General features: G+C 73.2%; 88 protein-coding genes and 32 pseudogenes (2 of these 120 cut by a window edge). 52 read left to right on the forward strand and 68 right to left on the reverse strand.

Going from position 1 to position 114,397, the window contains the following annotated elements; translation table 11 throughout:
- The 5 genes from UG55_RS05790 to UG55_RS05810 form a co-directional block, all read left to right on the forward strand.
- On the forward strand, positions 1-1,801 hold the 3' portion of the coding sequence (locus UG55_RS05790) for a class I adenylate-forming enzyme family protein (protein WP_066063843.1). The gene continues 41 nt to the left of window position 1, outside the view; only the last 1,801 of its 1,842 coding nucleotides appear in the window; its start codon lies beyond the left edge, outside the window; its stop codon occupies positions 1,799-1,801.
- Positions 1,798-2,430, forward strand: a complete 633-nt coding sequence (locus tag UG55_RS05795) for a TetR/AcrR family transcriptional regulator (protein ID WP_066063846.1) — start codon at positions 1,798-1,800, stop codon at positions 2,428-2,430. The genes UG55_RS05790 and UG55_RS05795 overlap by 4 nt, the downstream gene beginning before the upstream one ends.
- A gap of 36 nt (positions 2,431-2,466) precedes the next feature.
- The gene (locus tag UG55_RS05800; RefSeq protein ID WP_083986443.1) at positions 2,467-3,321 is read left to right on the forward strand and encodes an enoyl-CoA hydratase/isomerase family protein; all 855 of its coding nucleotides are present in this window, start codon (positions 2,467-2,469) and stop codon (positions 3,319-3,321) included.
- Between the two features lie 292 nt (positions 3,322-3,613).
- On the forward strand, positions 3,614-4,090 hold the full coding sequence (locus UG55_RS05805; RefSeq protein ID WP_128422861.1) for a hypothetical protein: 477 nt from the start codon (positions 3,614-3,616) through the stop codon (positions 4,088-4,090).
- Between the two features lie 109 nt (positions 4,091-4,199).
- On the forward strand, positions 4,200-5,180 hold the full coding sequence (locus UG55_RS05810) for a cold shock domain-containing protein (RefSeq protein WP_242423789.1): 981 nt from the start codon (positions 4,200-4,202) through the stop codon (positions 5,178-5,180).
- An 11-nt stretch (positions 5,181-5,191) separates the two neighbouring features.
- Here the strand turns inward: UG55_RS05810 and UG55_RS05815 are convergent, their stop codons facing one another.
- The gene (locus UG55_RS05815; protein ID WP_206779347.1) at positions 5,192-5,890 is read right to left on the reverse strand and encodes an NUDIX domain-containing protein; all 699 of its coding nucleotides are present in this window, start codon (positions 5,888-5,890) and stop codon (positions 5,192-5,194) included.
- A 150-nt stretch (positions 5,891-6,040) separates the two neighbouring features.
- The gene (locus UG55_RS05820; RefSeq protein ID WP_199865046.1) at positions 6,041-6,994 is read right to left on the reverse strand and encodes an enoyl-CoA hydratase/isomerase family protein; all 954 of its coding nucleotides are present in this window, start codon (positions 6,992-6,994) and stop codon (positions 6,041-6,043) included.
- 416 nt (positions 6,995-7,410) lie between these two features.
- Between UG55_RS05820 and UG55_RS32845 the strand changes: the two genes are divergently transcribed.
- Together UG55_RS32845 and UG55_RS32850 are read left to right on the forward strand one after the other, a co-directional pair.
- The coding region (locus tag UG55_RS32845; RefSeq protein ID WP_242423817.1) for a class I adenylate-forming enzyme family protein at positions 7,411-8,317 on the forward strand (907 nt) is incomplete at its 3' end.
- A 1-nt stretch (position 8,318) separates the two neighbouring features.
- Positions 8,319-8,862 (forward strand): annotated as a pseudogene (locus UG55_RS32850) (class I adenylate-forming enzyme family protein); the annotation flags it as partial.
- 65 nt (positions 8,863-8,927) lie between these two features.
- Here UG55_RS32850 and UG55_RS05830 read toward each other — a convergent pair.
- Positions 8,928-9,893 (reverse strand): metal-dependent hydrolase, encoded by a 966-nt coding sequence (locus tag UG55_RS05830; protein WP_066063856.1) that lies wholly within the window; start codon positions 9,891-9,893, stop codon positions 8,928-8,930.
- Between the two features lie 212 nt (positions 9,894-10,105).
- Positions 10,106-10,866: pseudogene (locus UG55_RS46685) on the reverse strand (SDR family NAD(P)-dependent oxidoreductase).
- Positions 10,867-11,100: 234 nt separating this feature from the next.
- On the opposite strand from UG55_RS46685, the pseudogene UG55_RS32855 reads away from it, so the two are divergent.
- The 3 genes and pseudogenes from UG55_RS32855 to UG55_RS05845 all read left to right on the forward strand — a co-directional run.
- Positions 11,101-11,392: pseudogene (locus UG55_RS32855) on the forward strand (hypothetical protein); the annotation flags it as partial.
- Between the two features lies 1 nt (position 11,393).
- A pseudogene (locus UG55_RS05840) lies at positions 11,394-11,691 on the forward strand (limonene-1,2-epoxide hydrolase family protein); the annotation flags it as partial.
- Positions 11,688-12,437 (forward strand): enoyl-CoA hydratase-related protein, encoded by a 750-nt coding sequence (locus UG55_RS05845; protein ID WP_066063862.1) that lies wholly within the window; start codon positions 11,688-11,690, stop codon positions 12,435-12,437. The pseudogene UG55_RS05840 and the gene UG55_RS05845, both read left to right, overlap by 4 nt.
- A 62-nt stretch (positions 12,438-12,499) precedes the next feature.
- Here UG55_RS05845 and UG55_RS05850 read toward each other — a convergent pair whose 3' ends face one another.
- Positions 12,500-13,672, reverse strand: coding sequence for a thiolase family protein (locus tag UG55_RS05850; protein WP_066063865.1), 1,173 nt, complete (start codon positions 13,670-13,672; stop codon positions 12,500-12,502).
- A gap of 308 nt (positions 13,673-13,980) precedes the next feature.
- On the opposite strand from UG55_RS05850, the gene UG55_RS05855 reads away from it, so the two are divergent.
- Positions 13,981-15,630: an AMP-binding protein gene (locus UG55_RS05855; protein WP_066063867.1), complete on the forward strand. Its 1,650-nt coding sequence runs from the start codon at positions 13,981-13,983 to the stop codon at positions 15,628-15,630.
- A gap of 59 nt (positions 15,631-15,689) precedes the next feature.
- Here UG55_RS05855 and UG55_RS05860 read toward each other — a convergent pair whose 3' ends face one another.
- The 3 genes from UG55_RS05860 to UG55_RS05870 are packed head-to-tail and all read right to left on the reverse strand — an operon-like array spanning position 15,690 to position 19,059.
- Positions 15,690-17,027, reverse strand: a complete 1,338-nt coding sequence (locus UG55_RS05860; protein WP_083986445.1) for an acyl-CoA dehydrogenase family protein — start codon at positions 17,025-17,027, stop codon at positions 15,690-15,692.
- On the reverse strand, positions 17,027-18,265 hold the full coding sequence (locus UG55_RS05865) for an acyl-CoA dehydrogenase family protein (RefSeq protein ID WP_066063870.1): 1,239 nt from the start codon (positions 18,263-18,265) through the stop codon (positions 17,027-17,029). Before UG55_RS05865 ends, UG55_RS05860 begins: the two co-directional genes overlap by 1 nt.
- On the reverse strand, positions 18,262-19,059 hold the full coding sequence (locus tag UG55_RS05870; protein WP_066063872.1) for an enoyl-CoA hydratase/isomerase family protein: 798 nt from the start codon (positions 19,057-19,059) through the stop codon (positions 18,262-18,264). Before UG55_RS05870 ends, UG55_RS05865 begins: the two co-directional genes overlap by 4 nt.
- 303 nt (positions 19,060-19,362) lie before the next feature.
- On the opposite strand from UG55_RS05870, the gene UG55_RS05875 reads away from it, so the two are divergent.
- Positions 19,363-20,583, forward strand: a complete 1,221-nt coding sequence (locus tag UG55_RS05875; protein WP_066063873.1) for a cytochrome P450 — start codon at positions 19,363-19,365, stop codon at positions 20,581-20,583.
- 43 nt (positions 20,584-20,626) lie between these two features.
- A complete protein-coding gene (locus UG55_RS05880) occupies positions 20,627-21,745 on the forward strand; it encodes a phosphotransferase (protein ID WP_066063875.1) in 1,119 nt (372 codons plus the stop codon).
- A 38-nt stretch (positions 21,746-21,783) separates the two neighbouring features.
- Here UG55_RS05880 and UG55_RS05885 read toward each other — a convergent pair whose 3' ends face one another.
- The gene (locus UG55_RS05885; protein WP_066063878.1) at positions 21,784-22,929 is read right to left on the reverse strand and encodes an acyl-CoA dehydrogenase family protein; all 1,146 of its coding nucleotides are present in this window, start codon (positions 22,927-22,929) and stop codon (positions 21,784-21,786) included.
- Between the two features lie 384 nt (positions 22,930-23,313).
- On the opposite strand from UG55_RS05885, the gene UG55_RS05890 reads away from it, so the two are divergent.
- The 6 genes from UG55_RS05890 (at position 23,314) to UG55_RS05915 (ending at position 30,919) form a co-directional block, all read left to right on the forward strand.
- Positions 23,314-24,780 (forward strand): aldehyde dehydrogenase family protein, encoded by a 1,467-nt coding sequence (locus UG55_RS05890; protein WP_066063881.1) that lies wholly within the window; start codon positions 23,314-23,316, stop codon positions 24,778-24,780.
- A gap of 117 nt (positions 24,781-24,897) precedes the next feature.
- Complete coding sequence (locus UG55_RS05895) at positions 24,898-26,106, forward strand: amidohydrolase family protein (protein WP_066063887.1); 1,209 nt, start codon at positions 24,898-24,900, stop codon at positions 26,104-26,106.
- 60 nt (positions 26,107-26,166) lie between these two features.
- Positions 26,167-27,180, forward strand: coding sequence for an acyl-CoA dehydrogenase family protein (locus tag UG55_RS05900; RefSeq protein WP_066063889.1), 1,014 nt, complete (start codon positions 26,167-26,169; stop codon positions 27,178-27,180).
- 151 nt (positions 27,181-27,331) lie between these two features.
- Positions 27,332-28,135, forward strand: a complete 804-nt coding sequence (locus UG55_RS05905; protein ID WP_066063892.1) for an enoyl-CoA hydratase/isomerase family protein — start codon at positions 27,332-27,334, stop codon at positions 28,133-28,135.
- Entirely contained in the window at positions 28,132-29,718 is a 1,587-nt protein-coding gene (locus tag UG55_RS05910; RefSeq protein ID WP_083986475.1) for a class I adenylate-forming enzyme family protein, read from the forward strand. Before UG55_RS05905 ends, UG55_RS05910 begins: the two co-directional genes overlap by 4 nt.
- A 10-nt stretch (positions 29,719-29,728) precedes the next feature.
- On the forward strand, positions 29,729-30,919 hold the full coding sequence (locus tag UG55_RS05915; RefSeq protein ID WP_066063895.1) for an acyl-CoA dehydrogenase family protein: 1,191 nt from the start codon (positions 29,729-29,731) through the stop codon (positions 30,917-30,919).
- A 29-nt stretch (positions 30,920-30,948) separates the two neighbouring features.
- Here the strand turns inward: UG55_RS05915 and UG55_RS05920 are convergent, their stop codons facing one another.
- Positions 30,949-31,701: a FadR/GntR family transcriptional regulator gene (locus UG55_RS05920; RefSeq protein ID WP_242423790.1), complete on the reverse strand. Its 753-nt coding sequence runs from the start codon at positions 31,699-31,701 to the stop codon at positions 30,949-30,951.
- Between the two features lie 304 nt (positions 31,702-32,005).
- Between UG55_RS05920 and UG55_RS32860 the strand changes: the two are divergent.
- The 3 genes and pseudogenes from UG55_RS32860 to UG55_RS05930 all read left to right on the forward strand — a co-directional run.
- Positions 32,006-32,238, forward strand: a pseudogene (locus tag UG55_RS32860) (amidohydrolase); the annotation flags it as partial.
- Between the two features lies 1 nt (position 32,239).
- Positions 32,240-33,187, forward strand: a pseudogene (locus UG55_RS05925) (amidohydrolase family protein); the annotation flags it as partial.
- Positions 33,184-34,563 (forward strand): acyl-CoA dehydrogenase family protein, encoded by a 1,380-nt coding sequence (locus UG55_RS05930; RefSeq protein ID WP_083986446.1) that lies wholly within the window; start codon positions 33,184-33,186, stop codon positions 34,561-34,563. The pseudogene UG55_RS05925 and the gene UG55_RS05930, both read left to right, overlap by 4 nt.
- 78 nt (positions 34,564-34,641) lie before the next feature.
- Here the strand turns inward: UG55_RS05930 and UG55_RS05935 are convergent, their stop codons facing one another.
- The 18 genes and pseudogenes from UG55_RS05935 to UG55_RS05995 all read right to left on the reverse strand — a co-directional run bounded on the left by UG55_RS05935 (position 34,642) and on the right by UG55_RS05995 (position 50,451).
- Positions 34,642-35,859 carry an acyl-CoA dehydrogenase family protein gene (locus UG55_RS05935; RefSeq protein WP_066063903.1) on the reverse strand — a complete coding sequence of 406 codons (1,218 nt, stop codon included), beginning with the start codon at positions 35,857-35,859 and terminating at the stop codon, positions 34,642-34,644.
- Between the two features lie 189 nt (positions 35,860-36,048).
- Positions 36,049-37,060: aldehyde dehydrogenase family protein (locus UG55_RS05940; RefSeq protein ID WP_242423791.1), on the reverse strand; the 1,012-nt coding region annotated here is incomplete at its 5' end.
- Between the two features lies 1 nt (position 37,061).
- Positions 37,062-37,503: pseudogene (locus tag UG55_RS32865) on the reverse strand (aldehyde dehydrogenase family protein); the annotation flags it as partial.
- On the reverse strand, positions 37,500-38,650 hold a 1,151-nt coding region (locus tag UG55_RS05945; RefSeq protein WP_242423792.1), incomplete at its 5' end, for an AMP-binding protein. The gene UG55_RS05945 and the pseudogene UG55_RS32865, both read right to left, overlap by 4 nt.
- Before the next feature lies 1 nt (position 38,651).
- Positions 38,652-39,116 (reverse strand): annotated as a pseudogene (locus UG55_RS32870) (AMP-binding protein); the annotation flags it as partial.
- A gap of 154 nt (positions 39,117-39,270) precedes the next feature.
- The coding region (locus tag UG55_RS32875) for a zinc-binding dehydrogenase (RefSeq protein ID WP_396230813.1) at positions 39,271-39,907 on the reverse strand (637 nt) is incomplete at its 5' end.
- Position 39,908: 1 nt separating this feature from the next.
- Positions 39,909-40,371, reverse strand: a pseudogene (locus UG55_RS32880) (alcohol dehydrogenase catalytic domain-containing protein); the annotation flags it as partial.
- Positions 40,372-40,578: 207 nt separating this feature from the next.
- Complete coding sequence (locus UG55_RS05955; RefSeq protein ID WP_066063911.1) at positions 40,579-41,373, reverse strand: TetR/AcrR family transcriptional regulator; 795 nt, start codon at positions 41,371-41,373, stop codon at positions 40,579-40,581.
- Between the two features lie 70 nt (positions 41,374-41,443).
- Positions 41,444-41,708 (reverse strand): annotated as a pseudogene (locus tag UG55_RS32885) (enoyl-CoA hydratase); the annotation flags it as partial.
- A 1-nt stretch (position 41,709) separates the two neighbouring features.
- Positions 41,710-42,271: pseudogene (locus UG55_RS05960) on the reverse strand (enoyl-CoA hydratase); the annotation flags it as partial.
- A gap of 69 nt (positions 42,272-42,340) precedes the next feature.
- Entirely contained in the window at positions 42,341-43,621 is a 1,281-nt protein-coding gene (locus UG55_RS05965; RefSeq protein ID WP_066063917.1) for an amidohydrolase family protein, read from the reverse strand.
- A 133-nt stretch (positions 43,622-43,754) separates the two neighbouring features.
- A pseudogene (locus UG55_RS05970) lies at positions 43,755-44,553 on the reverse strand (amidohydrolase family protein).
- Positions 44,554-44,582: 29 nt separating this feature from the next.
- Entirely contained in the window at positions 44,583-46,271 is a 1,689-nt protein-coding gene (locus UG55_RS05975; protein ID WP_083986448.1) for a class I adenylate-forming enzyme family protein, read from the reverse strand.
- Positions 46,261-47,988: a class I adenylate-forming enzyme family protein gene (locus UG55_RS05980; protein ID WP_066063919.1), complete on the reverse strand. Its 1,728-nt coding sequence runs from the start codon at positions 47,986-47,988 to the stop codon at positions 46,261-46,263. Before UG55_RS05980 ends, UG55_RS05975 begins: the two co-directional genes overlap by 11 nt.
- On the reverse strand, positions 47,985-48,641 hold the full coding sequence (locus tag UG55_RS05985) for a hypothetical protein (RefSeq protein WP_128422862.1): 657 nt from the start codon (positions 48,639-48,641) through the stop codon (positions 47,985-47,987). The genes UG55_RS05980 and UG55_RS05985 overlap by 4 nt, the downstream gene beginning before the upstream one ends.
- Positions 48,638-48,885 (reverse strand): annotated as a pseudogene (locus UG55_RS32890) (enoyl-CoA hydratase/isomerase family protein); the annotation flags it as partial. The gene UG55_RS05985 and the pseudogene UG55_RS32890, both read right to left, overlap by 4 nt.
- 1 nt (position 48,886) lies before the next feature.
- Positions 48,887-49,459 (reverse strand): annotated as a pseudogene (locus UG55_RS32895) (enoyl-CoA hydratase/isomerase family protein); the annotation flags it as partial.
- 107 nt (positions 49,460-49,566) lie between these two features.
- A complete protein-coding gene (locus tag UG55_RS05995; protein WP_066063925.1) occupies positions 49,567-50,451 on the reverse strand; it encodes an enoyl-CoA hydratase/isomerase family protein in 885 nt (294 codons plus the stop codon).
- A gap of 170 nt (positions 50,452-50,621) precedes the next feature.
- On the opposite strand from UG55_RS05995, the gene UG55_RS06000 reads away from it, so the two are divergent.
- Entirely contained in the window at positions 50,622-51,506 is an 885-nt protein-coding gene (locus UG55_RS06000) for an enoyl-CoA hydratase/isomerase family protein (RefSeq protein ID WP_066063928.1), read from the forward strand.
- A 172-nt stretch (positions 51,507-51,678) separates the two neighbouring features.
- Here the strand turns inward: UG55_RS06000 and UG55_RS46690 are convergent.
- The 3 genes and pseudogenes from UG55_RS46690 to UG55_RS32900 form a co-directional block, all read right to left on the reverse strand.
- Positions 51,679-52,126, reverse strand: a pseudogene (locus UG55_RS46690) (TetR/AcrR family transcriptional regulator); the annotation flags it as partial.
- A gap of 98 nt (positions 52,127-52,224) precedes the next feature.
- Positions 52,225-53,397, reverse strand: a complete 1,173-nt coding sequence (locus tag UG55_RS06010) for an amidohydrolase family protein (protein WP_066063933.1) — start codon at positions 53,395-53,397, stop codon at positions 52,225-52,227.
- 322 nt (positions 53,398-53,719) lie between these two features.
- Positions 53,720-54,187 (reverse strand): annotated as a pseudogene (locus UG55_RS32900) (TetR family transcriptional regulator); the annotation flags it as partial.
- 157 nt (positions 54,188-54,344) lie between these two features.
- Between UG55_RS32900 and UG55_RS06020 the strand changes: the two are divergent.
- Positions 54,345-56,417, forward strand: coding sequence for a DNA polymerase (locus UG55_RS06020; RefSeq protein ID WP_242423793.1), 2,073 nt, complete (start codon positions 54,345-54,347; stop codon positions 56,415-56,417).
- Here the strand turns inward: UG55_RS06020 and UG55_RS06025 are convergent.
- From UG55_RS06025 to UG55_RS06035, 3 genes are all read right to left on the reverse strand, one after another.
- The gene (locus tag UG55_RS06025; protein WP_242423794.1) at positions 56,339-57,175 is read right to left on the reverse strand and encodes a cobalt-precorrin-6A reductase; all 837 of its coding nucleotides are present in this window, start codon (positions 57,173-57,175) and stop codon (positions 56,339-56,341) included. The genes UG55_RS06020 and UG55_RS06025 overlap by 79 nt on opposite strands.
- A 4-nt stretch (positions 57,176-57,179) precedes the next feature.
- Positions 57,180-58,388: an ABC transporter substrate-binding protein gene (locus UG55_RS06030; protein ID WP_066063936.1), complete on the reverse strand. Its 1,209-nt coding sequence runs from the start codon at positions 58,386-58,388 to the stop codon at positions 57,180-57,182.
- 466 nt (positions 58,389-58,854) lie between these two features.
- Positions 58,855-59,646: a sulfite exporter TauE/SafE family protein gene (locus tag UG55_RS06035; protein ID WP_066063939.1), complete on the reverse strand. Its 792-nt coding sequence runs from the start codon at positions 59,644-59,646 to the stop codon at positions 58,855-58,857.
- 66 nt (positions 59,647-59,712) lie between these two features.
- Between UG55_RS06035 and UG55_RS06040 the strand changes: the two genes are divergently transcribed.
- Entirely contained in the window at positions 59,713-60,969 is a 1,257-nt protein-coding gene (locus UG55_RS06040; RefSeq protein ID WP_066063943.1) for an acetyl-CoA hydrolase/transferase C-terminal domain-containing protein, read from the forward strand.
- 29 nt (positions 60,970-60,998) lie between these two features.
- Here the strand turns inward: UG55_RS06040 and UG55_RS06045 are convergent, their stop codons facing one another.
- Complete coding sequence (locus UG55_RS06045) at positions 60,999-61,976, reverse strand: TIGR03621 family F420-dependent LLM class oxidoreductase (protein WP_066063946.1); 978 nt, start codon at positions 61,974-61,976, stop codon at positions 60,999-61,001.
- Positions 61,973-62,245: a hypothetical protein gene (locus UG55_RS06050; protein ID WP_083986450.1), complete on the reverse strand. Its 273-nt coding sequence runs from the start codon at positions 62,243-62,245 to the stop codon at positions 61,973-61,975. Before UG55_RS06050 ends, UG55_RS06045 begins: the two co-directional genes overlap by 4 nt.
- 62 nt (positions 62,246-62,307) lie before the next feature.
- Here UG55_RS06050 and UG55_RS06055 point away from each other — a divergent pair, with 62 nt between their 5' ends.
- The gene (locus UG55_RS06055) at positions 62,308-63,081 is read left to right on the forward strand and encodes a hypothetical protein (protein ID WP_066063949.1); all 774 of its coding nucleotides are present in this window, start codon (positions 62,308-62,310) and stop codon (positions 63,079-63,081) included.
- On the opposite strand, the pseudogene UG55_RS32905 reads toward UG55_RS06055, so the two are convergent.
- The 4 genes and pseudogenes from UG55_RS32905 to UG55_RS06065 all read right to left on the reverse strand — a co-directional run.
- Positions 63,074-63,577 (reverse strand): annotated as a pseudogene (locus UG55_RS32905) (ABC transporter substrate-binding protein); the annotation flags it as partial. The gene UG55_RS06055 and the pseudogene UG55_RS32905 overlap by 8 nt on opposite strands.
- Position 63,578: 1 nt before the next feature.
- A pseudogene (locus tag UG55_RS32910) lies at positions 63,579-63,665 on the reverse strand (hypothetical protein); the annotation flags it as partial.
- A gap of 1 nt (position 63,666) precedes the next feature.
- Positions 63,667-64,411 (reverse strand): annotated as a pseudogene (locus tag UG55_RS32915) (ABC transporter substrate-binding protein); the annotation flags it as partial.
- A 238-nt stretch (positions 64,412-64,649) separates the two neighbouring features.
- On the reverse strand, positions 64,650-68,651 hold the full coding sequence (locus tag UG55_RS06065; RefSeq protein WP_083986451.1) for a BTAD domain-containing putative transcriptional regulator: 4,002 nt from the start codon (positions 68,649-68,651) through the stop codon (positions 64,650-64,652).
- Positions 68,652-68,977: 326 nt separating this feature from the next.
- Between UG55_RS06065 and UG55_RS06070 the strand changes: the two genes are divergently transcribed.
- The 3 genes from UG55_RS06070 (at position 68,978) to UG55_RS06080 (ending at position 74,315) form a co-directional block, all read left to right on the forward strand.
- Entirely contained in the window at positions 68,978-70,384 is a 1,407-nt protein-coding gene (locus tag UG55_RS06070; RefSeq protein WP_242423796.1) for an FAD-binding oxidoreductase, read from the forward strand.
- Positions 70,385-70,579: 195 nt separating this feature from the next.
- Positions 70,580-72,739, forward strand: coding sequence for a serine/threonine-protein kinase (locus tag UG55_RS45935; RefSeq protein WP_066063954.1), 2,160 nt, complete (start codon positions 70,580-70,582; stop codon positions 72,737-72,739).
- A gap of 172 nt (positions 72,740-72,911) precedes the next feature.
- On the forward strand, positions 72,912-74,315 hold the full coding sequence (locus tag UG55_RS06080) for an aldehyde dehydrogenase family protein (RefSeq protein ID WP_066063956.1): 1,404 nt from the start codon (positions 72,912-72,914) through the stop codon (positions 74,313-74,315).
- 627 nt (positions 74,316-74,942) lie between these two features.
- Here UG55_RS06080 and UG55_RS29380 read toward each other — a convergent pair.
- Entirely contained in the window at positions 74,943-75,095 is a 153-nt protein-coding gene (locus UG55_RS29380; RefSeq protein ID WP_199865048.1) for a hypothetical protein, read from the reverse strand.
- Positions 75,096-75,197: 102 nt separating this feature from the next.
- Here UG55_RS29380 and yidD point away from each other — a divergent pair, with 102 nt between their 5' ends.
- Complete coding sequence (gene yidD, locus UG55_RS29385; RefSeq protein ID WP_199865049.1) at positions 75,198-75,716, forward strand: membrane protein insertion efficiency factor YidD; 519 nt, start codon at positions 75,198-75,200, stop codon at positions 75,714-75,716.
- 36 nt (positions 75,717-75,752) lie between these two features.
- Here the strand turns inward: yidD and UG55_RS06090 are convergent, their stop codons facing one another.
- From UG55_RS06090 to UG55_RS06100, 3 genes are all read right to left on the reverse strand, one after another.
- Positions 75,753-76,763, reverse strand: coding sequence for a glutathione S-transferase C-terminal domain-containing protein (locus tag UG55_RS06090; protein WP_083986453.1), 1,011 nt, complete (start codon positions 76,761-76,763; stop codon positions 75,753-75,755).
- A gap of 165 nt (positions 76,764-76,928) precedes the next feature.
- Positions 76,929-77,624: a hypothetical protein gene (locus UG55_RS06095; protein WP_066063962.1), complete on the reverse strand. Its 696-nt coding sequence runs from the start codon at positions 77,622-77,624 to the stop codon at positions 76,929-76,931.
- Between the two features lie 87 nt (positions 77,625-77,711).
- Positions 77,712-78,662, reverse strand: a complete 951-nt coding sequence (locus tag UG55_RS06100) for a nuclease-related domain-containing protein (RefSeq protein WP_066063965.1) — start codon at positions 78,660-78,662, stop codon at positions 77,712-77,714.
- Between the two features lie 278 nt (positions 78,663-78,940).
- Here UG55_RS06100 and UG55_RS06105 point away from each other — a divergent pair, with 278 nt between their 5' ends.
- The 10 genes and pseudogenes from UG55_RS06105 to UG55_RS06145 all read left to right on the forward strand — a co-directional run bounded on the left by UG55_RS06105 (position 78,941) and on the right by UG55_RS06145 (position 85,804).
- Positions 78,941-79,453 (forward strand): VOC family protein, encoded by a 513-nt coding sequence (locus UG55_RS06105; protein ID WP_066063967.1) that lies wholly within the window; start codon positions 78,941-78,943, stop codon positions 79,451-79,453.
- Positions 79,443-80,501, forward strand: a complete 1,059-nt coding sequence (locus UG55_RS06110) for an MBL fold metallo-hydrolase (RefSeq protein ID WP_066063969.1) — start codon at positions 79,443-79,445, stop codon at positions 80,499-80,501. The genes UG55_RS06105 and UG55_RS06110 overlap by 11 nt, the downstream gene beginning before the upstream one ends.
- 137 nt (positions 80,502-80,638) lie before the next feature.
- Positions 80,639-82,231 (forward strand): MFS transporter, encoded by a 1,593-nt coding sequence (locus UG55_RS06115; protein WP_199865050.1) that lies wholly within the window; start codon positions 80,639-80,641, stop codon positions 82,229-82,231.
- Positions 82,232-82,426: 195 nt separating this feature from the next.
- Positions 82,427-83,131: a hypothetical protein gene (locus tag UG55_RS06120; RefSeq protein WP_066063972.1), complete on the forward strand. Its 705-nt coding sequence runs from the start codon at positions 82,427-82,429 to the stop codon at positions 83,129-83,131.
- Positions 83,128-83,701: hypothetical protein (locus UG55_RS46695; RefSeq protein WP_396230814.1), on the forward strand; the 574-nt coding region annotated here is incomplete at its 3' end. The genes UG55_RS06120 and UG55_RS46695, both read left to right, overlap by 4 nt.
- A 1-nt stretch (position 83,702) precedes the next feature.
- Positions 83,703-83,901 (forward strand): annotated as a pseudogene (locus tag UG55_RS46700) (hypothetical protein); the annotation flags it as partial.
- A 98-nt stretch (positions 83,902-83,999) separates the two neighbouring features.
- Positions 84,000-84,521, forward strand: a complete 522-nt coding sequence (locus UG55_RS06130; protein ID WP_066064224.1) for a cytochrome c oxidase subunit 3 — start codon at positions 84,000-84,002, stop codon at positions 84,519-84,521.
- A gap of 3 nt (positions 84,522-84,524) precedes the next feature.
- Complete coding sequence (locus UG55_RS06135; protein ID WP_066063975.1) at positions 84,525-84,821, forward strand: cytochrome C oxidase subunit IV family protein; 297 nt, start codon at positions 84,525-84,527, stop codon at positions 84,819-84,821.
- A gap of 419 nt (positions 84,822-85,240) precedes the next feature.
- Positions 85,241-85,477: a hypothetical protein gene (locus UG55_RS06140; protein ID WP_066063978.1), complete on the forward strand. Its 237-nt coding sequence runs from the start codon at positions 85,241-85,243 to the stop codon at positions 85,475-85,477.
- A gap of 3 nt (positions 85,478-85,480) precedes the next feature.
- Positions 85,481-85,804 (forward strand): annotated as a pseudogene (locus tag UG55_RS06145) (hypothetical protein).
- Between the two features lie 42 nt (positions 85,805-85,846).
- Here UG55_RS06145 and UG55_RS32920 read toward each other — a convergent pair.
- Both UG55_RS32920 and UG55_RS32925 read right to left on the reverse strand, forming a co-directional pair.
- On the reverse strand, positions 85,847-86,681 hold an 835-nt coding region (locus tag UG55_RS32920), incomplete at its 5' end, for an MFS transporter (RefSeq protein WP_242423799.1).
- A gap of 1 nt (position 86,682) precedes the next feature.
- Positions 86,683-87,139: pseudogene (locus UG55_RS32925) on the reverse strand (MFS transporter); the annotation flags it as partial.
- Between the two features lie 241 nt (positions 87,140-87,380).
- Between UG55_RS32925 and UG55_RS06155 the strand changes: the two are divergent.
- On the forward strand, positions 87,381-88,517 hold the full coding sequence (locus UG55_RS06155) for a type III polyketide synthase (protein ID WP_083986457.1): 1,137 nt from the start codon (positions 87,381-87,383) through the stop codon (positions 88,515-88,517).
- Here the strand turns inward: UG55_RS06155 and UG55_RS06160 are convergent.
- Complete coding sequence (locus UG55_RS06160; protein WP_066063980.1) at positions 88,447-89,550, reverse strand: winged helix DNA-binding domain-containing protein; 1,104 nt, start codon at positions 89,548-89,550, stop codon at positions 88,447-88,449. The genes UG55_RS06155 and UG55_RS06160 overlap by 71 nt on opposite strands.
- 137 nt (positions 89,551-89,687) lie before the next feature.
- Here UG55_RS06160 and UG55_RS06165 point away from each other — a divergent pair, with 137 nt between their 5' ends.
- Both UG55_RS06165 and UG55_RS06170 read left to right on the forward strand, forming a co-directional pair.
- Positions 89,688-90,401, forward strand: coding sequence for an HAD family phosphatase (locus UG55_RS06165; RefSeq protein WP_083986458.1), 714 nt, complete (start codon positions 89,688-89,690; stop codon positions 90,399-90,401).
- Positions 90,402-90,441: 40 nt separating this feature from the next.
- Positions 90,442-90,810, forward strand: a complete 369-nt coding sequence (locus UG55_RS06170; protein ID WP_066063983.1) for an FKBP-type peptidyl-prolyl cis-trans isomerase — start codon at positions 90,442-90,444, stop codon at positions 90,808-90,810.
- Positions 90,811-90,910: 100 nt separating this feature from the next.
- Here UG55_RS06170 and UG55_RS06175 read toward each other — a convergent pair whose 3' ends face one another.
- The 4 genes and pseudogenes from UG55_RS06175 to UG55_RS46715 all read right to left on the reverse strand — a co-directional run.
- Complete coding sequence (locus UG55_RS06175; RefSeq protein WP_066063986.1) at positions 90,911-91,714, reverse strand: hotdog domain-containing protein; 804 nt, start codon at positions 91,712-91,714, stop codon at positions 90,911-90,913.
- A 133-nt stretch (positions 91,715-91,847) separates the two neighbouring features.
- Positions 91,848-91,987 (reverse strand): annotated as a pseudogene (locus UG55_RS46705) (phosphohydrolase); the annotation flags it as partial.
- Between the two features lies 1 nt (position 91,988).
- A pseudogene (locus UG55_RS46710) lies at positions 91,989-92,104 on the reverse strand (bifunctional (p)ppGpp synthetase/guanosine-3',5'-bis(diphosphate) 3'-pyrophosphohydrolase); the annotation flags it as partial.
- Between the two features lies 1 nt (position 92,105).
- Positions 92,106-92,477: pseudogene (locus UG55_RS46715) on the reverse strand (HD domain-containing protein); the annotation flags it as partial.
- A gap of 259 nt (positions 92,478-92,736) precedes the next feature.
- On the opposite strand from UG55_RS46715, the gene UG55_RS06185 reads away from it, so the two are divergent.
- Entirely contained in the window at positions 92,737-93,243 is a 507-nt protein-coding gene (locus UG55_RS06185) for an SRPBCC family protein (RefSeq protein ID WP_066063989.1), read from the forward strand.
- A 126-nt stretch (positions 93,244-93,369) separates the two neighbouring features.
- On the opposite strand, the gene UG55_RS06190 is transcribed toward UG55_RS06185, so the two are convergent.
- On the reverse strand, positions 93,370-94,890 hold the full coding sequence (locus UG55_RS06190) for an MFS transporter (RefSeq protein ID WP_083986459.1): 1,521 nt from the start codon (positions 94,888-94,890) through the stop codon (positions 93,370-93,372).
- A gap of 54 nt (positions 94,891-94,944) precedes the next feature.
- On the opposite strand from UG55_RS06190, the gene UG55_RS06195 reads away from it, so the two are divergent.
- Both UG55_RS06195 and UG55_RS06200 read left to right on the forward strand, forming a co-directional pair.
- Positions 94,945-95,472 (forward strand): helix-turn-helix domain-containing protein, encoded by a 528-nt coding sequence (locus tag UG55_RS06195; protein WP_066063994.1) that lies wholly within the window; start codon positions 94,945-94,947, stop codon positions 95,470-95,472.
- 2 nt (positions 95,473-95,474) lie between these two features.
- The gene (locus UG55_RS06200) at positions 95,475-95,765 is read left to right on the forward strand and encodes a histidine phosphatase family protein (protein ID WP_066063996.1); all 291 of its coding nucleotides are present in this window, start codon (positions 95,475-95,477) and stop codon (positions 95,763-95,765) included.
- Positions 95,766-95,892: 127 nt separating this feature from the next.
- On the opposite strand, the pseudogene UG55_RS32930 reads toward UG55_RS06200, so the two are convergent.
- Both UG55_RS32930 and UG55_RS06205 read right to left on the reverse strand, forming a co-directional pair.
- Positions 95,893-96,158, reverse strand: a pseudogene (locus UG55_RS32930) (2-hydroxyacid dehydrogenase); the annotation flags it as partial.
- 1 nt (position 96,159) lies between these two features.
- Positions 96,160-96,894, reverse strand: a pseudogene (locus UG55_RS06205) (2-hydroxyacid dehydrogenase); the annotation flags it as partial.
- Between the two features lie 67 nt (positions 96,895-96,961).
- Here UG55_RS06205 and UG55_RS06210 point away from each other — a divergent pair.
- Positions 96,962-98,305, forward strand: a complete 1,344-nt coding sequence (locus tag UG55_RS06210) for a galactokinase family protein (RefSeq protein ID WP_066063999.1) — start codon at positions 96,962-96,964, stop codon at positions 98,303-98,305.
- 26 nt (positions 98,306-98,331) lie between these two features.
- Here the strand turns inward: UG55_RS06210 and UG55_RS06215 are convergent.
- The 7 genes and pseudogenes from UG55_RS06215 to UG55_RS06235 all read right to left on the reverse strand — a co-directional run.
- Positions 98,332-99,337, reverse strand: a 1,006-nt coding sequence (locus UG55_RS06215) for an amidohydrolase family protein (protein ID WP_242423800.1), incomplete at its 5' end; no start/stop codon positions are given.
- Between the two features lies 1 nt (position 99,338).
- Positions 99,339-99,543: pseudogene (locus UG55_RS32935) on the reverse strand (amidohydrolase family protein); the annotation flags it as partial.
- Positions 99,544-99,773: 230 nt separating this feature from the next.
- Positions 99,774-99,971: nuclear transport factor 2 family protein (locus tag UG55_RS32940; protein ID WP_242423801.1), on the reverse strand; the 198-nt coding region annotated here is incomplete at its 5' end.
- Between the two features lies 1 nt (position 99,972).
- Positions 99,973-100,295, reverse strand: a pseudogene (locus UG55_RS32945) (nuclear transport factor 2 family protein); the annotation flags it as partial.
- Between the two features lie 67 nt (positions 100,296-100,362).
- Complete coding sequence (locus UG55_RS06225; RefSeq protein ID WP_066064008.1) at positions 100,363-100,980, reverse strand: LUD domain-containing protein; 618 nt, start codon at positions 100,978-100,980, stop codon at positions 100,363-100,365.
- Positions 100,977-102,554, reverse strand: a complete 1,578-nt coding sequence (locus UG55_RS06230; RefSeq protein ID WP_066064011.1) for a lactate utilization protein B — start codon at positions 102,552-102,554, stop codon at positions 100,977-100,979. The genes UG55_RS06225 and UG55_RS06230 overlap by 4 nt, the downstream gene beginning before the upstream one ends.
- On the reverse strand, positions 102,551-103,312 hold the full coding sequence (locus UG55_RS06235; protein WP_066064014.1) for a (Fe-S)-binding protein: 762 nt from the start codon (positions 103,310-103,312) through the stop codon (positions 102,551-102,553). The genes UG55_RS06230 and UG55_RS06235 overlap by 4 nt, the downstream gene beginning before the upstream one ends.
- 162 nt (positions 103,313-103,474) lie before the next feature.
- Here UG55_RS06235 and UG55_RS06240 point away from each other — a divergent pair, with 162 nt between their 5' ends.
- The 5 genes and pseudogenes from UG55_RS06240 to UG55_RS06255 all read left to right on the forward strand — a co-directional run bounded on the left by UG55_RS06240 (position 103,475) and on the right by UG55_RS06255 (position 108,309).
- The gene (locus UG55_RS06240; RefSeq protein ID WP_066064017.1) at positions 103,475-104,497 is read left to right on the forward strand and encodes an aldo/keto reductase; all 1,023 of its coding nucleotides are present in this window, start codon (positions 103,475-103,477) and stop codon (positions 104,495-104,497) included.
- 228 nt (positions 104,498-104,725) lie between these two features.
- Positions 104,726-105,138: pseudogene (locus UG55_RS32950) on the forward strand (cytochrome P450); the annotation flags it as partial.
- Position 105,139: 1 nt separating this feature from the next.
- Positions 105,140-105,925, forward strand: a pseudogene (locus UG55_RS06245) (cytochrome P450); the annotation flags it as partial.
- A gap of 217 nt (positions 105,926-106,142) precedes the next feature.
- Positions 106,143-107,144 (forward strand): acyl-CoA dehydrogenase, encoded by a 1,002-nt coding sequence (locus UG55_RS06250; RefSeq protein WP_128422865.1) that lies wholly within the window; start codon positions 106,143-106,145, stop codon positions 107,142-107,144.
- Complete coding sequence (locus UG55_RS06255) at positions 107,134-108,309, forward strand: acyl-CoA dehydrogenase family protein (protein WP_066064025.1); 1,176 nt, start codon at positions 107,134-107,136, stop codon at positions 108,307-108,309. The genes UG55_RS06250 and UG55_RS06255 overlap by 11 nt, the downstream gene beginning before the upstream one ends.
- A 52-nt stretch (positions 108,310-108,361) precedes the next feature.
- Here the strand turns inward: UG55_RS06255 and UG55_RS06260 are convergent, their stop codons facing one another.
- The 7 genes and pseudogenes from UG55_RS06260 to UG55_RS06285 form a co-directional block, all read right to left on the reverse strand.
- Complete coding sequence (locus UG55_RS06260) at positions 108,362-109,228, reverse strand: LLM class flavin-dependent oxidoreductase (protein WP_083986460.1); 867 nt, start codon at positions 109,226-109,228, stop codon at positions 108,362-108,364.
- Between the two features lie 88 nt (positions 109,229-109,316).
- Positions 109,317-110,960 carry an AMP-binding protein gene (locus UG55_RS06265; RefSeq protein WP_066064026.1) on the reverse strand — a complete coding sequence of 548 codons (1,644 nt, stop codon included), beginning with the start codon at positions 110,958-110,960 and terminating at the stop codon, positions 109,317-109,319.
- 51 nt (positions 110,961-111,011) lie between these two features.
- The gene (locus UG55_RS06270) at positions 111,012-111,398 is read right to left on the reverse strand and encodes a nuclear transport factor 2 family protein (RefSeq protein WP_313954583.1); all 387 of its coding nucleotides are present in this window, start codon (positions 111,396-111,398) and stop codon (positions 111,012-111,014) included.
- A 122-nt stretch (positions 111,399-111,520) separates the two neighbouring features.
- A partial coding sequence (locus tag UG55_RS32955; protein WP_242423804.1) for a nuclear transport factor 2 family protein occupies positions 111,521-111,724 on the reverse strand: 204 nt, incomplete at its 5' end.
- 1 nt (position 111,725) lies between these two features.
- Positions 111,726-111,970: pseudogene (locus tag UG55_RS32960) on the reverse strand (nuclear transport factor 2 family protein); the annotation flags it as partial.
- 1 nt (position 111,971) lies between these two features.
- Entirely contained in the window at positions 111,972-113,198 is a 1,227-nt protein-coding gene (locus UG55_RS06280; RefSeq protein WP_066064032.1) for a cytochrome P450, read from the reverse strand.
- A 147-nt stretch (positions 113,199-113,345) separates the two neighbouring features.
- Positions 113,346-114,397, reverse strand: partial view of an acyl-CoA dehydrogenase family protein gene (locus UG55_RS06285; RefSeq protein WP_066064036.1) — the 3' portion only. 232 nt of this gene lie beyond the right edge of the window; 1,052 of the gene's 1,284 nt are visible here — the last part of the coding sequence; its start codon lies beyond the right edge, outside the window; it ends in the stop codon at positions 113,346-113,348.

The raw sequence follows: 114,397 nt of genomic DNA on the forward strand, positions 1-114,397 counted from the left end.
GCGCCTCGCCCTGACCGGCCCCGGGGCGCCGTTCGAGCTGGTCCGCGAGGACGTCCGCGGGGTCGAGATGACGGTTTTCGCCCGGCGCCCCCGCAGCCTGCCGGCGCTCCTCACCGCCGCGGCGCGCAACCATCCGGATCGGCCGTACCTGGTCGCGCCCGACCGCACCGTCAGCTACGGCGAGGCCGCGGATGCCGCGCGCGCCATCGCCGCGCTGCTGCGGGACGCCCACGGTGTCCGCCCCGGGGACAGGGTGGCGCTGGCCGGCGCGAACAGTGCCGAGCACGCACTGGCGGTCTGGGGCGTGCTCATGCTCGGTGCCGTCGTCGTCGGCCTCAACGGCTGGTGGACGGGAGCCGAGCTGGCCGCCGGGATCACGCTGACCGGGCCCACGCTGCTGGTCGCCGACGGGCGGCGGCTCGCCCGCCTCGCCCAGGCACGCCACGGCGGCGGCGCGGTGGCGGGATCCGGCGACCCGGCCGCACGGCCCGGCCCCACTGTGCCCGCGCCCGGGCGCAGTGGGGCGCTGCCACCGACGATCTCCTTCACCGATCTGTATGCCACCGCGGTCGCGGCCCACGACGCGGCCGCCGCGGCTTCCGGCGTGGCCGCACCGGTGACTGTCGACGGGGTCGACGGGGTCGACGGGGTCGACGGGGTCGAGGAGGACGATGCCTGCGCGATCCTGTTCACCAGCGGGACGACGGGGCGTGCCCGGGGCGCGCTGATCAGTCATCGCGGACTGGTCAACTTCGGCATGGACGCGGCCCTGCGCGGCGCCGTCGAGACCGTCAGCGGCGCCGCCACCCGTCCGCCGGGACCGCCGGTCTCCGTCCTGGCCGGCCCCTTCTTCCACATCTCCGGCCTCGGCCCGCTGCTGAGTGTCGCGCCCCAGGCCGGAATGACCCTGGTGCTGCCCGCGCCGGGCCGGTGGGACCCGGTCGCCCACCTCGAACTGACCGCCCGGCACGCCGTCACCCAGTGGAGCGGGGTACCCACCCAGATCCTGCGGCTGCTGGAACACCCCGCGCTGGACGGCGTCGACACGGCCGCGATCCGCGGGGTCGGCTGCGGGGGCGCCCCGATCCCGCCGGACCTGCCCCGGCTCGCCGCGCGGCGCCTCCCCAACGCCCTGCTCACCGGCGGGTACGGGATGACCGAGACCTGCGGTCTGGGCACCGCGATCAGCGGCCGCCGGCTCGCCGAGCATCCCGCTTCGGCCGGGGTACCCACGCCGACCGCCGAGGTCGTCGTCCGCGACCCGGCCGGGACGGAGATCACCGACGGGCGGGTGGGCGAGGTCTGGGTGCGCTGCCCGAGCACCTTTCTCGGCTACTGGGAGGCGGACGGCCGGGCCGGGCAGAACAGCCCGGTGGACGCCGCGGGCTGGTACCGCACCGGCGACTTCGGCCGGTTCGAGGGTGGCCTGCTCCACATCGAGAGCCGGTTGCGTGATCTGATCGTGCGCGGCGGCGAGAACGTCTACCCGATCGAGATCGAGAACCGCCTTCTCGACCATCCCGACGTCGCCGACGCCGCGGTGATCGGGGTGGCCCACCGGGAGCTCGGCCAGGAGGTGATGGCGGTGGTCGTCGCGCGCACGGGCGCCACGGTCGAGCCCGCGGAGATCCGTGCCTGGGCGGGTGCGGCCCTGGCGCGGTTCAAGGTGCCCGCGCATGTCGAGATCGTGGCCGACCTGCCGCGCAACGCCACCGGCAAGATCCTCAAGCAGACCCTGCGGGAGCGCTTCGCGACCGCACCAGCCCAGCCGGCCGCCGAGTCGAGGGAGGGCTCGCGTTGACCACGACTTCCGCCCGCGGGACGCTCCGGCGCCGCCAGGCCGAGCTCAACCGCGAGAAGGTGCTCGACGCGGCGGAGGAGCTGTTCGGGCGCAACGGCTTCCGGGAGACCAGCCTGCGGCAGGTCGCCGAGCGGTGCGGCATGTCCGTCGGCGCCCTCTACCTGCACCTGCCGAACAAGGAGGAGCTGCTGCGCGCGGTCATCGACCGCCGCGGCCTCGCCCTGATGAGCCGGATCCGCTCGTTCGTCGAGGCGGACGGGCTGGGCATCGACCTGCTCACCGGGCTGGTCCGGACCGAGATCGGCTTCTACCGGGCCTTCCCGGACTTCGGCCGGCTCATCAGCCGGCTTTTCTCCTCCGGTTTCGCCGTCGCGCCCCGGCTCGGCGCGGATGTCGCCCACGGCTACACCGCGGCGATCCAGCTCGCGGCCGAGGTGATCCGGCGCGGGCAGCTCGACGGCACCATCTGCCCCGGTGACACCGACAGCCTCGCCCGGCTGCTCGCGGCGATGGTCGGCTCCCACCGGAACGCCGAGGCGACCCGCCCCGACGGGACGGCCGGCATCGCGGAGGACCAGTTCGTCCAGATGGTCCGCCGGGCGTTCGCGAACGTCCCCGGCACAGGCTGACCACGTGTCCATCACCGACGGAAGGATCCGGAAACCATGACAGGCGCGGACCGCGACCAGCCGCCGGCCGGCGCCGCCGGCGAGGAGCACGCTCGCCTGTCGGAGCGGGACGGCATCCTGACCGTGACGATCGACCGGCCGAAGCTGAACCTGATCAGCGCCCAGGTGACCAGCACGCTCTGGCACGCCGCCAACCTGCTGGCCGACCGGGACGACCTGCGCTGCCTGGTGATCACCGGTGTCGGCCGGTACTTCACCGCGGGTGTCGACCTCTCCGAACCGGTCGGTGACCGGCCCGGCAACCCGGAGACCGAGCATCTGCACCCGGGCTGGAACGTCCGCCGCAACTACCGCAGCCACCACGCGCTCTACGACGAGTTCGAGGCGATCGAGAAGCCGATCATCGTCGCCGCCCAGGGCATCTGCCTGGGCGGCGGGGTGGAGATGGCGGTGTCCTGCGACTTCCGCTTCTGCACCCCGCACGCCGAGTTCGGCGTGCCGGAGATCCACATCGGGGTGCTGGCGGGCAGCGGCGGCACCAGCCGGCTCACCCGCCTCGTCGGCCCCGCCTGGGGCAAGTGGATGGCGATGGCCGGCCGGCGCGTCCCCGCGGAACAGGCCCGCCAGATCGGCCTGGTGCACGACATCTTCCCGGCGGAGACCTTCCTGGACGACGTGTACGCGTTCTGCCGCGAACTCACCACCATTCCGGCGGAGGCACTCGGCGTCGCCAAACTCGCCATCGACATGTACGCCGACATCTCGGACCGAACCGCCCAGCGGCACCTGGACAGGTTGCTGGTCACCGGGCTGCTGAACACTCCGGAGTTCAAGGAACGCAGCGCCCGCCTCGGCTTCGGCGGCACCAAGACCTCGAAGAAGCCCCACTGATCCAGCAGAGAAGCCCCACTGGTTCCGGCAGAGAAGCCCGACCGATCCGACCCGACCGATTCCGACGGCGAGTGACCTTCCGAACACGGTCGTGTGCGTTGCATATCTTCGGGCATAGACAGAGGGTGCTCATCCGACTGCCCAGGGTTTGCCGTTCGCAGGCTTACGGCGGGTCTCCGACCCTGGACGGGCCGCATCGCGGCGCGGAGGCGGATCGCGCCAGCCACCCGGATCTGGTGGAGGTACCGGTCCGCGAGCGAGGCCTTCCATCAGAGTGGAGGAGAACCCGACCATGAGCCAGACCTTTACCGAGCGCGAGCTGACTCCCGAAAACCCGCTGCTACGGGATGCCACCGTGGAGGCGTTGACGCCCCGGGTCGAGCCCCAGGAAATCCAGAAGTTCCTGGAGCTGGCCGCCTCGGTCAGCACACCCGCGCCACTGGGCGCCACCGGGTCGGTGAACATAGCGATCTGGGGAACTGTGGACTGCAAGCCGCAGGGCCAGCCCTGGAAGTACAACACCGAGATCTGGGGCGGTCCGGCCTACTTCGGCAGCGCGGTCGGCGTGATGTACACGGCCTATGACACCTGGGACGCATTCTTCCGGAACGTCACCTCCGTACACGCCCAGGGCATCGCCGAAGGCGGTGGAATCCTCCAGATCAACTGGATGAACTCCAGCGGGGTGCCGTGCGGGCAGTTCAACGGCGCGGCGGGCGGCGTCGGCCTGCTGGAGGCCGGCGGCTCCGGCGGGTGGCAACGCGCGTAGTCCCGGCTGACGGTTCTCGGGCGGGGAGGGGCGAGAAGACCCCTCCCCGTCTCGGCCGTCGGAATGGGAACCAGAGCGGGCGCGGGCCCGTCAAAGGGCCATGAGGATGATGACGCTTCGCGGCGCCCGCCTGACAGCGGCCACCTTCGCGACGGCGCTGCTGGCCGCGGCGTGCGCCGGCGCCGCCACCGACGGGCCGGCGGACGGCCTGGGCGGCCCGCCCGCCGCCGATGGCAGCCCGGCCGGGGGCGGGGGCGGGGGCGCCGGTGCCGGCGCCCCTGACGCCAGCGGCGCCGGCACCGCTGCCGTGCGGGTCCAGCAGGTCGGCGGCTTCGTCACCGCCGAGATGCTGGCCACCCGGCTGCCGCTGGTGGTCGTCTACGAGGACGGCCGGGTGATCAGCGAAGGTCCGCAGGCCGCGGTGGCTCCCGGGCCTGCGCTGCCCAACGTCCAGCTGCGGCGGATCTCGGCGGCCGACGTCCAGAAGCTCGTCGACCGCGCGGTCGCGGCCGGTATCGGCGGTGAGCGGGACTTCGGCCAGCCGTCGGTCACGGACTCTCCGACCACCCGCTTCACCGTGCGAACCGCCGACGGGGTGCGCACGACGGAGATCTACGCGCTGGCCGAGGGCCACGGCGACACCGGGCTGACCGCGCACCAGCTGGCCGCGCGGAAGGCGGTCGAAGGGCTGCTCGACGCACTCACCGACCTGCCCGGCGCACTCGGCCCGGCCGCGGTCGGCGAACCCGCGCCGTACACACCGGCAGCCGTCGCCGCCATCGTCACCCCCTGGGCCCCCTCCTGTACAGCCGCGCCCGGCGCCGCCCGCCCCGGTCGGTGCGGCGGCGTGCCGGCTGACCCGAACGAGCGGGCCTGGCCCGGCGCCCCGCTACCCGGCGAGACCTTCAGCCACGCCGCCGACCTCACCTGCGTCACCACCGACGGCGACCGGGCGGCCGAGCTGCTGGCAGCGGCGCGCACCGCGGTGACGACAACCCCGTGGACCTACGACGGCAGCCGGTGGCAGATCCGCTTCCGCCCGCTGTTGCCGGACGAATCCACCTGCGCCGACCTGCTCCCGAGGCGCTGAACGCAGCCGCGTCAGGGCTGCTCCCCGAGCACGACTTCGAGCTGGCCGTCAGCCCCCGTCAGGTAGTCGGTCGCGACTGGTAGCAGAGGCTCGGAGTATGGACCGGCCAACCGTTCGATGTCCGCGGCGCGCACCAACAGGATCTGCTCCAGCTCCGGGACAAGACCTCGAGCGACCTCCGCGGCCGCCTGCGCCTCGAAACGCTCCCGTAGGTGCGCCTCCGGGCGGGGCGGGGCGAGGTAGTGGAAGCCGAGATTTCCGTTACTGCTCCGGGTGACGCACCGCAGGCGCAGGTCGGCGACGTCGGCCACGACCCCGGTCTCCTCCGCCAGCTCCCGGGCGGCGTTACCCGCGAGCGCGACCGCGTCCAGCCGCCCGCCCTGGCCTGGCGGCTCCACCGACCCGCCCGGAAGCTGCCAGCGGCCGGGCACCGCGGTGGACGACGACGACCGCCCGACCAGCACCCGCCCGTCCTCGGTCGGCTGCAGCACACCGACGAAGAGTCCGGGCAGCGGCGCCCGGGCACCGGGCACCCGGCGAAGCGCGAAGGACCGGTAGGTGCTTCGCGTCCAGACCAGCACCAGTTCGTCGGATCCCCGCCGGTGAAGGTCCAGACAGACCACGACCGGGCCGTCGAACAGTGCCGGGTTGGACGTCACCGCGTCGTCCCATGCCTGGTCCACCACCGCCCGCTCCGCCGGCGAGACCACGGGCGGCTCCGCCTCGATCAGGTGGACACGCCTTCCCGCCAGCACCTCGGCCGCCCGGCGCGGAGGCCACTGGCCCGGAGACGGCGAGGAGCGCACCCCACCATGCTCGCATCGCGCGGTCAGAGACCGCGGAACCCAGAGAACCCGAACTCAGAACCCGCGGAACCTGGTGGGGCGGCGTTCGACGAAGCTGCGGACGCCCTCGTCGGCGTCCTCGGTGTACGACAGCGCCTCCACCACCCAGGCCTCCTCCTGCGCCAGGGTGTGCCGGTCGACGTCCAGGGAGCGGTTGAGCAGCCACTTGTTGGCGCTGTGCGCGCGGGTCGGCCCAGCGGCGAGGCGGGCGGCAAGCTCGTCGACGGTCGCGGCGAGCGCGTCGGCCGGAACCGCCCGGGCGATCAGCCCGATCTCGGCGGCACGCGCGGCCGGGATGTCCTCGGCGAGCAGGACCAGCTCGCGGGCGCGGGCGAGCCCGACCAGCCGCGGCAGCAGCCAGGTGCCGAGGCCGTCGACGGCCAGCCCCCGCCGGGCGAAGATCTCGATGAACCTGGCGTTCTCCGCGGCGACCACCAGATCGCAGGCGAACACCAGGTGCGCGCCGATGCCGGCCGCGGTGCCCTGAACGGCCGCGATCACCGGCTTCTCGCAGTCGAGGATGGCGTGCACCACGTTGATGCCGCCGGTGCTCATCGCCCGGCGGATGTCACCGACGAGCTTCTCCGGAACGCCCTCCGGGCGCGGACCGGCGGACCGCTGCTGGCGCAGGTCCGCGCCGGTGCAGAAGAAGCGCCCGGTGCTGGCCAGCACGACAACCCGCACCGACGGGTCGGCGTTGAAGCGGGCGAACCAGGTGAGCAGCGCGTCACGCTGGCCCATGGTGAGGGCGTTGCCGGCATCCGGCCGGTTCAGCGTGATCCGGGCGATGCCGTCGACCACCGTCAGGGTGAGCTCACCGCCGGCCGCGACCTCGGTCTCGGTCGCCGGCTCGGGCACGGTCGCCGGCTCGGGCACGGTCGCCGGCTCGGGCACGGTGGCGGACGCGGTGGGCTCGGCTTCCGCGGTGCCGTCCGCGGGCGGGGTCGGCTGGGGAATCGATGTCGTCATCAGGCTCTCTGCAGGCTCTGGGCGACCGCCTCGGCGGCGGCGGCGGACGTCGGGTAGCTGGTTTCCAGCAGCAGCGCGCGTGCGGTGCAGGTGCGGGTGCGGGTCGATCTCCCGAGGCGAACCCCGCTCCGCCCTTATTGGATACATTATGCTAACAGTGACCCGCGGGACGGGCGAGCCCGAACGGGAGGGATGCCGCGGTCTCCCCCCTCGTCCGCCGCCTGTACAGCATTGACACTGGTAGTCAGTGTTGGAAACATGCTTCCCGTGGGTTCCACGGACTCGCCTGGTGGTGAGGTCGGGCCCGGCCTCACCCGGCCTCACCACCAGGCGTCCGGTACGCCGTTGACGGGGGTGTCCGTGTGTCGGTGACACCGGCGCGCTCGGCCACGGGGCCGGTCCGGCTGGCCGACACCGTGCGCGAGGCCGCCCGGCGCTTCGGCCCCGCGGCCGCCTTCGTCCGGGCGGACGGGCAGTGCCTCACCTTCGCCGACCTCGACCGGAACTCCGACGCCCTGGCCGCCGGGCTGGCCGGGCGGGGCATCGGCCCGGGCGACCGGATCGTGCTGCGGCTGCCCTCCCAGTTCCCCTATGTGCTCGCCTACGTCGCCGCCGCGAAGCTCGGCGCGGTCACCGCCGGGATCAACCCGCTGCTCGCCCCCGCCGAGCAGGATGCCCTCAGCGGCGTCGTCGACCCGGCCCTCGTCCTGCATACGGACGGCGAGGTGGACGAGCTGCGCGCGTGGGGGGCCGGCCGCCCCGTCCCGGTGTCACCGCCCGGCGACCCGTCCCGGCCGGTGGCGATCGTCTTCACCTCCGGCACCACCGGCCGTCCCCGGGGCGCCGTGTTCACCGAGGGCGCGCTGGACGCCGCCGCGATGATCGACACGAACCGCGAGTGGGCGGGGCGGGCCGGCGAGCCGGTGCTGACTGCCACCCCGTTCGCCCACGTCGGCTTCATGACGAAGCTGCCCTGGTATCTGCGCCGCGGTCTGCGTACCCACCTGCGAACCCGCTGGCGGGCCGCGGACGCGCTGGCCCTGATCGCCGCCGAGCGGATCCCCGTCGTCAACGCGGTCGCCCCGCAGCTCGCCCTGATGCTGCGGGTGCCGGACTTCGACGGCTTCGACCTGTCCGGTGTGCGGATGCTGGTCGCCGGCGCGGCACCGTCACCGCCGGCGCTGGTCGAGGAGGCGCGCAGCCGCTTCGGGGCACCGTACTGCGTGCGCTACTCCGCCACCGAGACCGGTGGTTGCGGCCTCGGTACCGATCCGGGTGCCGCGGACGAGGCGCTGTGGTCCGTCGGGCGGCCGCGGCGGGGGGNGCACGCCACCATCCGGGACGACGACGGCCGCGAGCTGCCCGTCGACGAGGTCGGGGAGCTGTGGCTGCGAACCCCCAGCGCCATGGCCCGCTACTGGGACGACCCCGAGGCAACCCGCCAGACCCTCGTCGACGGCTGGGTACGCACCGGCGATCTGGCTCTGCGCGACGGCTCCGGCCTGATCCGGCTCCGTGGCCGGCGCCGGGAGATGTACATCCGCGGCGGCTACAACGTCTACCCGGCCGAGGTCGAGGCCGTGCTCGGCTCGCATCCGGCGGTCGCGCAGTGCGCCGTGCAGCCACGCTCCGACGCCGTCCTGGGCGAACGCGGTGTGGCGGTCGTCGTGCCTCGGGACTCCGGGCGCCCGCCGAGGCTGGAGGAACTCCTCGACCATCTGCGGGGTCGGCTGGCGGTCTACAAGCTGCCCGAAGCCCTGGTGCTGGTCGACGCCCTCCCGCTCACGCCCATGCAGAAGCTGGACCGGGCGGCCCTCGCCGACCTGGTCGACGCGAGCCCGGCCGCCCCTCCCCCACCCGCGGGCTGACAGCGTCGCCGCGTCGGCGGGCCTTCGGTGACACCCTCCNGCGGAGCGCGGTCGTGCAGCGTGGTTCAGGCGCCTGGCCGGGTGGCGGGGTACCCGTTGTCCACCGGGAAGGCGGGCAGTGGTGATCCCTCGAAGCGAGTCATGTCCACGCCCTGGTCGTAGGCCGCGAACCAGCTGCCGGCCAGGGCGGGCAGCCGCTCTCCCGCTGGGCGGTGGCGCGGCGACTGGGAGCGCAGCAGCCCGACGAACGAAGCCAGCAGCTCGCCTGTCGGGACCGCCTGGAAAGCCGCCGGATACCCGCCCGCCGGCCGGCGGTGCCGCAACAACGGCAGCCGGGCCGCCATCTCCCGCAGCCACATCGCCCGCGGTGCCACCAGGCTCGTCGGGACGAGACGATCCGCCAGCGGAACATGTTCCTCGAACCCGTCGAGGATGAGGCGGTACACATCGACGGCATGACTGAAAGCCCGGCGGGCGACACGCGTGCGGTAGCGGGGGTTGTCAACGATCCCGTCGTAGATCACCAGTGCCGAGCCGCGGTGCTCGATCTCCTCGACGAAATGCCACACGAAAAGCGACGCCACCCGCGACTCACCCGGGGTGAACAGGGATTCGCGGTTCTCCAGCATCATCCGGAAAAGCGGGGTGAAGGTCGCCTCCAGCGCGGCGATGTACGCGACGTGGAACGCCAGCGGCTCCTTCTCCCGCAGCGCGTCGTACCTGCTGTGCGCAGCCGCCACGGTGGTGCTCAGGCCGGGGTAGCGCCCGACCAGGGCGGCGAGGTGCGTCCGGTGCGCCCGCGCGTGCTGGGCTTCCTGCCGCAGGAAGGCGTCGGCCTCCGCGGCGGCCTCGGGGTCCCTCAGCTGGGGCAGCGCGTCCCGGGTGACGGCGACGATGTACTTCTCGAACGCGATGGCAAGCACCCCGATCGCGTTCGCGACCAGCCCGAAGCACGGGTTCGCCGGGTTCCACTGGAATGGCACCGACTCGTCGAAGGAGAACGGAATCCTGCGGATCTGCAGATCGGTCATGCGGCACCGGCCCTCTCCGTTCCGTCCCGGCCCGGGAACGGCCCGGGCGCGGGTGGCGTGTTGCGTGACCGGCGAATCATGCCCGGCTGGACATATGTATGGTCAAGCGCGGCCGGAAAGAACAGGAAACCGGCCGGGCGGCACGGATCTGCGGGCCGCCCGGCCCGGCTGCCGGATCAGCTGGCGGATCGGCCCGCCGCGGCGGATTCGGCCTACTTCGGCGCGAAACGCTGGCCGCCGTCCAGGCGGATGGTGGAGCCGTTCAGCATGGGGTTCTCGATGATGCCGACGGCGAGCCGGGCGTACTCGTCCGGGCGGCCCATCCGCTTCGGGAACGCCGCGTCCTTCGTCAGCACCTTCTCGTACTCCTCCGGAATGCCCCGGGTGAGGCCGGTGTGGAACAGGCTCGGCGCGATCGCGTTCACCCGGATCCCGAGAGTGCCCAGCTCCCGCGCCATGGTGAGGCTCATCGCGGCGACGCCGCCCTTGGCCGCGGTGTAGGCGATCTGGCCGATCTGGCCCTCGAACGCGGCGATCGACGCCGTGTTGATGATGACGCCGCGCTCACCGTCGGCGTTCGGCTCGTTCCTGCTCATGTGCCAGGCGGCGAGCCGGGCGACGTTGAACGTGCCGACCAGATTGAGATCGACGATGCTCCGGAAGGTCTCGATGGACAGCGGCCCGTCCTTGCTGAGGGTGCGGCCGGGGTCGCGCCGCCAGCCGTGTTCACCACGACGTCGATCCCGTCGAGCGCCGCCACCGCCGCCTCGATGACGCCTTCCGTTCCCGCGAAGTCGGTGACGTCGCAGGGGTGGAAGGTGCCGCTCAGCTCGTCGGCGACCTGCTGGCCCTCGCTCACCGTCCGGTCCAGGATGGCGACCTTGCCACCGCGCGCCACGATCAGCTCGGCCGTCGCCTTCGCCATGCCGGAGGCACCGCCGACGACGACCGCTCGTAGACCTTTGAGTTCCACGTGTTGTTCCTCTCCCGCGAGCGCTGTATCAGGTGCTGTGCCCGGCAGGGCGAGGGCGCACCGGCCAGACGGGTGAGAGCATCAGCGGCGGAACCAGCCAGAGCCCCTCAACCTACGGCTGCGCGCCGTCCCACCAGCACACCCGACCTAAAAGATATATACGTATATACCGGCATCCGCAACGTGGATACTCGTACCGAGGCCGGTTCCGCCCCCGTCCGAAGGGCCCCCGCCATGTCAGATCCGCAGTCAGCACAGGACCCGACGACAACGCAGGACCCGACGACAACGCAGGACCCGACGGCAACGCAGGACCCGACGGCAACGCAGGACCCGACGGCAACGCAGGACCCGACGGCAACGCAGGACCCGACGGCAACGCAGGACCCGACGGCAACGCAGGACCCGATCACAGAGCAGGACCCCAGGGCGGTGGTCAGGGAGTTCCTGGCGGCGCTGGAGCGGCTCGACGGCGACGCGGCGCTGCGCCTCCTCGCGGACGACGTCGTCTACCAGAACGTCCCGCNGCCGCCCGCCAGGGGCCGCGCCGCCGTGGAGAGGCAACTGCGGTGGATGCTCCGGCACAGCACCGGCTTCGAGGCCCGCACCCACCACCTGGCCGCGGACGGCCCGGTCGTGCTCACCGAACGCACCGACGTCCTGCGCGCCGGCCGGTGGGAGGCGCGGTTCTGGGTGTGCGGGACGTTCGAGGTGCGCGACGGCCTGGTGGTGCTGTGGCGGGACTACTTCGACTGGGCGACCTTCCTGGCCGCGAGCGTGCGCGGCGCCGGGAAGGCCCTGCTGGCCCGGGCGCGGGCCAGATGAGCGTCGTGACCAGCCGGCACGGGCGGGTGCTCGTCATCCGGATCGACCGGGAGGAGAAGCGCAACGCCATCAACGCCGCCGTCACCGCCGGCCTCGACGAGGCGATGAACACCCTCGAGGACGACCCGCAGCTGTGGTGCGGCATCCTCACCGGTGGCCCCCGGGTGTTCTCCGCCGGCGCGGACCTCGCCAGCGGGCCCGGCGAGCCCACCGAGCGCGGCGGGATCGCCGGCCTCATCCACCGGCAGCGGACCAAGCCGCTGATCGCCGCCGTCGAGGGCCTGGCACTCGGCGGCGGCGTCGAGCTCGTCCTCTGCGCTGACCTGGTCGTCGCGGCCCGCACCGCGCGGTTCGGGCTGCCGGAGGTGAAGCGCGGGCTGATGCCGGACTTCGGCGGGTCCTTCCGGATCACCCGGGTACTGCCGCGCAATGTCGCCAACGAGATGCTCGCCACCGGCGACAACATCACCGCCGAGCGCGCCGAGCGGTTCGGCCTCGTCAACGTCCTGACCGAACCGGGCGGCGCGCTCGACGGCGCGCTCGCGCTCGCCGACCGGGTGATCGCCAACGCGCCGCTCGCCGTGCGCGCCGCACTCGACGTCGCGCGCCATGAGACCGCGGGGGACGAGAGCGCCAGCTGGGCACACAGCGACGCCGCCCACGCCCGGCTGCTGGAGAGCGCCGACGTCGCGGAGGGGATCGCCGCCTTCTTCGACCGCCGGCCGCCCGACTGGTCCGGCCGCTGACGGACCCCGCTCGTTCGGCGTTCCTACGCGGCGTTCCTACGCGGCGTTCCTCTTCGGCGTTCCTAGAGGACCTCGATGACCATCGCGGCGCCCATGCCGCCGCCGGCACACATGGAGACGACACCGAGGGAGTTCCCGCGCCGGCGCAGCTCGTGGACCATGGTGATGACCATCCGGGCGCCGGTCGCGGCGATCGGGTGGCCGAGGCTGGCGCCGCTGCCGTTCACGTTGACGATCTCCGGCCGGATGCCGAGCTTGCGGATCGTCGCGACCGGCACCGAGCAGAACGCCTCGTTGACCTCGAAGAGGTCGATGTCCGCCAGCGACAGTCCGGCCCGGTCCAGCGCCTTCGGGATGGCTAGCGTGGGGCCGAGCCCGGTCAGCGCCGGGGCGACCCCGACCGAGGACCAGGAGCGGATCCGGGCCAGCGGGGCCAGCCCGTGCGCCGCGGCGTAGTCGCCACTGGCCACCGTGACCGCGGCCGCGGCGTCGTTCAGGCCGGCGGCGTTCCCGGCGGTCACGGTCGCGTCCGGAAGCTCCGGGTGCAGCAGGGGAAGCTGGGCGAGGCGCTCGACGGTGGTGCCGCGGCGCGGGAACTCGTCGGTGTCGAACACCCTGGTGGTGCCGTCCGGCTGCGGAATCTCGACCGGCACGATCTGGTCGGTGAAGTAGCCGCCGTCGATGGACTCGATCGCCCGGGCATGGCTGTAGGCGGCCCAGCCGTCCACGTCGAGCCGGGTCAGGCCGAGCTCACGGGCCGTGTTCTCGCCGACGGTGATCGCCATGTCGAAGGCGGGGGCGTCCGGGGTCTCCGGGTGCGAGGCCGACACCCAGGTCACCGACTGCCCGTCCGGCCCCTTCTTCGTGGTCGTGATCGCGCTGTTGCTCAGGCTTTCGGTGCCCCCGGCGATGACCACCCCGTCCATGCCGGCCCGCACGCTGCCGGCGGCGATCGCGACGGCGCTCAGGCCGCCCGCGCAGTGCTGGTTGGTCGCGATGCCGGCCAGGTCGTCCAGCCCGAGCCGCACGGCGACGTTCCGGGCGATGACACCGCCACCCTGGTACGCCTCGGCGAGAACCAGGCCGTCGACGTCCCGGGCCGGCACACCCGCGCGCTCCAGCGCCGCGGGTACGACGGCCTCGGCCAGCTGGAACGCGTCCAGGCCGACCAGCGACCCCTTGCGGGCTCGCCCGATGGGCGTACGGGCGGTCGAGATGATCACTGCTTCGGTCATGGTGCCTTCCTCGGGAGGTCGCCACGGCGGCGGTCGGGGGGCCGGAGGGTCGGGCGTTCGGGGTGGTCGAGGGGTCGGGACCGGATGCGGCGCCACGGGCAGCCCCACCTGACCCCGAGAGATCCGGATGTTTCAACCTCGGCGGCCACCCCACAGCAGATCGATCCGCGAACGATCCGCAGGTCAGGACACAGCTGGGCGCGTGACTGGATCCGACCTCCGCCGGTCAGCCTACCTTCGCGGCATTGAATAGGTATAGATGTCTTTGTAGCATCGCTCCCGTTGCCGAGGAGCGTCGAGGAGCCCGGATGACAGCGAACGAGTGGTCTCTGCCCGCGGTGCTCGACGTCGTCACCGGGGAGGTGCCCGACCGCGAGATGCTGGTGTGGGGCACCGTGCGCCGCAGTTATGCCCAGGTGCGGGACCGCACCCGCGGCCTCGCCGCCCGGTTACGCGGGCACGGGCTCGGTGTGCGGCGGGAGCGGGAGACGCTCGATCGGTGGGAGTGCGGCCAGAGCCCGGTGGCGATCCTGCTCTCCAACTGCCCCGAGTACGTCGAGACCATGATCGGCGCCTTCCGGGCCCGCGCGGTGCCGTTCAACGTCAACCACCACTACGCGCCGCGCGAGATCGGTGCGCTGCTCGACCAGATCGGTGCCGAGGCCGTCGTCCTGCACCGACGGCTCGGCCCGGCACTCGCCGAGGCCGGCGGCACCGAGGGGCGCCTGCTGCTGGACGTCGACGACGGCTCCGGCGTCCCGCCGCTGCCCGGCAGCATCCCGTTCGAGGACGCGGTCCGTACCACGGACGGTCTCGACGACCTGCCCGTGCCGTCCCCGGACGATCTCTTCCTGGTCTGCACCGGCGGCACCACCGGCACCCCGAAGGGTGTGCTGTGGCGGCAGGCCGACGTCTACGTCTCCGCCGCCGGCGGGATCGAGGGCGCCACCCGCGACCTGATCGCCTCCATCGCCCGGAAGGGCGCCGGGGTCTGGTTCGCCGCGCCCCCGCTGATGCACGGCGCCGCCCAGTGGACCGCGTTCGCCGGGCTGAACAACGGCGGCACCGTGATCCTCCACGACGACTCCAGGCCCTTCGACCCGCGCGCCATCCTGGAGACCATCGAACGCGAACGGGTGACGCTCATGTCCATCGTCGGTGACGCCTACGCGCGGCCACTGGTCGAACAGATGCGGGCACGACCCTACGACCTGTCGTCGCTGGTGCGGCTGGGCACCGGGGGCGCGACGACGAGCGCCGCACTCAAACACGCCCTGCTCGAGCACCTGCCGCAGCTCACGGTCGTGGACGGCTACGGCGCCTCGGAGACCGGCGGAATGGCCTTCGGCGCGTCCAGGAAGGGCCAGGAGACCCGCGAGTTCGTGCCGTCCCCCGGCGCGACGGTGCTGTCCGCCGACCGGAGCAGGTTCCTCGCCCCCGGTGCGGACGAGATCGGCTGGGCGGCGCGCACCGGCCGGACACCCCTTGGCTACCTGAACGACCGGGCGAGGACGGAGCAGACCTTCCCGATCATCGAAGGGGAGCGCGTCGCCGTTCCCGGCGATCGGGCCCGCCTCACCGCCGCCGGCACGATCGAGATCCTCGGCCGGGACGCGATGGTCGTCAACACCGGGGGCGAGAAGGTCTTCGTCGAGGAGGTCGAGGAGGTGCTGCGCCGGCACCCCGGCATCCTCGACGCGCTGGTGGTCGGCCGCCCGAGCGAGCGTTTCGGCCAGGAGGTCGTCGCACTCGTCCAGCCGCGGCCGGGGGTGACGGTGTCCCCCGGCGAGGTCCGGGAGTTCGTCGCCGGTGCCCTCGCCCGGTTCAAGGCGCCGCGGGCCGTCCTGCTGTGCGACCGGATCGGGCGCCACCCGTCCGGCAAGGCCGACTACACCTGGGCCCGTCAGGCCGCGTCCGGCGCGGTGCCCGCGGTCAGCGGCGCGGTCAGCGGCAGGTAGCGGCGCGCCGGCCCGGCGCCGGCCCGGCGCCGGCGCCGGCCCGGGCCGGCGCCGAAACCCTAGCTCTGGCGGCCGGTCCAGTTCCGGGCGTCGCGCAGCACCTCGCGGAAGGGCTTGCCGCTGTCGAACGAGGGCTCCCGGGGCAGGCCGAGCACCCGCTCGCCGATGCCGTTTCGCTGCACCTCGTTGGTCCCGCCGGCGATCGACATGAAGCGGCTGTTGAGGAAACCGGTGGCGGTGCTCGCCGCGGCCTCGTCGCCCTCCGCCCACGCCACCGCGTCGGGCCCGCCGATGCGCAGGGCGAGGTTGGCCCGCAGCGGGTCGTGGACGCCGGCGGCGAGCTTGGCGTACGACGCCAGATGAGCGGCCTGGCCCGGCTCCGCCCGCATCCGGTGACCGAGCCGGGTGAGCAGCGCCCGGCGGGCGACATCGTCGACGTGCGCCCGCACGATCAGGTCCCGCGCCGCCGGGTCGTCGAGCCGGCCGACGGAGCGGGCGAGCGCGACCAGGTCCGGGGCGATGCCCCGGGGGGGCTTCCGGGCCTGGCCGCCGTGGCTGAGACCGCCGCCGCGCTCGAACATCAGCATGGTCTGCGCGACCGACCAGCCGTCGTTCACGCCTCCGATCACGTCGTCGTCGGTGAGCTCGACGTCGTCGAAGAACTCCTCGCAGAACTCGGCGTCGCCGGTGATCTGCCGGATGCGCCGGACGGTCACCCCCGGGGCGGTGATCGGGACCGCGAACCAGGTCAGCCCGCGGTGCTTCGGCACGTCCCAGTCGGTGCGGGCCAGGCACATGCCCCAGTCGGCGTAGTACGCGCCGCTGCTCCAGGTCTTCGAACCGTTCAGGATCCAGCGCCCACCCTCCCGGACCGCCCGCGAGCGGACTCCGGCGAGGTCGGACCCGGCCTCCGGCTCGGAGAAGAACTGTACGAACAGCTCGTCACCGGCGAGGATCCGCGGGATGTGGCGCCGCAGGAACTCCGGTGAGGCGTGCGCGAGCATGGTCAGCGCGCACACCCCGAAGGTCGTCCCCCCGGCGATCCCGAGGTTCGGCAGCCGACGGCCGCGCGCCTCCTCGACGAAGGCGCGTTCGTACTCGGCGCCGAGGCCCTGGCCGCCGTACTCCCGCGGCCAGGTGATGCCGGCATAGCCCGCCTCGAAGAGCCGCCGCTGCAACGCGCGGGCCGCCGCGAGGGCCGCCGGGGCCATCTCGGTGGACCGGGCCGGTGACGAGACCGCGCCGCCCGCCGGTGCGGGGGCGGGTTCGAGGTTCGCCCTGATCCAGGCCCGTGCCCGGGCGCGGAACTCGTCGAGGGTGGGTGTGTCGGCCCTGCCCCCGGTTCCGGTGCCCCCGGTTCCGGTGCGCCCGTCCTCCGCCACCGCGATGTCCGCCATCAGCCGACTCCGATCCGCTCGCCCAGCCGGGCCCGGTGCCAGTCCGCGGAGCCGAAGGCCTCCGCGTCGGCCGCCAGCCGGCGCATGAACAGGTGGTGGTCGTGTTCCCAGGTGTAGCCGACTCCGCCGAAGACCTGGAAGCACGAATGCGTGAGGGTGATGCTGTGCTCCGCCACGAACGCCTTGGCGGCGTGCGCGAGCTCGGCCCCGTCCGGCGCGCCCGACCCGAGCGCCTCGGCGGCGGCGGCCACCAGGCCCTTGGCCATCTCCAAAGCCAGGCTGGTGTCCGCGAGCAGGTGCTTGATCGCCTGGAACGAGCCGATCGGCCGGCCGAAGGCGATCCTGGCACGGGCGTACTCGACGGCCAGCTCGAAGTCCCCGTGCATGGCGCCGACCGACTCGGCGGCCGACAGCACGGCCGCGATCCGCGCCTGCCGCGCGAAGAGCTCCTCGGTGGCCACTCCCGGAACGCCGACAACAGCCCCGGCGGGCACCCGGACGCCGCGCAGCCGAACCGCGCAGGTCTGCCGGGTGAGATCCAGGCCGGCCAGCCGCCGTACCTCGACTCCCGCGGCGCGGACGGGGACCAGAACCTGGGTCAGGCCGTCCGGGCCGTGCCCGCTGACCAGCAGAATCTCGCAGTCGAGCGCGTCGGCGACGTGGCGGACCTCGCCGTCCAGCACGTAGTGCGCGGCACCGGCCTGGGCCGGCCCGCCGGCGTCCGCGGCGACGGCGGCGACGGCGGTTCCGCGGTCGTGCCGGAGGGTGATCTCACCGGCGCCGGGGGTCAGCCCGCCGACGGCGCCCGCCACCCAGACCGCGGTGGCCCGCCCCTCGACCAGCCGCCGCAGCAGCTCGGCGTGCGACTCGCCGCTCGGGAGCGGCGCGGACGCGGGCGTGCCCGCGCTGGACAGCGCGTGGGCGACGAGGTTGGTGCCGACGAACGGGCCCGGTTGGAGGGCGGCGCCGCGTTCGGCGGCCACCGCGGCCGCGTCCAGCAGACCGTTGCCCGAGACACCGTTGCCCGAGACACTCCCGCCGCCGTGGCCCTCGTCCACCAGCAGCCCGAACCAGCCGAGCGAGCCGGCCGCCGCCGTGTAGGCCGGGCCCGCGCCGGACCCGCTGTCGGCGAGCGCGCGAACACCGGGCAGCGGCAGGGTGTCCTCGATGAAGCGGATGGCCGTGCCGACGAGCATCTCCTGCTCGGGCGTCCCGGACGCCAGCAGCCGGACGCTCATTCGCCCGTGAACTTCGGCTCGCGGCGCTCGGCGAACGCCCGCATCCCTTCCCGCATGTCCTTGGTGGTGTAGGTGATGTGCTGCGCCCGGGCCTCCTCCTCCACCGCCTGTTCGAAGGTCATCGACTCGCTCGCGTCCAGCAGCCGTTTGATCAGGCTGATGGCGGTCGTCGGGCCGCTGGCCAGCCGCCGACCCAGCGCCGTCGCGGTCGTCGGCAGGTCGCCGGCCGGCACCACCTCGTTGACGAGCCCCCAGTCCAGCGCCTGCTCGGCGCCGAGCCAGTCACCGAGGAACGCCAGCTGCTTCGCCCGGCGCAGCCCGACATGGCGCGGCAGCGTCCAGGAGGTACCGCCGTCGAGCGCCAGCCCGCGCCGGACGAACACCGAGCTGAAGCGGGCACGGTCGCTGGCGACGATGAGGTCGCACGCCATGGCGAGCCCGACCGCGACCCCCGCGGCGACCCCGTCCACCGCGGCGACGGTCGGTTTCGGCAGCCGGTGCAGCCGGTTGATGATCTCGCCGACGACCCGCATCTCGACCAGGATCGCCTGGCGGCCGCGGCCGGTGAGCCCGCTCGACTTCGCGTCACCACTGCCGGAGAGGTCGGCGCCGGACGAGAAGTTGCCCGCGGCGCCGGTGATGAGCAGGGCGCGGTCCTCGGGGTTGTTCGTGACCTCCCCGAGCACCCGGTCGAGATCCGCCCAGCTGTCCGCATTGAGCGCGTTCTTGCGGTCCGGGCGGTTGAACGTGACCGTGACCAGGCCGTCATTCCGTTCGACGAGCGTCGACTCCATCTCGAATCCCTTCCAGGGCGGGCGGCAAATCTATCTAGATGTTTGAGCGGTGTCGAGCACGGGACGGCAGGCCCCGCGGGCCACACCGCGGTGGGACCCTGGCGGCCCCGCCGCGGTCGGCCCGACGAGCCCGTTGCGTCCCGGCATTCGTCTATATATCTTTCGATCGGATCGAATCCCGCGGGTTCCTGCCGGTGGGCCGTCCTGTCCGTCGGGTGACCGAAACCCCTCGCCCGGTGCCTCGCCGCGTCCGCAGACGCCGGCCGGAGGTGCCCCGTCCGCTGGCAGCGGGAAGGACCGACCATGAACGTTGAGGAAGCCGGCAGCGTCTTCACCGACCCCACGGCCTACGCGGACGAGAAGCGGTTCCATGCCGCCACCGCCGTGCTGCGCCGGGAGTCACCGGTACACCGGGTCGAGACGGACGGTTTCGTGCCGTTCTGGGCGGTGACCCGGTACGAGGACGTCATGGAGATCTCCCGGGATGCCGAGCTGTGGCACAACGCGCCGCGCACGGCCGTCAACCAGGACCCGGCCGCCGACGCGCCGCCGGTGCGCACCCTGGTGCAGATGGACGCCCCGGACCACCCGGTATACCGGCACATCAGCGCCGACTGGTTCAAGCCCGCGGGCGTCCGGCGGCTGTCCGACCGGATCGCCCAGCTGGCGAAGCGCTATGTGGACCACATGGCCGACCTCGGCGGCGAGTGCGACTTCGTCCGGGACGTCGCCGCGCACTACCCGCTGTATGTGATCCTCTCCCTGCTCGGGCTGCCCGAGGAGGACTTCCCCCGGATGCTCAAGCTCACCCAGGAGCTGTTCGGCGCCGAGGACCTGGACCTGACGGGCGGGGTCACCGGCGACACGGCCGCGCTGGAGGCCCTGCTGGACTTCTTCCAGTACTTCCAGGCGGTGATCGCCGAGCGCCGCGCGAACCCCGGCGACGACCTCGGCTCGGTGATCGCGAACGCCACCGTCCACGGTGACTCCATCGGCGAGCTGGAGGTGGTGGGCTACTACGTCCTCATCGCCACCGCCGGGCACGACACGACCAGCGCCGCCATCGCCGGCGGCCTGCACGCCCTGCTGGAGAACCCGGACCAGTGGCAGCGGCTGTCCGCCGACCCGTCCCTGGTGCCCACCGCGGTCGAGGAGATGATCCGCTGGGTCTCCCCGGTCAAGCACTTCATGCGCACGGCGACCGCGGACACGGTCGTGCGCGGCGTCCCGATCGCGGCGGGCGAGTCGGTGCTGCTGTCCTACCCGTCCGCCAACCGCGACGAGGAGACCTTCGCCGACCCGCAGCGCTTCGACGTCGGCCGGACCCCGAACAAGCACGTCGGTTTCGGCTTCGGCGCCCACTACTGCCTGGGCACCCACCTCGCCCGGCTGGAGGGGCGCGCGCTCTACGCCGAGCTGCTCCCCCGGCTGCGCGAGGTGGAGCTGGCCGGCCCGGCGGAGTACATGCGGACGCTGTTCGTCGGCGGGCCCAAACGGCTCCCGATCCGCTACAAGCTCTCCTGACCCGGACCGGTACCGAACACCGCGAGCAGGCCCGGAGGGCAGGATGACCGAATCGGACGGCACTCTGACGGTGGAGACGGAGTGGATCGTCGACGACCCGGCTCTGGTCACGCCCGCGTGGATGAGCGCCGCGCTGCGCCGCGGCGGCACCGACGTCGAGGTCGTCGGCCTGCGGCACGAGCCCGTCGGCGGCGGCCAGCTCAGCTCCAGTCACCGCTTCCACCTCGACGCCCAGCCCGGCGGCTCACCGGCACCGGCGTCGGTGGTGGTCAAGCTGGCGGCCGGCTCCCCGGAGGGCCGCGCGCAGATCGCCCCCGGCTACCGCAGCGAGGTGGGCTACTACCGCAGGTTCGCCCCGGGCGCGCGGATCCGGGTGCCGCGGTGCTGGAGCGCCGCCATCAGCACCGACGGCCGGAGCTTCACCCTGGTGCTGGAGGACGCGTACCCGTCCCGACCCGGCTCCCAGGTGCGGGGCGCCACCCTCCCGCAGGCGCGGGCCGCGATCCGGAACCTCGCCGGGCTGCATGCGCCGTTCTGGGGGCGGGACGGGCTGGCCGACAGCGCCGACTGGCTGCGCCGCACCGACGAGGCCGGGCTCGGTTTCCTCGCCGAGGTGTTCGCGGCGACGACCGTGCCGTTCCTCGAACGCTTCGGGGGCGACCTCGCGCCGGCCGACACCGACACCCTGCGCCGCACCGCCGAACTGTTCGGCCGCTGGGGTCGGCACGTCGGCGACCGGCACACGCTCATCCACGGGGACTACCGGCTCGACAACCTGCTCTTCTCCGACGGCACCGGGACGGCGCCCATCGAGGTCATGGCAGTCGACTGGCAGTCGTTGGAAGTAGGGTTCCCCGGCCGGGACGTCGCGTACTTCCTCTCCACCGCCCTCCCGCCGGAGCTCCGGCGGGCGCACGAGAGGGCACTGGTGGGGGTCTATCACGACCGGCTCGTCGAGATCGGGGTGCCGGACTACCCGTTCGAGGCCTGCTTCCAGGACTACCGTCTCGGGACGTTGCAGGGGCCGCTGCTCGCGGTGCTCGGCGCCGTCTATGCCACGAACGAGCCCACCGAGAGCTCCCACCGGATGTTCGTATCCATGATCACGAATGCCTGTGCGGCGATCCGCGACCTGGGGACCCTGGACCTGCTGGCGGCCTGACGGCCTGGCGGCCTGGCGGCGCCCGGGCGGGCCGCCGCCTAGCCGCGGGGCAGGCCGAGGCCCTGCTGGGCGATGATGTTGCGCTGGATCTCGCTGGTACCGGCGTAGATCGTGGTGCCGAGCGAGAACCGCAGCGCGTGCTCGATCCGGCCGCCCACGGGCGCGCTCGGGTCCAGCCGGCCGCGCAGCGCGTCCGGCCCGACCAGCTCGGTCAGATCCTCGGCGGCCCGCACCAGCGACTCGGTGCCGAACAGCTTCGACATCGGGCCCTCGGCCACCGGGACCCGCCCGTTCGCGGCGAGCCAGGTCGTGCGCAGCTCCAGCAGCCGGGCCACCTCCAGGGCCGTCGCCCAGCGGGCGAGGCGTTCGGACACCTCGGGCTGCTCGATCCGCCCGCTCTCGCGGGCCCACTGCTCCACGGCCTCCAGCAGGCGCGCCAGATGCGGGCTGAACGGCGCCGAGTGCTCGTCCTGCAGCGCGATCATCAGCGCCCGCCAGCCGCCGTCGACGTCCCCAATCCGCCACCGGTCCTCGACCACCACGTCGCTGAGGTACACGATGTTCGTCCGCTCGCCGGACAGCGTGTGGACGGCCTGCACCTCGATCCCGGGCTGGTCCAGCCGGACGAGGAACAGGGTGAGACCGGCGTGCTTCGGGCCGTCCGGACGGGTCCGGGTGAGCAGGAAGATGTAGTCGGTGATGTGCCCGTTCGTGGTGAACATCTTCTGGCCGTCGACGATCCAGTGGTCGCCCTCCGGCCGCGCCCGGGTCCGGACACCGGCCACGTCCGAACCGACCTCCGGCTCGGTCATCCCGAGCGCGATCGTCACCTCGCCGCGCAGGAACCGCGGCAGGATCTCCGCCCGCAGCGCGGCCGAGCCGACCGCCCGGATCACGTTCGCGACCATCTGCGTGGTGGTGATGGCGTAGGTCGGCGCCTCGGCCTTCGTCAGTTCGTCGACGAGCGCGTGCACCTCGTACGGGCCGAGCGGGCTGCCGCCGTCGGGCCGCTCCCAGCCGGGGCCCACCCAGCCCCGCTCGGCGAGGCGGCGGACGAACGTGGCGTCGTGGGACACCCCGCTGCGGTAGACCTCCTCGTCCAGCTCGGGCGTCAGCTCCTGGGCGAGGAACGCCCGCACCTGCGCTCGAAGTGCCGTGACCGACTCGTCGACGTCGAAGTCCATGCCCCGCTCACACCCTCCGGCCACTGCTCCGCGAGAAGCGATCCACGGCTGGCCCGCTGTCCGCGGGACGCCGGTGCGGCGGCCCGGTCGCCTGGTTCCCACCCGCTGCCATGCACCGGGAAGCTATCAGAAAGCTCCAGATGTTTCGACGGAACCAGGCGCTTCCCACCGGCCCGGGGCGGGTGGCGGCACACATCCCGCCCGGGCGGCCGCCAGGGATCTCCGGGGTTGCGCCCCCTCGCGGCACCGCCGTAGGTTAGATATCTAAATGTTTCCGACCGCGGCGGGCGCGGCTTCGGCACCGCCGACGAAGCCAGGGCGCCGAGCTGCTCGCCCTCGTCCCTCGCGTCGTGCCGACGCCTGCCACTCGGGAGACCGCCAGCCATGTCCGAACAGCGCCTGCTGATCGACGGAGAACTCGTCGACGCCGAGGGCGGCCGCGTCTTCGACAACGTCAACCCGGCCACCGAGGAGGTGCTGGGCGTCGTCGCGGACGGTTCGCGCGCCGACATGGGACGCGCCGTCGCCGCGGCCCGCGCCGCGTTCGACCGCACCGGCTGGGCCACCGACCACACCGGCCGCCGCGACGCCCTGCTGCAGCTGCAGGCCGCGATCGAGACCGAGGTCGAGGACCTGCGGGCCGAACTCGTCGCCGAGGTCGGCTGCCCGGTCATCACCACCTACGGCCCACAGCTCGACGCCCCGCTGCGGGAGGCACTGCGCTGGCCGGCCGAGCAGATCGGGTCGTTCCTCTGGAGCCGGCCGCTTCCCGAGCACGACGCGTTCGGCATGGGTTTCGCCTCCGCCCGGGAGGTGTGGAAGGAGCCGGTCGGTGTCGTCGGGGTGATCGTGCCGTGGAACTTCCCCGTCGAGATCACACTGAACAAGCTCGGGCCGATCCTCGCCATGGGCAACACCTGCGTCCTCAAGCCCGCGCCGGACACCCCCTGGAACGCCACCCGCCTCGGCCGGCTGATCGCCGAGCACACCGACATCCCGCCGGGCGTGGTCAACATCGTCCCGTCCGCGGATCATCTGGTCGGCGAGGTGCTGTCCACCTCCCCACTGGTCGACATGGTCGCGTTCACCGGCTCCACCGCGACGGGGCGGCGCGTGATGACCGCGGCCGCCCAGACGGTGAAGCCGACTTTCCTGGAGCTCGGCGGCAAGTCGGTGAACCTGATCCTGGACGACGCCGACCTCGCGAAGGCCGTCCCGAGCGCGGCGATGGTCTGCATGCACGCCGGCCAGGGCTGCGCCATGCCGACCCGGCTGCTCGTCCCCCGCTCCCGTTACGAGGAGGCGGTCGACCTCGCCGTCGCCGCCTTCGAGTCCGTGAAGTACGGCGACCCGACCGACCCCTCGGTGCTGCAGGGCCCGCAGGTCTCCCGGCGGCAGCAGGAACGGGTGCTCGACTACATCGAGCGGGGCCGGGCCGAGGGCGCCCGCGTCGTGGTCGGCGGAGGCGTCCCGAAGGATCTCGACCGCGGGTACTTCGTCGAGCCGACGCTGTTCACCGCGGTCGAGCCGGGCATGACCATCGCCCAGGAGGAGATCTTCGGCCCCGTCCTCGTCGTCATCGCCTTCGAGGACGACGACGACGCCGTCCGCATCGCCAACGACTCCCCCTACGGCCTGTCCGGGGTGATCACCTCGGCGGATCTGGACCGGGCGAAGTCCGTGGCCAGGCGGATCCGCACCGGCACCCTCGGTATCAACGGCGGCCTGTGGTACGGCGCGGATGCCCCGTTCGGCGGCTACAAGCAGTCCGGCATCGGCCGGCAGTGCGGACTGGAAGGTCTGGAGATCTTCACCGAGACCAAGACCGTCGGCTGGCCCGCCGGCGGGTGACCGGCCTCGCCGTCAGCACCCACCAGCAGACATCCCCCACCAGCAGACACCCCCGCCGGCAGGCGACTCCCCGCCGGCGGACAGCTCCCAGCCGGCCCACCGCACAGGAAGCAGATCATGAGCGCGAACCTCGACTTCCCGGTCTTCGACGCCGATCACCATCTGTACGAGACCGAGGACGCCTTCACCCGGCATCTGCCGAAGCAGCACCGGGATCTCTTCCGATTCGTGGAGCTGGGCGGCCGCAAGAAGCTGGTCGTGCGCAACACCCTCACCGAGTTCATCCCGAACCCGACGTTCGAGGTGGTGGCCGCCCCCGGCGCGCACATGGCCTTCTACGCGGCCAAGAACCCGGAGGGCAGGTCGCTGCGGGAGCTGACCGGCCGGCCGATCCGGCCGCTGCCGGCGTTCCGCGAGCCCGCCGCCCGCCTCAGGCTGCTCGACGAGCAGGGCGTGGCCGCCTGCCTGATGTTCCCGACGCTGGCCAGCCTGATCGAGGAACGGCTGCGCGACGACCCGGAGCTCACCCAGATCGCGATCCGAGCCTTCAACGAGTGGCTGTTCGACGACTGGACCTACAACTACGCCGACCGCATCTTCACCACGCCGATCGTGTCTCCATGCGACGTCGCCACCGGCATCGCCGAGCTGGAGCGGGTGCTGGAGCGCGGCGCCCGGGCCGTGCTGGTCCGCCCGGCGCCGGTCGCCGGCCTGCGCGGGCTCCGCTCACCGTTCCTGCCGGAGTTCGACCCGTTCTGGGCCCGCGTCCAGGAGTCCGGCGTCCTCGTCGCCCTGCACGCCTCCGACAGCGGCTACCAGGACTACCTCAACACCTGGGAGGGCAGCTCCGGGGAGTACGTCGCCTTCAGGCCGAAGACCTTCGCCTATGTGGCCGACGGGGGCCGCACCATCCAGGACACGCTCGCCTCCGCGATCTGCCACGGCATGCTCGACCGGTTCCCCGGCGTCCGGCTGGTCAGTGTCGAGAACGGCGGCAGCTGGGTGGGCCTGCTCGCCAGAAACCTCGAACTCGCCTGGAAGAAGATGCCGCAGGAGTTCCCGACGCACCCCCTCGAGGTGCTGCGGCGCAACGTCTGGATCAACCCGTTCTGGGAGGACTCCCTCGACGGCCTGATCTCCCTGATGGGCGCCGACCGGGTCTGCTTCGGCTCCGACTACCCGCACCCCGAGGGGCTCGCCGAGCCGCTGTCGTTCGCCGACGAGCTCGGCGACCGCACTCCCGCCGAGATCGAGAAGATCATGTCCACCAACATGTTCGACCTGCTCGGCCTGGAGCGACCAGCCCCCGCCGCGGCCCGCACCTGAACTAGTCTGCCTTAATCTCTAGACGTTTCGGACCTGGTTGACGGTAGGTGACGGCGTCCCATGCAGTTCAGCTTCGACTCCGACCAACTGGCCATGCGCGACGCCGTCCGGGCGTTCTGCGCCGACCGGCTCGACCTCGCCGACCTCGCCGGCCGTGACGGCAAGCCCGCCCACCCCGGCCTCTGGTCGGGGCTCGCGGAACTCGGCGTGCTCGGCGTTCTCACCGGCGGGCCCTCGTCCGGCATCGGGCTGGTCGAGGCGTCCATCGCCTTCGAGCAGCTCGGCGCGCACCTCGCACCCGGGCCGCTGCTCTGGTCCGTCCTCGCCGCCCCGTTCGTCACCGGTGCCGGGGAGGGGACGAGCCGGGTGGCGGGTGTCGAGCTGAGCGGGCCCGCGGACGGACCGGTGGTGGTCGAGCACGGTGACGAGTGCGACGCGCTGCTCGTGCTGCGCGCCGAGACGGTCGAGGTGGTGGCCCAGGCCGACCTGCCGGCCGGGCGGGCCGGCTCGCCACTCGACCCGCTCACGCCGGTCCGGCTCCTCCCGCGGCTGCCGGCCGGGCAGGTGGTCGGGGACGCCGCCGCCGCCCGCCGGCTGCGCCTCACGGGTGCCGTCCTGAGCGCGGCGATGCTGGTCGGTGTCGCCCAGGGCGCGCTGGACACGGCGCGTTCCTACGCGCTGGAACGCGAGCAGTTCGGCGCTGCGATCGGATCGTTCCAGGCGGTCAAACATCTGCTGGCGGACATGTACGTGCGGGTGGAGCTGGCGCGCGCGGCGGCCTACGCGGCCGCCGCCATCGCCACCGACCCCCGGGGCGGCGATCCCGAGCGGGCCGCCAGCACCGCCAAGCTGCTCGCCGGCGAGGCCGGCATCGGCAACGGCCGGGCCGCCGTGCAGATCCTCGGCGGCATGGGGTTCACCTGGGACATGCTGCCCCACTACTTCCTGAAACGGGCCTGGGTCCTGGAGAACTGCTTCGGCACGGGCCCGGCGCACGCCGCCCGCCTGGGTGCCGCGGTCGGCGGCGAGCTCGGGGATGCGGCCGTCCGCGGAGCCGGGCCGACAGAGTCGTGACCGGCAGAGTCATGACCGACAGAGTCGTGACCGGCCCGGCGGCGGCCCGACCGGACCGACCGGACCGACCGGACCACGCTGCCAGACCGGACCGCGCTGCCAGACCGGGCCGCGGCCTGGCAGCGGACGAGCAGCAGCGAGAGGAGTGCACATGGGGTTCGATACGATCCGGTACGAGGTCGCCGACCGCATCGCCACGATCATCTTTGACCGGCCCGACCAGCTCAACGCGCTGAGCCCGGCCATGATCGGGGAGCTGCGGCAGGCCTACGCCGACGCCGAGGCCGACGACGACGTCTGGATCCTCGTCGTCACCGGCACCGGCCGGGCGTTCTGCGCCGGCGCCGACGTCGGCGAGATCCCCGACGACGGCCGGGTCATCTACGACGAGCCCTACCTGTCGACCTACCCCCAGTGGGAGGCGCCGCAGGAGGGCACCCCGCCGTTCCGGACGATGACCAAGCCGGTCCTCGCCGCGATCAACGGCCTGTGCTGCGGCGCCGGGCTCGACTGGGTGACCACCGGCGACATCGTGATCGCCTCGGACCGGGCCGAGTTCTTCGACCCGCACGTCAGCATCGGCCTGGTCAGCGGGCGCGAGGCCGTGCGCCTCGCTCGCGTGCTGCCGACGAACATCGCCATGCGGATCGCGCTGACCGGCCGGCACGAGCGCATCAGCGCGCAGCGCGCCTACGACCTCGGGCTCGTCTCCGAGGTGGTCGAGCACGACCGGCTGTTGGAGCGGGCCCACGAGATCGCCGCGATCGTGAACCGCAACGCCCCGCTCGCCGTGCGCGGAACCCGCCTCGCGATCCGCAAGAGCCTCGACCTGCCCCTGCACGAAGCCGAGATCATGGCCGAGGCGTACCGCGAACGCGTGGTGCGCACCGCGGACGCCAAAGAAGGGCCGCAGGCGTTCATGGAGAAGCGCGGGCCGGTCTGGCAGTGCCGATGACGGTGCACCCGCCCGCGGAGCCGGGCCACGCGGAGCCGGGCCGCACGGAACCCGGCCGCACGGCACACCGGCACGGGACGGGCGAGCTGCCGACGCTGTGCGTGCGCCTCGGACGAGTGCTCGCGCTCGACCCGGCGGCCCCGGCGCTGGAGTTCGAGCGCCGCTGGCACACCTGGGGTGAGCTGGCCGCCGCCGCCGACGCCGTCGCGCCGCACGTGCGGCCGGGCCAGCGCGTCGCCATCCTGCTGCGCAACCGCCCGCCGCAGCTCGGGCTGCTCCTCGGCCTGCTGCGGGCCGGGGCCCGCGTGGTCGCGGTCAACCCCGGCCGCGGCGCCGAACGGGTCCGGGCCGACACCCACACCCTCGGCGTCGACATCGTCGCCGGCTCCACCGCGGACCTCACGGCCTTCGCCCCCCAGGTGCGCTGGCTGGCCAGCGACACTCTCGGCACCCTGACCGTCACCGACCGACCCCCCGCCACCGCCAGCGCCACCTCCCCCACCACCACGCCGGCGACCGACGACGCGGTCGCGGTGGAGATGCTCACCAGCGGGACGACGGGCCCACCCAAACGGGTACCGCTGACCTACGAGACCTTCTCGCGCGTACTGGCCGGTGCCAAGCACTACGAACGCAACCCCGACGCCGGCCTGCGGCTGCGCCGCGGCGTGGTGATCATCAACGCGCCGCTGGTGCACCTCGGCGGCCTGTTCCGCGTGCTGCAGTGCGTCAACGACGGCCGCGCGTTCTGCCTGCTCGAGAAGTTCACCGTCGGCGGCTGGGCGGACGCGGTACGCCGCCACCGGCCCTCCACCGTCAGCCTCGTCCCCGCCGCCCTGCGCATGGTGCTCGACGCCGACCTCGACCGCGCCGACCTCGCCGGCGTCCGATCGGTGATCTCGGGTACCGCCCCGCTTTCGCCCGACGACGCCGAGGCGTTCGAGGAAAAGTACGGCGTCCCGGTGCTGACCTCCTACGCGGCGACCGAGTTCGGCGGTGGGGTGGCCGGCTGGAACCTGGCCGACCACCAGAGTTTCGGGGCCGCCAAACGCGGCAGCGTCGGGCGCGCGCACGCCGGCTGCGAACTGCGCGTCGTCGACCCCGACACCGGCACCGAGCGCGGCCCGAACGAGCCGGGCCTGCTGGAGGTGCGCGCCAGCCAGCTCGGCGGCACCGCCTGGACCCGCACCACCGACCTGGCCCGCCTCGACTCCGACGGCTTCCTGTGGATCCTCGGCCGCGCCGACCAGGCGATCATCCGGGGCGGCTTCAAGGTCCTCCCCGACGACGTCCGCGCCGCCCTCGAACACGACCCGCGGGTACGCGGCGCCGCCGTCATCGGCCGACCCGACGACCGGCTCGGCGCGGTCCCGGTCGCCGCCGTCGAGCTGCGCCCCGGCGCCGGGCCGACCTCGGCCGCGGAGCTGCTCGCCGCCGTGGCGAACCGGCTGGCCCGCTACGAGATGCCGACCGAGCTGTGGATCGTCGACGCCCTCCCCCGCACCCCCTCCGGCAAGGTCGACCTGGCCGCCGTGCGCGAGCTGCTCGCCCCGCCCGCCGGTTCCCAGGACCACAGCAAGTGAGGAGCAGCGCATGGACCTGACCTACAGCGAACAGGACGAAGCCTTCCGCGCCGAGCTCCGCGGCTGGCTGGCGGCCGAGGTGCCCGCCTACGGGCCGCCCCCGCCGCCCGGCGACTGGTCGGCGCGCCGGGCCTTCGACACCGGCTGGCAGCGCAGGCTGCACGACGCCGGGTACGCCGGCCTGCACTGGCCGGCCGAGTTCGGCGGCCGTGGCCTGCCCGTCACCCAGCAGCTCGTCTACCTGGAGGAGTACGCCCGCGCCGGGGCTCCGTACGTCGGCATCAACTTCGTCGGCACGATGCACGCCGGCCCGACCCTGATCGCCGAGGGGACTGATGAGCAGCGCGCCTTCCACCTCCCGCGCATCCTGCGCGGCGAGGACGTCTGGTGCCAGGGTTTCTCGGAGCCGCAGGCCGGCTCCGACCTCGCCTCCCTGCGCACCGCCGCGGTCCGCGACGGCGACCACTACGTCGTCAACGGGCAGAAGATCTGGAGCACCCGGGCCCACGTCGCCGACTACTGCGAGCTGCTGGTACGCACCGACCCGGCGGCCCGCAAACACCGCGGCATCAGCTGGCTCATCCTCGACATGCGCTCCCCCGGCGTCGAGGTACGCCCGATGCGCACGATCGACGGCGAGAGCCACTTCTGCGAGATGTTCCTGACCGATGTCCGGGTGCCGGTACGCAACCTCGTGGGCGCGGAGAACGACGGCTGGCGGGTCACGAACGTCACGCTGCGCTTCGAGCGCGGCACCGCGTTCGCCCAGCACATCATCACGCTGCGCTCGCAGCTGCGGGACCTGGTCCGGGCCGCCCGGCTACTGCCCGCTGCCGGCGGCGGCAACGCCTGGGACGACCCGTCGCTACGCGCGCACGTCGGCCGGCTGGAGGCGGGCGCCGAGGGGCTGTGGCGGATGACGCAGCGGGGCATCGCCGAGGCCGAGGCGACCGGCCTGCCGGCGCCCACCGGCTCGGCGGTCAAGCTGCGGTTCAGCGAGCTCAGCCAGGAGCTGAGCGAACTCGCGGTGCGCGTCCTCGGCCGGGCTGCCCTGGGCGGTGTGCGGGCCGGGGGCGTGGACGGCGTGGAGGTCGCCCGCGCCTACCTGTGGTCCCTGCAGTACAGCATCGCCGCGGGCACCTCACAGATCCAGCGCAACCTGATCGCCGAGCGCATCCTCGGCATGCCGCGCTCGGCATGACCCGCGACCCGGTGCCCGGCCGGACCCGGTCAGTAGTGGTCGACCACGTCGACCACGTCACCGGCCTGGTCACCGAGCACGATCTTGCCGACCGCGACCATGTGCGAGCGCCAGTGCGCCTCCGCCGCCGGGCCGTCACCGGCCAGGATGAGCTCGACCAGCCGGCGCTGGGAGCGGACGCTGCGGCGCCGGCTGGACAGCGGCCCGGCGATCCCCCCGTCCTGGCTGGCCGCCGTGATGGCACTCGCCACGACCTCGGTCAGCATCTCCGCGACGATCGCCAGCGTCTGGTTCCCGGCGAGGGCGACCAGCCGCTGGTGGAACCCGGCGTTGGCCCGGGCGAACGCGTCGGTGTCGGCGAGCGACTCCTCCTGCTCGTTGATGACCACGCTCAGCTCCGCCGCCACTGCCGCCCGCGAGCCCGGCAGCTCGGCGACCCGGCGGGCCGCCAGCGGCTCGAGGTGGCTGCGCGCGGTGTAGACGTCCGCCAGCGGGACGTTGCGCGCCTGGAGCACCAGCGCCGCGGTGCGGGCGGTGAGCCGCTCGTCCGGCCGCCGCACGAAGATCCCGCCGAGCACCCCGCGCTCCACCGAGATCAGCCCCTGGACCTCCAGGATGCGCAGCGCCTCGCGCAGCGAGGGCCGGGAGACACCGAAGCGCTCCACGAGCTCCGGTTCCCGCCCGATCAGGTCGCCGTCCGCGATCTGCCCGCTGACGATGAGCCGGCGGAGTTCGTCGGCGATCCGCTGCGGCTTCTCGCGGGGTGGACGTTTCTCGGCCACGGAACCTCCCCAGCTGCGCCGATGGCCGGTCAACCGGCCTTGTCCACTGTTTGTTCGCCCCGCATCGTTTCATGCCCCCGGGACAGCGCCCGACCGGTTGTCCGGCGCGCGGCCGGCGGGTGCCGGGGGCCGGTGTTAGCACCGGCCGAGCCCGCGCCGTTCCCGGCCCCGCGGCCTGCCCGCGGCGGCCCGGACGGCACCGCGGGAGGTGGCCGCCGCCAGAACACGGCGGTACAGTCACCAATGTGGAAAGTGTCGTTTTCGTGAGGTTAAAGTACCGCTACCCATGAGGCCGAGGAAGACAATGACGGATTTCAGGCCGATCGACGCCGACAATCACTACTACGAGTCCCTCGACGCCTTCACCCGGCATCTGGACCGCAGGTTCGCGCACCGCGGCGTCCAGGTCGTGCAGGCCGGCAAGCGCGTACAACTGGTCATCGGCGGCCGGGTGAACCGGTTCATCCCGAACCCGACCTTCGACCCGATCATCGTGCCGGGTTGCCTGGACCCGCTGTTCCGCGGGCAGATCCCCGCNGGTGTCGACCCCCGCCAGCTGATGAAGGTCGAGCCGCTGCGGGCGGAGTACCGCGACCGCGACGTCCGCGCCGACCTCGTCGAGCAGCAGGGCCTGGACTCGGTGCTGCTGTTCCCCACCCTCGGCTGCGGTGTGGAGGAGGCGCTCAAGGACGACATCGGCGCGACCATGGCCAGCCTGCACGCCTTCAACCGCTGGCTGGAGGAGGACTGGGGGTTCGACCACCGCGGCCGGCTCATCTCGGCGCCGATGCTCTCGCTCGCCGACCCGGCGGCCGCCGTCACCGAGCTCGACAGCCTGATCGAGCGGGGGGCGCGGATCGTGCACGTGCGCCCCGCCCCGGTCCCCGCCGAGTACGGGACGTCCCGCTCGCTGGGCGACCGGCGCTACGACCCGGTCTGGGCACGCCTCGCCGAGGCATCGATCCCCGTCGCCTTCCATCTCGGTGACAGCGGTTACGAGGCGTCCACCACCTCCTGGGGCGGCACGGGGCGGTTCGAGGGCTTCGGCAACATCAGCGTCCTGACCAGGGTCCTGGTGTCGGACCGGGCGATCCACGACACGATCGCCTCACTCGTGGTCGACGGTGTCTTCACCCGCCACCCGGCCCTGCGCGTCGCCAGCATCGAGAACGGTTCGGACTGGGCGGCCCTGCTGGTCAAGCGGCTGCGCAAGCAGGCCAACCAGACCCCGTGGGCGTTCGCCGACGACCCGCTGGACACCATCCGCGAGCACGTGTGGGTCACCCCCTACTACGAGGAGGACCTGCGTAAGCTCGCCGACCTCATCGGCGTCGAGCGCATTCTGTTCGGCTCCGACTGGCCGCACGGCGAGGGGCTCGCCGAGCCGCTCGACTTCCGCAAGGAGCTCGACGGCTTCACCGACGACGAGATCGGCCGGATCATGCGGGACAACTGCCTCGACCTGCTCGGCGCGGGGCGCGGGTGAGCACCGCCGACGGCGGGCCGGACGCCGCCACCGGGCACGGGCCGGGCGGCGGGCCCGGCGATGACGGCTCCCGAGCGCTGCTGTGGGAGGAGGTGCGGGCCTGGCTCGCCGAGCACTGGGACCCCGACCTCTCCGTCGACGACTGGTGGCGCGTCGTCGCCGCCGCCGGCTGGACGGCGCCGCACCTGCCCGTCGAGCAGGGCGGGCGCGGGTTGCCCCCGCGGGCCGGCCGCACGGTGCGGGCGGCGTTCAGTGCCTTCGGCGCACTGCGACCACCCGGTGGCCTCGGGCTGTTGATGGCCGCCCCGACGATCCTCACCCTCGGCACCCCCGACCAGGTCGCCCGGCACGTGCCGCCGATCCTGGCGGGGCAGACCGCCTGGTGCCAGCTGTTCAGCGAGCCCGGTGCCGGTTCCGACCTCGCCGGCCTCACCACCCGCGCCGAGCGGGACGGCAACCGGTGGATCATCAACGGGCAGAAGGTGTGGAGCAGCCAGGCCCGCGAGTCCGACTGGGGCATGCTGCTCGCGCGCACCGACTTCGACGTCCCCAAGCATCGGGGCATCTCCTGGTTCGCGCTGCGGCTCGACCAGCCCGGGGTGACCATCCGGCCGCTGCGCGAGATGACCGGCGACGCCGTCTTCAACGAGGTCTTCCTGGACGACGCCGTGTGCGAGGCCGCCGACCTGGTCGGCGGCGAGGGCAACGGGTGGCGGGCCGCCCAGACCACGTTGCACTTCGAGCGCACCGGGATCGGGGCCGGCGGCGGGCATGCCGGGTTCCCGGATCCCGGGCCGAAAGGCGGGCTGCTCGGCCTGCGGGCCGGTGACGCCGCCCGGCTGCGGCCCCCGGAGCGGCTCACCGTGGCGTTCGACGACCTGGTCGAGCTGGCCCACGCCGAGGGAAAGGCAGCCGACCCGCTGATCCGCCAGAAGCTGGCCCGGCTGTACTGCTACACGCAGATCGGCCAGCTCAACGCCCGCCGGGCCCGGGCCGAGGCCCGCGGCGGGGACGCTGCCCCCGGGGGGGCCGCGGGCGGGCGTGCCGCCGGTGGGGGCGGCGCGGCGTCGATCGCCAGCATCGGCAAGATCGCGCAGACCCGCATCTTCAAGCTCTCCGCCGAGATCGGCCTGGACATCCTCGGCGCGGGCGGCATGCTCGCCGGCCCCGACGGAGCCCAGGACGGCCGGTTCTCGTCGGCGTTCGTCTTCTCCCCCGCGTCGTCGATCTACGGCGGCACGGACGAGATCCAGCGCAACATCGCCGCGGAGCGGACCCTGGGCCTCCCGGCCGAGCCCCGCACGGACACCGACCGGCCGTACCGAGAGGTCCTCCGCGGGCTCGGCAGACACGCGGACCGCCCGCCCGATTCCTGATCCTGATCCGGCTCCGGCTCCGGCGGCGGCGGCGGCGGCGGCGGCGGCCCAGTATGCGCCGGCCGCCGCCGGAGCCGGCTACAGTCCTATGCGGCCCGCCAGCAGCTCGCGCCAGCGGGCCGCGTCACCGAAGAGCAGCTCCGAGGACTTCGCCCGGCGGAAGTACAGGTGGGCGGGGTGCTCCCAGGTGAACCCGACGCCGCCGTGGATCTGGATGTTCTCGGCGGCGACCTGGAAGTACGCCTCCGAGCAGTAGGCCTTCGCCATCGCGGCCGCCCGGGCAAGGTCGCCACCCGCGGGCCCAGGGCCGCCGTCAGGGGCGCCCTCGCCCGAGGCACCCCCCGCCGAGGCGCCCGTACCGGCGGAGCCCTCGCCGATCTCGGCCACGGCCGCGGCCGCGCACCAGACGGCGTGGTAGGCGGCCGACCGTGCCGACTCGACCTCCAGCAGCATGTCGGCGCACTTGTGCTTGATGGCCTGGAAGCCGCCGATGGGCCGGCCGAACTGGGTCCGCTCCTTGGCGTAGCGCACCGCCATGTCGAGGGCGACCTGGGCGCCGCCGACCTGCTCGGCGGCCAGGATCGTCACGGCCAGGTCGAGCACCCGCTCGATCACCGGCCAGCCGCGCCCCTCCTCGCCCACCAGCACCGCCGGTGTGCCGGCGAGCCGCACCCGCGCCTGCCGGCGGGTCTGGTCCAGGGTCCGCAGCGGCGTGCGGGTGAGGCCGGGCGCGTCCCCCGCCACCGCGAACAGGGAGATGCCGGCGTCGGTCCGGGCGGCGACCAGCAGCAGGTCCGCGGTGTGCCCGTCGAGCACGTAGGACGTGGTGCCGGTGATCGCCCACCCGTCGCCCGCACGGGCGGCCGCCGCGGTCACACCGCCCTCGTCCCAGCTGCCGCTGTCGTCGACGAACGCCAGGGTCGCGATCGTCTCGCCGGCGGCGATGCCGGGCAGCCAGGTCTTCTGCGCGGCGGGGTCACCTGAGCACAGCAGCGTGTTCGCGGCCAGCACGGCGGTCGCGAAGTAGGGCGCGCACACCAGCAGCCGGCCCATCTCCTCGGCGACGATGGCCAGTTCCAGGAAGGTGCCGCCGCTGCCGCCGAACTCCGCCGGGATGGCGAGGCCGACCAGGTCGAGCTCACCGGCGAGCCGGGCCCACACGGCCGGGTCGTACCCGGGCGCCGTCTCCATCAGCCGGCGTACCTCGGACTCCGGTGAACTGCGTTCGAAAAAGGCGCGGACGGTGCGGCGCAGCGCCACCTGTTCGGCGGAGAACACGAACGGCGGCGCCGTCATACCGGGCACCGAAACCGCGTCCCGCCGGTTCGGTCAGAGCTCATGTCGTGCCCTCCCAGAGGCAACCGCCGGCGGAACGCCGGCAAAAACCGGGTAACAACGATTTCCATTTCCTGCCGCCTCATTTCGAACAATGCTCCGGACACGGTGCGCAGCGGGCCCACGGGGCGACCACGGTGCCGTCAGCCGTCAGGCACCGAACGGCAGGACGATGGTGCGGGTCTCCAGGTAGGCCTCGACTCCCTCCGGTCCCATCTCGCGGCCGATGCCGGACTGCCGGAAGCCGCCGAACGGGCTGCGCGGCTCGACGATCGCGACCGAGTTCACCGCGCAGGTGCCGGTGCGGATCCGGCTGGCCACCGCCACCCCGCGAGCGGTGTCCGCGGTCCAGACCGAGCCCGAGAGCCCGTAGTCGGAGTCGTTGGCGATGGCGACGGCCTCGTCCACGTCGCGGTAGCGGATCGCCGTCACCACCGGCCCGAAGATCTCCTCGCGGGCGATCCGGCTGGCGTTGTCGACGTCGGCGAACAGCGTCGGCTCGACGTAGTGGCCGGCGTCGAGGCCGGCCGGGCGACCACCGCCGACGACCAGGCGGGCGGTGCCCGCTCGGCCGTCGGCGAGGTAGCCCTCGATCCGGTCACGCTGCCAGGCGGAGACGACCGGGCCGATGTCGGTGCCCGGGTCGCGCGGGTCGCCGACCTCCAGCCCGCGGATGTGGTCGGCGAGCGCGTCGATGATCTCGTCGTAGCGGGTGGCCGGCACCAGGATGCGGCTCTGGGCGGCGCATACCTGGCCGTTGTTCTGCAGGCCGGAGTCGAGCAGCTGCGGCACGACGGTCGCCAGGTCGGCGTCGTCCAGGATGATGCCGGCCGACTTGCCGCCGAGCTCCAGCGTGCAGCGCCGAACGAGCTCGCCGCAGGTCGCGCCGACCGATCGCCCGGCCGCGCCGCTGCCGGTGAACGACACCTTGTCCACACCCCGGTGCGCGACGAGATAGCGGCCGAGGTCGGCGCCGCCGGGCAGGATGCTCACCAGACCCGGCGGGACGTCCGCGGCCAGCAGCACCTCGGCGAGCAGGAACGCGCTGAGCGGCGCCTCGGGAGCCGGCTTGAGGATGATCGGCGCGCCCGCCGCCAGTGCCGCGCCGAGTTTCATGCAGGCGATGAAGACCGGCACGTTCCACGGCACGATCCCCGCCGCCNCCCCGACCGGGACCTTCTGCACCAGGCACGGGCCCATCAGGCCGGCGCGTTCCTGCTCGAACGGGAAGCTCTCCGCGAGGTCGGCGAACCCGTCCAGAATCATGGCGGGGGCGATGGCCTGGCCGAAGAGGGAGAACTTCGCCGGGGACCCCATCTCGTCGGTGATCAGCCCGGCGAGCTCCTCAGCCCGGGCCTGCAGGCCGGCGGAGACCTTCCGGATCACCTCCGCGCGCTCCTTGCCGGAGCCGGGCGCCCACCCGCCGCCGGTGAGGGCGGCGGCCGCCGCGGCGACCGCGGCGTCGGCGTCGGCCTGGCCGGCCTCGGGGACGGTGGCGACGAGCCGCCCGTCGTGCGGTGAGCGGACCTCCATCCGCCGGGCGGAGGCGGGTGCGCGCCAGACGCCGCCGACGAGGAGCTGGTCGCGTTCGATGACGGTGCTCATGTTGTCGCCTCCGGGGGCAGCAGTCGCCGCGCTACCTTGCCTGTCAGCAGTCGCGGCAGCTCGGCCAGGAACACCACCGAGCGGGGGCACTTGTAGTGGGCGAGACGGTCGCGGGCGAACGCGATGAGCTCCGCCTCCAGCCCGGCGAATCCGGCGGGGTCGGCCGGGATCGCCGCCGGCTGGACGACGGCGCGCACCGACTCCCCCATCTCGGCGTCCGGCACGCCGATCACCACCACGTCCGTGACGGCCGGGTGCAGGATCAGGACGTCCTCGATCTCGCGGGGGTAGATGTTGACGCCGCCAGAAATGATCATGTTCGACACCCGGTCGGTGAGGTAGAGGTAGCCCTCCTCGTCGACCCAGCCGACCTCGCCGAACGTGCCCCACCCGCGGTGGTCGTAGACGCCGGCCGTCTTCGCCGGGTCGCCGTGGTACTCGAACCTGCGCGCCCCCTCGAAGTACACCCGCCCCTCGGTGCGCGGCGGCAGCTCGTTCCCGTCCTCGCCGACGATGCGGACCGTGCCCAGCAGCGACCTGCCGACCGAGCCCGGGTGGTCGAGCCACTCCTGCGGCCCGATCGCGCAGAACCCGAGGCCCTCGCTGCCGGAGTAGTACTCGTGCACGATGGGGCCCAGCCAGTCCAGGACGGCCCGCTTGACCTCCGGCGGGCAGGGCGCGGCCGCGTGCACCAGCGTGCGCAGGCTCGACAGGTCGAACCGGGCGCGGTCCTCGGCCGGCAGCTTCAGCAGCCGGACGAGGTGGGTCGGGACCACCTGCAGCAGCGTCGCCCGGTGGCGCTCGACCAGCCCGAGGAACTCCAGTGCGTCGAACCGCTCGGTCGCGACGACGGTGCCGCCCAGCCGGTGGACCGCCGTCGCCCAGCCCAGCGGAGCGGCGTGGTAAAGCGGCGCCGGGCTGAGGTAGACCGTCGACTCGTCACCGCCGTACAGGAACCTGACCATGGTGGTGAACTGGCTGGGCTCGCCGAGCGGACCACCGAACTCCGACGGCCGGATGCCCTTGGGCCGGCCGGTGGTGCCCGAGGAGTAGAACATCCAGTTGCCCTCGCATTCGTCCCCGATCGGCGAGGTCGGCTGGGCGTCGAGGAGCTCCTCGTAGGAGTCGAACCCCTCGATCGGCCCGCNCACGGCGAGCCGCGCCTTCAGCGCCGGGGCCTCCAGCCCGGCCACCACGTCCGCGCGCGCGGCCGACGCCACCAGCACCGTGGCGCCGCAGTCGGCGACGATGTACCCGGCCTCGCCCGGTGACAGATGCCAGTTGATCGGGGTGACCAGCAGGCCGGCGCGCAAGCCGGCCCACAGGATCACGAAGTACTCGACCCGGTTCTCCATCAGCACGGCCACGTTGCCGCCGACACCGAGGCCCAGGGACCGGAAGACGTGGGCGAGCTGGTTGGACCGGGCCTCGAGCTCCCCGTACGAAAGCACCCGGTCACCGATGATCACCGCCGGCCGGTCCGGCACCGCGGCCGCGAACCGCTTCGGGTGCTCGATCTCCACGCCGTCGTCCACGCCGTCGTCCACGGCGCCGCCCACCCGACCGTTCGCGTCGCCGTCCGCAGCGCCGTCGCCGTCCCTGTCGCCGTGCATGCCAACTCCCTACGCGCCGACGGACACCAGGTGCGCCGTGCCGGCCACCGCGACGCCCGCCACCGATCGACTCGAAGTAGCTTTGGGTAGCAACCTGTCGCTTTAGGTAACTTCTGATGACTGTCCGAGGTGACCGCAGAGGGGGTGGCCGCCTTCAGGGGCGCCCGAACGGGAGGAGCACCGGCTTGACGACCTTTCCCGAGAGCGAGGCATCCTCGGCCGCATTGATCTCCGCCAGCGGAAAGGTCTCGATCAGCCGCTCGAAGGGGAAGGCACCGGCCCGCCACAGCTCGATCAGCCGCGGGATCAGCACCTGCGGATCAGCGCCGCCTTCGAGGATATTTGATACCTTTTTGCCGAGCAAAGTGATCGTGTCGAACGTGACCGGCCCGGTCTGGATGCCCACCATCCCGCAGTGCCCACCCGCCCGCAGGGCGGCCACGGCGCTGCCGATCACCGTGGGGTTGCCGGTGGTGTCGAAGGTGTAGTCGGCACCACCACCGGTCAGCTCCTGGATCCGGGTGACCAGGTCCTCGGCTCGGCCGTCCAGCGTGTGCGTCGCCCCGAGTTCCACGGCGAGATCCAGCCGGTGCGGGTGCAGGTCCACCGCGATGATCGGGCCCGCGCCGGCCACCTTCGCCGCCATCAGCGCCGCCAGCCCCACCGCGCCGGCTCCGAACAGCACGAAGCTGGCGTCGGCGCGGACACCGAGGTCGACGAACACCGAACCCGCGCCGGTGAGCAGGCCGCAGCCGAGCGGCCCGAGGAGCTCCAGCGGCAGGTCCCCGTCCNCCACGACCACCCCACGCTCGGCGGCGAGGCAGTGGGTCGCGAACGAGGACTGGCCGAACCAGCGCGAGGCGATCTCCCCGCCGTCGGCGTCGCGGGCACCGGTCGTGCCGTCGAGGCGCCGGCCGAAGAAGTTGCGGAAGAGGAACAGATCGCAGTAGGGCGGGGCGCCGCGCCGGCAGCTGGCGCACTCGCCGCACGAGTCGAACGACAGCACCACGTGGTCGCCCACCGCGACCCGGGTCACGCCCTCGCCGACCGCCTCGACCACACCCGAGCCCTCGTGCCCGGTGATGATCGGCGGGGGCACCGGCGCCATCTCCTGGCGTGGCACCACGTCGGTGTGGCACATGCCCGCGCCGACGACCCGGACGAGCACCTCGCCCGGCCCCGGCGGGTCGAGCTCGACCTCCTCCAGCACGTAGGGCCCGTCAACCCGCCGCAACACCGCCGCGGTCGCCTTCATCCGGCGCCCTCCCGTCCTCCGACATCGCCGTCGCAAGGGAACCCTAAGACATAGATCTAGATGTTTCAATAACTCCCAGACCCGTCATCACATCTGGAACTCCGGCGGTTCCTCGGCCTGGGCTACGGCCAGCCTTCACCCGCCCCGGGAGGAAGTCGTCGCGCCGGAAACGCCGACTAGGAGCGGCGCGGCCGGCCGCTCCTCGGGTCAGGGCCTCGGGTCGCTCGCCTCCCTGGCCAGGCGGCGCAGGATGGAGCGGCCATCACCGGAGAGCGCGAGCCGCTCGTCGACCTGGCTGTGCCACTCCCGCGGCCGGACGATGCCCAGGCCGCCGAGGCTGAACACGGACAGGTCGATCACCCCGGGCAGCTCCAGCCCGTACTCGTTGCCCAGCGCCGCCGACAGGACGAGCGAGGTCCGCACCGAGGACAGGAGGTAGGTCGCCTGCTCGACACCGAACAGCGGGTCGATGCCCGACGCGGCCGTCGCCCCGCCGATCAGCTCCCGGTAAAGCGCCGTCACCGGCGCCTGCGACCGGGCGACCAGGGCCGGGTCGACCTGGCCCATCTGCTGCCGGAGCTGCGAAAGGCCACGGTCGACGCCCGCCCTGTCGTGCAGCGCGGGCAGCCGAGCGGCCGCGATGACGGCTCCGGCGAGGCGCTCGACCGGGTCGGCGAGGCCGGCGACCGCGGCGCGGATCATCCGCGCGTAGGTACGCATCGCCTCCTCGTAGACGGCGAGGAGCAAATCGTCCTTGCTGGCGAAGTACTGGTACAGCGTCCGCAGCGACTGACCCGCCTCGTCGGCGACCTCCTGGACGGTCAGCGACTGGCCGTTCGTACGTTCCAGCACGGTCGCGGCGGCCCGGATCAGCCGGGCACCGCGGTCGATCGACCGCCGCTGCGCACTGCTCAGCGAGCGGCCGACGACCCGCCGCTGCCAGTCGGCGCCCGCCTCCTCGTCGCCGGCCGGACTCCGCTCGGCCGCCGCTTCGCTGTCCATTGCACGCAGACTACCGAGTCCCGCATGTCACGCTGTGAGCGCGCCGGAAGCGAGCCGCCGCCGGGCGCCGTCACGACCCGGCGGCGGACGGCTTGGCCAGCTCGGACTTCATCCCGTCGAGCAGCATCAGGATCGGCAGGCCCGACTCGCTGAGCGCGTGCCCGTGCCCGGTCTGGTGGATGTCGAACACCGACTGGACGGCCGCGTAGAAGCCCTGCACGTCCAGCGTCTGGTTGACCGCCCGCTTGGCCTGCCGCAGCGCGAACGGGTGCTTGGTGGCGATCTCGGCGGCGAGTGCCCGCGTCTCGGCTCGCAGGTCGTCCAGGGGGACCACCNGGTTCACCATGCCGACCCGCTCGGCCTCCAGCGCGGTCATCTTCCGGCCGGTGAACAGCAGCTCCTTGGCCTTGCGGGCGCCCCACTCCCAAGTGTGACCGTGGTACTCGACGCCACCGATGCCCATGTTCACCACCGGGTCGGAGAAGGTGGCGTTGTCGGCGGCGATGATCAGGTCGCACGGCCAGCACAGCAGCAGGCCACCGGAGATGCACACCCCCTGCACCGCGGCGATCGACGGCTTCGGCACGTTGCGCCACCTCAGCGAGTACTCCAGGAACCGCCGGGCCTCGATCTCATAGATCCCGGCGAGCGTCCAGGACGGCGCGTCGGCGGCCGCGTCCCCGCTCCCCACGCTCTTGATGTCGTGGCCGGCGGAGAAGTGCCTGCCGTTGGCCTGCAGGACGATGACCCGCACCTGCGGGTCCTCGGCCGCCCGACGCCAGGCCTCGTCGAGCTCGTCCAGCAGTTCCAGGGTCTGCGCGTTGGCGGCCTGCGGCCGGTTCAGCGTGATGGTCGCGATCCGGTCGCCGGCCTCGTACTCGATGAACGTCGCACCCACGGGAAATCCTCCGAACTCCGGTGTCCCCGCCCACCGGGGCGGGCTGCGAGTCGATGACGGGACGGGCCCTCAGGCGGTCGCCTTCTTCGCGATGTCGGCGGCGTGCACGCCGATCTGCCGCTCGAACCGGCCCTGGTCGAGACTGCGGACCGACACGTCGTGCCCGGCCACGGCGGCCCGCAGCGCCCCGACCGTGGACTTCTCCCGCGGCAGGTGGGAAAACGGGTCGAACGAGTACCAGCGGCACGCGTTCTCGTAAGTGATCTTGTTGACCTCGTCGTCGGGCACGCCCGCGGTGACCCGCTCCAGTTCCTCGGCGGCGAACGGCCAGGAGGAGTCGGAGTGCGGATAGTCGCATTCCCACGAGATGTTGTCGATGCCGATGTCGTGCCGCAGCTTCACCCCCACCGGGTCGGCGATGAAACAGGTGAGGAACCGCTCCCGGAAGACCTCGCTGGGCACCTTCCCGCCGAAGTCCTGACCCGTCCACAGGCGGTGCATGTCATAGGTGCGGTCGACCCGGTCCAGGAAGTACGGAATCCAGCCGGTGCCGCCTTCCGACAGCGCGATCCGCAGGTCCGGGAACTCCTTGATGACCCGCGACCACAGCAGGTCGGCGGCCGCCTGGCAGATGTTCATCGGCTGCAGGGTGATCATGACATCGATGGGCGCGTCCGGAGCGGTCACCGAGAGCTTTCCCGACGAGCCGAGGTGGATCGACAGCACTGTGCCGGTGTCCGACAGCGCCCGCCACAGCGGGTCCCAGTAGGTGTCGTGGAAGCTCGGGTACCCCAGCGTCGCCGGGTTCTCGGTGAACGTGAGTGAATGGCAGCCCTTGGCCGCGACCCGGCGCACCTCGGCGGCGCACAGCTCGGCGTCCCACAGGATCGGCAGTGCCATCGGGATGAAACGGCCCGGGTAGGCGCCGCACCACTCGTCGATGTGCCAGTCGTTGTACGCGCGCAGCACCGCGAGCGCCAGGTCCTTGTCCTCGGCGGCGGCGAACAGCCGGCCGCTGAAACCCGGGAAGGACGGGAAGCACATCGAGCCGAGGACACCACCGGCGTTCATGTCCTTGACCCGCTCGTGCACGTCGTAACAGCCCGGCCGCATCTCCTCGAAGGAGGTCGGCTCGATGCCGTACTCCTCCTTCGGCCGGCCGGCCACCGCGTTCAGCCCGATGTTCGGGATGACCGTGCCGTTGAAGGTCCAGACGTCGGAGCCCTCCGGGGTCCGGACCACCTTCGGCGCCTGCTCGGCGAACTTCGCCGGCAGCCGCCCCACGAAGACGTCCGGCGGCTCCACGAGGTGGTCGTCGACGCTGACCAGAATCATGTCGTCTGCCTTCACAGCACCCTCACCTCGCAGGACACCTGGGACGCCGTCCCGGGATCTGGCCGGCCCGTGTTGTCACGCGGCCGAAACAGTACAGTATGACTTTTCTTTTCAGAAAGCACTACTTCGGCGACGGGCCGGGTGCCCGTCACCGGCCGGGCTTGCGTTCCGAGAAGAAGAACGCCTCCGCGTTGCCGTACAGCCACGCGTCGCGGACCTCCTCGTCGAGACCGAGGCCGGCGACCTCCGTGGTGCAGCGCCGCATGGACAGCACCGGATGGTCGGACGCGAACAGGATCCGGTCCCGGCCCCTCGTCCGCAGGTAGTGCAGCAGGGACTCCGGCAACCGCTTCGGTGACCAGGCGGACGTCATCATCCGCAGGTTGCGGTATTTGATCATCATTCGGATCGCGGTGTCCCACCTACGGGTCGGCACCGTGGATCATGCACAGCCGCAGCTCCGGGAAGCGGATGCACACCCGGTCGAGATGAATCGGGTTCTGCGGCTCGGCCGGGATCGGCGGGCCGGGGATCCCGGTGTTGACACACAGCGGCAGATCCAGCTCGCAGCACTTGGTGTAGAGCGGGTAGTAGACGGCGTCGCTCGGCGGGTACAGGCCGTCGCCCCAGAAGCTCGGGCCGACCGCGGCGTAGGCGACCGGGTAGTCCCGCGTCATCGACTCCAGGTCACGGAGCGCGGGCATCGGGCGCAGCAGGTTGAGCCCGCCGACCCCTACCGCGAACCGGTCCGGTCGGGCCTCCGCGTAGCGCATCGCCCGGTCCGGCCGTTTGCGCACGTTGCTCATCAGGATCGCCCGCTCGACACCGGCGGCGTCCATGGCGTCGATCAGCTCCGGCAGTTCGGGGCTGCGCAGGAAGTCCTGGCCGCCCTTGAAGTAGTCCTCCTTCACCCGCACCAGCCAGTCGGGCGGCGCGCTGTCGCCCATGTGGACGTTCACCAGGCAGTCGATGGCCTTCACGCTGACGTCACCCTCCGGGAACTCGGCACGCTCTCCTCGGTGAGGAGGCGGCGGAGCGCGTTGATATCGATCTTTCCGCTGGCCAGCCGCGGCACCCGGTGCGGGTCACCGACGACCAACCAGCGGGTCGGCATCTTGAAGCCGCTCAGCCGGCCCCGGGCCTGCTCGGCGAGCTGCTCCGGGCTGTGCGGCGCACTCGTCACGACGAGGGCCGCGACCACCCGCGCACCCGCTCCGCCCGCGCCGCCCGCGGCACCGGCGGCACCGGCGGGCAGGTCGGTGACGTGGGCGTCCGCGACTCCCGGCAGCGCGCGGAGCACCGCCTCGACCTCCATCGGGTAGACCGTCGCGCCGGAGACCTTGAACATGTCGTCGAGGCGCCCCCGATACCAGAGGTAGCCGTCGGCGTCGAGGACGCCGCGGTCGGCCGTCCGGTAGAAGCCGTCCGCGTCGAACACCTCGCCGCGGTCTCGACCGGTGAGGCCGCGCATCAGGTTCGGCCCGCGCAGCCGGATCTCCCCCTCCGCACCGGCGGGCAGCACGTCGCCGCTGTCCGGGTCGGTGATCCGCACCTCGACACCGGCGAACGGCCGGCCGCAGCTTCCGTGCTTTCCCGCGGGCAGGTCGAGGTCCAGCCGGGAGCCGCAGTACGGCCCGAACGTCTCCGTCATCCCGAACAGGTTCGCCCGCGCCCCGGGGGCCGGGCGGGCCGCCGGGGGGAGCACCGCGGGCAGGCTCGCGGGACGCAGCGCCGCCAGGTCGGTGGTCGCGAACGCCGGCTGGCTGGCGAGCCGGGCGGCCTGGTCAGGCCAGCCGCGGAACAGCGTCACCCGCTCCCGCTCCAGGAACGCGAGCGTCCGCGCCGGCTCCGGCGCGGCCTCGGTCAGCAGGGTCGCCCCCGCGACCAGGACCGAGAGCAGCCCGCCGGCGAAGCCACCCGTCCAGAAGAACGGCATCGGGATGTAGAGGCGCTCGCCGCGCCCGATGCGGCGGCAGTCCAGGCTGGCCGCGACCGCCCGCAGCCCACTGCCGTGGGTGTGGATCACGCCTTTCGGGGTGCCGCGGCTACCCGAGGTGAACAGCACGGCCAGGTCGTCCGCCGGGCGCACGGTGCGCTCCAGAGCGTCGACGACACCGGTCGGCAGGGCGGCGGGCTGGGGGGCTGGCAGCTCGTCCGAGCGCCAGACGCGGCGCAGGGACGGCACCGCCGCCCGCCGGCGGCCCGCGCGCAGGTCACCGGTCAGCCCGGGCGCGACCGACTCCAGCTCGTCGAGGTAGTCGCGCCCGCGCAGCCGCGGCACCACGACCAGTTCGGTCACCGCCGCGGCCCGCAGCTGCGCGAGCAGTTCGGGTGGCCGCAACAGGGTGCTCAGGGGAACGAGGACCGCGCCCACCCGCAGCACCGCGAGCGCCGTCGTCGCCCACTCGATGCCGTTCGCCATCACCAGCCCGACCCGGCTGCCCCTGGTGACACCCGCCCCGACGAGACGGGCCGCCAGCGCCCGGCTGGCGTCGTCCAGCTCGGTGTACGTGACCGCCTCGTCGTCGTTCACGAACGCCTGGAGCGCGCCGTCCCGCTGCCGCCGGGTGGCGAGCAGCGCCGGGATGGTCAGCACCTCGGGCAGCACCGTGGTCGGCTCCACCGGCGGGCCCGTCGGCAGCCCGACCGCATCGTCAGCCGGCATGGAGCAGCTCCCGCAGCGCGGGCACGTCGATCTTGCCGCTGGACATCGTCGGCACCTCGTGCTCGGCGAGCAGCACGATCCGGCGGGGGACCTTGTAGGCCGACAGCCGCCGCGCGAGCTCGCGGCGCAGCCCCTCGACGTCGACCTTGTGCCCCGAGGGCACCCGCACCGCCGCGGCGACGATCTGGCCGCGGGCCTCGTCGGCCAGCCCCACCACGTGGGCGGTCAGCCCGGCGACGTCGCGGATCGTGGCCTCGACCTCGATGGGCGAGACGTTCGCCCCGGCCGTCTTGATGACGTCGCCGCCGCGGCCCTGGAAGTAGAAGAAGCCGTCTTCGTCGACCACGAAGAGATCACCGGTGTGGTACCAGCCGTCGGCGTCGAACACCTCGTGCCGCTCCCGGCCGTAGTACCCCTCCATCATGAACGGGCCACGCAGCCACAGCTCCCCCACCTCACCCGGGCCGACCACCCGCCCGTCGCCCGGATCGACGACCCGCGCCTCGAACCCCGGCGCGGGACGCCCGAACGAGCCGCGCCGGTGCTCGGGCTGGTCGCCCTCGTCCTCGCTGACCAGGCAGACGGAACCGGTCTCGGTCATCCCGAGCATCTGGTGGCGCAGCTGCGGATCGGCCGGCCGGACGTCCGCCGGCATGATCGAGTACAGATTCCCGCGTCGGATCGACGAGAGGTCCCGGCGGGGGAAGGTCGGGTCCGCGGCCAGCGCCGCCACCGACTGCGCGTAGCCGTTCACCATCGTCGGGCGTTCGCGTTCCAGGACGTCCAGCACCACCCCGGCATCGGCGGCGTTGGAGCAGACCAGCCGGCCGCCGGCCAGCAGCGTGCCGAGCAGGGCGTAGGCGAACCCGCCGATCCAGAAGAACGGCGAGTTCGAGAACAACACGTCCTCGGGGGTATAGCGGCGGATCTCGTTGAGGTTCGCGAGATGCCGGATCAGTGCGCCGTGCGTGTGGATCACGCCCTTCGGCGCACTCGTCGACCCGGACGTGTGCACGATCACCAGCCGGTCGCCGGCGGACACGGCATCCTCGGCGGCGCGGACCACATCCCCGCCGATCATCCGGCCTGCCGCCAGCAGGGCCGGCGCCGTCCAGGCCGGGCCGACCCCGCGCACGCCCGCGGACCCGCCCGCGGGCCGGCCCGCGGCACCACCGGCGGTCCCGTCCCCGGAACCGGCCGTCGATCGGGCCGGGGATCCGAAGAAGACGTGGCGTAAGGCTGGCGTCGAGGGTGCGAGCAGCGGCGGCGGCATGGACGGTCCCGACGCCCCGTCCAGTGCTGCGGGCAGCTCGGGAACCGCCGCCCGCAGCGCCGCGACATAGTCGTGACCGCGGTAGGCGGGTGCCGCGAGCAGCACCCCGACATCGGCGCCGCGCAGCAGCGCGCCCAGCTCGGCGCTGGTCGAGAACGTGCTCAGCGGCACGGACACCGCACCGATCCGCGCGGCCGCCAGCCAGCCGACGACGAAGTCACTCCCGTTCGGGTACAGCAGACCGACGTGCATCCCCCGGCCGACCCCCACCGCCAGCAGGCCGCGGGCGAGCTCGCGCGAGCGCCGGTCCGCCTCCGCGTAGGTGAGTGCCTCGTTGTCGCAGACGAGCAGCACCCGCGCCCCGTCCCGGGCGGCCCGCTCCCTCAGCAGGGCCGGGACGGTCAGCGGGAGACCGTCGCCGGCGTCGACCGTCGTTGCGATCATGTAACCGCCCTCCGTGGTGACACCGCGGGCAGCCGGGACCGGTCGCCCCTGACCGCCGTCATCTCCGCCTCGCACAGCACGACGTCGCCGGCGAGCAGCTGGCCGGTCGAGGAGATGCGCGCCCCGTCGGCCGACCGGGCCAGCACGAACCGCAGCTCGGCGAGCAGCGGGGTGGGCCTGCGGTAGCGCAGCGACAGGCTCGCCGTCTTCCCCGCGACGCCCAGCTCGCAGTTGTGGTGCTGGATCGCCGCGTCGAAGAACAGCGCGAGGAAGCCGCCGTGGACCAGCCCGGGCGGCCCCTCGTAGGCGATCGGGAAGGTGACGGTACCCTCCGCCCGGTCGCCCGCGACGCTGATCTCGTACTCGGGGAACATCGGGTTGAAGGCGCCGATGTGCCGCGAGTGGTCGAGGTAGACGCGGCCGGGGCCGTCCGCCTCCGGTCCGACGCGGGGTGGTCCACCGGCCCGGAGGCGGGGCGCGAGCTCCCGCTCCGCGGCCTCCAGCGCGTCCAGCAGGAGGTCGAGGGCAGGGTCCTCGTGCTCCAGCGCGAGCACCAGCCCGGTCACGCGGCGCAGCCGGGCGGCGGCCCGCTCCGTCTGCGCCAACGCCTCGACGCCGAACGCCCACGGTTCGACCGGGGCCGGCTCCGTCACCGCAGCCGCCAGCCCGGGCGGGCCGCCGGCTGCCCGGCCGCCTCGGCCGACGCCGCCGCCTGTCTGGCGGAGGCCGCCGCCTCGGCCATCCCAGCCGCGTTGCCGAGCCGGGTGTAGATCAGCGACTGCTCCATCGCGGCGCGGTACGGCCGGTCCAGCGACTCCCAGATGGCGCGCACGGTGCCCTGCGTGGCGGTGGACGGCTTGGCCGCGATCCCCGCCGCGATCTCGTGCGCCCGCTCCCNCAGCCGGGCCCGCTCGACGACCTCGGTGACCAGCCCGATCCGCAGCGCGGTCTCGGCACCGACCCGCTCGTCGTTGCCCATCAGCGCGATCCGCAGCGTCTCGGCCAGCCCGACCCTGCGCATCAGCCCGATCGGCTCCACGGCGCACACCCGGCCGTAGGTGACATGGGAGTCAAAGAACGTGGCGTCAGCCGAGCAGATCACCACGTCGGACTCGTTCAGGAAGTAGAAGGCGCCGGCCGTGCAGATGCCCTGCACCGCGCACACCACGGGCTTCCAGCACTTCTGCCACTTCGGGCTCAGCATCTCGCCCGGGTCCTCGTGGTTCCAGACATCGTCCGGCTGGCCGAAGGGCTTCTTCACGTCCAGCCCGGCGCTGAAGGCCCGGTCCCCCGCGGCCCGCAGCACGACCGCGTTGACCTGCGGGTCCAGCTTCACGCGCTGCCAGACGTCCCGGATCTCCTCGCACATCGCCCGGTCGAAGGCGTTCATCGCCGCCGGCCGGTCGAGGGTGATGGTCGCGACCCGGTCCGGCGCGGTCTCGTACCGGATGGTCGAGTAGGTCGACATCATGATCCCCTGCCAATCCGATCGGTGCGCCCGGCCTGGTGAGCGAGCTGATCAACGAGCTCCCGCGCGCCTGCCCCGGAGCCTGGCGCCGAACCCCGCCCGGGGTACATCTAGCGCCCGCCGAACCCGGGCGCGCGGCGTTCTCGGAACGCGGCGAGCCCCTCCCTGAAGTCGGCGGTGCGCGAGGCCAGCTCCAGCGCGAACGCCTCGTCCTGCATCGCCTCGGTCAGCCCGAGTTCCAGTCCGCGGTTGACCAGGCGTTTCGTGAGGCCGACGGCGACCGTGGCCGCCTGGCCGAGCGTCTCGACCAGCGACGCGACAGCCTTGTCGAGATCGACATCCGGGACGGCCCGGTACACCAGGCCCCACTCGGCGGCCTCGGCGCCCGACAGCCGCCGGCCGAGCAGCAGCAGCTCCTTGGCGCGGGCGACGCCCACCAACCGGGGCAGCAGCCAGGTGGCACCGCTGTCCGGGCTGAACCCGCGAGTCAGAAACGGTTCCCAGAACGTGCTGTTCTCCGCGGCGACGGTGAAGTCGGCGGCGAGCGCGAGCTGGAAGCCGAGCCCGGCCGCGTACCCGCGCACCGCGCACACGACCGGAAGCTGCACCTCGGTGACGAGCTGGATGAGCCGGTGCGCCTGCAGCGCCGTGCGCCGCTGCACGCTGCCGGGACGCGGCCGGGTGCCACCGGCGGCCTTCGATGCGTCCGAGGTGGTCGAGGTGGTCGCCGTGTCCGCCGTGTCCGCCGTGTTCGAGGCAACCCAGTCCGCCCCGGAGCAGAAGTCCGGGCCGCGGCCTTCGATCAGCACCACCCGCAGGGTGTCGTCGGTGGCCGCGTCCTCCAGCGCGCCGACGAGGCGGCGCACGGAGGCGGTGTCGAGGGCGTTGCGGCGCTCCGGCCGGTTCAGCCCGATCCGCAGCACGCCGCCGTCCCGGTCGAGGAGCACTGCCGGCTCCGTGGACGGCCGCGCGCCACCGGGAGGCCTGTCCACCATCAACCCGTACCTCCCTGGCCCTCGGCGGCAGTGGGCGACGTCGCCGGCCGGCCCGCACCCCGCGGCGGGCTCCAGGCGACGTGCGCCGCGAGCAGGCTAGTAGATGGCCATTTAAATGTCTAGAGGTATAGCATGGCCCACGGTGTCCTGATCAGCGAGAGGGAGAGCCCATGAGCGAGGGCCGCGTACTGCTGGAACGTGACGAGGAAACAGGGGTCGCCCGTCTCACCCTCGACAACCCCGCCCGCCGGAACGCCTACGACCCCGCGATGCGGGACCAGCTCAGCGCCCACCTCGACGACCTGGCGCTGGACGACGCGATCAAAGTCGTCCACCTGCGCGGCAGTGGCGGTGTCTTCAGCACCGGCGCCGACATGGGCAACGCCTACGCCTGGTACGGCGACGAGGCCCAGAAGCGCACCCGGCGGCCCAGCCAGCGCCGCCGGCTGTCCGTCGACCGCAGGACCTTCAGCTTCTACCACAACTTCCTCGGCTACCCGAAGGCCACCGTCGCCGAGGTCCGCGGGTACGCGCTGGGCGGCGGGTTCGAGCTGGCGCTGATGGCCGACGTCGCGGTGGTCGCCGGCGACGCGCGGGTCGGGATGCCCGCCACCCGCTTCCTCGGCCCGGCGCTCGGATCACTGCACATGTTCTTCTACCGGCTCGGACCGGTGCTGGCCCGCCGGCTGCTGCTGACCGGTGACATGATCCCCGCCAGCGAGGTGGCCCACCTCTCGGTGTTCACCGAGGTCATCGAGGACGCGGACGTCTCCGCCCGGGCCAGCTGGTGGGCCACCAAGCTCTCCCGGATGCCGGCCGACGGCATCGTCATCGCCAAGGAGGCCTTCCGCCTGGTCGAGCAGCTGCAGGGATACCAGGGCGAGGAGGTCGCCAGCTACCTCTTCCACGCCTACGGCACCAACCTGCAGTTCGAGGAGGGCGAGTACAACTTCGTGAAGACCCGGGCCGAGCACGGCACGAAGCGCGCCTTCGAGCTGCGCGACGAGCACTTCACCGTGCCCGACCCGCGCACGGACGACCACCTGGCACGCTGAGCCGCACCACACAAACATCTATACAAATGACGGAGTTTGACTCACGGCGCCGGTAGGTGATGGTCCAGGCAGGCGTGCAGGAAACGGGCCAGGTCGCCGTCGTCGCGGGTGTGGGTCGTCTCGTCCAGTAGCAGGGACTGCAGCAGCCGCACCATGTGCTCGGCGAGCGCGNCGCGCTCCGGCTCCGCGAGGTCGAGCCTGATCGGCAGCCGGTCGAGAACGGCGAGGGTGAGCCGCGGCGCGTCCGCGGTGGTGATGAGCGCGTCCCCCCGACCCGGCTGGGCGATGAACGACAGGCTCGGGTTGGTGGGCAGCACCCGCACGCAGTGCAGCATCAGCCGGACGAGGCCGTCCCGGGGATCGTCGACCCCGGCGAGGCTCGCCCGCATGCTGGCGACCAGCGCATCCACGCCCCGCTCGGCGACGGCCTCGAACAGCAGCCGCCGGCTCGGGAAATAGCGGTAGACGGTCTGGCGGGTCACGCCGAGCCGCCGGGCCACCTTCGCCAGGTCGGCGCCGGTGCCGTCCGCCTCGATGCACGCTCTGGCCGCGTCGACGATCCGGGCGACCGCCTCTTCGTCCGTGGCCGGCGGATCTCCGGCCCAGCCACCTGTCCGCACTCCGCACAGCGTAGGGAAGGTCGCGAACGGCGGTGGCCGGCTCAGTCAGCGGTGGGCAGCAGCTCGAATTCCTGGCACGCGTCCTCCTCGACCGGCGGTCAGGCGCGGATCAGCGCCCGGGCGTTGCCGCCCATCACCAGGCGGATCTCGGCGTCGTCGAAACCGGCCGCCGCCAGGTCCTTCACGAACGCCAGCGGGTCCGCCAGACCCTCGACATGCGGCCAGTCCGACCCCAGCAGGATCCGCTCCGTGCCGATCAGCTCCCGCAGCCCGGCGAGGTCGCTCTCGTGGAACGGCGCCACCCAGACGTGGCGGCGGAACGTCTCCCGCGGGTCCTCCGCCCAGGCTCCCGGATTCTGCGCGAACGACTTCTTCAGTGACCGGAACAGCGGCGACACCCAGTCCGAACCGGTTTCGATCGCCGCGAACCGCAGGCCCGGGTGCCGACTCAGCGTGCCCTGCGCAAGCAGTGCCGCGAAGGTGTCCGCCACACCCGACGGTGACAGCAGGGTGCGCAGCGGGGTCATCCGGAACGCCTCCGTCTCCCCGCTCTCACTCCACCAGCTGACCAGTTCCTGGTAGACGTCGTCACCGCCGTGGTAGGCGCAGACCACCCCAGACTCCGCCGCCAGCGCCCAGAACTCGTCGAACATCCGGTCCGCCGGTGACTTCAGGCCCCGCTCGGTCAGCACCGGGCCGGCCCGCATCACCAGGACCCGGACGCCGCGCTCCAGCGCCCAGCGCAGCTCGGCGACGGCCGCCGCCGGGTCGGACAGCGAGAGGTAGGGCGCGGCGAAGATCCTGCCCCGGTAGGCGAAGCCCCAGTCCTCGTCCAGCCACCGGTTGAAGGCGCGGAACGCCGCCCGGGCGGCGGGCAGGTCGTCCTTCAGCGCCCGCTCCATCCCGACTCCCAGCGTCGGGAAGAAGAACGCGCCGTCCAGGCCGAGCTCGTCCATCACCCGCAGCCGGGCGTCCCGGTCGCGGTACTCCGGCCGCGGCGGCTCCAGCTCGCCGAACAGCTCCGCGACGGGGCCGCCGGCCTCGCCGCGGAAGTACTGCTCCAGTGCCCCCGGCCGGGCGAGCGCGGAGAAGGTCGGGTTGGGCAGGAACCGGTTCACCCGCCCGCCGACCAGGAGCCTCGTCCGCCCGCCGACCTCGGCCCACTGCATGCAGCGCCGGGCGAACTCGGGCTCGATGTGCCGGGTGAACGCGTCCAGCGCCTCGTAGTAGTGGTTGTCCGCGTCGAAGGCCCGCAGCCCGTCCAGCGCCATGTGAGCACCTCTCCCGCGCCATGGTGGATGTCGACGGATGGTGGATGTCGACGGACCGCGGCTCCGGGAGGCGGCAGGAACTAGAACCGCGTTTCAGTACGGGACGAATCTAGAACCGCGTTTCAGAACGGTCAAGGTCGGCGGGCGGGACGGCGGCGGGCGGAACGTCGCCGTAGGGGCCGAGGACGAGCCGGACGACCTCCTCGACCTGCCGGGTCAGGTCAGCGAACGTGATCCGCCCCATGGTCCAGGCGGTCAGGCCGGTGCCGAGGGTGGCGTTGATGGCCACCGTCGCCGGGCGGACCACCTCCGGCGGCACCCNGGCCATCAGCGCCGCCAGGGTCGCGCTGTTGTCCTCCCGCAGCCCGGCGAGCTCCGCGCTGGCGAACGGGTCGGTGGAGACCTCGACGTAGGACACCAGCCGGGCGAAGTTGGGATGGCGCTGGAACGCCCGCAGCTCCCTGTCCAGGAAGGACAGCACGCGGCCGCAGGCGCCACCGGAGGCCGCCGGGCCCGGGCGGCCCGCCCGACTGCCCGCCGCACCCTGACTGCCCGCGGCCTCCCGGGCGACCTGTGGGCGGACCCGGTCGGTCAGGCGGCGCTGCCAGTCCGCCCAGGCCGCGGCCAGCAGGTGGTCCTTGGAGGAGAAGTAGCGGTAGGCCGTGCCCAGGGCGACCCCGGAACGCTCGGCGACGTCCCGCATCTGCAGCCGGTCCGGTCCGGTCTGGTCCATCAGCTCGATCACGGCGTCTGTCAGCCGGCGCCGACGCGCCAGCTGCGCCGAGGTCATCGTGTTGATCGGCTGCGGCGGGATCTCCTCTTTCGCCACGATCACACGCTACTCGCGGCACCGGCACCGCCGGGTTCCGGAACGACCGCGGGTGGCCGCGGGTGGCCGCGGGTGGGACCGGTGCCGCCGACAGGAGGAACATGGCGGGGTGGACCCGATGCCTCCTGCCCGGGCGGCGGCGCGCATGCTCGCCGCGGAGCCGGGCGCGGGACCCGGCGCGGCCGAGGCACTGCGCGCGGCGGGTACGGGTCGCGGCACGCCGGTGGCGGTCGTGGCCGTCGCCGGGGTCGGTGTCGCGCTGGCGGTCGGGGACGTCACCTGGGCCCGGTCGGAGGACCCGACCGCCGTCCTGGCGGAGGTGGAGTCGGCGCTCGCGCCCAGGTGGGTGTGGTGGTCGGTACACGGCCCCGGATCCCCGCTCACCGCGGCGGCCGGTCCCCGGCGGCAGTCCCCCGCCGTGTGCTGGGATCTCGCCGCGGTCCACCGGTTTCTGCACGGCGGTGGCCGGGATGACCCGGGCGCCGTCTGGGCCGGTGCGCGCGGGCTGCCCGTGCCGCCGCCGCCACCGCGCCCCCGCCGCGACGGTCAGCTGGACCTGCTCGCCGGTCTCGACGACCCGTCCGGCTCCGCTGACCCGTCCGGCCCGCACGACCGGCGGCATCCGCACGTCCCGCACGACCCGCAGCGCCCGGGCGGCGGGCCGGTGGACGATCCCATCGGACCGGACGGCCACCTCCGGCCGGCCTGGGTGGAGGAGACCCTGCGCGGAGTCGCGCCGGGCGGCCCGGCCCGCCGGCTGGCGCGTGCGGCCCAGCTCGCGCGGCTCGCGCTCACCGTGCTGGCGGCGCAGGAGCGGGCGCTGCGGGCGCTGCCCGATCCCCGCGCCCGCCCGGGTGGGCTTCCGCTCGCCGTGCTGACCGCTCGGGCCGAATCGGCGGCGGAGCTGCTCGCCCACGAGTTGCGCCGGCACGGCCTGCCGGTGGACCGGCACACCGCCGAGGCCACCATCGCCGGGTTCGTCGGGCCGCGGCAGCGCGACGAGGCGGGCGCGGCGGCCGCCCGGCGGGCCCGAGACGCCCCGGTGCTGCGCCACCTCGGGCCGTCCGTCGACCTGCGCAGCCCGCTGTCCGTGCGGGCCGGGCTCGCCGCCGTCGGCATCGACGTGCCGGACACGCGGTCGTGGCGGCTGACCCGGCTACGCGGGGCGCATCCGGTGATCGAACCGCTGCTGGCGTGGCGGCGGGCCGAGCGGATAGCGACCACATACGGATACCGCTGGCTTGACGAGCACGTCGGCGCCGACGGGCGGCTGCGCGGCGAGTGGCGCGGGTGTGACGGCGGGGCCGGCCGGATGACCGCCGACGCCGGGCTGCACAACCTGCCGGCCGACCTGCGGGTGGCGGTGATCGCCGAGCCCGGGTTCCGGTTCGTCCGGGCGGATCTCGGCCAGATCGAGCCGCGGGTGCTGGCGGTTGTCTCCGGCGATCCGGAACTGATCAGGGCGACCCGCCAGGACGACCTGTACGCACCGGTCGCGGCCCGCCTCGGGGTCGACCGGCCGACGGCCAAGGTCGCGGTGCTCGCCGCGATGTACGGGCAGACCTCGGGGGCGGCGGGGCAGGCACTGCGGCAGATGCGGCAGACCTATCCGGTCGCGCTGGCCTACCTGGACGCGGCCGAGAGCGCCGGACGCGCGGCGGCCCGTGGTGGGTCACCCGCTCCGGGCTCTCCCGAGGCGCCCGGCAGGTTCCCCGATCCGGACCTGCGCACGTTCGGCGGCCGGCGGATACCGCTGCGGACCACCCCCGGCCCGACCGGCGGCCCAGGTGCCCACCGCGGCACGGCGGAACAGCGCGGCACGGCGGAACAGCGCGGCACGGCGGAACAGCGCGGCACGGCGGAGCCGGACGGTGCCGACGGCCCGGATCCCGGCCGGGCCGCCGCCTGGGGGCGGTTCGCCCGCAACGCCGTCGTCCAGGGCGCCGCCGCCGAGTTGTTCAAGGCCTGGGCGGTGACCGTGCGTCAGCTGCTCGTGCCGCTGGGCGGAGAGGTCGTGCTCTGCCTGCATGACGAACTGCTGCTGCACGTTCCCGCGGCCACGGCGGCGGAAGCCGTCGCCGTGACGCGGCGGAGCCTGGACTCGACCGCCGCCTACTGGGCGGCCGGCAGCGACGTCCGCTTCGTCGTCGACGTCGCCGTCGTCGAACGGTGGTCCGACGCGAAGGGCTGAGGCAACCGGGCGAGCCAGGCGAGGGCAGCCGCCGGATCCGCCACCACTGCCGCGCCGGCGGGCAGCGGCGGCCGGTCCACGACGACGACCGGCAGGCCCAGTTCGCGGGCGGCGGTCAGCTTCGCCGCGGTCAGGTCACCGCCGCTGTCCTTCGTCACGACGACGTCCACCCGGTGCCGGCGCAGCAGCGCCGTCTCGCCCGCCACGGTGAACGGGCCCCGGTCGAGCAGGATCTCGATCCGGGCGGGCAGCGGGGGCGGCGGCGGCTCGACGGAGCGCAGCAGGAACCAGTGCCGCTCCAGCCCGGCGAAGGCCGCGGCCCCCGAACCGCCCGTCGCCAGGAACACCCGTTCGCCGAGGCCTGCCAGCGCCCGTGCCGCGGCGGTCGGCGATGCCACCCGGCGCCACCTGTCACCCTCGGCCGCCACCCACCCCGGGCGGCGCACGACCAGCAGCGGCACTCCGGTGGCGGCGCAGCTCGCGAACGCCGACGCGGTGATCGCCGCGGCGAACGGATGGGTCGCGTCGATCACCGCCGCGATCCCGGCGGAACGCAGGTAGTCGGTCAGGCCGCCGCGGCCGCCGAACCCGCCGGACCGGACCCGGACCCGGGCGTCCGCGGGCAGCGCGGGCGCCCTCACCCGGCCCGCGAGCGAGTAGACCACCTCGGCTGCGGGCAGGTCCGACAGGCGTCCGGCGAGGCGGCGGGCCTCCGCCGTTCCGCCGAGCAGCAGCAGCCTGCGGACGCTGGAACCCACCGGATCACCCTGCCTGGTCCGGGATGGGGTTGCCGCACACGGACGGCTCCTGGACGTCGAAACCCGCACCGGCCTGGTCGACGCGCACGAAGGTGAGGCAGCGCGCCGCCTGGCCGAAGCCCTTCGTCAGGTCGACGGGCGCCGGCAGCAGGCCCGCGCCGTCGTAGTCCGGGATCGACCGCAGGGCACTGAGCAGGTTCTCCCTGGTCGGGCACGGCCCGGCGGCATCCAGCCCCCGCAGGAGGAGATCGGTGGTGATGTAGGACTCGATGGCCGCCTGCGCGTCCGGCGGGTCGAGTTCCGGAGAGTACCGGGCGAGCGCGTCGAGATAGGTGCGCTGGGCGGCGGTCTCCGCCTCGAACGGCAGGTAGGCGACGTAGAAGTAGGCGCCGCTCATCGCCGTCCCACGGCGGGCCAGCAACTCGTGGCCGTAGCCGCTGACCCCGAGCCCGACCTTGAGCGCGGCGCCCGCGGCCATCGCCCCGGAGTAGGCGTCGACGAAGTCGTCACCGGTTATCGGGGCGAACATGCCGTCCGCGCCGCTCTTCGCGATCTGGCGTCCCACGGTCGCCGGGGTGGTGGCGCCGGGTGAGTAGTCGATGTTCGCCACCACCTCGATGCCGGCGTACTGCAGGATCTTTCTGATCCGGCCCGCGCCGACCTGGGAGGCCACCGACGTGGAACTCGTGATGATCACGGCGCGTTCGACGCCCCTTGACCTGGCGAACTGCCCCATGGTGTCAAAAACGACGGTGGACGGCAGTCGGTTGAGATAGCTCACCATGTTGTCGTTGGTCGTCCAGGCCTCCTCCATCGCGAGGCCGGCGATCGGCACGCCGGCCGCGTGCAGGTATTCGGCCGACCCGGTGGCCACGCTCGTCGCGCTGAGCAGCGCGAAGACCTCGTCCTTCTCGACCAGCGCCTTCGCCGCGACCAGGTTCTGGTCCAGATTCGACGCGTCATCCCTCAGCTGGTACACGATCTGCCGGCCGCGGACCCCGCCTTTGTCGTTCTCGGCACGGATACGCGCGTCAATTCCCGCCCGGGCGCCGATGACCTGGTCCGCGGCGCCCCCGGTGTCGGACAGCAGCAGACCGAGCCGCACGGTGTCATCGGTGACTCCCGGCGCGGCCGCGCAGGCGGTGGATGACCCGGTATCCGTTGCCGCGGGCGAACATCCGACGGCGGCCGCGGCGAGCACGGCCGCGCTCACCGCGGGCGCAAGCCACCGCCCGGGCGGGCGGCGGCCCCGGCGTGGCCGTTCACGCCCAGGGTAATTGCTCGGGTCTGCAGTTGAGGTATTTTCCCGGGCCACATCCGCTCCTCAAGATTCACTCCCGCAGTCGGCCCCCGCCTGCCCGCTGAAGGACAAGGATTCGCAGCGAGGGCGCGGTACGTCAACCAGTTCGCGGAAGGATCTGGGCGAAGACCCGCAGGCGGCGTATTGATCCAGGTGGAGGGGGGCGGATCCACAGCTGCCCGGTCCCGGAGAGGCCGGCCGGCGCGACCGGAAACGTCACCGGAAGGCGTGACGCAGAGATATCGGCCGGCCGCGAACCAGAATGGCGAGCACCACCAGAGTCACCGGGTGAACACGGGAATTCCGCCTCGTCGCCCCGGACCGCGGGTGAGCCGGATGTCANGCGGTGGCGCCGGCGGCGACGAGCCCACCCCGGCGGTCAGCCCACCCGGGCGAGATAGCCGACGGCGAGCGCGACGGCCAGAATTCCCAGCAGAAGCCGGAGGGCGTGCTCGGGAACGCGGGACTGCAGGTGGGCGCCCAGGTAGCCACCTCCGAGGCCGCCCAGGCCGCTGGCCACTCCCACCGCCCAGTGGGGGCCGATGCTGCCGGGAGTCGTGAGGGCGAGCACCGCGTAGGTGGCAGCCCCGACGACGGAGGTCGCGAAGGTCGCGGCGAGCGCGGCCGGGGCGACGGTGGGTACCGGCAGGCCACGAGCCACGAGCAGCGGGCTGAGAATCGAACCACCGCCGATGCCGTAGACCCCACCCACGAGGCCCACGGCGAGGGCCAGCGTGGTGACCCGCCCCGGCCGGAGAGCAGGGGCACTTTCGGGTAGGTCCCCGGGCCCTCGCCTGGGCGGCCGGACCGTGCGCCACAGCAGCCAGCAGCCCAGCGGCAGCAGGAACAGCGCGAGGAGCAGCCGGAACAGGCGGGCGCCCGGCACCAGGTGCACGCGAATGATCGCGCCGACCACCACCCCCGGCAGCGTTCCCAGCACGAGCCGGCGGGCCAGCGGGCCGGCGAACAGCCGGCGCTGCCGGTAGCGGGCGAGCGCGCCCGGGGTGGCCACCACGTTGAACAGCAGGTTCGTCGGGGTGATCGCCGGATTCGGGGTGTGCAGGACGTCGAGCTGCACTGGAAGCAGGAACACCGCCCCGGAGACGCCGACCGGCGTGGTGATCGCGGCCAGGACGAAACCGGCGAGGCACGCGAGCAGGACCGCCGTCACAGACGACCATCCGCGAAGCGCCCGGGCACCCCGGCGCCGGCGAGCGGTCCACGAGACGATGGGGGTATGCGCAACGTTGGCGAATCGGCGCTCGGCGACCTGATCGCCGGGCGCCTCGGCGCGCGGGCCGAGCGTGCGGACCGGCCGGTGACGGTGGTGGCGGCGGGCAACTTCGCCTCCCCCCTCGTCGCGCTCGGCGCCCTCGACCGAGCGGTGGAACAGTATCGACTGTTCGTCCTGAACCCGCAGGCCGGCCTGCCGGACCGGCCGGGGGTGACGCCGGTGACACCGTTCGTCGGCCCGGGGATGCGGCGCCGGCCGACCCTGGAGTACCTGCCCAGCCGCCTCAGTCTGGTCCCGCGGCTGTTCGCCGGCGAGTACTGCCCGGATGTCGTCGTGCTGCACACCAGCCGGCCGGTCGGCGGGCTGGTGTCGATGGGGACCGAGGTCAACATCCTGCCCGCCGCCGTCGAGGCCGCCCGGGCGGCCGGCGGGCTGGTGGTGGCCCAGACCAACGCCCAGATGCCCTACACCTTCGGCGACGGCGAGCTCGACGTCGCCTCCGTGGACCTGGCCGTCGACGTCGACGTGCCGCTCGCCTCCCCCGTCCCGCGGCCACCCGGTGAGGTCCACCGCGAGATCGGCCTGCGGGTCGCGGCGCTCGTGCCCGACGGCGCCGCCCTGCAGCTGGGCATCGGCACCGTCCCCGACGCGACGCTCGCGGCGCTCACCGGCCGGCGCGGCCTGCGGCTGTGGACGGAGACCTTCGCCGACGGCGTCCTGGCCCTGGAGCTGGCCGGGACGCTCGACCGGCAGGCCCACCTGGTCAGCAGTTTCGTCTTCGGCTCAAGCGAGCTCTATACCTGGCTCGACCGCAACGAGCGGGTCCGGCTGCTGCGCACGGAGACCGTCAACGACCCGGCCGTCATCGCCCGCCAGCCGCTGATGACGTCGATCAACACCGCCCTGCAGGTCGACCTGCACGCGCAGGCCAACGCCTCCTACGTACGCGGAGCGGTCTGGTCGGGTTTCGGCGGCCAGCCCGACTTCGTCTCCGGGGCGCTGCACGCCGCCGGCGGGCGCGCGATCATCGCACTGCCGAGCTGGCACGCCAAGAGCGACCGGTCGACAGTCCTGCCCGCGCTGACCGAACCGACGACCAGCTTCCAGCACAGCCACATCGTGAGCGAGCAGGGCACGGCCACGATCTGGGGCAACAGCGCCGGGCGCCAGGCGGACGAACTCATCCGCCACGTCGCCCACCCGGCGGTCCGCGCCGAGCTGGCCGAAGCCGCTGGACGCACCGCGGCAGCGGCCGGCTGAGAGCCGACTGAGGGCCGGCTAACGGCCGGCTAACGGCCGGACAGCCGTTCGACGACCGCGGCCAGCGACTCGGGGGCGGCGCCGAGCGGTGCCGAGAAGCAGCTGATCCCGAGCTCGTCACGGACTCGCAGCAGCCGCGCGCAGACCTCGTCGAGGGTGCCGACGAGCACCATCGGCGAGTCGCGCAGCTCCTCCCGCGCCGGGACGGCCCCGCCCGCGCCGCCCCGCTGGCGGGCGAACTCCTGGTAGAAGCGCTCGAACCCGGCCTCGGCGTCGTCGGTGATGGTCACGTTCAGCAGCTGGGCACCCAGCTCGATGTACTCGAAGCGCTCCCCGGCGGCGGCCCGAACCCAGTCGATCTTCTCCAGGTAGGTCCCGGCACCGAACGGATCGACTTCGGGCGCCGCGCCGTCCCGCACGATCCGCGGCATGATCTGCACAATGTCGGCCTGCCGGCCGGCGACCGACAGCAGCCGGCGCCCGCCCCCGCCGATCATGATCGGCGGGTGTGGCCGCTGCCGCGGGCGCGGCCGGCCCCGCAGCCCGTCAAGGGTGAAGTGCCGTCCGGAGAAACTGAACGGCTCCCCCTGGAACAGGCCCTTCAGGATGATGACGACTTCCTCCAGCCGTTCGATCCGGGTCGCCGCGGCGTCGAATCGCAGCCCGGCCTGTTCGTACTCCTGGCGCATCCACCCCGCCCCGATGCCGATCTGCAGGCGCCCCTCGGACAGCACGTCCAGGGTGGCCAGTTCCTTGGCCAGTACCGCGGGATGGCGGAAGTCCTGGTTGAGGACCGTCTGGGTGATCCGCAGACTGCTGGTGGCGTCGGCCACCGCCTGCAGGGCGATCAGCGGGGCGAACGGGATCATGAAATGGTCGGCGAGCGTGAAGGCCGAGTATCCGAGCCGCTCGATCCGCCGGGCGGCCTCCCGCAGCGCGGCCAGGTCCGGCGTCCGGTCCGGGCCGGCGATGAAGCGGATGCGCCGGGCGGCCGCCGGGGCCGTCACGCCGGGCCGGGCCGGGCGCCGTCAGCCGGATCCGCGCCCACACCCGCGGCCTCGGAATGCCGCGCCAGCAGCCTGGCGCGGACCTCGTCCGGGGTGTAGGCGCGGCGGGCCCGCTCGGACCGGGCGAGGGCGGCCCCACCGGCCGCCACCCCGACCACACCCGCCAGCCCCAGCGCCTTCCACCAGCGGCCCCGGCCGGCCCAGCCGGCCCCACCCCCCCGGCCGGCACCACCCGTCAGCGGCCCGAAGGCCGTCCGCCAGCTCGTCATGGCGCACTCCAGCTCGTCATGGGGCCAAGGCTACGGAGACCGCCACCGCCTACGCTGGGCGGATGGCCGGCCGTTTCCTCACCCTCGACCAGGCGGTGGAACTCACCCGCACCGGCGACGTGTGGATCTTCCGAGGGCGCAGTGCCATGGACCGCGCCATCCAGATGACCACGAACAGCCCCGTCAACCATGTCGGGATGGCCGTCGTCCTGGATGACCTGCCGCCGCTGATGTGGCACGCGGAGCTCGGCCGGTCGCTGCGCGACGTCTGGTCCGGCAGCCATCACCGCGGGGTCCAGCTGCACGATCTGCGGGAGGCGGTCGTGGCCTGGGGCAACCGCTACGGCCAGCGGGCCTGGCTGCGTCAGCTCGACCCGACCGTCGACCGCGAGGCCGAGGACGCCGTCCTGCGCACCATCGCCCGCCTCGACGGCACCCCCTTCCCGTCGACGGCCCGCCTGGCGAGCCGTTGGCTGGCCGGACGAGTGCCCGTCCCCCGCGGATCCCGGCCGGCACCGCGGTTGCGGCCGTTCCGGCGGGCCGGGAGGGACCGGCCGCCGGGCGAGACGCGCGGGACGGCCGCGGCCGCGAGCACGGAGCGGACACCCGCCGGTCTGGAGTCCGCCTACTGCGCCGAGGTCGTCGCCGTCACCTATGAGGCGATGGGGCTGCTGCCGCCGGGACGCCGGCCGAACTGGTATGACCCGGGCCGGTTCTGGAGCGGCGACGACCTGCCGCTGACCGCCGGCCACCGGCTCGGGGCCGAGATCGCCGTCGAGATCCCCGCCGCCGGGGCGGCGGGGATCTCGACGGCGGATCATCGGTCGATCACTTGAAGGTGGTCAGGGTGGGCTCGGTCCACTTGTCGTCCTCGGGCGGCCAGCAGACGAACGGCTTGTCCTTCGTGCCACCGACCACCTGGAACTTGCCGTCCTTCACCTGGGCCAGCGCCCGGCACACCTGCTTGTAGCCGTGGGCCACCGGGTCCTCGGGGGTCGGCAGCTCGTGCTGGCGTGACCAGTCGACCGGGAAGATCAGGCCACCCGCCGTGAAGGCGGTCAGCTTGTTGGTCGCGGCGATCACGGACTCCCGGGTGGGGTTCTTCCCCGCGTCGAGCAGGCCCTGGTAGGCCAGGTTGGCGGTGATCCACCCGTACATCGACAACTCGTCGGGCTCGCCGTCCTGCTTGGCGATCCACTCCTTGTAGGTCGTCATCGCGGTGTCGCCGGCGTCGGCCTCGAAGGGGCGGAAGCCGACACTCATGTAGTCGCCTTCGAAAAGCCCGTCGGCCTCCGCGACGAACGGCTGGTTGTAGGTGTTCAGGTGGTACAGNGGCGTGTCCTCCAGGCCCTGCCGCCGTAGCTCCTGGGCCAGGGTCTTCATGCCGTTGAGGTCCAGGCAGCTGAGGATCATCTCGACCNCCGCCTTCTTCATCGCCGTGACCTCGGGGCCGATGCCGTTGGACAGGCCGAACGCCAGCGAGTCGTTCTTGTAGACGACCTCCTGGCCGGTGTCGCCCTTGTACTTGTCGACGGTGTTGGCGATCTGGCTGACGCACTGCTTGGAGTTGTCCGTGACGCCATAGCCGAGGGCGGCGAGCTTCTTGGCCCCGGCGAGCCTGGCGACGTAGGGGAACGTGCGGTCCACGCATTCCAGGCACGGCGGCGCCGAGTTGCCGAAGATCTCCTTGTGGCCCGCCATCTCCGTCGGGTGGATCGCCCAGCCGTACAGCGGGATGCCGGCCTTGGCCAGGTCGGACCACCCCGTCGCCAGCTGGGTCGCGCTGAGCGTGGCGAAGGTGTCGTTCGCGGAGATGATCTCCTTGGCCCGCTGCTGGTTCTGACCCAGCTGGTCGTCGATCTCCTTGCTCACGACCAGCTTCCGGCCGTGGACTCCGCCCTCACTGTTCCGATAGTCGAAGTACGCCTTCACCCCGCGGGCGTAGCACTCCAGCAGGCAGGTGCCGAGCGGGTTGTTGGTCTGCGTGCCGAGGATGGTGAAGCGGACCTCGGTGGCGGTGACGCCCGGCGCGCTGCCGGCACCCCCGCCCGAACCACCGCCGTCGCCGTCCTTCTCGCCGGAGGAGTTCGAACATCCCGCGGCCACGAGGGCAAGCACCACGAGCAGCACGGACAAGGCGCGCACGCGCCCGTGACGGAAGTTCATCGATAGGTATTCCTTCGCATTTCTGCGCTCGGCCCGGCGACGGCGGAGCAGACGGAGCTCGGGGGACGGACCGGCCACGGGCACGGTGGAATTTCAGGGCACGCGACGGCTCGCCAGGTTGGCACGGGACGCCCGAGAACGCCCATACCTGTCGCGATCCACCCGCCTATCAGACCCTCCACCTGCGTCGATTGTCAATGTCGACGTCAATGTAGGGAAGTTGTGCCCACGGCACCGATCATCCGGCCGCGCCGGGATCCGTCACCCGGCCGGGATCCGCTCTCCGGCCGGCAACCGCCTTCCCGGCCGGGTCGGTCTCGCCCGCGGGCGCGAGCCGGGCCCGGGCCGAAGCGAGGATGCGACGAACTGTGGGCGGTGTCACGAACAGCGCCTCGGCGATCTCTCGTTCCCCGGCCCCGGCCGCCTGCCGGGCCAGAATGTCCCGCTCCGTCGCGGTCAGCTGGCCTGGCGGCGGCCTGTCGGCCAGCGGCCGGCCCGCCGCCGCCAACCGCTCACCGGCCCGCCGGTACAGCCCGACCGCGCCGCACCGCCAGGCCAGCTCCGCCGCCTGCGCCCACCTGGGAACGGCCTCGTCCGGCGGGCTCACCTCGGCCAGCGCGTACAGTGCGCGCGCATGTTCCAGCCGGGACCGCCCCGGCGCGAGCAGGGCCTCGGCCTCCGCCAGCTCAGCGGCCCCACGGGCGGCGTCGTGATGGGCAGGTTCGCCACCCGCCTCGGCCGCCGCCCGGAGCCGGGCCTCGCCGAGCAGGCGCAACGCCCGGCCCACCGCGGGGGCCGCGCCCCACACCCGGGCCAGTTCCAGCTCGGTCTCCAGCAGCGCGATCGCCTCGCCGTGCCGCCCCAGCCCGGTCAGCGCCTCCGCGCGCAACGAGCGCCACTGACGCCATACCGGGTTACGGACCGGCGACATCACCGCCCGGACCTCGTCCAGGCTGTCGAGGGCCTCGCCGTGCCGCCCCTGGGCGCACAGCAGCCCGGCGCGCATCTCGCCGTGGATCCGGCTGCCCTCGGGTGACCGGGGCTTGTCTCGTACCTGTTCCAACAGCGCCTGGGCCTGGTCCAGGTCGCCCATGTCGACCAGCACCCCGATCGCGTAGGTGTCGCTGTAGCCCGCGCCGAACGCCACCCCCCAGGTCAGCGACTGGTCGCTGGCAAGCTGGAGGATCTGGTAGGTCTCACGCAGGTCGCCGTGCCCCCACCGGGCGTAGGCCCGCCAGAGGTTGGCGCAGAGCACGCCGAACACCGAACCGAGCTGCTGAACGTGGGAGAGGCCGTCCGCCCACAACGGGTCGGTGTCCTCGTCGGCGCAGTGCAGCACGACCCCCGCCACCGCCCACAGCAGGCCGACGTCCACCCGGGTCAGCACGCCGCCGGCGCTGGCGAACCGGGCGAGCTCCACCGCCCGGGCCCGGTCCTGCCCGTCGATCAGCAGCTCCCAGGCCAGCGCGGCGGCCAGCATCCGCGCACCCGGGCCGTCGCCGCGCACCTCCGGTTCGGGCGCACGCCGCCAGGCGGCCGGGTCGATGTCGTGCATGTAGCCGCCGATGCGGGCGAGTCCGAGCAGGCCCTGCCGCTCGTCGTCCAGCTCGGCCGGCAACTCGTCGGCGACCTGGAAGCCGAACCGGGTCGCCTCGCCCGGCGTGCCCGCGAACACCAGTGCCCGGGTCAGCATCTGCGCAACCCGGGCCCGCCGCGGCCCGGCCTCCAGCGCCTCGTACGCCTCCGCCAGATGGGTGACGGCCGCCACCCCGTCGCTGAGCACCGCCACCTCGCCCAGCTCCAGCAGAACCTGGGCGCGCAGTTCCGGCCCGGGCTGTTCGCGCAGCGCCCGGACCAGGTAGGCGGCGGCCGCGTCGGGGGTGCCGCGCCCGGTGGCCCGTGCCGCCGCCTGGCGCAGCACCCCGACCACCCAGGGGTCGCCCCGGTGCGGGGCCTGGAGCAGATGGGCGGCGATCTGCTCGGGCGCCGCCCCGGACTGGTGCAGCGCCCGGGCCGCCCGGTCGTGGTGGAGCTGGCGCTCCCCCGGCGGCAGGTCACGGTAGACGGCGTCCGCGACCAGCGGGTGGACGAACCCGAGCGGATAGTCGTCCCGCAGTACCTCGGCCCGCGCCAGCGCACCGACCGCGGCGGCCGTCGCCGCGTCCGACAGCCCGGCCAGGGCCGCGACGGTGGGGAGCACCGCCCCGCTGCCCAGCACCGCGATCCAGCGGGCGACGGCGGTGCTCTCCCGCGGCATGCGGGCCAGCCGCATCAGCACGAGGCTGGAGACGGCGCGTGCCCCGATCGCCGCCACCGTGTCGGTATGCGCGCTGTCCGGCGGCACGCCCTCGGTCTGCAACGCCCGCAGCAGCTGCCGGAGGTAGAGCGGGTTTCCCGCCGTCGCCTCGTGGCAGGCCGCTACGAAGCCGTCCTCGGCGCCGGCCCCGAGCCGGCCACGGACCAGATCGGCCACCCCGCGGCGATCCAGCGGCGCCGGCCGGATCCAGACCGTCCCGGGGTCGTGGGTGAGCTCGGCCAGCAACGCCTCGTCGTCGCTGGTCTCACCGGTCCGCAGCGTCGCGACGATCAGCACGGGCATGTCCTCGGTCCGCCGACCCAGATAGGACAGGAAGCGCAGGGAGGAGCTGTCGCACCACTGCAGGTCGTCGACGGCGAGCATGATCGGGCCGTCGGCGGTCAGGCGCACCGTCAGCCAGTACAGCCCATGCAGCACCGCCAGCGACCCGTCCCCGGCCTGCGCGGCGGCCTGGTGGGCCACCGCCTGCTGCCCCGCCCCGCCGGACCCGGGAAACGGGCCGGGCCGCGAGGCCGGGCCAGGCGGGCCGTCGGCGGCCAGACCGACGTCGAACACCGTCGCGGCCTGTGCGGCGGGGCCGGCCAACACCCCCTGGCCGGGCGCGGCCGCGGCGGCCTCCGCCTCGAACAGCTGGCGAACGGCACCGAAGCCGTACTCACGTTCCAGCTGGCTCCCCCGGGCGGTGAAGACCCGGAACCCTTCCGCGCCCGCGCGCCTGCGGACCTCGGTCAGCAGCCGGCTCTTCCCGATCCCGGCCGGGCCCTCGATGATCACCAGCCGGGCCTGCCCGTCGGCGGCATCGGCAACGCACGCGGCCAGTTCGGCGACCTCCCGGTCACGGCCGACCAGGAGGTCACCGGCCGGCTGCGGCCGGGGCGCCGCCCGCTGCGCCCGGCCAGGCTGGTGTGCCAGGCCCGGCTGGTGCGATGGGACGGGCGCGGGTGACAGGCCGGGCACAGAAGACGGGGCGGGCACAGAAGACGGGGCGGGCACAGGTGACGGGGCGGGCGGCGCGGCGAGGGCCGTCGGCTCCGGCGCCGGAGCCGAGGGTGCCTGGAGGGCCGGGGACTGGCGCAGCACCTCGGCCTCCAACGCCCGCAGCGCGGGCCCCGGATCGATACCGAGTTCGGCCGCGAGAATGCCGCGGGCCCGGCGCAGCGCCGACAGTGCGTCGGCCTGCCGCTGGGAGCGGTACAGCGCCAGGACCAGCAGCCGCCAGCGTTCCTCCCGCAACGGCTGCGCCGTGACCAGCGCCTCGATCTCGGGCACGACGACCGCGGTCTCGCCGCGGCCGAGCCGCGCCTCGAGCAGCTGCTCGCGGGCGACCTCCCGCAGCTCGGTCAGCCGCGCCACCTCCGGCCGGGCCCAGGCCTCGTCCTGGTACTCGGCGAAGGCCGGCCCGCGCCACAGGCCCAGCGCCGTGGTGAGCTCGCTGACCCGCGTCCGTGGATCCACCCCGGCTGCGCGGCGCACCAGTTCCTCGAACCGCCAGGCGTCGACGGCGTCGGGCGCCACCCGCAGCGCGTAGCCGGACCCCATCCGGACGATGACCGAGCCGCGGGAGCGCGCCGCCCGTTCGGGCTCCAGGGCACGCCGCAGGTGCGACACGTACGACTGGAGCGCACCGTGCGGTCCAGCCGGCGGACTGTCCCCCCAGAGCTGGTCGATCAGCTGGTCGGCGGCGACGGTGTCGCCGCGGGCGAGGACCAGCAGGCCCAGCACGGCCCGCTGGCGGCGGCCGCCGAGGTCGAGCGCGGCGCCACGACGGGTCACCGTCAGATCACCCAGCACGTTGATCAGCGGGAGGTCGGCCTGCCCGCCCGCCGGGCCGGGCTCCTCCCCGGGCGCGGACACACTCCCGGGCGCGGACGTGCCCGCCGGCTCACCGGTGCCCGGTCCGACGCGGCCTGGACCACCCCGCACAGCTCTCCCCCCAAGGCGCCGGCGCGATCGGCGCCGGGGCGAATGTACGACACCAGGGCGGCGGTTCGCGCGGTCGTGGGCGGTATCCGCCACTTCACCCCCTTGCTCTCCGCCAAGGCCGGCCCTGGACGTCCGGTCGCGGTGAACAGCAGCTCAGGCGCGGCGGGCGAGCAGTCAGTGGTTCGCAAGTCCGCCGCAAGCGGTGAAGCCCAAGTGGTCCACAAGGTCGCGCCCGCATCGTCCTCACAGCAACCCCGTCGCCGAGCAACCCGACTCGCCGGGCAACCCGACTCCTTGAGCGACCCGATCCAGCTGGGAGAAGCACCGTGACCATCGACCAGGCCCCGATCACCAGCACGCTGCCCGTCACGTCCGCGACGCCCGCCGGGGGACTGCGCTCACCCGGCCTGCTCGTCGCGGGCGCACCGGGCTACGACGCCGCGCGCACCCCGTGGAACGTCGCCATCGACCAGCGGCCCGCGGCGGTCGCCCAGCCGGCCGACGCCGCCGAGGTCGCCGCGGTCATCCGCCTGGCCGCCGCCAGCCGGCTGCGAATCGCCCCCCAGGGCACCGGGCACGGTTCGAGCCCGCTCGGCCCGCTCGACGACGTCCTGCTGCTGCGGACGTCCAGGCTGACCGGGGTCACCATCGACGCCGAGGCACGGCGGGCCCGGGTGGGTGCCGGGGCGCTGTGGCTCGACGTGGTGGCGCCGGCGGCCGAGTACGGCCTGGCCGCGCTGCACGGCTCCTCACCCGACGTCGGTGTCGCCGGCTACTCGTTGGGCGGCGGCCTGAGCTGGTATGGCCGGGCGCTGGGCCTGCAGGCCAACAGCGTGACCGCGCTGGAGCTGGTCACCGCCGACGGCACGCTCGTCCGCGCGGACGCCGAGAACGAGCCCGACCTGTTCTGGGCGCTGCGCGGCGGGGGCGGCAACTTCGGGGTCGTGACCGCGCTGGAGTTCGACCTGTACCCGATCAGCACCGTCTACGCCGGCCTGCTGGCCTGGGACTGGCGGCACAGCGAGCGGGTGCTGGCGCGGTGGGCGGAGTGGGCCGCCACCGCCCCCGACGCCGTCACCACCTCGCTGCGCATCCTGCAGGTCCCGCCGATCCCCGAGATGCCCGAACCGGTCCGCGGCCGGCAGCTGATAATCATCGACGGCGCGGTGCTGGCCGAGAACGCCGAGGCGGAGCGGATCCTCGCGCCGCTGCGGGAGCTGGCGCCGGAGATCGACACCTTCACCCGGCTGCCCGCGTCGGCGCTGATCCGGCTACACATGGACCCGGAGGCCCCGACGCCGGTGGTGTCGCTCGGCCGCACGCTCACCGAGCTGCCGCCGGCGGCCCTCAGCACCCTCCTGGACGTCGCCGGCCCGGACTCCGGCACCTCGCTGCTCGTTGCCGCCGAGCTGCGCCAGCTCGGCGGGGCGCTGGCCCGGCCGGTCGCGGGCGGCGGGGCGGTGGGCTCGCTGGACGGCGCGTTCGCGCTGTACTCCTGCGGCATCGCGGCCACTCCGGAGGTCGCCGCACAGGGCCTCACCGATCTGCGCCGGGTCGCCTCGGCCGTGGCCCCGTACACCGGCGCCCAGCAGTACCTCAACTTCGTGGAGGACCGCATCGACCCCGCCGCCGGCTTCGACCCGGTCTCCTGGTCACGCCTGCGGGCGATCCGCGCCGCGGTCGACCCGAACGGGATGTTCGTCGCCAACCACCCGATCCCCCTCGGCGGGTAGCACCCGTGCCGGCCGGGCACACCTGCGCGGGGACGTGCCCGCGCGGAGCCGGCCGGCCGGTGCCCGCCGCGTCCGGACCGCCTCGAAGCGTGAACCTCCCTGTGCCCCGTCGACCGGCGCCCGGCAGAATCATGTCCGGAACGCCCGGATGTGGCGTGCGGAAACGTGGCGAGTACGGCTTCGGGGGTGCGACGCATGGCGGACGGCGGACAGACGCCGCTGCGCGCGACGGATCCCCGGTTCATCGGTCCGCACGCCCTTGAGCAGGTCCTCGGCAGCGGCGGGATGGGCCGGGTGTACCTGGGACGCTCGCCGGACGGCCGCCGGGTCGCCGTCAAGGTCATCCACGATCACCTCGCCCGCGACGGGCAGTACCTGGCCCGCTTCGAACGGGAGGCCCGGATCGCGCGCGGCGTCGCACCGTTCTGCACCGCGGAGGTCCTGGACTTCGGCCTCTTCGACGGGCGCCCGTACATCGTCACCGAGTTCCTGGAAGGGCCCACACTCGCCGAGGCCGTCAGCGGGCAGGGGCCGCTGGCGACGACCGACCTGCACCAGCTCGCGGTGTCGATCGCCGCGGCGCTCACCTCGATCCACAGCGCCGGCCTGGTCCATCGCGACATCAAGCCGGCGAACGTCCTGCTGTCGAAGACGGGGCCGCGGGTCATCGACTTCGGCGTCGCGATGTCCATCGAGTCCGACTCGCTGCTGACCAACGCCTCCGACACCATCGGTACGCCCGCGTTCATGGCCCCCGAGCAGGCGTCGCGGGAGATCACGAGTGCCTCCGCCGACGTCTTCGCCTGGGGCGGGGTCGTGGCGTTCGCCGGCACCGGGCGGCCGCCGTTCGGGCTCGGCGCCGCCCCGGTCGTGATGTACCGGGTGGTGCACGAGGAGCCCGATCTCGCCGGTCTGGACTCCCGCCTGCTCCCCCTCGTCCGGGCCGCGATGAGCAAGAGCCCCGCGGCCCGCCCGACCGCCGCCGAACTGCTCGCGGAGCTGACCGGCTCGACCCGGCCGGGCCTCGTCGTGGCACCCCTACCAGCGCCCGCAGCACAGACGACACCGAGCACGACCGCGGGAACGGCTGGGGCTGCGACGGCGGGGCCGGGCGGGACGGCGGGGAGCGGACCGGACGGCCGCGCACCGGAACCTCCGCCGAGCGCGTCGCCGCGACAGCCTCCCCCGCCGCACCTGTCGCAGACGGTCACCGGCTTCAGCCCGCCGGCCGGGCACTCACAGCACCCGCAACACCCGCAACACCCGCAACATTCACAGCCCGCACCGGCGGAGGCATTCCCGCCCGCGGCCTCCGCACCGACCGACGCGGCGGCAACCGCGGTGGCGGCCCCGACACCACCATCGGACCGACCGCCACCGCCGGACGGACCGTCGCCATCGACCAGCCCGTCGCCGTCAGACGGGCCGCCGCCGTCAGACGTCTGGGCCGCAGCGAAGGCGGGTACACCGGCCGACGCCGCGTCCGCGGATGTGCCGGCGGGCGCGGGGACGTCGACTGGCACGCGGCGACCGGCGGATGGGCCGGGTTCCCGCCCCGACCAACCCCCGCGCACCACCGGCACAGCGCGAGCGGGGCGATCCGGGCGCGCGGAACGATCAGAACGCAGGCGCGGGCGGCGGCGGCGGATGCTGGGAGCCATGACGGCCGCGCTGGTCGCGCTCGGAGTGGCCGGCGGGGCGCTGTTGCTCGTCGGCAACCCGCTGGACTCGGCCGGCAGGGAAACCGCCGTGGCCCGGTCGACCGGTGGCGCGGTGATCGAGGCCGCCGGCCCCGCCGACCAGACGACAGCGGCGACTCCCGGTGCCCTGACGACAGACACCTCCGCCCCCACGGGCACAGCCACGGCGACCGCTCCCGCCACGGACCCGCCGCCGGCAGGCGCGGCGGAGGCCGCCACCGCCGGCCCGGCCGGGCCGAGCGCCTCGCCGGAGCCACCCGGCGGGCAGACCGACCCGAGGTACTGGACCGAGGTGCTCCAGGCTCTCGACCGAGCCCGGGTGGCGGCCTTCGAGACCGGTGACGTCAGGTTGCTCGCCCAGGTCTACACCGCCGTCAGCAGCGCACGGGCCGCCGACGAGGACGCGATCCGCGCCATGGTCATGATCGGCGGGCACGGGCAGGGCGGCGAACAGGTCTTCGAGAACGTCGAGGTGGTGACCGGGAACGCGTCGTTCGCGGTCCTGCATTTCACCTCGCACCTGAAGCCCTTCTCCATTCTCGACGCGAACGGCCGGGTGATCAGCCGGAATCCCGCCACCGCGCCGACGCTGCGGGAGGTCAACCTCGTCAGAACGGTGGACGGGTGGCGTGCCTCGCAGGTGACCGAGGTCTGACGCCGCCGCGCGAGCCCCACCGGGCGGCGGAACGCGCGCCGCGGACGGTGACTGCGCGATGATGAGCCGGTTGATCCCCGGCGAAAGTGGACACCCACCGGAGGCGACCGCGACCGCGACGTGGCGGGCGGCGGGCGGCGCGCCGGGCACGGCAGGACCCGAAGGGGGCCCGATGAGCGACGTTTCGATGATCATCGATGGAGAGCGCCGAGCCGCACCCGCGACCTTCGGAGTGGTCAACCCGGCTACGGGCGCCGTGCATGCCGACGCACCCGACTGCTCCCGCGAGCAACTGGACTCCGCCTTCGACTCCGCGGCCAAGGCATTCACCGACTGGCGCCGCGACGAGGCCGCCCGCCGTGCCGCGCTGGCAGCCGGCGCGGAGCTCCTGCGGGCGGCCACCGACCGCATCGCGCCCGTCCTGACCGCGGAGCAGGGCAAGCCGCTCGCTGCGGCGGTCGTGGAGGTGCGCGGTGCCGCCCACTGGCTGAAGTACTTCTCCCGGCTGGAACTCCCGCGCGAGGTCATCCAGGACGACGCGCGCGCCCGCGTCGAGGTGGTGCGCCGGCCGATGGGCGTGGTCGCGGCGATCACCCCATGGAACTTCCCGGTGATGCTGGCCAGCTGGAAGATCGGTCCCGCGCTGCTCGCCGGGAACACGATGGTCCTCAAGCCCTCGCCCTACACGCCCCGCAGCACGCTGCTGATGGCCGAGGTCCTCGCCGAAGCGCTCCCGCCGGGGGTGCTGAACGCCGTCTCCGGCAGCGACGAGCTGGGCCGGTGGATGACCGCGCACCCCGTCCCGCGCAAGATCAGCTTCACCGGGTCGGTGGCGACCGGGAAGCACATCGCCGCCTCCGCGGCCCCCGACCTCAAGCGCGTCACCCTGGAGCTCGGCGGCAACGACGCCGCCATCCTGCTCGACGACGTCGACCCGGCCGCCATCACGGAGAAGATCTTCCAGGGCGCCTTCGGCAACAGCGGGCAGGTCTGCTCGGCGATCAAGCGGCTGTATGTTCCCGAGTCCCGGCACGACGAGATCGTCGACGCGCTGGCGGCCCGGGCCGCGGCCGCGCGGCTCGGCGACGGCCTGGACCCGGGCACCGAACTCGGCCCGGTACAGAACCGCCCGCAGTTCGAGCGGGTCGGCGGGCTCGTCGCCGAGGCACTGCGCGGCGGGGCGAAGGCGGTCGCCGGCGGCGGCCCGCTCGACGGGCCCGGTTTCTTCTTCCAACCGACCGTGCTCACCGGAGCCGCCGAAGGCACCCGCATCGTCGACGAGGAGCAGTTCGGCCCGGCGCTGCCGGTGCTGACCTACCGGGACGTCGACGAGGCGGTAGCCAGGGCGAACGCGACGATGTTCGGGCTGTCCGGCTCGGTGTGGTCCGCCGACCCGGACCGGGCCGAGGCCGTCGCCGACCAGCTCGACTGCGGCACCGCCTGGGTGAACGCCCACGTCGCCCTCGGCCCGAACCAGCCTTTCGGCGGGTTCAAGTGGAGCGGCATCGGTGTCGAGAACGGCCCCTGGGGGCTGGCCGGCTTCACCGAGACCCAGGTCCGCTACCGCGCGCGCTGAGCGGCGCCTTTCGTGGATCAACGCAGGGCGTTCGGGGACGATGTCGGGCTTGACCCGAGTGCCGGGTGACAGTCGGGTGGGTCAGGCCGGGCTGCGGGCGACAGGCTGGTGCGGGTGCCGGGCCGGGCCGGTGCGCGGGTGCCGGGGCCGGGCCGGGCTTCGGGTGACGCCGAGCGCTTCGAGTGACACGGCCGTCTGATCGGCGGGATATCGCGGCCGTTGGGGCGGCCGCGGGGCCTGCCGGGCGGCGGCTCCGGGCTGGTACGGGAAGCGCACTGTGCCGGCTGGTCGACGTCCACGATCCCCTCTGTGGACGCCTTGGCCGGTGACGATCCCGCCGCGGTGCGGCCCCGGGGCTGCCGGCACCCGGCGGGACACCGCGGTAACGGCGCTACCTGGCCTTTCAGCGCGCCGGCAGGCCCCGAAACAGCCGTCACCCACCCGTGCGGCGCGGGTCCGCGAAGATTCGCCGACAGCGACTGAAGGGCTTTGTGTGTCCTTCGCTCGCAGGGGTTGCGGCCCCTGCGTCGCCGTGGTCGTCAAGACGTCTCGGCAGGAGACACAAGGAGCCCTTCAGGCGCGCGATCCCCACTCCCGCGCCCGCGCCCGAAACACCGAGCACCATCGTCAGATCACCGAACGCACCCGGCGAGCACCCACCCAGAACCCGCCGAGCACCTGACGGGCCTCCGCGCGTGCCGTCCGCCCCGCACCCGCACCCGCCCGCGCCTCCGCCCCCAGGCGCCCGCCCGAATCAGCACCGCACGGGTCAAGAGTCACGGGAATCGACCCAACCGCCAACCGGCGGCCGGCGGCCGGCGGCCGGCGGCCGGCGAGCGCACCCTCCGTCGGTGGCGAGGCTGAAAGCTATCCTCACCTGCTGTGGTCGACGGATCTGATGGCGGCACCGGGGGCGGGGGCCGCGACCGGTGGCCCCGGAGAGCCCGCAGGGGCGACAGCCGCGGGGCGCGGAGAGCCGAGCGCCGGGCACGCCGGCGGGCGCGGAAGAAGCGCGACGTCACCGACGCCTGTGACGCCTGTGACGCCTGTGACAGCTGCGACGGCTGCGATCTGTTCCTCACGCTGTCATCCCTGTTCACGGCGTTGTCGGCGCTCGCGGCCGCCGGCGGCCGACTATCCCGCCCCGACCACCCGCCGCATGGCCACCCGGCACCACCACGATCTGCGGCGGGTCGGGGCGTGCTGGCGGCGATCCGCCTCTACCAGGCCGTCCTGTCCCCCCGGCGGCCCGCGCGATGCCGGTTCACCCCGACCTGCAGCAGCTTCGCCGCCACCGCGATCACGCGCCACGGGGTGGCCGCCGGCGCCGCGATGACCGCGCGCCGGCTGCGCGACTGCCGGCCCGAGGTGCCCCGCGGAACCGTCTACCCGGTGCTCTGAGCCCGCCAGCCGGCAACCCGCCGGCCGCGAAGAAGATCAGGCCGAGGAGCGCGCGTCCACGGCACGGGGACGATCGGTTCCGGGCCGCTCCCAGTCCGGGGACGGGGCGACGCCGGGCGGGGAGAACGAGCTGAAGTCGGTCGTCGCCCGGAACGCCGGCAGCTGGTAGAGATCGCGGGCGTAGGCCCACAGGTCGCCGAAGGCGGCCAGCGGCGGCGTCCCCAGCTCCGCCGGCCCACGCTGGGCGTAGCGCACCAGCGTCACCCACAGCCGGACATCCGCCTCGGTGAGCGTGTCACCGGTCAGGTAGCGGGCGGACGCCAGCCGCCGGTCGAGCTCGGCGAACGCGTCCAGCAGCGCCGCGCGCGCCGCCGCGTCGTCGCGTGCCCGCTGGATCCCCTGGTTGACCGCCGGGCCGATCCAGCCGTCGAGCAGCGCGATCTCGTCGCGCAGCGCCTCCGGATAGGTGTCCGCGCCGTTGGACCACTCACGGAACTCGGTGGCGACGTCGATCCCGAGGCCGACGTAGTTGTTGCTGACCACCCGCCCGGTCTCCCGGTCCCACAGGGTGGGCACCGAGACGTGGCCGTCGAACCCGGGCTCGGTCGCCTCGTACGCCTCGCGCAGCAGGGTGAAACCGTTCACCGGGTCCGGGCCGTGCTGTTCGCGGAAGCCCCAGCCGCGGGCGTCCCGGGTGTTGTCCACGTAGGAGACGCTGATGACGTCTTCGAGGCCGTTCAGCGCGATCTGCAGCGTCACGCGCTGCGCCCACGGGCAGAACCAGCCGGCGTAGACGTGGTAACGCCCCGGCTCGGCCCGGTAGCCACTCGACCCGTCCGCGGTGATCCGGCCCGTGAAGCGGTAGAGCGGGCGTGGGTCGTCGGGCGCCTGGTTGATCCGATACGGGCCGTAGGCGGCCACGTCGGTCGGGCTGGCGTAGGCGGGGCGGCCGGCCGGGACCGCGGCGGTGGCGGCGGTGGCAGCGGCGGCGGCGGCAGCGGCGGCGGCAGCGGTGGCGGTGGCGGTGGCGGTGGCGGGGTTCGACATGGGCGACCTCCTCGGTTCCTCCGTTCAAGGCCGGGCGGCTTCTCCACTATTCCGGCCGGAGGAGTCAGGAAGCTGCCACCGAGGCCCGTGCCCCGGGTTCCGGTTCCCCTCCGTCTTCCCCCCTGCCCGCGGGCCGGGCGTGGGGGCGCACGCACCAGGGCGTACTCACCAGCCGGAGCTGTCCGAACCGCCGGAGGACGAGGAGTCGGAGCCGCCGCTCGACCACGAGCTGTCGGAACCGCCGGAGGACGAGGAGTCGGAGCCGCCGCTCGACCACGAGCTGTCGGAACCGCCGGAGGACGAGGAGTCGGAGCCGCCGCTCGACCATGAACTGTCGGAACCGCAGTTCGAGTAGCTGTCCGATCCGTGGTGGTCACGGTAACCGTGGCTGGGACCGCCGCCCCACGGATCCGAACCCGAATGCCCGCTGTGGCCACCGCACCAGGACGGGTTTCCGTGCTCGCCGCCGTACGGAGACCAGCCATAGTCCCCGCGCCACGGCTCGTGCGCGTCACCGAAGCGCCCGCGGGCCGCGGACGGCCCCCACGCGCCCCTGGAGCCCGCGAAGACGTCGGACGGAAAGCCGCCTCCCGGCCTCCCCCGCCGGCCTCCGGCGGACACCGGCGGCCAGGCACCTCGCCAGCCGGGCCGCCCCGCTCCGGGCCCGAACATCTCGCTCATCCGCCGCTGGAGCAGCCGGGGCAACAGCGCGATCGTCGTGACCATGGTGATCATCATCGCCACGGCGATCATCGGGCCCAGCAGGTACAGCCGGTCGTTCGGAAGCATGAACGCGACCGTGAGCATTCCACCCACGAGCACCACCGGCACCGCGGCCATCCTGACCATCACACGTGACATGTCCAGCGTTCTAGCGCAGGCCACGGGCCGTCCGGACGCGAACGACGCCGAGGCGACAGCTTCCCGCGGTTGTGGTGGCCCGCGTGGTCAGGCGTCCATCCAGATCCGCCGGTCGCGCGCCGCCGCGTAGATACGCTCCACGTCCTCGGCCCGCCACTGGCCCGTGACGCCGTCGAAGGCGTGGCGCAGGTCGTCGTGACACACCGCGAGGACATCCCGCAGCGACGGCACGACCGTGAGGCTCTCCGCCTCGACGAAGGCCAGCACGCCGGCGACGCCGACGCCGAAACCGCAGGCCCGGCTCAGCACCTCGGAGGCGCGCCGGGCCTCGGCCCGGGCCTTGCGCACGTAGTGGTGGGTCCAGCCGTCCACCTTCACCGCCTCGTCGCCCACCCAGATCCGGCGGCCGCGATGGTATTTGGTGTTGACCGTGAACACCCCGCCCGGACCGATCAGGAGATGGTCGATATCGACGTCCCGAGGTAACGGGATCGAGTGCAGCACCCGCCAGCCGGCAGCTGCCAGCGGCGCCAGCTCCGCCGCCACCAGGCGCTCCCCGGCCAGCCCGGTACGCCAGCCCGCCGTCTCCGGCCGGCCGCGCCGTAGCAGCCGGTCCGCCAGCGATCGCCAGAATCCGGGCCGCAGCTCGCGAAGCTTCGCGTGGATCGCCTCGCCGGGGCGATGGGCCGCGAGGTCGGGCGAAGGTTCCGGCGCGACATCCGGACGCCGCGCCGGCCACCCGCCCGCGCTCTCCGGCCGCCCGCCCGCGCTCACCGGCGGCTCCGGCACACCGGACGGCACCGGAGCGCCCGACGACCCGGGCGGAACAACCGCGCCGGCCGGCACTGTTGAAACCAGAATGCCGGACGTGTGCGGTGCGAGTGCCGCCAGCACAGCGTCGCGGCCCACCTCGTCGAGAAGCAGGGTGAGATGGCCGGTCGCGCAGTCGAGCCAGGCGGCGTTGCGGCCGTCCGGGAGGTTCACATACAGCCGCTGCCGCCCGTATCTGTTCCAGTGCCTGACCCGCAGCTCGCCCACGTTTCCCCCTTCGACAAGGACAGCACGACCGGCACGGCAGCACGAAAAGCGCGGCGGCAGCCGCACGAGAACGCCACCGCGCGAGAGCTCCACGGCGCGACAATCACGAAACCCGGCGCAGAGTTCGCGCCGGCCTCCGGGCCTCCGGCCCGGAAAAGTGCAGCGGCTTCACGCTAGCCGGATGCGGCGGCCCTTTCCACCGATATACGACCGCGACCGGGCGGCGCGCCGGCCGCGGACTCCTCCGCCGGCCACGGATCCCGAAAGGACGAACTCCCATGCTGCTGAACGGCGTGAACCACGTGGCGATTCTGACTAACGACGCCCGACGGCTGCACGCGTTCTACCACGAGGTCTTCGGGGCCACGGTGGAACACGAGGTCAGAATGCCGGGAGGAACGCTGTCCCTGGTCGCCATCGGCCCGGCCACCGAACTCAATGTGTTCGAACTCGACGACAACACCGAGGCGCTTCGCCAGACACCGATGTTCGGCCGCGGCCGCATCGATCACCTCGGCCTGCAGGCCGCTTCGACGGACGCGTTCGACCTCATCCGCGATCGGCTCATGGCCCGCGGCGCCACCGACGGGTTCGTCACCGATTTCGGCCCCGTCCTGAGCCTGTTCTTCCGTGACCCGGACGGGCTTGAGGCGGAGGTGTGCGTGCCCAACCCGGCGGCGAAGCCGGGGGTCTACAACCCGCCGGGCACACCCGCCCCCGGCTACCAGGCGCGCGCCGCGGAGCCCACCCCGACCACCGACGACGATCAGGAGACCCCGCGTGTGCGATGACGACTCGGCGACCGACCTGGTGGGTGCCCTGGCCAGCGCGCCCCGGCCCGCGCCCGGCCCGGCCGTCGACCCGATCTCACTGGCCCCGGTGGACGAGGTCGTCATCACCACCCTCATGGACAACACCTTCGACGCGTTGCTGACCGGCGACGAGCGGGTCGCCCGGGCGCCGCGCGGGGCCGGCCTGGTCGAGGCACCGCAGTTCGAGAACGGGCTGACGACCATGGGTCTGCGAGCCGAGCACGGCTTCTCGGCGCTCGTCCGCGTCCGCCGCGGTGACACGGTGACCAGCCTGCTGTTCGACACCGGGGTGTCGCCGGACGGCATGGTCAGCAACGCCGACCGGCTCGGGATCGACCTCGGCGAGGTCCAGGGCGTCGTCCTCAGCCACGGCCACTTCGACCACGCCGGCGGTCTCGCCGGGCTGGCCGGCCGCCGCGGAGTCCGCGGCCTGCCGATGACCGTGCACCCGCTGGTCTGGACCCGCCGCCGGCTGGCGCCGCCCGGGCTCGACCCGTCCGAGCTGCCGACGCTGAGCAGGCGGGCGCTGGAGTCGGAGGGCTTTGCGGTCCTCGAGCGCCGTGATCCGTCGCTGCTGGTCGACGGGAGCGTGCTGATCACCGGCGAGGTCGACCGGACCACCGCGTTCGAACGCGGGATGCCGCCACCGCATCAGGCCTGGGACGGCGCCGGCTGGCAGCCCGACCCACTGGTGCTGGACGACCAGGCGCTCGTCGTCCACGTCCGGGACCGGGGCCTGGTGGTCCTGACCGGGTGCGGGCACGCCGGCGCGGTCAACATCGTCCGGCACGCGCTGCGGCTGACCGGGGTGCCTCGGCTGCATGCGCTGGTGGGCGGGCTGCACCTGGGCGGCGCCGCCTTCGAGCCGGTCATCCCCCCGACGGTCGGCGCGTTCACCGAGCTGGCGCCCGAGCTCCTCGCACCCGCGCACTGCACCGGCTGGCGCGCCCAGCAGGCCTTCGCACAGGCCTTCCCCGATGCCTGGGTGCCGAGCAGCTCGGGCACCTCGTTCCGCCTGGCCGCATGAGCGGCGAGACGCGGATCCCGCTCGTGCCCGGCAGCCGCCCGCCGTGAGGTGCTCGGCTCGGCCACGCGCAGGATCACGGCGCCGGCCTGGATCACGTCCGGAGGCGACGTTCCGCTTTCGGTTTCACCTCGCCACCGATGTGTCTAGGCTTGGCGCCGGGAAACCCGGCGGCTGGAGCAGGCCGGCCGGCCACAGCACCGGCCGTGAAGGTGAGCGATCCCCCCGTGAGCTCCAGCCAGTCCGTCATCGCCCCTGCCGCGGGCCCGCCCGTCGCCGCGAGGTCCACACGGGCGGTCGTGACGACGCTCGCCGGGGCCGGCGTCATCGTCACGATCATGGGCACTGTCATCGTGCCGCTGATCCCGTCGCTGCCGACGCTGCTGCACACCTCCACCGCGGACGCCTCCTGGGCGATCACCGCGACGCTGCTGGCCGGGGCGGTGGCCATGCCGGTGGCGGGCCGGCTCGGCGATCTCCACGGCAAGCGGCGGGTCCTCGTCGCGAGCACCTGGATCATGGTCGCCGGCTCGGTGCTGTGCGCGCTGACCAGCTCGCTGGCGCCGGTGGCCGCCGGGCGGGCGCTCCAGGGTGTCGGTATGGCGGCGGTCCCCCTCGGGATCAGCATCATGCGCGACGTGCTGCCACCGGCCCGGCTGGGGGCGGCGATCGCGGTGATGAGCTCGTCCTTCGGGGTCGGCGGCGCGCTCGGCCTGCCCGTCTCCGCGCTGATCGCGCAGAGTATGAGCTGGCACGCCCTGTTCTGGATGTGCGCCGGCGCCGGGGCGGTCTTCGCGATCCTGGTGCGGATCGTCGTGCCGGAGTCACCGGTGCGCGCGGGCGGCCGGTTCGACGTCCTCGGTGCGGTGGGCCTCAGCGGCGGGCTGCTCGCGCTGCTGCTGGCGATCACCAAGGGCAGCGCCTGGGGCTGGGGAAGCGCGCCGACGCTGTCCCTGCTCGCGGCCGCCGTCATCGTCCTCGGGCTCTGGGGCCTCTTCGAGACCCGCCTTGACGCCCCCCTCGTCGACCTGCGGGCGACCGCCCGCCGGCAGGTGCTGCTGACCAACCTGGCCGGCCTCGTCGTCGGCTTCTCGATGTACGCCATCGCCATCGTCACCCCGCAGGTGCTGCAGCTGCCGGCCGCGACCGGCTACGGCCTCGACCAGTCGATGCTGGCCGCCGGCCTGTGGATGGCACCGGGTGGGCTGGCGATGATGGCCATCGCGCCGTTCACGGCCCGGCTCACCGCCGCGCGCGGGCCGAAGGCGACGCTGCTCGTCGGCACCGGGGTGATCGCCCTCGCCTACGTCGCGGGACTCGGGCTGATCGGCTCCCCCGCCGGCGTCATGCTGTTCGCCCTGCTGAACAACTGCGGCGTCGCGTTCGCCTACGCCTCGATGCCCGCGCTCATCATGAGCGCCGTCCCGCTCTCCCAGGGCGCCTCGGCCAACGCGCTCAACAGCCTGTCGCGCTCGATCGGCATGTCCACGGCGAGCGCCGTCGTGGCGGTCGTCCTGGCGCATTTCACGGTCCCGCTCGGAGCCGCCGCCGTGCCGTCGCTGACCGGCATCCGGGTCTGCCTGATCCTGGGGGCCGTCGTGGCGGGGGTCGCCGGCCTCGTCGCCCTCGCGCTCCCCGGCCGCCCGCGGGTTGCCGGCCCGGCCTCCGCCGCACCCCTCGCGGGCGTCGGTGAGCCGGCGCCGTCCACGCCTTCGACCACCGCCACCGCCTGACCGGGGCGGCACCCGGCCACCCGCGTTCCTCCTTTTCAGAATCCCCCGCTGACCGCGGGACGCCGGCCGAATTCCGCCGCCTGAAATCGGGAAGGTGCCCCGGCTTCGGGGTTGACCGCCCCGGCCGATGCCCTGGAGCCCGGGGCTTCCGGGTATCTGGACAGCCGGATAGCCGATCGGCTATCCTCCTGCCCCATGACGCGGATCACCGGCGAACGGATCCTTTTATGGACGCTGCCCGGAACTGCGGCGATCTGGCTCGCGGCGTTTTTTCTCTTCCCCGGATTCCTCCCGCCGATGTCGCCGAGCGCGACACCGGCCGAGATCGCGGACTTCTACCGCGAGAACACCGCCCGCATCCGCTACAGCATGATCGTTTTTAATTGGTTCTGTGTGGCGTTGATTCCGGTTCTGATGCTCGTCGTGGAACGGATGCGGGGCATGGCGCATCGCACGCCGGTGCTGCGCTACTGCATGATCGGCTGCGCCGGTGCCGCTCCCATCGCATTCCTCACCGCGAGTATCTTCTGGCTCCTCGCCGCTTTCCGGCCGGACCGCGCCCCCGAACTCACCCAGCTCTACAACGACCTGGCGTGGATCACGTTCACCTGCGGCGTTCCCTTCCTCGTCGCCCAGAGCCTCTTCCTCGCGGTCGCCATCCACCTCGACCAGCAGGAGAAACCGGTGTTCCGGCGGTGGGTCGCGGTCTTCAACCTCCTCATCGCGATCGCTCTGCTGCCGGCGGGGTTCGCGGGGCTGGCGCACAGCGGAGTTTTCGCCTGGGACGGATTCCTTTCGTTCTGGGTCAGGAACGCCGCCATCGCGCTCTGGATCATCGTGATGGGCGTCGTCCTGGGGCGGACCCTCCCCCGCGGCCACACCCCCGAGGCCACCGCGTGAGGCGCCCCGCCTGGTACGACAACCCGAAGCGCGAGTTATGGCTCATGTGGTGCGCGACGCTGGCGTTCTACCAGCTGTACACCGTCGTCTTCTTCGTGATCACGCGCACGCAGCCGCCCGGCCGGCCGTGGTACAGCCCCGACCAGGTCGCCGGCTGGTTCAGCGACCATCATGACGGCCTGCTCATCGGCCTGGCACTGATCTTCGTTCTCGGCGGCTTCTCGGCGACGTCGATCGCACTGATCACCTACTCGATCCGGCGGATGTCGGTCAGCCGGGCGTTCGCCTACTCCTACCTGATTCTGTACGCGGTCAGCGCGGTGCCCGGTTTCCTGTTCATCTGTGTGGCGATGACGGCCGGCGCCCTGCGACCGGAACGCGACCCCGAGCTACAGCGGTGGCTTTACGACCTGGGTTTCCTGTCGTTCTCCGGCACCATGGGCGTCTTCCTCGTCGGCTCACTGGTCTGGATGACCGCGATTCTCCTCGACCGGAACCGTGTCTTTCCGCGGTGGTTCGGCTACCTGAACCTCTGCAACGCCCTCACCGAGGTCGTGGTCGCACCGTCCTNGATGTTCCAACGCGGCGTGTTCGCCTGGAACGGCCTGGTCGCATGGTGGATCAACGTGGTCGTGTTCGGCATCTACACCGGCGTCTTCATCAGCCTGCTGCGTAACGTGATCCGCCGCGAGGACTTCGGTACCGGGCCGCTGCCCGGCCTCCCGCCGAGGAAGTCACCTGCCCGCGCGGCCGCGGAGGTGGCACCGTGACGACCACCGGGCAGTCGGGCGGGCCGCCGGAGGCGGGCACGACCGCGATCTCTACCGCGACCACCAGGAGCGCGGGGCGGGTCCCCGGCCAGCCGGACATGTGGGTCCTCGTCCTCTTCGAGTCCCTCGTGTTCACCGCGTACTTCGGTGTGTACCTCTACCAGCGGACCCAGCACGAGGCCGCGTTCCTGCGGGCTCAGTCGCACCTCGACCTGGGCCTCGGGATCCTGGACACCATCATCCTGCTGACGAGTTCGTGGTCGATAGCCCGCTGCGTCCAGGCCACCCGCGCCGGGCGCCACGGGGCCGCGCTGCGGGACGCGTTCCTCACCGCCGGCTTCGGCGCCGCCTTTCTCGCGCTCAAGGTCGTCGAATGGACCGGGCACATCAATGCGGGCAACACGTTCACCAGCGGCGACTTCTTCCAGCACTACTTCTTCCTCACCGCGATCCACGCCGTCCACCTGCTGATCGGCTTCGTCGTACTCGGCGTGCTCGGGTACCAGCTCGCCAGCCCGCACCGGCGTTCCCAGGAAGTGGTCGAAACCTGTGCCACCTACTGGCACACGGTCGACTTCCTCTGGGTCCTGATCTTCGCTCTGCTCTATGTCGTGAGGTGATCCGTGCTGACCGCCCTCAACAAGAGGCTCCTCGCCGGCTGGCTCGTCCTGTCGGTCATCACGGTGATCTACCTGTGGATCGACCACTCGGCTGACGACCACGGCGCCCCGACGGCGAGCACCGCGGTCACCGTGAGCGCGATCATCCTGGCCCTGGTGAAGGTCCGCATCATCATCCGGGAGTTCATGGAGGTGCGGCACGCCCCCCGGCTGCTGCGCGGCCTCACCGATCTCTGGGTCGTGCTCATGACGGCGGTGCTGCTCGGGACGTACTTCGTGGGAAAGGCCGTCGCCGGCTGACCCGAGGTTGCGGCGGCAGGGGCTGGCCCGAGGTCGGGGTGACAGTGCTGTCTGATCGGAGGAACGGCCACCGGCCCGCCGCACCCGACCGAACCCGCTACAACGCCGTCACCAGGGCTTTCAGCGGGCGCACGGGCACCGCGACCGCCCTCGTCCACCCCCGCGCCGCGGGTCCGCGGGTGTTCGCCGACAGCGGCTGAAGGGCCCGTTGTGTCTCCGCTCCCGCTGGGATTGCAATTCATCCACCACCGGGGTTGTCAAGCCTTGCCNGAGGGGACACGCAGAGCTCTTCAGCCGCCGCGTCGCCACACCCGCGCCCCCACCCGAAGCGCTGACCACCCCCGTCAGATCACCCAACGCACCCAGAGGTCCCGCACACCGTCCTTGACGCATGCCGTTATGGGAATGCGATGACGCCCATGGCACGAGCGGCAACGACGTCGGATGTCTTCAACGCGATCGCCGAGCCACAGCACCGGGAGGTCGGGCTGGTGCGGGACCGCAGGGCGGGCAAACAGCGCCTGTACGGCCTCGACGCCCGCGGGCTGCGACCGGTCCACGAGTGGGCCGGCGGGTTCGAGCGGTTCTGGAACGAGAGCTTCGACCGCCTGGACGCATACGTGCGGGACCTGAAGCAGACAAGGCAGGAGGACTAGGTGATGAGCGAGACGAGACGAGGAGCGCCGGCGCCGTCCGGGCCGGCTGACCGCGAGATCGTGATCTCCCGCGTCATCGACGCCCCCCGGGAGCTGGTGTTCGAGGCGTTCACCGAGGTGCGGCACCTGTCGCGATGGCCTTCGAGTCGGTCCTCACGTTCGCGCCCGACGGCGCGGCGACCCGGATCGAGATGCGCACGGTGTTCCCCACCAGGGGCGCGCGACGAGGCGGTCGAGAAGTACCACGCGATCGAGGGCGGCCAGCAGACCCTGGGCAACCTGGCCGCCTACGTCACCGAGATCGAGCGGACGAAAGTGGCGGGCTGATCGCCGCGAAGGTGCCCCGCGGCGTGCCGATGTCGTTGGACGTCAGACTGGTTCCGACGGACGCGCCGCTTCCGGCAGACCCGGTGCCGGGTCCGCCACCTGCGGCACCGGCACCGGGTCTGCCGGCGCGGCCGGGTCGCCGGAGTGGCCGCGCATCCCGGCGGCCTGGACACCCGCGACGGCGATCAGGGTCGCGACCCCGCCGAACCACATCGCCGCCCGCGCGTCGGTCCGCTCGGCCAGCGCGCCGACCAGCAGCGAGCCCAGCGGGGTCGACCCGATCATGATGGTCGAGTAGATGGCCATCACCCGCCCGCGGAAGAGCGGGTCACTGCCGAGCTGGATGCGGTGGTTCGCGGCCTGCGCGAAGTAGAGCACCCCGAAGCCGGTGACGAACAGGCCGGCCGCGGCGGTCTCGAAGGTCGGGGCCCAGCCGGTCAGCGTCATCGCCACGCCGAGGCCGACCGCGGCGGCGTTCACCAGACCCGCCGACGGCCGGCTGCGGCGGCCGGTCGTGACCAGCGCCGCCGCCAGTGACCCGCCGGCGAAGGCGGTGGTGAGCAGGCCGAACGCCGCGGCGTCGGTGTGAAAGACCGTCCTGGCCAGCAGTGGCAGGGTGAGCTGGAAGTTCATGGCGCACAACCCGACCACGGCGAGCAGGGCCAGTGGCAGTGCCAGGTCCCGGCGGGAGGCGACGTAGCGCAGCCCGTCCACGACCCGCGCGGCAGTCGCCGGGCGGGCCCCGCGCTGTAGCTCCTCCGTGCGCATGAGCCGCAGCCCCGCCACCGTCGCGAGATAGCTCACCGCGTTGATGACCATGACCGGGCCGGGGCCGATCGCCGCGATCAGCGCACCGGCGAGCGCCGGGCCGGCAACCNGGGCAACGTTGAAGTAGGCGGCACTCAGGGCCGAGGCGTTCGGCAGCAGTTCGGGGCCGACCAGCTCGCTGATGAACGACAGCCGGGCCGGGATCTCGACGGCGCTGGCCATCCCCAGCGCCAGCGCGAACAGCTGGATCTGCCACAGCGCCACCCCGCCGGTGAGCACCAGCACCGCGAACGCCACCGCGACCGCCGCGGAGACGAGGTTGGCGCAGGTGAGCAGCAACCGCTTGTCGTACCGGTCGGCGAGGCGGCCGCCGAGCAGCGTGAACAGCAGTGACGGCGTGAACTGCAGCGCGGTGACGGTTGCGAGCGCCCCCGGTGAGTCGTCGGTGATGTCGAGCACGAGCCAGTCCTGGGCGACCACCATCATCCAGGTACCGGCGACCGACAGGATCTGCCCGATCACGAAGAGCCGGAAGTTGCGCACGCGCAGGGAACGGAACGGGTTCACGGTCCTCCTCACTATGGGTGCCCACCGGGATCACGGTGGCCACCACGGTCCGGTCCACCCGCCGGCGGAACCGGCCACGACCCGCCCACCGCATGCGTATGAGAAGCCACGCAGGGTATCTACCGCGGCATCGGGGACGCGGGTGCTCGCACCGGGCTGACCTGCCCGTGACCGTTACGGACGCACCGGCCCGCACCCCCCGGGGGGATTACTCCGCATCTTCCAGGGAGGCACTTGCGCCATGGCGATTCTGTGTCGTCCGACCGTCCTGGTGCCGGAACATGTGATCTCCATGGAACAGACGCTGGAACTGGCCCGCCGGCTGCACCCGGACCATCCGCGGCTCGACCTGGTGCTGCGGCTCGTCGAGAACACCGGGGTCCGCGAGCGGCACCTGATCCGCCCGATCGAGGAGACTCTGCGCCATCCGGGCTTCGAGGCGCGCAACGCCGTGTACGGGCAGGAGGCCCGGCGCCGGGTACCCGCCGCGGTGCGGGCCGCCCTGGACAGCGGTGGCCTCGACGCGCGGGAGATCGACGCGATCATCTTCGTCTCCTGCACCGGGTTCCTCATGCCGTCGCTGACCGCCTGGATGATCAACAACCTGGGCTTCCGCAACGACACCCGCCAGATCCCGATCGCCCAGCTCGGCTGCGCCGCCGGCGGCGCCGCCATCAACCGGGCCGGCGACTTCTGCGCCGCCTATCCGGACGCGAACGTGCTCATCGTGGCCTGCGAGTTCTGTTCCCTGTGCTACCAACCGACGGACCACGAAGTGGGCACGCTGCTGTCCAACGGACTGTTCGGGGACGCGGTCGCCGCGGCGGTCGTCCGGGGCCGCGGCGGTACCGGCATCAGGCTGGAACGCAACGGCTCCTACCTGGTGCCGGACACCGAGGACTGGATCTCCTACGCGGTCAAGGCCACCGGCTTCCACTTCCAGCTCGACAAGCGGGTCCCCACCACGATGGCGCTGCTGGCGCCGGCGCTGCACGGGCTCGCGCACCGCCACGGCTGGGACGCGTCCGAGCTCGACTTCTACATCATCCACGCCGGGGGCCCACGCATCCTCGACGATCTGCGCGACATCCTCGACGTGGAGGCGTCGTCCTTCCGCTACAGCCGGGCGACGCTCACCGAGTACGGGAACATCGCCAGCGCGGTGGTGCTCGACTCGCTGCGCCGGATGTTCGACGACGACGCCCTCGAACCCGGCGCGCGGGGCGTGATCGCCGGGTTCGGCCCCGGCATCACCGCGGAGACCTGCGTGGGAACGTGGGTCCGTGCCCCGGACGTGCCGGCCGACCTCACTCCTCGACGTCCACGCCGGCGAGCTGTACCCGCCGGAACGCGGCGAGGCGTTCGGCCTCGGCGGTGATCGACCCGCGCAGGGCCGCGGTCAGCGGCCGCCACATCGTCACCCGCACCCGCAGCCGGCCGCCGGACTGACGCGGGCGCCACAGGCCGCCGATCTCCCCGTCGACGAGCACGGCGCCGGGCCGCCCGAGCACCGGCCACAGCGACTTCGCCCGCGCCGGGTCGGGCACCAGCAGCGCTCTGTCCCGCGCCTGCAGGAACAGGTCGTACGGCCCGAGCAGCCGGGTCGCGCGCGCCGGTGGGGCGGCGAGCAGCCGCCCGCGGTCCTCGGCGAGCAGCCACCGCCGCTCCCCGTCGACGGTCACCTCCACGGCATCGGACGGCCAGCGGGCGCGGATGTCCTTCACCGGCGCGTCGAGGAACTCGGCCACCTGCTTCGGCGTCGCCGGGCCGAACAGCCGCAGGTAGCAGCGGACGACGTCGAATCGCTCCGGCACCGACGCCGCGCGGGCGAACCCGGGCATCGGCTCCAGCACGGGCGGCGAGGTCCCGGCCCTGAGCTCCAGGCCCGCCGGTAGCGCCGCGAGCCGGAACGGCTGCTCGTACAGATGCGTGGCCTGGCACGGCCGGCAGGCACGCAGGTAGGGCGGGGGCATCAGCTCCGTCAGCCGGCGGGACACCTCACCCTTCACCATCGGGGCGGTGACCACCCCGCGCAGCGCCTCGGCGACCGCGCCGAGCGCGGTGAGCGAGCTGATGCCGGCCGCCCGCAGCGATCTGCCCGCCTCGAAGATCCGTTTCGTGGCGTCCGCCTCCGAGAACGGTGCGGTGGCCGCGGCGACGGCGGGCAGATCACCGCGCCGGTACAGGTGCGGGGCGCCGCGCAGCGTCCACACCGTCGCCAGCTGATCGCCGCCCGGAACCGCCACGCCCACCCCGCGGACCGCGAGCGCCCACAGCCCGCCGTCGGGACCGGTGTCCTGGACGCCGAAGTCCAGCACGGCGGTGCCCGCCAGCGTGGCGGCGGCACCGTCCAGCCCCTGGGCGCTGGTCCGGAAGGCGAGAACACCCGCCCGCGTCACCTTGTCGACCATGCGGCCACCGTAACCGGCACCTGCGACAGTCCGGTGGTGGCCGGACGGCCGGGAACTGTCGCACCATCGGGCTACGGTCCGCTCCTACCGGCCCCTTCGAACGACACCGGCCCGCGGGCCGGCTCCCGGGAGTCCCGATGACGCCACCAGCCCGGCCAGCCGCCGTCGTGTTCGACTGCGACGGAACCCTGGTCGACAGCGAGATCTGCTGGCACCGCGCCTACACCACGCTGTTCGGCCACCACGACCGCGTGTTCACCGTCGAGCACCACCACACGCTCGTCGGCCAGCCGCTGCACGTCGTCGGCCAGGTCCTCACCACCGTGCTCGGCTTCGCCAGCCACCACGGCACCCGGCTCGTCGGCGACATCCTCGACCTCGTCACCGTCGAGCTCGCGGCCGGCGCGCCCGCCCGGCCGGGTGCCGTCGGCCTGGTGCGCGAGCTCGCCAGCCGAGGCTACCCCCTCGCCGTCGCCTCCAGCGCCCCGCGGGAGCTGGTGCGCGGCCACCTGGCCGCCATCGGCGTCGCCGACGCCTTCCCGGTCGTCCTCGGCGGCGAGGACACCGATCGGCCGAAGCCGCATCCCGACATCTACCTGCGCGCCTGCGCCGCCCTCGGGGCCGCTCCCGGGCACAGCGTCGCGATCGAGGACTCGCCGCCGGGGGTCCTCGCCGCCCGCGACGCCGGCCTGTATGTGATCGGTGTCCCGATGCGCCCGAGTTTCACGCTGGCCGCCCACCTGACCGCCGGCGACCTCGGCGCCCCCGGGGTCCGGGGCGCGCTGGGGCTGCCGCCGCTGGCCGGCCCGGCCGGTGATCCACCGCGGCGGGCCGCCGCCGACGCGGGGTGACCACGCGGCTGCCCCGCGGCGCCACCCATAGGGTGGGGGCATGGAGAAGCCCGACATCGACTTCGTCGACCCGACCCCGCCGACCGACCTGGTCGTCCAGGACATCACCGAGGGCAGTGGACCCGAGGCCACCGCCGGCCGGACGGTCTCGGTGCACTACGTCGGCGTCGCGCACAGTTCGGGCGAGGAGTTCGACGCCTCGTACAACCGCGGCCAGCCGTTCAGCTTCCACCTCGGCGCCGGGCAGGTCATCCCCGGCTGGGACCAGGGTGTGCAGGGCATGAAGGTCGGCGGCCGGCGCCAGCTGGTCATCCCCCCGCACCTCGCCTACGGCTCCCGCGGCGCCGGCGGCGTCGTCAAGCCCAACGAGACCCTCGTCTTCGTCGTCGACCTGCTCGGAGTGCGCTGACCTCGGAGTGCGCTGACCCACCGCCCGGAGAGCACCGTGGGCCGGCTCCTCGCCGGTCCGCGGGCACCCGGCCGGGCCGGCCACGTCCCGCCGGCTCGCCTCAGAGTGATCCGGGGAGCCGGGCGGTAGCCAGCGTCGCCAGTCTGTCCGCGCCGGCGTCGGCGATGTCCACGTCGGCGAAAGCGCCGTGCAGCCGGGCCGTGGCACGGGCCGGCCCGGTCGAGATCTGCCGCAGGTAGCGGACGTTCAGCGAGCTCAGCGCGACCGGCTCGGCGAGCAGCGACAGCACCGCCTCCTCGGCGGCGAAGGCGACTATTCCGCCCTGGATCGCTCCGGAGGCGTTCAGCCCGTCCGGCCGGCGTGGCACCTCGACCTCCCCCGGCTTCGTGATCGTGCGGCCGACCCGCTCCGCGAGCGGCACGGTCAGCCGCGGGCCCGTCGGCAGCACCTTCGGGAAGCCGTCCGGGAAGACATGCAGCGGATTCGGCGAGACCACGAAGGACGCGTGGGACAACGCGGTCAGCTCCCCGGTGCGCCCGTCCAGGAAGCGCGTCTCGCAGACGGTCACCGTCCGGCCGATCTTGATCGCGGTCGCCACGATCTCCACCCGCTCGCCGACCCGCGGCGCGCGGCGCACCTGAACCTCCAGCTCGAGCGTGACCGTGACCCGCGGCCGCTTCGCCTGCCCCGCCACCGTGCCGGCCAGGACGTCGGCCCAGGTCGCGAGCACGGAGGTCCGCAGCAGCGAGGTACCGGGCAGGCAGAGCTCCGGTATGACGTCGGCCTCGCCGCGCCGTGTCGTCCCCTCGCCCTCGGAGCGCAGGCCGAGTTCGGCGACGATGCGCCGCAGCGGCGGCATCTCCTGACCCGGGTCACCGGGGCGCGCGGGCACTGTCGACGTCATGGACCAATCCCCCGGGAAACCATTGGATATCTGGCGATTTCTCTCACCGTCGCACCACCCCATGCTCACCCGCAAGCAACCGCCCCGCCACCGCACGCTTCCGCGGGTCCGCTGCACAGAGCGGGCTGCGCGGTCAGATCGGCGCGGTCAGATAGGCGTAGTGAAGCCGCCAGGCGGCGAACAGGTCACGGAAGAAGGGGAATCCGGCCGCCAGCGGAATGATCGACTCGACGGTCTCCGCGTAGTACGCGCGCTGTTTCGCCGGGCGGGGGTNGGTGTGCAGGCGCTGGGTGCTGCTGTACCGGTCGGCGAGTTTGACCGCGATCGCGTCGGGCGGCGCGACGGCCAGCCGGTCGAGATAGGCCTGGCGTGCCTGCTGTCTGCTCTGCCNGGTCGCGGGCTCCGGTTTGGTCAGGTGCTCCACCAGTTCGGCGACGGCCGGTCCGAATTCCTCGGCGACCTCGCCCGGGGAACACGGGGTGTCCTCGACGACGTCGTGCAGCAGCGCGGTGGCGAGGGGCCCGAGCCGGCGTTCGCCGGTGCCGACAAGCAGCACTTCCAGTGCTTCGAGCAGATGTGTGCGGTAGGGCTGACCGGCCGGTCGGCGTTGTTCGCCGTGCCGGAGTTCGGCGAACCGGTAGGCCCGGCGCAGTACCGAGGTGTCGTGCGGGCCGAGGGCGGCGGAGACGGTGGGTTCGGCGTCGGCCCAGGTCCTCCAGGATGCGAAGATCCGAATTCCGCCGGCCGGTTGATGCTGAGTCATCGGCGCTCCCCGACGCGAGATACCCGCATCCGTCCCGGTATGCGGCCTGGTCTGTGTGGGCCGTCAGCTGACGTCGCGCACCTTCGATCTTCATTGTCGCCCGTCGTCCGCCCTCGGCGCATCCGCCCTGTCCGCCCCGGGCCGATGTCCGTGCGCCCCGGGCCGCACTCCAGATCTGCGGCTCCGCGATCCGGTGTGTGCAACTGTGGGACGCCCGTCCCCGGGCTTTGTGGCCGGCCGGCAGAATCGCGAGGAGCGAATGGCAGAGACAACAGAGCCAGCAGAGACAGCAGAGACAACGGAACGGTTCGAGGTCACCCGCCAGGTCGCCGCGTCCCCCGCGGATGTCTTCGCCCTGCTGTGTGACCCGCGTGGCCATGTCGCCATCGACAGTTCGGGCATGCTGCAGTCGGCGGAAGGCGAACCGGTGGCGGGCGCCGGTGACCGCTTCGTCGTCCACATGGACCGCGAATCCCTCAACGACTACCCGCTCGGGAAGTACGACGTCACGGTGGCGATCACCCGGTTCGAGCGGGACGCCCTCATCGAGTGGACGATCGAGGGGATCCTCGACCCGCCGCTGCGCCACCTGTACGGCTACCGGCTGGCGCCCAGCGAGATCGGGACGGCGGTGACCTCCTACTACGACTGGAGCGAGATCGACGAGGCGTACCGGGGGGCGGGCATCTTCCCCGTCATCCCGGAGGCCGCGCTGCGGGCGACGCTCGGAATCCTGGCCCGCACGCTGGAGAACCGCTCGGGCTGAGACGCGACCGAGCCCGCCCGCGGGCCGAGGGCGCCCGCGCCCACGGGCTCAGGTCGGGTGAGCCCGTGGGCGCGGGCGCCCCCTCCCCACCGGGATCTCGCCGGCGGGGAGGAGGCGTTCCGCCGGTCAGCGCTGCCGAGGCAGAGCCGGTCCGGCCGGCGGGGAGGACCGCGACGGGCGGCGCAGCAGGACGACGGCGGGCAGGATGCCGGCGAGCGCGAGACCGGCCGTCACCCACCACGCCTGGCGGAAGACGTGCAGCGAGACGTCGGCGCCGACCGAACCGTCACCGAGGACGGCGACGACGACGGCGACCCCGAGCACGAAGCCGATCTGGCGGATCATGTTGATGACCGCGGACCCGGTCGCGAACGACTGGGCCGGCAGCGACGACGCGGCCGCCGCCATCAGCGTCGGCAGCGTCAGGCCGACTCCGGCGCCGGTGAGGAGCATGCCGCCGAGCACCCCCGTGACGTAGTTCGGCTGCTCGCCCACCGACAGCGCCCACCAGGCCACACCCCCGCCGAACAGCGCGCTGCCGGCGGCCATGACGGCGCCCGGGCCGAAGCGGGCGATCAGCGCCGCCGCGGCCCCGAAGGAGATCAGCGGGACCATCAGCGGCCCCGGCGCGATCGCCAGGCCGGCCCGCAGCGCCGACCAGCCCCAGTGCCCCTGCACCCACAGCACCAGCGACAGCAGCATCGCGGCGAACGAGGCCGAGAACAGCACCGCCACCAGCGACGCGCCGGTGAACGCCCGGCTGGTGAACAGGTCGGGGTGGACCAGCGGGTTCCGGCTGGTCACGCAGTGCGCGGCGAACAGCCCCAGCAGCACGGCGGCACCGACGAGGGTCGCGAGCGCGGTCGCGGACGACCAGCCCCAGTCACCGCCGCGCACCAGACCGACGGTCAGCAGGCCGACTCCCCCGGTGGCGAGCACCACCCCGACCGGGTCGGGACGCTCGACCGGCTGCCCGGCCAGGTGCGGCAGCCGCCGCCAACCGACCACGAGAGCCGCCACCCCGACGGGGATGTTGATCAGGAATACCCAACGCCAGCTCGCGGTCACCAGCAGGCCGCCGATCACCGGGCCGACCGCCGCCGCCATTCCACCCACCGCCGTCCAGGCCCGCACGGCGCCCTGGCGGCGCTCGGCGCTGTGCGCCGCCAGCACCAGGCCCAGCGACGTGGGGGTGACCAGGGCGGCGCCGGCGGCCTGCGCCAGCCGGAAGCCGATCAGCATCTCGACGTTGGTGGCCGCGGCGCAGGCCGCCGACGCGAGCGTGAAGATCCCGACGCCGAGCAGGAAACCGAGGTCGCGGCGGTACCGGTCGGCGAGCCGTCCGAAGAACACCAGCAGCGCGGCGTAGACCACCGCGTAGCCGTTCAGGACCCACGACAGGGTGCCCAGGTTCTTCTCACCGAGATCGTGGGCGATCTGCGGCAGCGCGACGTTGACGACGAACAGGTCGAGGTTCACCAGGACCACACCGGCGCACACGATCAGCAGCACTCCGCGCCCGGACGCGGTCCGGCGCCCGGACCCGGTCTGGGAACCGTCCCGACCCGGTGGCGCCGCGGCCCCCGGACTCTGCCCGGGCGTCGCGTTCCCAGCCCGTCCAGCCCGTCCCGCAATGAGTTCTGTCATAGAACTGACCATAGGGGCTTGCCGTTCTATGACGCAACCCACTAGCGTGAGGCCATGGAGCGCAAGAGCTTCGCGGACATGCACTGCTCGGTCGCCCAGTGCCTCGAGGTCGTCGGCGAATGGTGGACGATGCTGATCGTCCGGGACGTCTTCCTCGGCGTGACCCGCTTCGACGACTTCCAGCGGCGGCTCGGGATCTCCCGCAACATCCTCAACGCCCGCCTCACCCGGCTGGTCGAGGCGGGTGTGCTGACCAGGCAGCCCTACCAGGACAATCCCGCCCGCTACGACTACCGGCTCACCGACAAGGGCCGCGACCTGTGGCCCGTGCTCACCGCCATGCGGGAGTGGGGCGACCGGTACGCCGCGCCCGACGGCCCCCCGCTGGTCCTGCGGCATACCGGTTGCGGGGAGACCTTCCACACCGCCCTCACCTGCTCGCACTGCGGGGAGCCGGTCGGCCTGCGCGACGTGCGCGCCCACGCCGGCCCCGGCGACCTCGACGGCACCGTCCACTCGACCCGCCGGGAGACCACCGGCGTCGGCGGCGTCACCGCCGTCACCGGCGGGCGGGAGGGGTAGGCGTGCGCCCGACGGACCTGCTGCTGGTACGGCACGGCGAGGCGCACTGCAACCTCGCCTGGATCGCCGGTGGCGACCTGGGCTGCACCGGCCTGACCGACCGCGGCCGGGTCCAGGCCGCCGACCTCGCCCGCGGGCTGCGCGCCCTGCACGACGACCGGCCGGTCGACGCCGTCTACGTGGCCCCCCGGCTGCGGGTGCGGCAGACCGCGGAGATCATCCACGGGGAGCTCGGGTTACCAGCGGCGACAGCCCCCTGCCGTTCGGTTTCTCCGTCGCGCACGCGTCGCTGACCTGGTGGTCGCACCGCTGGTCCTCGGCGGGCAGCACCCGGTGGTCGCTCGTGCTGCACGGCGGCGTCGACGGCTTCGACCGGATCCGCCCCCACCGGGAGAACCGCAGCTGACCGCGGCTCCCGACTCAGCTGCGGTTCGCGGTCACCGGGTACCGCGGGCCGTCGCCGCGGGCGAAGCCGGTGAGGTTGGCCATCGTCACCTCGGCGATGCGGGTCAGCGCGTCCACCGTGAAAAAGCCCTGGTGACCGGTCACCAGCACATTCGGGAACGTCAGCAGCCGGGCGAACAGGTCGTCGTCGAACGCGCCGTGCTCGGAGCGGTCCTCGAAGAACAGCGCGCTTTCCTCCTCGTAGACGTCGATCCCCAGCGCGCCGATCCGGCCCGACTTGANGGCGGCGATGACCGCCCGGGTGTCCAGCAGGCCGCCGCGGCTGGTGTTGATCAGCATGACGCCCGGTTTCACCCGGGTGAGCGCGTCGGCGCCCAGGAGATGGTGGGTGGCCGGGGTCAGCGGGCAGTGCAGGGAGACGATGTCGGACTCGGCGAGCAGGCGCCGCAGGTCGACGTACTCGACACCGAGCGCCTCGCAGGCCGGGTTCGTCCGCACGTCGTGCGCGAGCACCCGGCAGCCGAAGCCGGTCATGATCCGCGCGAACACCGTCCCGATCTCGCCGGTGCCGACCGCGCCGACGGTCCGGCCGTGCAGGTCGAAGCCGAGCAGGCCGGACAGCGCGAAGTTGTACTCGCGTACCCGGTTGTAGGCCCGGCACAGATGCCGGTTCAGCGCCAGGATGAGGGCGACGGCGTGCTCGGCGACCGCGTACGGGCTGTAGGCGGGCACCCGCGCGACCGTCACGCCGAGGCTTTCGGCGTGGGCGACGTCCACGTTGTCGAAACCCGCCGAGCGCAGCGCCACCAGCCGGACGCCGCCGGCGGCCAGCACGTCGAGCACCGGTGCCGAGACGTCATCCTCGACGAACGCGCAGACCGCGGTGCTGCCCGCGGCCAGGCCGGCCGTGCGAACGGTCAGCCGGTGTTCGAGAAAGTCCAGGTCGACGCCCTCGGGACGGGCCGCGCCGAGGAAACGACGGTCGTAGTCCTTGGCCGAGAAGACCGCAACCCGCACCTGCGCCCACCTGTTTCCCCCCGGGCCGAGGTCGCGCGGCACCGCCCGCCGCACGACCATGACTGCCATGACGGACCCTATTCGTTCCGGCTCGGATCCCCGGAAGGCCCCGGCCGCGCGCCGCGCCGTCGAGGTGTTCACCCGGGCCTACGGGATGCCGCCGCGCTTCGTGGTCCGGTCGCCGGGCCGGGTCAACCTGATCGGCGAGCACACCGACTACAACGACGGTCTCTGCCTGCCGGTGGCGGTCGATCTGGAACTGTGCCTCGCCGTCGCGCCCTGGCCGCCGGCACCGGGCTCAGCGGAACCAGGCCCCGCGGAACCGGGCTCGGTGAGTCCGGCGGGTCGTGGCCTGCGGGACAGGCGGGTCGAGGTCGTGTCCGAGCATCGCGGGGAGCCCGCGGTCGTTCGGTTGCCACCGCCGGTTCCGCCCCCGCCCGGGCCGCCGCGCCGGGCGCCCGGGGCCCAGCAGGGCTGGGCCGGCTACGTCGAGGGGGCCGTGGTGATGACGGCCGCCGCGGCGGCGGCCCAGACCGGCGACGCCGCCCAGACCGGCGACGCCGCGGGCCGGGGCGGTGCGGCCGACCTGTGCGGATGGCGCGGGGCGGTGGCCAGCGACCTGCCGCTCGGTGCCGGGCTGTCGTCGTCGGCGGCGCTGGAGCTCGCCGTCGCGCGGGCCTGCGCCGAGGTCTGGGAGCTCGGCTGGGAGCCGGTGGAGGCGGCCCGGCTGGCCCAGCGGGCCGAGAACGCCTGGGTGGGGGCGCCGACGGGCCTGCTGGACCAGCTCGCCTGTGCCGCCGCCGCCGCCGGCCACGCACTGCTCATCGACTTCCGTGACCTCACCACGTCACCGGTGCCGATGCCGGACGGGGTCGTGGTCGCGATCGTCGACACCGGCACCCGCCGCGAGCTGGTCACCAGCGCGTACGGCGAACGGCGGGCCGACTGCGAACGGGCCGCGGCCGGCCTGGGCGTGCGGAGCCTGCGCGACCTCGACGACGCCCTGCCCGCCGACGCGGCCGGGCGGCTCGATCCGGTCGCGCTGCGGCGGGCGCGGCATGTCGTGACCGAGAACGGGCGGGTCGAGGCGCTTGCCGACGCCCTGCGCCGGGGCGACCTGCCGGCCGCCGGCGCCGTCCTGCTCGCCGGCCACGAGTCGATCCGGGACGACTTCGACGTCTCCGGCCCGGAGCTGGACGCCGCGGTCGACGCCTGCCGCTCCGCCCCCGGCTGCCACGGCGCGCGGATGACCGGCGGCGGGTTCGCCGGCTGCGTCGTCGCGCTGGTCGACGCCCGGCACGGGGAGCGGTTCACCGGCGCCGTGCTGCGCGACTACCGGTCGCGGACGGGCCGACCGGGAGCCGTCCACCTGTGCGCGCCGGTGGCGGGAACCTCGCTGCTGCGCCTGTGAACCGCTGCGGCCCTGACGCCCGGCCGTCAGTAGATGAACTGCTTGCCGCCCTTCATCACGAACGGCACCCGGCGCAGGACGTTGATGTCCTCCAGCGGGTTGCCGGTGACGCCGATGATGTCGGCGAGCAGGCCCTCGGCCAGCCGGCCCCGGTCGGTGACGTCGATCAGGTCCGCGCCCACGATCGTCGCGGCCTGGATCGCCTGCAGCGGGGTCATCCCCCGGTCGACCAGGGCGACGAGTTCGAGCGCGTTCTTCCCGTGCGGGATCGCCGGCGCGTCGCTGCCGACCGCGATCTTCACGCCGGCCTCGATCGCGTTGCGGATCGAGGCCTTGGCCTTCGGGAAGATCATGGCGGCCTTCGCCTGGATCTGCGGCTCGGAGCTGCGCAGCACCGGCATGTCGTCGATCAGCGCCTGGGTCGCGACGACCCAGGTGCCCTCCTTGACCAGCAGGTTGATCGTGTCGTCGTCGATCATGAAGGCGTGTTCGATGCAGTCGACGCCGCACTCGACCATCTGCCGCACCGCCACCGAGCCGTGGGTGTGCGCGGCGACCCGCAGGCCGCGGCGGTGCGCCTCGTCCGTGATCGCGCGCACCTCCTCGTCGGAGTAGTGCCGCGCGCCGGAGGGCCCGCTGTGCGACATCGCCCCACCGGACCCGCACATCTTGATGACCTGGGCACCGTGCTTGATCTGGTGCCGGACGGCCTTGCGGACCTCGTCGACCCCGTTGGCCAGACCCTCCTCGACGGTCAGCCCAAGCACGTGCGGGGCGAACTTGCCGAACATCGTCGGGTCGAGGTGCCCACCGGTCGGTGAGATGGCGTGGCCGGCGGGCACGATCCGCGGGCCGTCGATCCACCCGGCGTCGATCGCGTTCGCCAACGCGACGTCCAGCAGGTAGCCGCCGGTCTTGCAGAACAGGCCGAGGTTACGCACCGTGGTGAAGCCGGCCCGCAGGGTGCGGCGGGCGTTCTGGGTCGCGCGCATCATCCGGGTCGGCGGGTCGTCCCGCACCTGCCCGGTCAGGNGGTGCTCGCCGGGCCCGCCCATCAGCAGGTTGAGCTCCATGTCCATCAGACCGGGCAGCAGGGTGAGGTCACCGAGGTCGATGACCTCACCCTCGGGCTTGCCGCCGAGGCCGACGATCCGCTCCCCCTCGATCTTCACGATCCCGGGACGGATGATCTCCCCGGTATCGACATCGAGCAGGCCTGCAGCCTTGAGCGTCAACATCGCGCGTCCTCCTCGTCGCCAGTGCCCTCGTCGCCTGTGCCCGCGGCGTCGGTGCCGCGGCGTCGGTGCCGCTGCCTCAGTACCGCTACCTCAGTACCGCTACCTCAGTGCCCGCCGCGACCGGCCGCGGATCGACCTCCGCAGCCAGCGCAAACCACGTTCTCAGCGCAGAGCATCAGGTTTTCACACCTGGACGCGAGACGAAAGGCCGACCCCGCCGGAATGACGGGTCAGCCGCTCTGGGGCTTGGTAAAATCCATGCGCAGCCGGGTCAGCTTCTGCCGGCTGATCCGCCAGGCGCCGCCGACCTTCGCGTAGGTCTCGTGGTAGTGACCGAACCCGAGCAGCTCCGTCCCGTCCGGGAACCGGACCCGGTCCTCCATCGCCCAGATCCCGGTCGCCGACGACGGCGAGGTCAGCGTGATCTCNGGGGTGTGGCAGTGGTGGACGGTGACGCTGCCCTCGAGCGCCGGTCGCAGGAACTCCAGAAAGGCGTCACCACCGGTGATGACGGTGCCACCGGAGTCGGCGACGTCCAGCACCACGTCGTCGGTGAACAGCTGACGGAAGTCATCCCAGCTCTTCGTGTCCAGTAACCGGCAGTAGCGGGCCTTGAGCTGCCTGATCTCCTCGAGGTCGTCCATCCGCGCCGCTCCCTCTCCTTGGGCCTGGCTCCGCCGGTCTCGCGACCGACCCGGAACCCCGCTCCGCCCTGACGGCAATGCCAGGGCATCCGGTGCAGAATCCCGCATCGGCGACTCCGGTGCACGACCGCCGGACGCACGACCGCCCGATTCGACGGCGGGNGCGACGACCACCTCACTCGCGGGCCGCCGGCAGGCCGGTGACGAGGACGACGTGGAGGGTCCGCGGGCCGTGGACTCCCTCGACCCGGTTGAGCTCGATGTCGCTGGTGGCGCTCGGTCCGCTGATCCAGGTCTGCGGGCGGAGCGGGTCGAGCCGGTCGACGGCGTCCGGCACGTCGGCCACGACCTGGTCGGCGCGGACCACGCAGACATGCCTGTCCGGGACGAGGGTGAGCGCGCGGCGGCCCTCGCCGGGGCCGTGGGTGAGCACGATCGTCCCGGTCTCTGCGACGGCCACCGAGGCGGTGGTCACCACGGCGTCGAGCAGGTCCAGCTCGCCCGGCGACTGGCCGACGTCCGCGACCGCGCCCGGCACCGGCCACGGGAACCCGGCGGGCACGAGCACCGCGGACGTGCCGGCGAGGGCTGCCGCGAGCGCGGCGGGGACGTCGCCGGGGCCGGCGCAGCGGGTGACCAGCGCCCGGTAGTCCCGCACGCGGCCGACGAAACGCTCCAGGAGATCCGCGTCCGCGGGGCGGCCGGGGACGCGCTCCCGCCAGGCCGGCACGCGCGGCGCCCCCGCCACGGCGCGGCGCACCCGGGCGAGGATCTCGTCACGCGCACCGGTCACGTCTGATCTCCGTCCACCCGGTCACCGGCCACCTGATCTCCGGCCACCCGGCCGCCGTTCGTGCGCCGCCACCACCCGCGGAACGGCTCGGGAGCGGGCGCCGGCAGGTCCCGGGCGGCACTCCAGGCGCGGCCCGGCCCGGGCACCCGGGTGATCGCAGGGCGTCCCTGGGCGGTGGTCCGGCCGCGCCGGGTGAGCAGCCGGCCGGCGGCGCCGGCGAGCCTCTCGACGGCATGCAGGCGGCCGGCTCGGCCGAGGACCCAGGCCGCCCCCTTCATCGCGACCGCCTCACCGGCATGTCCCGACCGCCCCAGCCGCGACCGACCCAGCCCCGACCGACCCGGGGTCCGCCGGGAAGGACCTCCCCGGCGCGCGTCGACGACCTGGGCACGCAGATCGACGAGGATCTCCGGGATGTCGATGCGCACCGGGCAGACGTCGAGGCACGCACCGCACAGCGTGGAGGCGTACGGCAGCGAGTCGACCTGCTCGTCCACGCCGACGCCGCGCAGCAGCGGGTTGAGGATCGCGCCGATGGGGCCCGGGTAGACCGAGCCGTAGGCGTGGCCCCCGGTGCGCTCGTACACCGGGCAGACGTTGAGGCAGGCCGAGCAGCGGATGCAGCGCAGCGCCTGGCGGCCGACCTCGTCGGCCAGCGCCCGCGTGCGCCCGTTGTCCAGCAGCACGACATGGACCTCCCGCGGCCCGTCACCGGGCGTCACCCCGGCCCAGGTCGACGTGTAGGGGTTCATCCGCTCCCCCGTCGCCGACCTGGGCAGCAGCCGCAGGAAGACGTCCAGGTCGGACCAGGTCGGGACGACCTTCTCGATGCCGACGACCGACACGAGGACCTCGGGCAGGGTGAGGCACATCCGCCCGTTGCCCTCCGACTCGACGACGACCAGCGTGCCGGTGTCGGCGACCGCGAAGTTGGCCCCGGAGACGGCCATCCGCGCCGAGAGGAACTTCTCCCGCAGGTGCAGCCGGGCGGCCTCGGCCAGCCGGGCCGGGTCGTCGGTCAGGCCGTCGGGGGCCGGGCGGCCGACGGCGGCCATCTCCCGCGTGAAGATGTCGCGGATCTCGGTGCGGTTGCGGTGGATGGCCGGCACCAGGATGTGCGAGGGCAGGTCGTGCCCGAGCTGCACGATCAGCTCGGCCAGGTCGGTCTCCCAGGCACTGACGCCGTGGGCGGCCAGCGCCTCGTTGAGACCGATCTCCTGGGTGGCCATCGACTTGACCTTGACCACCTCGTCGACGGCGTGCCTTTTCGCGATGTCCACGACGATCGCGCAGGCCTCGGCCGCGTCGCGGGCCCAGTGCACGACCGCGCCGCGGGCCAGCAGGGACGCCTCCAGCCGCAGCAGATGCTCGTCGAGGTGCCGCAGCGTGTGGTCCTTGATCGCGGCGCCGGCGTGCCGCAGCCGCTCCCAGTCGTCGACCTCGGCGACGACCGAGGCCCGCCGGCGCCGGATCGTGCCGGTGGCGAAGGCGAGGTTGCGCCGCAGCTGGTCGTCGGCCAGCGCCGTCCGCGCCGCCGCGGGGAACACCGGCGTCCCCAGAAAGGTTCGGGTCATCGGCCGCCCTCCGCCGCCACCGGCGCGTCGGCCTCCGTGGCGGCGAGCACCTCGGCGAGGTGCAGCACCCGCACCGCGGAGCCGGCCCGCGAGAGCAGCCCGCCGATGTGCATCAGGCACGAGGAGTCACCGGCGACCAGCACCTCGGCGCCGCTGGCCTCGACGGCCCGAGCCTTGTCCCGGCCCATGGCCACCGACACGGCCGGGTTCTTGACCGCGAAGGTGCCGCCGAAACCACAGCACGACTCGGCGTCCGCCAGTTCGACGAGGGTCAGGCCGCGCACCTCCCGCAGCAGCCGGGCCGGCCGGTCGCCCACCCGCAGCAGCCGCAGCGAGTGACAGGTCGGGTGGAGCGTCACCGTGTGCCGGAAGGTCGCGCCGACATCGGTCACCCCGAGGACGTCGACGAGGAACTCGGAGAGCTCCAGGATCCGTGGCGACGTGGCGGCGACGGCGCGCCGCAGCCCGGGGTCGCCCGAGCGCCGCGCCACGAGCGCGTGCTGGTGGCGCACCGACCCGACGCACGAACCCGACGGGGCCACGATGTGGTCGTAACCTCCGAAGGCCGAGACGAAGGTGCGCACCACGGGCACGGCCTCCCGGAGGTAGCCGCTGTTGGTCATCGGCTGGCCGCAGCAGGTCTGGGCCGCGGGGAACTCGACCTCCACGCCCAGCCGCCGCAGCACCGTCACGACGGCTCGCCCGGCGTCGGGGAACAGTCCGTCGTTGAGGCAGGTCACCATCACGGCCACCCTCATCGGCCCGCGCCTCCTTCCCGTCCGGCCCGCGCATCCCTGTCCGGCCCGCACATCTTCCCGCCCGGACCTCCCACCCGGCCCGTCCCGAAGTCGACCCGCCCCAAAGTCCACCTGCCGGGTGGGGATTGCGCAAGGTCGCCTACTCGCGAATGCTTACCTCACATGGACTACCGCGTACTCGGCCGCACCGGCGTGCGGGTCTCCCCGCTCTGCCTGGGTGCGATGATGTTCGGGGCCTGGGGCAACCAGGACCACGACGACTCCGTAAAGATCATTCACCGGGCGTTGGACGCCGGCATCAACTTCATCGACACCGCGGACATCTACGCCAACGGGGAGTCGGAGGAGATCGTCGGCAAGGCGCTCGCCGGCCGCCGCGACGACGTCGTGCTCGCGACCAAGCTGTTCATGCCGATGGGGCCGGACACCAACCAGCGGGGCCTGTCGCGGCGCTGGATCGTCGCCGAGGTGGAGAACAGCCTGCGGCGCCTGGGCACCGACTGGATCGACCTCTACCAGGTGCACCGGCCCGACCCGTCGACCGACATCGACGAGACGCTCGGCGCGCTCACCGACCTCGTCCGGGCCGGCAAGATCCGCTACTTCGGCAGCTCGACGTTCCCGGCGCACGAGGTGGTCGAGGCCCAGTGGGTGGCCGAGCGGCGGGGCCGCGAGCGGTTCGTCACCGAGCAGCCGCCGTACTCGCTGCTGGTGCGCGGCATCGAGGCGGACCTGCTGCCGGTGGCGCAGAAGTACGGGCTCGGCGTGCTGCCGTGGAGCCCACTCGCCGGCGGCTTCCTCTCCGGCCGCTACACCCGCGGCGGCGGCGAGGTCACCAGCACCCGGATGGCGCGGGTACCGGACCGGTTCGACCTGTCCATCCCGGCCAACCAGCGCAAGGTGGACGCCGCGATCGCGTTCGGCGACCTCGCGGCCGAACTGGGCATCACGCTGATCGAGCTGGCGCTGGCGTTCGTGCTGCGCCACCCGGCGGTCACATCGGCCATCATCGGCCCGCGCACCATGGAGCATCTGGAAAGCCAGCTCACGGCACCGGACGTCGTCCTGGACACCGCGACGCTGGACCGCATCGACGAGATCGTCCCACCGGGCGTGGACGTCAATCCGCAGGACGCCGGCTACGTGCCGCCGTCCCTCGCGGATCCCGCCCTCCGCCGCCGCTGATCCGCCGCCACTGATCCGCCGCCGGCCCCGCGGCACGAGGCGCGGGGCCGGCGCGGGGCGACGCGGGGCGGGTGATTGCGCCGCCGCGCATTCCCGGTGCGGCGCTGGGTTGACGGCGGGCTTCGCCCCGCCCGAAACTGGCGAAGTCGAGGTCGAAGTCGAAGTCAGTTTCTGACGGCGCATCGGCGCGCGCCGGCCGCGACGCAACCGTGCGGGGAAGGCGGACCGGTGACCGACACCAACGCGGACGACCTCTACTACGACCCGTTCGACTTCGAGATCGACAACGACCCGTACCCCCTCTGGCGCCGGCTGCGCGACGAGCGGCCCCTCTATTACAACGAGCGCTACGAGTTCTACGCGCTGAGCCGTTACGAGGACGTCGCGCCCGCCCTCACCGACTGGCATACCTACCGGTCGGGGAAGGGCTCGGTCCTGGAGGTCATCCGGGCCGGCCTCGAGATCCCGCCGGGTGTGATCCTCTTCGAGGATCCGCCGCTGCACGACATTCATCGCGGCCTGCTCGCCCGGGTGTTCACCCCGAAGCGGATGAACGCCCTGGAACCGAAGATCCGGGAGTTCACGGTGCGCTGCCTCGACCCGCTGGTCGGAGCGGAGACGTTCGACTTCGTCCGCCAGCTNGGTGCCCAGATGCCGATGCGCACCATCGGCTTCCTCCTCGGCATCCCGGAGGCTGAGCAGGAGGCAATCCGGGACACCCTGGACCGGAACATGAACCTGGAGGAGACCGACTCCGAGGACATGTACCAGGACGGTTTCCTCGACGGTTCGATGTTCGCCGACTACATCGACTGGCGGGCGGAACACCCGTCCGACGACCTGATGACCGAACTGCTCAACGCCCGGTTCGAGGACGAGACGGGAACGTCCCGGCAGCTGACCCGCACCGAGATCCTCACCTACGTGATGCTGCTCGCCGGCGCCGGGAACGAGACCACCACCCGGCTGATCGGGTGGACCGGCAGGTTACTGGCGGAACACCCGGACCAGCGCCGGCAGATCGCCCAGGACAGGTCGCTGGTCCCGAACGCGATCGAGGAGATCCTGCGGTTCGAGGCGCCGTCACCGATCCAGGCCCGTTACGTGGCACGCGACGTCACGCACCACGGCCAGACCATTCCAGAAGGCAGCATCATGACGCTGCTCAACGGGTCCGCGAACCGCGACGACCGGCACTTCCCCGACGCGGACCGCTTCGACATCCACCGCCGGATCGACCGCCATCTGTCCTTCGGCTACGGCATCCACTTCTGCCTCGGCGCCTCCCTCGCCCGGCTGGAGGGACGGGTCGCGCTGGACGAGATCCTGAACCGCTGGACCGACTGGGACGTCGACTGGGCGGACGCCAAGCTCGCCCACACGTCCACCACCCGCGGCTGGGAACGCCTGCCGGTCTCGATCGGCTGAGCCCTCACTCGGCGGCGCGACCCGGCTGGCGGCCGCGAGCGGCGAGCGGCGAGCGGCGGCTCCTCTTGACGCGAGCCCCACCGGCGGAATATCAAAGTCGACACCGGTATCGAGATTCTCCGATTCCCGCTCCCTCGACGGCCGGCGAGACACAGGAGTTGACGCCGTTCTGACCGCCGCCTTCGCCACCGACGACATCATCGCGCTCCGCGACGCGCTGCGCGGGACGCTCGGGACCGGCTGGCAGGAGCTCCCGTCCACGGTCGAGACCACCTGGCACGCCCGGTGGCCCGCGCTGGCCGAGCTCGGCCTGCCCGGCTTCTGCGTGCCGGAGGAACAGGGCGGCTTCGGCCTGCGGGCCGATGTCGCCGCCGCCGCCGCGATGGAGCTCGGCGCCGCGCTGCACCCCAGCCCGTTCGCCGGCCTCACCGCCAGCGCCTACGCCCTCGCCCACACCGCCGGCGGCCCCGACACCGGCCACGCGGGCACCAGCGACGCGGCCGCCGGTGAGCTGCTGGCCGACCTCCTGGCCGGCAGCCGGATCTGCGCGTTCGGGCGGCTGCGGCCCGACGGGCGGGTCGCGTATCTGGTCGACGGCGCGCCGGAAGCCGAGGCCCTGCTGCTCCTGGACACCACGCGCGACGAGCTGCTCCTGCTCACCGACCCGCGGGACTGGGCGGCCGACCCGTCCCGCCACCGCTTCGACATCTCCCGGTCCTGCGCCGACATCACCGTGCGGCCGGGCCGGGGGCACCGGCTCCCGGCCCCCGCCCACACCGCCGCGCTGTACGAGCTACTGCTCGCCGCCGACGCCGTCGGTGGCACCCGGCGCGTCCTCGACCGCACGGTGGCGTACGCCGGCCAGCGCCAGGCGTTCGGCCGGCCCATCGGCGGTTTCCAGGCGGTGCAGCACCGGCTCGCCGAGCATGCCGTGCGGGTGCGGGGCCTGACCCTCGTCGTCGCCGAGGCCGCCCGCGGCTTCGGGACGGATCCGCGCGAGACCGCGCGGTCAGTCGCGCTGGCCTCCCTGAGCGTGAGCTCGGGTGCGTCGAGCATTCTGCACGACCTGCTGCAGCTGACCGGTGCCATCGGCTTCACCTGGGAGTACGGGCTGCACCTGTTCCAGCGCCGGGTGCACCAGGACGCCCGGCTGGCCGCGAACCCACGGGCCGCCGCCCGCTCGCTCGCCGACACCGAGGGGTGGACCGATGCCCGCTGACGTCGAGGAGTACCGCGCCCGCGTCCGTGCCTTCATCGCCGAGCACGGCGTGCCGATGCGGGGCGAGGGCGTTCGGGTCCCCGCCGACACCGCCGAGGAGCGGGCGATCCGCGGCTGGCTGCGGGCCCTGTACGACGCCGGCTTCCTCGGGGCCGGCTGGCCGGTCGAGCGGGGTGGCAGCGCGGACCATCACCCCCTGCACGACCTGGTGCTGATGGAGGAGCTGATCCGCGGGGACGCCTACCGCCCGCTCGACCAGGTGATGCTCTCCAGCCACGCCATCCTCGAGTTCGGCTCCGACGAGCAGAAGGACCGGTTGCTGCCACGCATCCGCGCGGGCGAGCACATCTGGTGCCAGCTGTTCAGCGAGCCGGACGCCGGCAGCGACCTCGCCTCGCTGCGCACCCGCGCCGTGCCGGACACAGGCGCGGGCGGCGGTTTCACCGTCACCGGCCAGAAGATCTGGAGCACCGACGCCCAGTGGGCCGACATGGGCATGCTGCTCGCCCGCACCGACCCCACCGTCAACCGCCACGCCGGCCTGACCGCGTTCGTCGTCCCCATGGACCTCCCCGGCATCGAGATCCGCCCGGTCCGGGAGATGACCGGCTACGCCGAGTTCTGCGAGGTGTTCCTGGACGGCGTGCGCCTCGGCCCCGAGCACGTGCTCGGTGAGGTGAACGGCGGCTGGCAGGTCGTGACCTCGGGGCTGGCGTCCGAGCGGGCCTTCGTCGGCGCCAACGCCGTCCAGCTGGAGCGGATGTTCGACGACCTGGTCGCGCTGGCCCGCGCCGCGCGGCACCCCGACGGCACCGCCGCCATCGGGCACGAGGACGTCCAGGCCACGCTCGCCGAGGCGCTCGCCCGCATCGAGGAGGTGAAGCTCATCGTCCGGGACACCGTCGAGCGGATCCTGGTGGACGACGAGCATCCCAGCGACGGCCCGGTCGCCAAGCTGGCCTACGCCGAGACGAACGTGGCCCTGACCGAGACGGCGATGCGGATCATCACCTCCGCGGTGTCCGTCGATCCCGAGGGTGTCGAGGTCGCCGACCGCTGGTACCACAACTTCCTCTGGGGACGGGCCCTGACGATCTCCGGCGGCGCCTCGGAGATCATGCGCGGGCTGATCGGCCGCCAGCTCCTCGGCCTCCCCCGCGCCTGAGCGCCCGGAGCGCCCAGGCCCAGGCCCAGGCCCGGGTCCGCGGTGCCGCGGGTCAGCGCAGGGACGCGATGACGGTGTCGCCGAACGCGGCCAGAGTCGCCGGCTGCGCGAAGTCGCAGAACCAGGCGTAGACCCGCTCGACGCCGCGCTCGGCGAGCCCGCCGAAGTAGTCCACGAGCTGTGGGCCGTCGCCGACGACCACGCCGGTGGTGCCGAACCGTCGTGCCGCGAGTTGCGCCACCGCGTCGCGCTGGTCCTCCGACGGGACGAACGCCACCCGCACCTGCATCGACACCTGGGCCCGGCCGGCATACGCCCGCATCTCGTCGAGTTTGTCGAGGATGCCGATGTGCACGTTCCACCAGTCGGCATGCGCGGCGACCAGTTCCATCGTCTTCGGCCCGGCACCGCCGAGCTGGATCGGGATGTGCCCCAGCGGCACCGGCGCCTGCCGCGCGCCGCGCAGCTGGAAGAACTCGCCGTCGTAGTCGACGGCCTCGCCCGTCCACAGCGCCCGCAGGATCTCCAGGGTCTCGCCCAGCCGCCGCACCCGCAGCCGGCCGGCGGGCAGCGCCGCCCCGTAGGAGACGATCTCGCTGGCCCGCGAGCCCGTGCCGAGCCCGAGCTCGTAGCGGCCGCCGGAGAGATGGTCGAGGGAGACCGACTCCTGGGCGAGGACGGCCGGGTGGCGGAAGACATCGCAGAGCACGAGCGAGCCGACGGTCAGGCGGGAGGTGTGCGCCGCCAGCCAGGTGTTGGTGACCGACGCGGCGAACATCGGCTGGTCCTCGGCGAGCGGCGGCGCCAGGTGGTCCATACCGGCGACGCCGTCGAAGCCGGCGGCCTCGGCGGCCCGGGCCCGCTCGACGAGCTGCCCGGGGCTCAGCCTCATCTGCGGCAGGTAGAGATGGAACTGCACGGAACACCGATCCCTTCATGACGCCGCGCACCACGCCCACCACGGCCCCCGCCCGCAGGCTGCGGGCTGCGGGCTGCGGGCTGCGGGCTCAGCTGGCGTATCGCGCCGCGGTCCGCCGCCTGATCTCCGCTTTGATGATCTTGCCGGTGGAGGTACGGGGGAAATCGTCGACGGTTTCGACGTACTCGGGCAACTTCTGCCGGCCCAGCCCAGCCGCGGCCAGCAGCTCGCGCACCGCCCCGACCCCGGGGGCGGGCGTTCCCGGCGCCAGCCGCAGCAGGGCGCAGGGCTGTTCGCCGAGCCGGGTGTCGGGCACCGCCACCACCGCCACCTCCAGGACCTCGGGCATCACCCTGAGCAGGAGCTCCTCGACCTCGGCGGCGCTGATGTTCTCCCCGCCGCGGATGATGACGTCCTTCTTCCGGTCGGTGATCGTCAGGCGGCCGTCGCGGTCGAGGACCCCGATGTCCTCGGTGCGGTACCAGCCGTCGGCGTCGAAGGCCGCCCGGGTGAGCTCGGGATCGGTGTAGCCGACGCAGCAGTCCGGCCCTCGGGTCCAGATCTCCCCGGGCTGCCCCGGGGCTACGGGCCGACCGTCGTCGTCCAGCAGCCGTAGTTCGACGCCGTCGAGCGGGCGGCCGTCGGTGCGCAGCCGTTGCCGCTCGTCATCCTCGTGGCGCGAGCCGGTGACGGACGGATGCTCCGTGGAGCCGTACATGCGCACCACCGACACTCCCGCGGCCTTCGCCTTCGCGGTGACGGCCGTGGGCACGGTGGCGCCGCCCAGCCCGGCGAAGCGCAGGTACCGCAGGTGCTCGTCGGTCAGGTCCGGATGGTCGAGCAGGCTGGTGAGGAAGTAGGTCGCCCCGGAACCGGCCGTCAGGTGGTGGCTGAGCATGGTCGCGAGCACCCGGGCGGGGTCCCAGACGTCGATGAGGTTGACGGGGGCACCCCGCAGCACCGGGATGAGCAGCGAGCCGATCATGCCCATGAAATGGCCGACCGGCGTGCCGACCAGCGACGGCAGCCCGCCGTTGGCCTCCGTTCCGCCGAGCTGGCGCACCTCCGCGCCCAGGGTCTCGTGCGAGTGGATGACGCCCTTGGGGTCGGCGGTCGTCCCGGAGGTGTAGGCGATGAGCACCGGCGAGTCGGGGCTGGGGACGGCGGGGCGGGCCAACGACGGGCCGCGTTCGAGCTCCTCGAACGGCACCGCGCCCGCGGGCAGCGGGCCCCCGCCCGCCCCGACCCCGACCACGGCGACGACCGCCAGCGAGGGGGCCCGCGCGCAGACACTTTCGAGATCATCCAGGTAGTCCCGCCGGCCGAAGCGCGCGGCCGTGACGAAGGCGGCGACCTCGGTGCGCCGCAGGATGTAGGAGACCTCCTTCGGGCCGTAGAAGTGCACGATCGGCACGACCACGGCGCCGAGGAAGGTGCTGGCGTAGAAGGCGACGGCGGCCTCCGCCCAGTTGGGGAGCTGGAAGGCGACCGCGTCGCCCTCCCGCACGCCGCGCGCCGACAGCCCGCCGGCCAGTGCCAGCGCCCGCGTGCGCAGCTCGCCGAACGTCCCCTCCCACGGCCTCTCCAGCGAGTGGATTCGCAGGATCTGCTCGGCGTGCTCGACGAGCGCCTCGTTGATCCGCTCGCCCATCGTGGTGCCGTCCCACCGGCCCAGGCGCCGCCACTGTTCCGCCAGCTGGTCCGGAATCTTTCTGCTCTCCCAGCGGGGCACGGGATCTCCTTCTCGGCTCGGCCTTATCTCCCTCTCGGCTCGGCCTCGACCTCAGCGCGGGGGCCGGTCCGCCAGGCCGTCCGGGGTGATGAACCGGCACCGGCAGCCGCTGATCCGCCAGCCGTCGGACGTCCGGACGAGCTCGTCGGTGTACACGGCGCTGCGGGGGACGCCGTCCGCACGGTCGATGAAGAGCAGGTTGCGCGTGGTGCGAGCGGTGTCGGGGCCGCGCATCTCGATCACCGGCGGGCCGCCCAGGTGCAGGCCGCCGGGCGCGGCGCTCATCATCGCGCGCAGGCCGTCGTGCCCGTCGAAGGAGCGCCCGTACACCTGGTAGCTGGCGTCCTCGGTGAACAGGCTAACCCAGCCATCCACGTCGTCGAGGTCGAGGGTGAGGCAGTAGCGGGCCAGCAGATCCGCGATCGCCACCTGGTCCACCGGGGACGGCAGGGCCGGCGGAGACGACGGGGCCGGCGGAGACGACGGGGCCGGCGGGGNGGCTGGCGCGGGGNGGGGAACCGCTGGAGTGGACGACATCGGAGCTCCTCCTGCCGGGGGCGTCACGCCGGGCTCGCCGCCGTGCCGGGTGGGTCCAGGGTCAGCGCGTCGCGCCGGGCGATCCGCCAGTGGCCGTCGACCCGGCGCAGCTCGTCGTGGTAGCGGCCGGCGAGATCCAGCACCGGGCCGGCGGCGCCGGGGCGCAGGAAGACGAAGTCCGAGACGCACCGGGCCGTGTCACCCGCCGGGGAGACGTCCAGGTTGAANGTCAGGTGCTTGCCCCGCAGCTCGGAGCGGCCCTGGGTGCGCTGGAAGAACGTGCGCAGTTCCTCGGTGCCGCGGGCTACCAGCCGGCCGAAGGTGAACACGGCGTCCGGTGTGAACAGCGCGAGCAGCCCGGTGAGGTCGCCGTCGTCGCAGCGGTGGCAGTAGCGGGCCAGCGTCGCCTGCACGGCCAGGGTGTCGGCGACGGCGCTGCCGGCGGAAGGCCCGCCCGTCTGCGGCCCGCCCATGTCAGGCCATCGTGTAGCGGACGGGCAGCCGCTTGGGCCCACCGACGAACATCGCCTCCATGTACTCGGGCGTCCCGGCCAGCTCGATCGAGCGGACCCGGGAGATCAGCTCGGCGTAGAGCGCCTGGCCCTCCAGCCGGGCCAGGTGGGTGCCCAGGCAGTAGTGCGCGCCGAACCCGAAGGCGACGTGCCGGTTCGGGGACCGCCCGACGTCGAAGGAGTTCGGGTTGTCGAAGACGTCCTCGTCGCGGTTGGCCGACGGGTAGGACAGCAGCACCGACTCGCCGGCGGCGATCCGCACCCCGCGTACCTCGGTGTCCTCGGTGGCGGTGCGCATGAACTGCTTCACCGGGGAGACCCAGCGGATCATCTCGTCGAACGCGGTCGGCACCAGGGACGGGTCGTCGACCAGGCGCTGCCACTGCCCCGGGCTCTCCACCAGGGCGTGCAGACCACCGGCGAGCGCGGCGCTGGTGGTGTCGTGCCCCGCCGTCGCGATCAGGGTGTAGTACCCGGCCGCCTCCAGCTCGTTGATCCGCTCGCCGCGGATCGTCGCGTTGGCGATCACGGAGCCCAGGTCGTCGGTGGGGTTGGCCCGGCGCTCGGCGATCAGCGCCTGGAAGTAGTTGAAGAAGTCGATCAGGGCGGCCATCTGCGCGCTCTTGTCGCCGCCGCGGGCCAGTTCCTCGTCGTCCGCGCCGAACAGCTCCTGGGTGAGCCGCAGCATCAGCGGGAAATCCTCCTCGGGCAGCCCGAGCAGGGAGAGGATCACATACAGCGGGTAGTGCGCGGCGACATCCCGGAAGAAGTCGCACTCGCCGCCGAGGTCGGCCATGTGGTCCACATAGCGCTTCGCCAGCTCCGCGATGCGGTCCCGCAGCCGGCGTACCCCGGCCGGTTTGAACCAGTCGGCGCTCACGTGCCGGTAGACCGGGTGGTCCGGCGCGTCCATCTGCACCAGCGAGCGGATGGGGATCTTCTCCCGGTCGGCGTCCTTGGCCTTGGGGCCGAGTGCCGGCCGGGGCGCGTTCAGCCAGATGTCGGAGGCGCGGGAGATGGCCATGACATCCTCGTGCCTGGTGATCGCGTAGAACGGGTTGAACCGCTCGTGCTCGACGAGGTGCACCGGCGACTCGCGGCGCAGCAGCGCGGTCGCGGCGCGGAAACGCGCGTCGTCCGCGTAAGCCCGCGGATCGGTGAAGACGCTGGCTGCCGCCGCGATATCCATGCTTGTCTCCTCGACATCCACCGGCCGCGGCGCAGAGCGCCCGAACCGCGCCCGAACCGCCCGCCGTCGCCCGACATTAACATCGATGTCGAGTTTGACAACAGGGGTGCGCCAGCACGGTCGGGAACGGCGCGGGCGCCCTCGGGGTCAGGAGCGGGCGTTCGCCGCGCCGCCGGACGACGGCCCCGTCCGCACCTGGCGGTACGGCACGTTGCGGTCCAGCGCCTGCTCCCGCGGCATCCCCAGCACCCGTTCGCTGATCACGTTGCGGGCCACCTCCGTCGTGCCGCCACCGATCGAGGCGATCTGGCGCAGCAGGTAGCTCGTGCCCAGACCGCCGAGGGAGTCCTCGCCCTCCTCGGCCGCCACCGCGGCGGGGCCGGCCAGCTCGAACCCGATGGTCGCCAGCCGCCCCATGGTGACGCCGTGCATGAGCCGGCCGACCGCCGCCAGCTGCTCTGTCGCCTTCCCCTCGCTGATGACGGCGTGCAGCCGCTGGTCGAGCGCGTGCATCGCCGTCCGCAGCAGGTGCGCCTCGCCCACCAGCTCCCGCGCCGACGGGTCGGCCAGCCGCCCGGCCCGCTCGGCGAGCTGGAGCAGCCCGCCGCCCGGATCGCCGTACGTCTCCACGTCACCGGCGGGCCGGAGGGCGAACGGGGACGAGCTGAACGAACGCTCGTGGAACAGCCAGCGGGTGGCGACCGTCCAGCCGTCGTCGACCTCGCCGATGCGGGCGCTGTCCGGCACCCGCACGTCGGTCAGGAACTCCTGGCAGAACTCCTTGTTGCCGTCGAGCATCTCGATCCGGGAGACCTCGATCCCCGGCTGGTGGATCGGCAGCATGAACACGGTGAGCCCGCGGTGCTTGGGCACATCCCAGTTCGTGCGGGCCAGGCACAGCCCCCAGTCGGACCACCAGGCACCCGTCGTCCAGATCTTCGAGCCGTTGAGCACCCACTCGTCGCCCTCGCGCACCGCGCTCGTCTTCGCGCCCGCGACGTCCGACCCCGACCCCGGCTCGGACAGGAACTGCATCCACAGCTCCTCCCCCCGCAGGATCGCCGGGAGGTGGGCGGCCTTCTGCTCGTGCGTACCGAACTCCAGGATGACCGCGGCGCACGGCGTCATCGTCGGAACCTGCAGGCGCGACGGGTACCGGTAGCCGGCGAGCTCCTCGTTGAACGCCTCGGCGTGCTCCC

Source organism: Frankia sp. EI5c, assembly GCF_001636565.1.
Lineage (GTDB): Bacteria > Actinomycetota > Actinomycetes > Frankiales > Frankiaceae > Parafrankia.

Excerpts from the sequence above, each read along its gene's own strand:
- UG55_RS05915 (WP_066063895.1), top strand. The coding sequence starts at position 29,729 with ATGGACCTGACCTACAGCGAACAGGACGAAGCCTTCCGCGCCGAGCTC.
- UG55_RS05865 (WP_066063870.1), bottom strand. The coding sequence starts at position 18,265 with ATGAGCGTCCGGCTGCTGGCGTCCGGGACGCCCGAGCAGGAGATGCTC.
- UG55_RS06280 (WP_066064032.1), bottom strand. The coding sequence starts at position 113,198 with ATGGATATCGCGGCGGCAGCCAGCGTCTTCACCGATCCGCGGGCTTAC.
- UG55_RS05995 (WP_066063925.1), bottom strand. The coding sequence starts at position 50,451 with ATGGTGGACAGGCCTCCCGGTGGCGCGCGGCCGTCCACGGAGCCGGCA.
- UG55_RS06140 (WP_066063978.1), top strand. The coding sequence starts at position 85,241 with ATGGCACGAGCGGCAACGACGTCGGATGTCTTCAACGCGATCGCCGAG.
- UG55_RS06210 (WP_066063999.1), top strand. The coding sequence starts at position 96,962 with ATGACGGACCCTATTCGTTCCGGCTCGGATCCCCGGAAGGCCCCGGCC.
- UG55_RS05855 (WP_066063867.1), top strand. The coding sequence starts at position 13,981 with ATGACAGCGAACGAGTGGTCTCTGCCCGCGGTGCTCGACGTCGTCACC.
- UG55_RS05830 (WP_066063856.1), bottom strand. The coding sequence starts at position 9,893 with ATGACCGATCTGCAGATCCGCAGGATTCCGTTCTCCTTCGACGAGTCG.
- UG55_RS06080 (WP_066063956.1), top strand. The coding sequence starts at position 72,912 with ATGAGCGACGTTTCGATGATCATCGATGGAGAGCGCCGAGCCGCACCC.
- UG55_RS05810 (WP_242423789.1), top strand. The coding sequence starts at position 4,200 with ATGACGCTTCGCGGCGCCCGCCTGACAGCGGCCACCTTCGCGACGGCG.
- UG55_RS06120 (WP_066063972.1), top strand. The coding sequence starts at position 82,427 with ATGACGCGGATCACCGGCGAACGGATCCTTTTATGGACGCTGCCCGGA.
- UG55_RS06255 (WP_066064025.1), top strand. The coding sequence starts at position 107,134 with ATGCCCGCTGACGTCGAGGAGTACCGCGCCCGCGTCCGTGCCTTCATC.
- UG55_RS05910 (WP_083986475.1), top strand. The coding sequence starts at position 28,132 with ATGACGGTGCACCCGCCCGCGGAGCCGGGCCACGCGGAGCCGGGCCGC.
- UG55_RS06105 (WP_066063967.1), top strand. The coding sequence starts at position 78,941 with ATGCTGCTGAACGGCGTGAACCACGTGGCGATTCTGACTAACGACGCC.
- UG55_RS05875 (WP_066063873.1), top strand. The coding sequence starts at position 19,363 with ATGAACGTTGAGGAAGCCGGCAGCGTCTTCACCGACCCCACGGCCTAC.
- UG55_RS05805 (WP_128422861.1), top strand. The coding sequence starts at position 3,614 with ATGAGCCAGACCTTTACCGAGCGCGAGCTGACTCCCGAAAACCCGCTG.
- UG55_RS45935 (WP_066063954.1), top strand. The coding sequence starts at position 70,580 with ATGGCGGACGGCGGACAGACGCCGCTGCGCGCGACGGATCCCCGGTTC.
- UG55_RS06155 (WP_083986457.1), top strand. The coding sequence starts at position 87,381 with ATGGCGATTCTGTGTCGTCCGACCGTCCTGGTGCCGGAACATGTGATC.
- UG55_RS06230 (WP_066064011.1), bottom strand. The coding sequence starts at position 102,554 with ATGACCCGAACCTTTCTGGGGACGCCGGTGTTCCCCGCGGCGGCGCGG.
- UG55_RS05850 (WP_066063865.1), bottom strand. The coding sequence starts at position 13,672 with ATGACCGAAGCAGTGATCATCTCGACCGCCCGTACGCCCATCGGGCGA.
- UG55_RS06130 (WP_066064224.1), top strand. The coding sequence starts at position 84,000 with ATGTGGGTCCTCGTCCTCTTCGAGTCCCTCGTGTTCACCGCGTACTTC.
- UG55_RS06095 (WP_066063962.1), bottom strand. The coding sequence starts at position 77,624 with ATGTCACGTGTGATGGTCAGGATGGCCGCGGTGCCGGTGGTGCTCGTG.
- UG55_RS05870 (WP_066063872.1), bottom strand. The coding sequence starts at position 19,059 with ATGGAGTCGACGCTCGTCGAACGGAATGACGGCCTGGTCACGGTCACG.
- UG55_RS05895 (WP_066063887.1), top strand. The coding sequence starts at position 24,898 with ATGAGCGCGAACCTCGACTTCCCGGTCTTCGACGCCGATCACCATCTG.
- UG55_RS06170 (WP_066063983.1), top strand. The coding sequence starts at position 90,442 with ATGGAGAAGCCCGACATCGACTTCGTCGACCCGACCCCGCCGACCGAC.
- UG55_RS05860 (WP_083986445.1), bottom strand. The coding sequence starts at position 17,027 with ATGGCGGACATCGCGGTGGCGGAGGACGGGCGCACCGGAACCGGGGGC.
- UG55_RS05880 (WP_066063875.1), top strand. The coding sequence starts at position 20,627 with ATGACCGAATCGGACGGCACTCTGACGGTGGAGACGGAGTGGATCGTC.
- UG55_RS05980 (WP_066063919.1), bottom strand. The coding sequence starts at position 47,988 with ATGATCGCAACGACGGTCGACGCCGGCGACGGTCTCCCGCTGACCGTC.
- UG55_RS06235 (WP_066064014.1), bottom strand. The coding sequence starts at position 103,312 with ATGAGGGTGGCCGTGATGGTGACCTGCCTCAACGACGGACTGTTCCCC.
- UG55_RS06240 (WP_066064017.1), top strand. The coding sequence starts at position 103,475 with ATGGACTACCGCGTACTCGGCCGCACCGGCGTGCGGGTCTCCCCGCTC.
- UG55_RS05800 (WP_083986443.1), top strand. The coding sequence starts at position 2,467 with ATGACAGGCGCGGACCGCGACCAGCCGCCGGCCGGCGCCGCCGGCGAG.
- UG55_RS06185 (WP_066063989.1), top strand. The coding sequence starts at position 92,737 with ATGGCAGAGACAACAGAGCCAGCAGAGACAGCAGAGACAACGGAACGG.
- UG55_RS06190 (WP_083986459.1), bottom strand. The coding sequence starts at position 94,890 with ATGACAGAACTCATTGCGGGACGGGCTGGACGGGCTGGGAACGCGACG.
- UG55_RS06175 (WP_066063986.1), bottom strand. The coding sequence starts at position 91,714 with ATGACGTCGACAGTGCCCGCGCGCCCCGGTGACCCGGGTCAGGAGATG.
- UG55_RS05820 (WP_199865046.1), bottom strand. The coding sequence starts at position 6,994 with ATGACGACATCGATTCCCCAGCCGACCCCGCCCGCGGACGGCACCGCG.
- UG55_RS05955 (WP_066063911.1), bottom strand. The coding sequence starts at position 41,373 with ATGGACAGCGAAGCGGCGGCCGAGCGGAGTCCGGCCGGCGACGAGGAG.
- UG55_RS05885 (WP_066063878.1), bottom strand. The coding sequence starts at position 22,929 with ATGGACTTCGACGTCGACGAGTCGGTCACGGCACTTCGAGCGCAGGTG.
- UG55_RS06000 (WP_066063928.1), top strand. The coding sequence starts at position 50,622 with ATGAGCGAGGGCCGCGTACTGCTGGAACGTGACGAGGAAACAGGGGTC.
- UG55_RS06050 (WP_083986450.1), bottom strand. The coding sequence starts at position 62,245 with ATGACGAGCTGGCGGACGGCCTTCGGGCCGCTGACGGGTGGTGCCGGC.
- UG55_RS06160 (WP_066063980.1), bottom strand. The coding sequence starts at position 89,550 with ATGGTCGACAAGGTGACGCGGGCGGGTGTTCTCGCCTTCCGGACCAGC.
- UG55_RS06020 (WP_242423793.1), top strand. The coding sequence starts at position 54,345 with ATGCCTCCTGCCCGGGCGGCGGCGCGCATGCTCGCCGCGGAGCCGGGC.
- UG55_RS06055 (WP_066063949.1), top strand. The coding sequence starts at position 62,308 with ATGGCCGGCCGTTTCCTCACCCTCGACCAGGCGGTGGAACTCACCCGC.
- UG55_RS06195 (WP_066063994.1), top strand. The coding sequence starts at position 94,945 with ATGGAGCGCAAGAGCTTCGCGGACATGCACTGCTCGGTCGCCCAGTGC.
- UG55_RS05905 (WP_066063892.1), top strand. The coding sequence starts at position 27,332 with ATGGGGTTCGATACGATCCGGTACGAGGTCGCCGACCGCATCGCCACG.
- UG55_RS05900 (WP_066063889.1), top strand. The coding sequence starts at position 26,167 with ATGCAGTTCAGCTTCGACTCCGACCAACTGGCCATGCGCGACGCCGTC.
- UG55_RS06090 (WP_083986453.1), bottom strand. The coding sequence starts at position 76,763 with ATGTCGAACCCCGCCACCGCCACCGCCACCGCCACCGCTGCCGCCGCC.
- UG55_RS05845 (WP_066063862.1), top strand. The coding sequence starts at position 11,688 with ATGAGCGTCGTGACCAGCCGGCACGGGCGGGTGCTCGTCATCCGGATC.
- UG55_RS06010 (WP_066063933.1), bottom strand. The coding sequence starts at position 53,397 with ATGGCGCTGGACGGGCTGCGGGCCTTCGACGCGGACAACCACTACTAC.
- UG55_RS06040 (WP_066063943.1), top strand. The coding sequence starts at position 59,713 with ATGCGCAACGTTGGCGAATCGGCGCTCGGCGACCTGATCGCCGGGCGC.
- UG55_RS06115 (WP_199865050.1), top strand. The coding sequence starts at position 80,639 with ATGTGTCTAGGCTTGGCGCCGGGAAACCCGGCGGCTGGAGCAGGCCGG.
- UG55_RS05890 (WP_066063881.1), top strand. The coding sequence starts at position 23,314 with ATGTCCGAACAGCGCCTGCTGATCGACGGAGAACTCGTCGACGCCGAG.
- UG55_RS05935 (WP_066063903.1), bottom strand. The coding sequence starts at position 35,859 with ATGACGGCGCCGCCGTTCGTGTTCTCCGCCGAACAGGTGGCGCTGCGC.
- UG55_RS06165 (WP_083986458.1), top strand. The coding sequence starts at position 89,688 with ATGACGCCACCAGCCCGGCCAGCCGCCGTCGTGTTCGACTGCGACGGA.
- UG55_RS05975 (WP_083986448.1), bottom strand. The coding sequence starts at position 46,271 with ATGCCGGCTGACGATGCGGTCGGGCTGCCGACGGGCCCGCCGGTGGAG.